This is a genomic window from Ornithinimicrobium panacihumi (assembly GCF_052073805.1).
Classification (GTDB): Bacteria; Actinomycetota; Actinomycetes; order Actinomycetales; family Dermatophilaceae; genus Ornithinicoccus; species Ornithinicoccus panacihumi.
In genome coordinates this window covers 54,996-167,595 of the sequence record NZ_JBQGWG010000004.1, presented here as the reverse complement: position 1 = coordinate 167,595, position 112,600 = coordinate 54,996, and the positions used below count along the sequence as shown (strand labels likewise).

At 72.4% G+C, this 112,600-nt stretch carries 105 protein-coding genes, 1 pseudogene and 1 riboswitch (2 of these 107 only partly in view); of the genes and pseudogenes, 66 read left to right on the top strand and 40 right to left on the bottom strand.

The features are described from left to right. Positions 1–167 carry the 3' end of an AEC family transporter gene (locus ACTMMA_RS06245; RefSeq protein WP_441189247.1) on the top strand. It extends 853 nt beyond the left edge of the window, so the window shows 167 of its 1,020 coding nt (coding positions 854–1,020); its start codon lies off the left edge, out of view; the stop codon is at positions 165–167. Between the two features lie 30 nt (positions 168–197). Here the strand turns inward: ACTMMA_RS06245 and ACTMMA_RS06240 are convergent, their stop codons facing one another. Beyond that, a complete protein-coding gene (locus ACTMMA_RS06240; RefSeq protein ID WP_441189246.1) occupies positions 198–1,310 on the bottom strand; it encodes an ATP-grasp fold amidoligase family protein in 1,113 nt (370 codons plus the stop codon). A gap of 43 nt (positions 1,311–1,353) precedes the next feature. Here ACTMMA_RS06240 and ACTMMA_RS06235 point away from each other — a divergent pair, with 43 nt between their 5' ends. From ACTMMA_RS06235 to ACTMMA_RS06220, 4 genes and pseudogenes are all read left to right on the top strand, one after another. Next, positions 1,354–2,352 (top strand): SGNH/GDSL hydrolase family protein, encoded by a 999-nt coding sequence (locus tag ACTMMA_RS06235; RefSeq protein ID WP_441189245.1) that lies wholly within the window; start codon positions 1,354–1,356, stop codon positions 2,350–2,352. A gap of 142 nt (positions 2,353–2,494) precedes the next feature. Further along, positions 2,495–2,797, top strand: a pseudogene (locus ACTMMA_RS06230) (1-aminocyclopropane-1-carboxylate deaminase); the annotation flags it as partial. 1 nt (position 2,798) lies between these two features. Next, positions 2,799–3,434: a DUF1697 domain-containing protein gene (locus ACTMMA_RS06225; RefSeq protein WP_441189244.1), complete on the top strand. Its 636-nt coding sequence runs from the start codon at positions 2,799–2,801 to the stop codon at positions 3,432–3,434. Next, entirely contained in the window at positions 3,431–3,748 is a 318-nt protein-coding gene (locus ACTMMA_RS06220; RefSeq protein WP_441189243.1) for an antibiotic biosynthesis monooxygenase family protein, read from the top strand. The genes ACTMMA_RS06225 and ACTMMA_RS06220 overlap by 4 nt, the downstream gene beginning before the upstream one ends. Before the next feature lie 232 nt (positions 3,749–3,980). Here ACTMMA_RS06220 and ACTMMA_RS06215 read toward each other — a convergent pair whose 3' ends face one another. The 4 genes from ACTMMA_RS06215 to ACTMMA_RS06200 form a co-directional block, all read right to left on the bottom strand. Further along, on the bottom strand, positions 3,981–5,210 hold the full coding sequence (locus tag ACTMMA_RS06215) for an AAA family ATPase (protein WP_441189242.1): 1,230 nt from the start codon (positions 5,208–5,210) through the stop codon (positions 3,981–3,983). A gap of 134 nt (positions 5,211–5,344) precedes the next feature. Beyond that, positions 5,345–7,093, bottom strand: coding sequence for a choice-of-anchor I family protein (locus ACTMMA_RS06210; protein ID WP_441189241.1), 1,749 nt, complete (start codon positions 7,091–7,093; stop codon positions 5,345–5,347). 187 nt (positions 7,094–7,280) lie between these two features. Further along, entirely contained in the window at positions 7,281–7,910 is a 630-nt protein-coding gene (locus ACTMMA_RS06205) for a LysE family translocator (protein ID WP_441189240.1), read from the bottom strand. Between the two features lie 66 nt (positions 7,911–7,976). Then, complete coding sequence (locus ACTMMA_RS06200) at positions 7,977–8,882, bottom strand: HEAT repeat domain-containing protein (RefSeq protein ID WP_441189239.1); 906 nt, start codon at positions 8,880–8,882, stop codon at positions 7,977–7,979. 197 nt (positions 8,883–9,079) lie between these two features. Here ACTMMA_RS06200 and ACTMMA_RS06195 point away from each other — a divergent pair, with 197 nt between their 5' ends. The 7 genes from ACTMMA_RS06195 (at position 9,080) to ACTMMA_RS06165 (ending at position 18,443) form a co-directional block, all read left to right on the top strand. Further along, positions 9,080–10,774, top strand: coding sequence for a DNA polymerase (locus ACTMMA_RS06195; RefSeq protein WP_441189238.1), 1,695 nt, complete (start codon positions 9,080–9,082; stop codon positions 10,772–10,774). Between the two features lie 29 nt (positions 10,775–10,803). Next, on the top strand, positions 10,804–12,054 hold the full coding sequence (locus ACTMMA_RS06190; protein ID WP_441189237.1) for a cytochrome P450: 1,251 nt from the start codon (positions 10,804–10,806) through the stop codon (positions 12,052–12,054). Between the two features lie 32 nt (positions 12,055–12,086). After that, a complete protein-coding gene (locus ACTMMA_RS06185) occupies positions 12,087–12,557 on the top strand; it encodes a DUF2871 family protein (RefSeq protein ID WP_441189236.1) in 471 nt (156 codons plus the stop codon). After that, positions 12,554–14,209, top strand: coding sequence for an MFS transporter (locus ACTMMA_RS06180; protein WP_441189235.1), 1,656 nt, complete (start codon positions 12,554–12,556; stop codon positions 14,207–14,209). Before ACTMMA_RS06185 ends, ACTMMA_RS06180 begins: the two co-directional genes overlap by 4 nt. A 94-nt stretch (positions 14,210–14,303) precedes the next feature. After that, complete coding sequence (locus ACTMMA_RS06175; RefSeq protein ID WP_441189234.1) at positions 14,304–16,463, top strand: MMPL family transporter; 2,160 nt, start codon at positions 14,304–14,306, stop codon at positions 16,461–16,463. A gap of 4 nt (positions 16,464–16,467) precedes the next feature. Then, entirely contained in the window at positions 16,468–17,757 is a 1,290-nt protein-coding gene (locus ACTMMA_RS06170) for a sensor histidine kinase (protein WP_441189233.1), read from the top strand. Next, entirely contained in the window at positions 17,754–18,443 is a 690-nt protein-coding gene (locus tag ACTMMA_RS06165; RefSeq protein WP_441189232.1) for a response regulator, read from the top strand. Before ACTMMA_RS06170 ends, ACTMMA_RS06165 begins: the two co-directional genes overlap by 4 nt. Positions 18,444–18,463: 20 nt before the next feature. On the opposite strand, the gene ACTMMA_RS06160 is transcribed toward ACTMMA_RS06165, so the two are convergent. Then, on the bottom strand, positions 18,464–19,189 hold the full coding sequence (locus tag ACTMMA_RS06160) for a hypothetical protein (protein ID WP_441189231.1): 726 nt from the start codon (positions 19,187–19,189) through the stop codon (positions 18,464–18,466). Positions 19,190–19,298: 109 nt separating this feature from the next. Here ACTMMA_RS06160 and ACTMMA_RS06155 point away from each other — a divergent pair, with 109 nt between their 5' ends. Then, positions 19,299–20,444 (top strand): LLM class flavin-dependent oxidoreductase, encoded by a 1,146-nt coding sequence (locus ACTMMA_RS06155; protein WP_441189230.1) that lies wholly within the window; start codon positions 19,299–19,301, stop codon positions 20,442–20,444. 109 nt (positions 20,445–20,553) lie between these two features. Then, positions 20,554–21,228 (top strand): FMN reductase, encoded by a 675-nt coding sequence (locus ACTMMA_RS06150; RefSeq protein WP_441189229.1) that lies wholly within the window; start codon positions 20,554–20,556, stop codon positions 21,226–21,228. Positions 21,229–21,280: 52 nt separating this feature from the next. Here the strand turns inward: ACTMMA_RS06150 and thiE are convergent, their stop codons facing one another. Then, on the bottom strand, positions 21,281–21,940 hold the full coding sequence (gene thiE / locus ACTMMA_RS06145; RefSeq protein ID WP_441189228.1) for a thiamine phosphate synthase: 660 nt from the start codon (positions 21,938–21,940) through the stop codon (positions 21,281–21,283). A 61-nt stretch (positions 21,941–22,001) separates the two neighbouring features. Beyond that, positions 22,002–22,124, top strand: a riboswitch (TPP riboswitch). Here thiE and thiO point away from each other — a divergent pair. From thiO to ACTMMA_RS06120, 5 genes are all read left to right on the top strand, one after another. Next, positions 22,115–23,383 (top strand): glycine oxidase ThiO, encoded by a 1,269-nt coding sequence (thiO, locus tag ACTMMA_RS06140; protein WP_441189227.1) that lies wholly within the window; start codon positions 22,115–22,117, stop codon positions 23,381–23,383. (Overlaps the previous riboswitch by 10 nt.) Continuing rightward, positions 23,380–23,622, top strand: coding sequence for a sulfur carrier protein ThiS (thiS, locus tag ACTMMA_RS06135; protein WP_441189226.1), 243 nt, complete (start codon positions 23,380–23,382; stop codon positions 23,620–23,622). The genes thiO and thiS overlap by 4 nt, the downstream gene beginning before the upstream one ends. Positions 23,623–23,653: 31 nt before the next feature. Beyond that, on the top strand, positions 23,654–24,391 hold the full coding sequence (locus ACTMMA_RS06130; RefSeq protein ID WP_441189333.1) for a thiazole synthase: 738 nt from the start codon (positions 23,654–23,656) through the stop codon (positions 24,389–24,391). Continuing rightward, positions 24,388–25,581, top strand: coding sequence for a ThiF family adenylyltransferase (locus tag ACTMMA_RS06125; protein ID WP_441189225.1), 1,194 nt, complete (start codon positions 24,388–24,390; stop codon positions 25,579–25,581). Before ACTMMA_RS06130 ends, ACTMMA_RS06125 begins: the two co-directional genes overlap by 4 nt. Beyond that, a complete protein-coding gene (locus ACTMMA_RS06120; RefSeq protein WP_441189224.1) occupies positions 25,578–26,348 on the top strand; it encodes a matrixin family metalloprotease in 771 nt (256 codons plus the stop codon). The genes ACTMMA_RS06125 and ACTMMA_RS06120 overlap by 4 nt, the downstream gene beginning before the upstream one ends. 6 nt (positions 26,349–26,354) lie before the next feature. On the opposite strand, the gene ACTMMA_RS06115 is transcribed toward ACTMMA_RS06120, so the two are convergent. The 3 genes from ACTMMA_RS06115 to ACTMMA_RS06105 are packed head-to-tail and all read right to left on the bottom strand — an operon-like array spanning position 26,355 to position 27,952. Continuing rightward, positions 26,355–27,320: a DUF2332 domain-containing protein gene (locus ACTMMA_RS06115; RefSeq protein ID WP_441189223.1), complete on the bottom strand. Its 966-nt coding sequence runs from the start codon at positions 27,318–27,320 to the stop codon at positions 26,355–26,357. A gap of 15 nt (positions 27,321–27,335) precedes the next feature. Continuing rightward, positions 27,336–27,731, bottom strand: coding sequence for a type II toxin-antitoxin system VapC family toxin (vapC, locus tag ACTMMA_RS06110; protein WP_441189222.1), 396 nt, complete (start codon positions 27,729–27,731; stop codon positions 27,336–27,338). A gap of 11 nt (positions 27,732–27,742) precedes the next feature. After that, on the bottom strand, positions 27,743–27,952 hold the full coding sequence (locus ACTMMA_RS06105; protein ID WP_441189221.1) for a type II toxin-antitoxin system VapB family antitoxin: 210 nt from the start codon (positions 27,950–27,952) through the stop codon (positions 27,743–27,745). A gap of 63 nt (positions 27,953–28,015) precedes the next feature. Here ACTMMA_RS06105 and ACTMMA_RS06100 point away from each other — a divergent pair, with 63 nt between their 5' ends. Further along, on the top strand, positions 28,016–28,729 hold the full coding sequence (locus ACTMMA_RS06100) for an NAD-dependent epimerase/dehydratase family protein (RefSeq protein WP_441189220.1): 714 nt from the start codon (positions 28,016–28,018) through the stop codon (positions 28,727–28,729). Positions 28,730–28,795: 66 nt separating this feature from the next. Here the strand turns inward: ACTMMA_RS06100 and ACTMMA_RS06095 are convergent, their stop codons facing one another. Continuing rightward, entirely contained in the window at positions 28,796–29,680 is an 885-nt protein-coding gene (locus tag ACTMMA_RS06095) for an NAD(P)H-hydrate dehydratase (protein ID WP_441189219.1), read from the bottom strand. Continuing rightward, positions 29,677–30,504 carry a histidine phosphatase family protein gene (locus tag ACTMMA_RS06090; protein ID WP_441189218.1) on the bottom strand — a complete coding sequence of 276 codons (828 nt, stop codon included), beginning with the start codon at positions 30,502–30,504 and terminating at the stop codon, positions 29,677–29,679. Before ACTMMA_RS06090 ends, ACTMMA_RS06095 begins: the two co-directional genes overlap by 4 nt. A 112-nt stretch (positions 30,505–30,616) precedes the next feature. Between ACTMMA_RS06090 and ACTMMA_RS06085 the strand changes: the two genes are divergently transcribed. Then, a complete protein-coding gene (locus ACTMMA_RS06085) occupies positions 30,617–32,365 on the top strand; it encodes an AMP-binding protein (protein ID WP_441189217.1) in 1,749 nt (582 codons plus the stop codon). Positions 32,366–32,603: 238 nt separating this feature from the next. On the opposite strand, the gene ACTMMA_RS06080 is transcribed toward ACTMMA_RS06085, so the two are convergent. Together ACTMMA_RS06080 and ACTMMA_RS06075 are read right to left on the bottom strand one after the other, a co-directional pair. Beyond that, on the bottom strand, positions 32,604–35,336 hold the full coding sequence (locus ACTMMA_RS06080; RefSeq protein WP_441189216.1) for a DUF4153 domain-containing protein: 2,733 nt from the start codon (positions 35,334–35,336) through the stop codon (positions 32,604–32,606). Next, on the bottom strand, positions 35,333–36,040 hold the full coding sequence (locus ACTMMA_RS06075; protein WP_441189215.1) for a response regulator: 708 nt from the start codon (positions 36,038–36,040) through the stop codon (positions 35,333–35,335). Before ACTMMA_RS06075 ends, ACTMMA_RS06080 begins: the two co-directional genes overlap by 4 nt. A 108-nt stretch (positions 36,041–36,148) precedes the next feature. Here ACTMMA_RS06075 and ACTMMA_RS06070 point away from each other — a divergent pair, with 108 nt between their 5' ends. Further along, entirely contained in the window at positions 36,149–36,943 is a 795-nt protein-coding gene (locus ACTMMA_RS06070) for a PIG-L deacetylase family protein (protein WP_441189214.1), read from the top strand. Between the two features lie 16 nt (positions 36,944–36,959). Here ACTMMA_RS06070 and ACTMMA_RS06065 read toward each other — a convergent pair whose 3' ends face one another. The 5 genes from ACTMMA_RS06065 to ACTMMA_RS06045 all read right to left on the bottom strand — a co-directional run bounded on the left by ACTMMA_RS06065 (position 36,960) and on the right by ACTMMA_RS06045 (position 41,676). Next, on the bottom strand, positions 36,960–37,532 hold the full coding sequence (locus tag ACTMMA_RS06065; protein ID WP_441189213.1) for a hypothetical protein: 573 nt from the start codon (positions 37,530–37,532) through the stop codon (positions 36,960–36,962). Positions 37,533–37,541: 9 nt separating this feature from the next. Continuing rightward, entirely contained in the window at positions 37,542–38,570 is a 1,029-nt protein-coding gene (locus ACTMMA_RS06060) for a saccharopine dehydrogenase (protein WP_441189212.1), read from the bottom strand. A gap of 14 nt (positions 38,571–38,584) precedes the next feature. Further along, complete coding sequence (locus tag ACTMMA_RS06055) at positions 38,585–39,409, bottom strand: hypothetical protein (RefSeq protein ID WP_441189211.1); 825 nt, start codon at positions 39,407–39,409, stop codon at positions 38,585–38,587. After that, on the bottom strand, positions 39,409–40,569 hold the full coding sequence (locus ACTMMA_RS06050) for a MalY/PatB family protein (RefSeq protein WP_441189210.1): 1,161 nt from the start codon (positions 40,567–40,569) through the stop codon (positions 39,409–39,411). The genes ACTMMA_RS06055 and ACTMMA_RS06050 overlap by 1 nt, the downstream gene beginning before the upstream one ends. A gap of 102 nt (positions 40,570–40,671) precedes the next feature. Continuing rightward, a complete protein-coding gene (locus tag ACTMMA_RS06045) occupies positions 40,672–41,676 on the bottom strand; it encodes an aldo/keto reductase family protein (RefSeq protein ID WP_441189209.1) in 1,005 nt (334 codons plus the stop codon). Between the two features lie 23 nt (positions 41,677–41,699). On the opposite strand from ACTMMA_RS06045, the gene ACTMMA_RS06040 reads away from it, so the two are divergent. Both ACTMMA_RS06040 and ACTMMA_RS06035 read left to right on the top strand, forming a co-directional pair. Then, the gene (locus tag ACTMMA_RS06040; protein ID WP_441189208.1) at positions 41,700–42,242 is read left to right on the top strand and encodes a hypothetical protein; all 543 of its coding nucleotides are present in this window, start codon (positions 41,700–41,702) and stop codon (positions 42,240–42,242) included. A 6-nt stretch (positions 42,243–42,248) separates the two neighbouring features. Next, on the top strand, positions 42,249–43,106 hold the full coding sequence (locus ACTMMA_RS06035) for an endonuclease/exonuclease/phosphatase family protein (protein WP_441189207.1): 858 nt from the start codon (positions 42,249–42,251) through the stop codon (positions 43,104–43,106). On the opposite strand, the gene ACTMMA_RS06030 is transcribed toward ACTMMA_RS06035, so the two are convergent. Continuing rightward, positions 43,005–43,229, bottom strand: coding sequence for a hypothetical protein (locus ACTMMA_RS06030; RefSeq protein ID WP_441189206.1), 225 nt, complete (start codon positions 43,227–43,229; stop codon positions 43,005–43,007). The genes ACTMMA_RS06035 and ACTMMA_RS06030 overlap by 102 nt on opposite strands. 373 nt (positions 43,230–43,602) lie before the next feature. Between ACTMMA_RS06030 and ACTMMA_RS06025 the strand changes: the two genes are divergently transcribed. From ACTMMA_RS06025 to aqpZ, 4 genes are all read left to right on the top strand, one after another. Next, entirely contained in the window at positions 43,603–45,243 is a 1,641-nt protein-coding gene (locus ACTMMA_RS06025) for an HNH endonuclease (protein ID WP_441189205.1), read from the top strand. Positions 45,244–45,661: 418 nt separating this feature from the next. Then, a complete protein-coding gene (locus ACTMMA_RS06020) occupies positions 45,662–47,650 on the top strand; it encodes a catalase (protein WP_441189332.1) in 1,989 nt (662 codons plus the stop codon). Positions 47,651–47,814: 164 nt separating this feature from the next. Continuing rightward, positions 47,815–48,408: a DUF5701 family protein gene (locus ACTMMA_RS06015; protein WP_441189204.1), complete on the top strand. Its 594-nt coding sequence runs from the start codon at positions 47,815–47,817 to the stop codon at positions 48,406–48,408. Between the two features lie 132 nt (positions 48,409–48,540). Next, on the top strand, positions 48,541–49,323 hold the full coding sequence (aqpZ, locus tag ACTMMA_RS06010; RefSeq protein ID WP_441189203.1) for an aquaporin Z: 783 nt from the start codon (positions 48,541–48,543) through the stop codon (positions 49,321–49,323). 348 nt (positions 49,324–49,671) lie between these two features. On the opposite strand, the gene ACTMMA_RS06005 is transcribed toward aqpZ, so the two are convergent. Both ACTMMA_RS06005 and ACTMMA_RS06000 read right to left on the bottom strand, forming a co-directional pair. After that, positions 49,672–50,649 (bottom strand): sigma-70 family RNA polymerase sigma factor, encoded by a 978-nt coding sequence (locus ACTMMA_RS06005; protein WP_441189202.1) that lies wholly within the window; start codon positions 50,647–50,649, stop codon positions 49,672–49,674. Further along, positions 50,646–51,053 (bottom strand): VOC family protein, encoded by a 408-nt coding sequence (locus ACTMMA_RS06000; protein ID WP_441189201.1) that lies wholly within the window; start codon positions 51,051–51,053, stop codon positions 50,646–50,648. The genes ACTMMA_RS06005 and ACTMMA_RS06000 overlap by 4 nt, the downstream gene beginning before the upstream one ends. Before the next feature lie 154 nt (positions 51,054–51,207). Here ACTMMA_RS06000 and ACTMMA_RS05995 point away from each other — a divergent pair, with 154 nt between their 5' ends. The 13 genes from ACTMMA_RS05995 to ACTMMA_RS05935 all read left to right on the top strand — a co-directional run bounded on the left by ACTMMA_RS05995 (position 51,208) and on the right by ACTMMA_RS05935 (position 68,108). After that, on the top strand, positions 51,208–51,639 hold the full coding sequence (locus ACTMMA_RS05995) for a MarR family winged helix-turn-helix transcriptional regulator (RefSeq protein WP_441189200.1): 432 nt from the start codon (positions 51,208–51,210) through the stop codon (positions 51,637–51,639). Next, entirely contained in the window at positions 51,636–53,231 is a 1,596-nt protein-coding gene (locus tag ACTMMA_RS05990) for an MDR family MFS transporter (protein WP_441189199.1), read from the top strand. The genes ACTMMA_RS05995 and ACTMMA_RS05990 overlap by 4 nt, the downstream gene beginning before the upstream one ends. Positions 53,232–53,284: 53 nt before the next feature. Then, positions 53,285–54,490 carry a histidine kinase gene (locus ACTMMA_RS05985; protein WP_441189198.1) on the top strand — a complete coding sequence of 402 codons (1,206 nt, stop codon included), beginning with the start codon at positions 53,285–53,287 and terminating at the stop codon, positions 54,488–54,490. A 52-nt stretch (positions 54,491–54,542) separates the two neighbouring features. Continuing rightward, complete coding sequence (locus ACTMMA_RS05980) at positions 54,543–55,337, top strand: LytR/AlgR family response regulator transcription factor (protein ID WP_441189197.1); 795 nt, start codon at positions 54,543–54,545, stop codon at positions 55,335–55,337. After that, on the top strand, positions 55,334–55,720 hold the full coding sequence (locus ACTMMA_RS05975; protein ID WP_441189196.1) for a hypothetical protein: 387 nt from the start codon (positions 55,334–55,336) through the stop codon (positions 55,718–55,720). The genes ACTMMA_RS05980 and ACTMMA_RS05975 overlap by 4 nt, the downstream gene beginning before the upstream one ends. Beyond that, positions 55,721–57,244, top strand: coding sequence for a sodium/solute symporter (locus tag ACTMMA_RS05970; RefSeq protein WP_441189195.1), 1,524 nt, complete (start codon positions 55,721–55,723; stop codon positions 57,242–57,244). A gap of 224 nt (positions 57,245–57,468) precedes the next feature. Next, complete coding sequence (locus ACTMMA_RS05965; RefSeq protein WP_441189194.1) at positions 57,469–57,837, top strand: DUF485 domain-containing protein; 369 nt, start codon at positions 57,469–57,471, stop codon at positions 57,835–57,837. Further along, positions 57,834–59,468, top strand: coding sequence for a monocarboxylic acid transporter (locus ACTMMA_RS05960; RefSeq protein WP_441189193.1), 1,635 nt, complete (start codon positions 57,834–57,836; stop codon positions 59,466–59,468). The genes ACTMMA_RS05965 and ACTMMA_RS05960 overlap by 4 nt, the downstream gene beginning before the upstream one ends. 137 nt (positions 59,469–59,605) lie before the next feature. Further along, positions 59,606–61,597 carry an acetate--CoA ligase gene (gene acs, locus ACTMMA_RS05955; RefSeq protein WP_441189192.1) on the top strand — a complete coding sequence of 664 codons (1,992 nt, stop codon included), beginning with the start codon at positions 59,606–59,608 and terminating at the stop codon, positions 61,595–61,597. 77 nt (positions 61,598–61,674) lie between these two features. Beyond that, complete coding sequence (locus ACTMMA_RS05950; RefSeq protein WP_441189191.1) at positions 61,675–61,860, top strand: hypothetical protein; 186 nt, start codon at positions 61,675–61,677, stop codon at positions 61,858–61,860. Next, complete coding sequence (locus ACTMMA_RS05945; protein WP_441189190.1) at positions 61,857–62,822, top strand: FAD-dependent oxidoreductase; 966 nt, start codon at positions 61,857–61,859, stop codon at positions 62,820–62,822. The genes ACTMMA_RS05950 and ACTMMA_RS05945 overlap by 4 nt, the downstream gene beginning before the upstream one ends. A 43-nt stretch (positions 62,823–62,865) precedes the next feature. Next, positions 62,866–66,792, top strand: coding sequence for a Pls/PosA family non-ribosomal peptide synthetase (locus ACTMMA_RS05940; RefSeq protein WP_441189189.1), 3,927 nt, complete (start codon positions 62,866–62,868; stop codon positions 66,790–66,792). Further along, complete coding sequence (locus tag ACTMMA_RS05935; protein ID WP_441189188.1) at positions 66,789–68,108, top strand: M1 family metallopeptidase; 1,320 nt, start codon at positions 66,789–66,791, stop codon at positions 68,106–68,108. The genes ACTMMA_RS05940 and ACTMMA_RS05935 overlap by 4 nt, the downstream gene beginning before the upstream one ends. A 1-nt stretch (position 68,109) precedes the next feature. On the opposite strand, the gene ACTMMA_RS05930 is transcribed toward ACTMMA_RS05935, so the two are convergent. Continuing rightward, positions 68,110–69,159 carry an alcohol dehydrogenase catalytic domain-containing protein gene (locus tag ACTMMA_RS05930; protein ID WP_441189187.1) on the bottom strand — a complete coding sequence of 350 codons (1,050 nt, stop codon included), beginning with the start codon at positions 69,157–69,159 and terminating at the stop codon, positions 68,110–68,112. 33 nt (positions 69,160–69,192) lie between these two features. Beyond that, positions 69,193–69,630: a pyridoxamine 5'-phosphate oxidase family protein gene (locus ACTMMA_RS05925; RefSeq protein WP_441189186.1), complete on the bottom strand. Its 438-nt coding sequence runs from the start codon at positions 69,628–69,630 to the stop codon at positions 69,193–69,195. 148 nt (positions 69,631–69,778) lie between these two features. Here ACTMMA_RS05925 and ACTMMA_RS05920 point away from each other — a divergent pair, with 148 nt between their 5' ends. From ACTMMA_RS05920 to ACTMMA_RS05890, 7 genes are all read left to right on the top strand, one after another. Continuing rightward, positions 69,779–70,255, top strand: coding sequence for an NADH-quinone oxidoreductase subunit NuoE family protein (locus tag ACTMMA_RS05920; protein WP_441189185.1), 477 nt, complete (start codon positions 69,779–69,781; stop codon positions 70,253–70,255). Beyond that, entirely contained in the window at positions 70,252–71,784 is a 1,533-nt protein-coding gene (locus tag ACTMMA_RS05915) for an NADH-ubiquinone oxidoreductase-F iron-sulfur binding region domain-containing protein (protein WP_441189184.1), read from the top strand. The genes ACTMMA_RS05920 and ACTMMA_RS05915 overlap by 4 nt, the downstream gene beginning before the upstream one ends. Next, positions 71,781–74,831, top strand: a complete 3,051-nt coding sequence (gene fdhF, locus ACTMMA_RS05910) for a formate dehydrogenase subunit alpha (protein WP_441189183.1) — start codon at positions 71,781–71,783, stop codon at positions 74,829–74,831. Before ACTMMA_RS05915 ends, fdhF begins: the two co-directional genes overlap by 4 nt. Further along, entirely contained in the window at positions 74,828–75,139 is a 312-nt protein-coding gene (locus ACTMMA_RS05905) for a formate dehydrogenase subunit delta (protein ID WP_441189182.1), read from the top strand. The genes fdhF and ACTMMA_RS05905 overlap by 4 nt, the downstream gene beginning before the upstream one ends. Beyond that, a complete protein-coding gene (locus tag ACTMMA_RS05900) occupies positions 75,111–75,653 on the top strand; it encodes a hypothetical protein (RefSeq protein ID WP_441189181.1) in 543 nt (180 codons plus the stop codon). Before ACTMMA_RS05905 ends, ACTMMA_RS05900 begins: the two co-directional genes overlap by 29 nt. 212 nt (positions 75,654–75,865) lie before the next feature. Then, positions 75,866–77,518, top strand: a complete 1,653-nt coding sequence (locus ACTMMA_RS05895; RefSeq protein ID WP_441189180.1) for an ABC-F family ATP-binding cassette domain-containing protein — start codon at positions 75,866–75,868, stop codon at positions 77,516–77,518. A gap of 49 nt (positions 77,519–77,567) precedes the next feature. Continuing rightward, a complete protein-coding gene (locus tag ACTMMA_RS05890) occupies positions 77,568–78,758 on the top strand; it encodes an MFS transporter (RefSeq protein WP_441189179.1) in 1,191 nt (396 codons plus the stop codon). A gap of 28 nt (positions 78,759–78,786) precedes the next feature. On the opposite strand, the gene ACTMMA_RS05885 is transcribed toward ACTMMA_RS05890, so the two are convergent. From ACTMMA_RS05885 to ACTMMA_RS05870, 4 genes are all read right to left on the bottom strand, one after another. Beyond that, complete coding sequence (locus tag ACTMMA_RS05885; protein ID WP_441189178.1) at positions 78,787–80,016, bottom strand: multidrug effflux MFS transporter; 1,230 nt, start codon at positions 80,014–80,016, stop codon at positions 78,787–78,789. Between the two features lie 258 nt (positions 80,017–80,274). Next, positions 80,275–81,441 (bottom strand): phosphotransferase, encoded by a 1,167-nt coding sequence (locus ACTMMA_RS05880; RefSeq protein WP_441189177.1) that lies wholly within the window; start codon positions 81,439–81,441, stop codon positions 80,275–80,277. 76 nt (positions 81,442–81,517) lie between these two features. Next, on the bottom strand, positions 81,518–81,865 hold the full coding sequence (locus ACTMMA_RS05875; protein ID WP_441189176.1) for a hypothetical protein: 348 nt from the start codon (positions 81,863–81,865) through the stop codon (positions 81,518–81,520). 119 nt (positions 81,866–81,984) lie between these two features. After that, positions 81,985–83,082, bottom strand: a complete 1,098-nt coding sequence (locus ACTMMA_RS05870; protein ID WP_441189175.1) for a GNAT family N-acetyltransferase — start codon at positions 83,080–83,082, stop codon at positions 81,985–81,987. Positions 83,083–83,172: 90 nt separating this feature from the next. On the opposite strand from ACTMMA_RS05870, the gene ACTMMA_RS05865 reads away from it, so the two are divergent. Next, positions 83,173–84,912, top strand: coding sequence for an alpha-amylase family glycosyl hydrolase (locus tag ACTMMA_RS05865; protein ID WP_441189174.1), 1,740 nt, complete (start codon positions 83,173–83,175; stop codon positions 84,910–84,912). A 4-nt stretch (positions 84,913–84,916) separates the two neighbouring features. On the opposite strand, the gene ACTMMA_RS05860 is transcribed toward ACTMMA_RS05865, so the two are convergent. Further along, positions 84,917–85,609 (bottom strand): response regulator transcription factor, encoded by a 693-nt coding sequence (locus ACTMMA_RS05860; protein ID WP_441189173.1) that lies wholly within the window; start codon positions 85,607–85,609, stop codon positions 84,917–84,919. Between the two features lie 150 nt (positions 85,610–85,759). On the opposite strand from ACTMMA_RS05860, the gene ACTMMA_RS05855 reads away from it, so the two are divergent. Then, positions 85,760–86,626: a glycosyltransferase family 2 protein gene (locus tag ACTMMA_RS05855; protein WP_441189172.1), complete on the top strand. Its 867-nt coding sequence runs from the start codon at positions 85,760–85,762 to the stop codon at positions 86,624–86,626. A gap of 58 nt (positions 86,627–86,684) precedes the next feature. On the opposite strand, the gene ACTMMA_RS05850 is transcribed toward ACTMMA_RS05855, so the two are convergent. Genes ACTMMA_RS05850 through ACTMMA_RS05835 form a run of 4 tightly spaced genes read right to left on the bottom strand, consistent with a single transcriptional unit; the run spans position 86,685 to position 91,436 of the window. Continuing rightward, complete coding sequence (locus ACTMMA_RS05850; protein WP_441189171.1) at positions 86,685–89,525, bottom strand: multicopper oxidase domain-containing protein; 2,841 nt, start codon at positions 89,523–89,525, stop codon at positions 86,685–86,687. Beyond that, positions 89,518–90,687 (bottom strand): DUF8744 domain-containing protein, encoded by a 1,170-nt coding sequence (locus ACTMMA_RS05845; RefSeq protein ID WP_441189170.1) that lies wholly within the window; start codon positions 90,685–90,687, stop codon positions 89,518–89,520. Before ACTMMA_RS05845 ends, ACTMMA_RS05850 begins: the two co-directional genes overlap by 8 nt. Continuing rightward, on the bottom strand, positions 90,684–91,121 hold the full coding sequence (locus ACTMMA_RS05840; RefSeq protein WP_441189169.1) for a hemerythrin domain-containing protein: 438 nt from the start codon (positions 91,119–91,121) through the stop codon (positions 90,684–90,686). Before ACTMMA_RS05840 ends, ACTMMA_RS05845 begins: the two co-directional genes overlap by 4 nt. A 6-nt stretch (positions 91,122–91,127) precedes the next feature. Further along, on the bottom strand, positions 91,128–91,436 hold the full coding sequence (locus ACTMMA_RS05835) for a DUF2249 domain-containing protein (RefSeq protein WP_441189168.1): 309 nt from the start codon (positions 91,434–91,436) through the stop codon (positions 91,128–91,130). Between the two features lie 166 nt (positions 91,437–91,602). Between ACTMMA_RS05835 and ACTMMA_RS05830 the strand changes: the two genes are divergently transcribed. The 8 genes from ACTMMA_RS05830 to ACTMMA_RS05795 all read left to right on the top strand — a co-directional run bounded on the left by ACTMMA_RS05830 (position 91,603) and on the right by ACTMMA_RS05795 (position 98,300). Further along, complete coding sequence (locus ACTMMA_RS05830) at positions 91,603–92,403, top strand: helix-turn-helix transcriptional regulator (RefSeq protein ID WP_441189167.1); 801 nt, start codon at positions 91,603–91,605, stop codon at positions 92,401–92,403. Then, positions 92,400–92,873 (top strand): cupin domain-containing protein, encoded by a 474-nt coding sequence (locus tag ACTMMA_RS05825; RefSeq protein WP_441189166.1) that lies wholly within the window; start codon positions 92,400–92,402, stop codon positions 92,871–92,873. The genes ACTMMA_RS05830 and ACTMMA_RS05825 overlap by 4 nt, the downstream gene beginning before the upstream one ends. An 18-nt stretch (positions 92,874–92,891) precedes the next feature. Continuing rightward, the gene (locus ACTMMA_RS05820) at positions 92,892–94,112 is read left to right on the top strand and encodes a ThiF family adenylyltransferase (protein ID WP_441189165.1); all 1,221 of its coding nucleotides are present in this window, start codon (positions 92,892–92,894) and stop codon (positions 94,110–94,112) included. A gap of 7 nt (positions 94,113–94,119) precedes the next feature. Continuing rightward, complete coding sequence (mobA, locus tag ACTMMA_RS05815; protein ID WP_441189164.1) at positions 94,120–94,827, top strand: molybdenum cofactor guanylyltransferase; 708 nt, start codon at positions 94,120–94,122, stop codon at positions 94,825–94,827. A gap of 13 nt (positions 94,828–94,840) precedes the next feature. Then, positions 94,841–95,080, top strand: coding sequence for a MoaD/ThiS family protein (locus tag ACTMMA_RS05810; RefSeq protein ID WP_441189163.1), 240 nt, complete (start codon positions 94,841–94,843; stop codon positions 95,078–95,080). A gap of 4 nt (positions 95,081–95,084) precedes the next feature. Then, the gene (locus ACTMMA_RS05805; RefSeq protein WP_441189162.1) at positions 95,085–95,870 is read left to right on the top strand and encodes a formate/nitrite transporter family protein; all 786 of its coding nucleotides are present in this window, start codon (positions 95,085–95,087) and stop codon (positions 95,868–95,870) included. 132 nt (positions 95,871–96,002) lie between these two features. Continuing rightward, entirely contained in the window at positions 96,003–96,239 is a 237-nt protein-coding gene (locus tag ACTMMA_RS05800; RefSeq protein WP_441189161.1) for a heavy-metal-associated domain-containing protein, read from the top strand. Positions 96,240–96,281: 42 nt separating this feature from the next. Further along, positions 96,282–98,300 carry a heavy metal translocating P-type ATPase gene (locus ACTMMA_RS05795; protein ID WP_441189160.1) on the top strand — a complete coding sequence of 673 codons (2,019 nt, stop codon included), beginning with the start codon at positions 96,282–96,284 and terminating at the stop codon, positions 98,298–98,300. Here ACTMMA_RS05795 and ACTMMA_RS05790 read toward each other — a convergent pair. The 3 genes from ACTMMA_RS05790 to ACTMMA_RS05780 are packed head-to-tail and all read right to left on the bottom strand — an operon-like array spanning position 98,241 to position 100,554. Further along, positions 98,241–98,918 carry a Crp/Fnr family transcriptional regulator gene (locus ACTMMA_RS05790; RefSeq protein WP_441189159.1) on the bottom strand — a complete coding sequence of 226 codons (678 nt, stop codon included), beginning with the start codon at positions 98,916–98,918 and terminating at the stop codon, positions 98,241–98,243. The two genes, ACTMMA_RS05795 and ACTMMA_RS05790, sit on opposite strands and share 60 nt — an antisense overlap. A gap of 44 nt (positions 98,919–98,962) precedes the next feature. Next, the gene (moaA, locus tag ACTMMA_RS05785) at positions 98,963–100,036 is read right to left on the bottom strand and encodes a GTP 3',8-cyclase MoaA (protein ID WP_441189158.1); all 1,074 of its coding nucleotides are present in this window, start codon (positions 100,034–100,036) and stop codon (positions 98,963–98,965) included. Continuing rightward, entirely contained in the window at positions 100,033–100,554 is a 522-nt protein-coding gene (locus ACTMMA_RS05780; protein WP_441189157.1) for a MogA/MoaB family molybdenum cofactor biosynthesis protein, read from the bottom strand. Before ACTMMA_RS05780 ends, moaA begins: the two co-directional genes overlap by 4 nt. 192 nt (positions 100,555–100,746) lie before the next feature. Here ACTMMA_RS05780 and ACTMMA_RS05775 point away from each other — a divergent pair, with 192 nt between their 5' ends. The 3 genes from ACTMMA_RS05775 to ACTMMA_RS05765 are packed head-to-tail and all read left to right on the top strand — an operon-like array spanning position 100,747 to position 103,318. Beyond that, positions 100,747–102,264 (top strand): molybdopterin-dependent oxidoreductase, encoded by a 1,518-nt coding sequence (locus tag ACTMMA_RS05775; protein ID WP_441189156.1) that lies wholly within the window; start codon positions 100,747–100,749, stop codon positions 102,262–102,264. After that, on the top strand, positions 102,264–102,494 hold the full coding sequence (locus ACTMMA_RS05770) for a hypothetical protein (RefSeq protein ID WP_441189155.1): 231 nt from the start codon (positions 102,264–102,266) through the stop codon (positions 102,492–102,494). Before ACTMMA_RS05775 ends, ACTMMA_RS05770 begins: the two co-directional genes overlap by 1 nt. A gap of 5 nt (positions 102,495–102,499) precedes the next feature. Beyond that, on the top strand, positions 102,500–103,318 hold the full coding sequence (locus tag ACTMMA_RS05765) for a helix-turn-helix transcriptional regulator (protein ID WP_441189154.1): 819 nt from the start codon (positions 102,500–102,502) through the stop codon (positions 103,316–103,318). A 10-nt stretch (positions 103,319–103,328) separates the two neighbouring features. Here ACTMMA_RS05765 and ACTMMA_RS05760 read toward each other — a convergent pair whose 3' ends face one another. After that, a complete protein-coding gene (locus ACTMMA_RS05760; RefSeq protein WP_441189153.1) occupies positions 103,329–103,817 on the bottom strand; it encodes a MarR family winged helix-turn-helix transcriptional regulator in 489 nt (162 codons plus the stop codon). A gap of 54 nt (positions 103,818–103,871) precedes the next feature. Here ACTMMA_RS05760 and ACTMMA_RS05755 point away from each other — a divergent pair, with 54 nt between their 5' ends. Further along, a complete protein-coding gene (locus ACTMMA_RS05755; protein ID WP_441189152.1) occupies positions 103,872–106,157 on the top strand; it encodes an MMPL family transporter in 2,286 nt (761 codons plus the stop codon). A 97-nt stretch (positions 106,158–106,254) separates the two neighbouring features. Here the strand turns inward: ACTMMA_RS05755 and ilvA are convergent, their stop codons facing one another. Beyond that, positions 106,255–107,514 (bottom strand): threonine ammonia-lyase IlvA, encoded by a 1,260-nt coding sequence (gene ilvA / locus ACTMMA_RS05750; protein ID WP_441189151.1) that lies wholly within the window; start codon positions 107,512–107,514, stop codon positions 106,255–106,257. An 82-nt stretch (positions 107,515–107,596) separates the two neighbouring features. After that, positions 107,597–108,619 carry a 6-phosphofructokinase gene (locus ACTMMA_RS05745; protein WP_441189150.1) on the bottom strand — a complete coding sequence of 341 codons (1,023 nt, stop codon included), beginning with the start codon at positions 108,617–108,619 and terminating at the stop codon, positions 107,597–107,599. Between the two features lie 190 nt (positions 108,620–108,809). Between ACTMMA_RS05745 and ACTMMA_RS05740 the strand changes: the two genes are divergently transcribed. Continuing rightward, positions 108,810–109,409 carry a biotin transporter BioY gene (locus ACTMMA_RS05740; protein WP_441189149.1) on the top strand — a complete coding sequence of 200 codons (600 nt, stop codon included), beginning with the start codon at positions 108,810–108,812 and terminating at the stop codon, positions 109,407–109,409. 446 nt (positions 109,410–109,855) lie between these two features. Here the strand turns inward: ACTMMA_RS05740 and ACTMMA_RS05735 are convergent, their stop codons facing one another. After that, the gene (locus tag ACTMMA_RS05735) at positions 109,856–110,875 is read right to left on the bottom strand and encodes a hypothetical protein (protein ID WP_441189148.1); all 1,020 of its coding nucleotides are present in this window, start codon (positions 110,873–110,875) and stop codon (positions 109,856–109,858) included. Positions 110,876–110,908: 33 nt separating this feature from the next. Between ACTMMA_RS05735 and ACTMMA_RS05730 the strand changes: the two genes are divergently transcribed. The 3 genes in view from ACTMMA_RS05730 to ACTMMA_RS05720 are tightly spaced (at most 55 nt apart) and all read left to right on the top strand, a layout consistent with a single transcriptional unit that may run on beyond the window. Beyond that, complete coding sequence (locus tag ACTMMA_RS05730; protein ID WP_441189147.1) at positions 110,909–111,733, top strand: hypothetical protein; 825 nt, start codon at positions 110,909–110,911, stop codon at positions 111,731–111,733. Further along, positions 111,727–111,993, top strand: coding sequence for a hypothetical protein (locus tag ACTMMA_RS05725; protein ID WP_441189146.1), 267 nt, complete (start codon positions 111,727–111,729; stop codon positions 111,991–111,993). Before ACTMMA_RS05730 ends, ACTMMA_RS05725 begins: the two co-directional genes overlap by 7 nt. A 55-nt stretch (positions 111,994–112,048) precedes the next feature. Continuing rightward, positions 112,049–112,600: the start of a cation:proton antiporter gene (locus tag ACTMMA_RS05720; protein ID WP_441189145.1), read on the top strand. Its footprint extends 1,317 nt past the window's final position; only the first 552 of its 1,869 coding nucleotides appear in the window; the start codon lies at positions 112,049–112,051; its stop codon lies off the right edge, out of view.

Sequence of the window (112,600 nt, the reverse complement as noted above, 5' to 3'; positions counted from 1 at the left end):
CCGTGGTGGCGGTCCTCTTCCAGTCGCTGCCGACGGCGTCGAGCGCCTACGTGCTGGCCCGCCGGCTGGGCGGGGACGCGCCCCTGATGGCGGCGATCATCGCCGTGCAGACCGGGGCCGGGCTGGTGACGATCCCGCTCTGGCTGCTCCTGGCCGGGCTCATCTGAGCCGGCGCGACCACGGCGGCGCCAGCCTCCTCAGCGTCGGGGCAGGTAGGGCTGAAGGATCTCGGGCACCGGCTGCTCCCCGGGCAGGATCGCGAACGGCCGACCACCCACCAGGTCCATCTGGAGACGCATCTCGGCCTCCTCCCACAGCCTCCCCAGCCGCGCGTCCTGGGCGGTCAGGTAGTGCTGGTTCCCTCCCGGCAGCAGGGTCAGCTCGCCCATGACCACGCCCCGGGTCGTCCCGTAGAGGTCGACCCGCACGAAGGGCAGCGGCACCGCCAGCGAGAGGGTCCGCGCGTGCTCGAGCATCTCCTGGAGCTGGGGGGTCAAGGGCACGTCGGTGTCCGAGGGCTCCTGGCGCATCTCGATGTCCTGGCCCGCCCCGTCCACATAACGGAACTCGACCCTCCCGCGGCGCACGCCGACCCCGCCATGGACCCGGGCGCGGCGCGCGAAGCCGTAGCCCACCTGCCCGTAGAAGGCATAGAGCTTCACGTCCTGCGGCAACCCGTCACCGCCGGTGTCCGGGACGAGCAGCTCCTCGGCGAACCACGGACCGGACAGCTTGGGATCACTCGTCAGGTGGGCGACCACCTCTGCCCCGGTGATCCGTCGCCGGGTCTGGTCGGCCACCTCATACCCGTCAGGCTCACCGTCCACCCGCCGCAGCGGGTAGACGCCCCTGGACCCCGCCCCTCCGTTGGACTTCACCACGAACTCGTCGGGCAGCACGGACAGGTCGATCTCCTCGGCCCGGCGCCACACCGCGTGGATGACCGGAGGGGTGATGCCGTGGCTGGCGGCCAGGGCGTGGTTCTGCAGCTTCTTGGTGATCTCGCGGCGCGGGTGGCCCTTGAGCCCCTGGGCGGCGAGCCGGGCCCGATATCTCCTCGCCTCGTAGAGATGGGTCACGAAGCTGGGGTAGGCGCGCGGGTCCGTGGCGGCCGCACCGGAGCTGGGCACGTGCCCCTCGTCGGCGAGGCTGGTCACCAGCCCGGCACTCCAGTCGGCGCGCGGGGTGGACCCCGGCTTGTCGGTGACCACGCGGCCCAGGTCCTCGCCGGCCGACCGCGGCACCAGTTCCCGGACGCGACCGGCGACCAGCCTGGCACCGGGGACCCGTCGGGCGATCGCGCGCAGCATGAGCAGGATCCTACGGGCCTGCCCCCTCGACTAGGCTGGCTCCATGCCCACCCGTCCACGCCCGGCCGAGCCCCGCGAGTGGGAGCGTTTCGTCGCCATCGGCGACTCGTTCACCGAGGGGATGGTCGACGCCGACCCCCGCCAGGAGGGGGAGTACATCGGCTGGTCCGACCGCGTCGCCTCGGCGCTCGCGGCCCGCAACGCCGAGCTGGGGCTGCCCTTCGGCTATGCCAACCTCGCCATCCGCGGCCGGCTCATCGACCAGATCCTCGACGAGCAGCTGGAGGTGGCGCTCTCGCTCACCCCCGACCTGGTCAGCTTCTCGGCCGGCGGCAACGACGTCCTGCGGCCCCGGGTCTCCCTCGAGGAGGTCATGGGTAAGCTCGAGGCGGGGGTCGAGCGGATCCGCGACACCGGCGCCGACGTCCTGCTGTTCACGGCACCGAACGTCGCGTGGGCCTCGCTCGTCAACCGGGTGCACCCACGCATGGTCGAGTACACCGCCGAGCTCTGGGCCGTCGGCCAGCGCACCGGCGCCTTCGTCGTCGACATCTACACGATGCGCTCCCTGCGCGACCCGCGGATGTGGGGCCAGGACCGCATCCACTTCAGCTCCGAGGGTCACGCCCGGATCGCGGCGCAGGCGCTGTGGACGCTCGGTATGCCCTTTGAGGTCCGGGACTGGGTCGAGCCGCTGGCCGAGGCGCCGGCCCTGGGCCGCTTCGAGTCGCTGCAGGCCGACCGCGAGTGGGTCACCTCGCACCTGCGGCCGTGGATCCGTCGTCGGCTGCGCGGGGAGTCCTCGGGCGACCAGCGCCAGGCCAAGCGGCCCGAGGTCCTGCCGGTCGAGCCGGAGTCCCTGCTGCCGGAGTCGCTGCCGGCCGTGTCTGCGTCGCCCGAGTCCCCACCAGAGACTCAGCCCGATGGCGTCGCCGCCGTCCCGGACGCCGAGGTGCGTGACGTCGCCGAGCCGCCCCTGCTGGAGGCCGACGTCCACCGCGGTCCTTGGCCACGTCTGCGCCGCCGCTCCCCGGAGAGCTGACCCGACACCTGACCCGTCAGCTCTCCCCCGACACCTGACCCGTCAGCTCTCCCCCGACACCTGACCCACCCCATACCCACATGGAGCCACCATGGCCATCACCGACTTCGAGCGCTATCCCCTCACCTTCGGCCCCAGCCCCGTCCACAACCACACCGCCGAGCTGATCGGCCTGGGCCGCCCGCTGCGCGAGGACGAGATCGACATTCGCGAGGGCTGGGCCGGCGACTACTACGGCATCCCGGTGCAGTCCACCATCGACGCGATCCGCACCACCGGCGAGCTCGAGGGCGTCATCATCGACCCCGTCTACGAGGGCAAGTCGATGGCCGGCCTGATCGACCTCGTCCGCGACGGCGACATCCCGCGCGACTCCACCGTCCTCTACGCCCACCTCGGCGGGCAGCTCGCGCTCAACGCCTACAGCGCGATCTTCGAGGGCTGAGGTGCCCCGGGCCGCGGTGCTCTTCCGCAACCTCAACCAGGGGCAGAAGCGCATGCCGACGACCGACCAGCTGCGCTCCTCCCTCGAGGCGGGCGGCGCGAGCTGGGTGCTCACCTTCCAGACCAACGGCACCGCGGTCATCGACACCACGGGCGACCCCCGCGCGGTCGTCGCCTCCGCCCTGGCCCGGCTCGCGGAGGAGGCGGGGTATGCGGATCTCGCAGTCGTCCTCGACCTCGCCTCGCTCCGGCGTGCCGTGGAGGCCCTGCCCCCGCCGGTCACCGAGGCGCCGGAGGGGATGGAGCTCTACCAGGACGTGCTGACCTTCGTCGTGCCCGCCGACGGCCTGGACCTCGAGGTGCCCTGGACCTCGCGGCACGGTGACGTGGTGGTGCACTCCGTCGACAGTGAGCTCGGCATGGTCCACGCCACCGCCTTCCGCCGGGCCGGGCAGATCTCGGGGAATCTCACCGCCGAGCTCGAGCGGCCACCTGCCCGCGCCGCGGGTGTCCCCGCAGGCAGCGTGCCCGTCGGCACCGTGCCCGTCCGGGCGACGACCCGCACCCGCGGCACCATCGAGCGGCTCCTGGTCAAGGTCGACAAGGTGGCCCCGCCCGCACCGGAGGTCAGCGCGTGATCTGCTGCCAGTTCATCTTCCTGCCGGGCACCTACGACGACGACTTCTACCGCCTGGACGCCCAGATCGCCGAGCACGCCCAGAACCTGCCCGGCTTCGTCCGCGTCGAGAAGTGGGTCGCCCCCGAGGACGGGCCCCTCGCCGGCCAGGTCAACGCCATCTACTACTTCACTGACCGCCAGTCGGTGGCCCAGCTCGCGCGGTTTCCGCACCACCAGGTGGCCAAGGAGCAGGTCGCCCGCTGGTACGACGGCTACCGCATCGTCGTCAGCGAGGTGGAGACGACCTACGGCGACGGCCGCATCGACCCCTGACCCAGCCATCCCCGCCCCGCTCATGGCCGTGCCTGCGCCAAGCCATCCTCGCCCCGCCCCCGGCCATCCCCACCCCGCCATCCCCGCCCCACCAGCTCCGTCCCCGGGCCATCTCCGCCCCCGAAGCTGATCCGTCGTCCGGTATGTGATCAGTCGTCCGGAAGGAACCGGACGACGGATCACATACCGGACGAAGGTGCGACCCCGCCCGCCTCAGCGCGAGCCCGCTGCCTCAGCGCTTCCCCCACTCCCAGCGTGGCCGGGTGAGCAGACCCTGGCCGGCCACGAGAGTCTCGCCGAGGTCCTTGGTCAGCTCGAGGATGCGCAGGGGCGGGAGTTCGCCGTCCCCTCCGAGGCCGCCCTCATCGTCCTCGAGGTCGTCCTCGCGCGGGTCACGGCCATCGGTCAGCTCGTCGCAGAGCGCCTGGATCAACGGCTCAGAGTGGGTGACGACCACGATCTGGGTGCGGCGCGAGGCGGCCGCGACGAGCCGGGCCAGCGGCGCGACCAAGGACGGGTGGAGCGAGGTCTCGGGCTCGTTCAGCGCGAGCAGCCGCGGCGGGATCGGGGTGAGCAGGGCGGCAAGCCACAGCAGGTAGCGCAGCGTCCCGTCGGAGAGCTCGGCCGCCCGCAGCGGCCGCAGCATCCCGGGCTGGTGGAGCCGCACGTCGAAGAGACCGTCCGTCGCGGCGACCTCCAGGCGCGCCCCGTCGAAGGCGTCGGCCACCGCCTCGTCCAGCGCCGAGCGGCTGTCCTCCCGGATCGTCTGCAGCGCTGCGGCCAGGTCGGAGCCGTCGTCGGCCAGCGCCCACGTGCGGGTCCCCACCTGCGCGATCCGCGCCGGGCTGGCGGCGTCGACCCGGAAGCCGTCGTAGAAGCGCCACGAACGCAGCTCCTCCCGCACCGCCCACAGCTCGGGTGCGGCCGCCGGGTCGACCACCTCGGTCAGCATGCTGGCCCAGGTCGGGACGTTGACCGGGGCCTTCTGCCAGCGACCGTCGTCGTCGCGGACCTCGACGCCCTGGTGCTTGCGCCGGGCGAGCAAGGTCGCGGGCCGCATCACCGGGCCGGTCCAGACCGCCTCCCGCTTCACCTCCGGATCGCGGTCGAAGGCCGAGCCGGACTGCACGGGGATCCCCAGGTCGACCAGGTAGGACAGGTCGGGCCCACCGACCCCGAGCAGCAACGAGACCCGCCCCTTGCGGACGGTGCCTTCCACCGCATACCCCCTCCTGGCGCCCCCGAGCGTCTCGGGACCGGCCCAGAGCGCAGACTCCAGACCCCCCTCGCGCGCCAGCGACCCCACGACGCGGCCGGCCCCGCAGTCGGCGAGGAGCCGCAGCGCCCGGTAGACGCTCGACTTGCCCGTGCCGTTGGCGCCGGTGACCACGGTGAGCCGACCGAGCGGCAGCCGCACGTCGCGCAGTGAGCGATAGCCGCTGATCGCCACGGTGCTGTACATGCGCCCCACGCTAGGACGGCGCACCGACCGACCTCACGCAGAACGCATCGGCCGGTGCCCACCCACGACGGGCGGACACCGGCCGACACGGCCCGGCGCGCCTCCCCCTGAAAGAGGCACGCGGGGCGGCCCGGTCACCGGAGGTCGGTGACCTCGAAGAAGGTCGTGGTGCCGGAGACCTCGTTGCCGACGATCACCAGCGCCTCACCGGTGGGCGACTCCTTGGCCGGCACGAAGTCCAGGCCCTCCGCGCCCAGGTCGCCCGCCTGCGCCAGCGCGGCGGAGATGTCGTCCGCGTCCTCGACCGAGACCGAGAAGTCGCGGTTGTTGACGTAGGTGACGTAGAAGGCGCCCGCGGGGTCGGTGATGTCGTAGACCATCACGCCGCCGATCCGCTCCAGCCCGATGAAGGCATAGGTGCGGCCGTCGACCTCGCCGATGACGACGCCCTCGGGCTCGGGGCCCTTGTCGTCCGAGCGGCCCTCGACGTTGGTCTCGGAGTGGTTGGAGTTGAAGTAGTCGGGCACGGCGGCCGCGATGGTCTCCTCGAACTGCGAGCCCGAGTCGAAGACCAGGGTGCCGGCACCGTCGAAGATCGAGAAGCCGCGCGAGCCGTAGGTGAACAGCTCTGCGTAGCAGCCCTGCGCCTCGTCGTAGCCCTGCGCGAGGGTGATGTTGAGGCGGCCGAGGTTCTCGTCCTCCTGCAGCTCCTCCACGGTCATGCCGACCTGCGCGGCCACCGAGTCGCACACCGGCGGCAGGCCCTTCTTGCCGAGGTTCTTGACGCGGGCCTCCTCGGAGTAGCCGTCCCAGTCGCGGGAGTCGCCCTCGTTGGCGGTGACCAGATAGGTGGTGCCCTTGACCTGGTAGGAGTCGATCGCGTCGGGCAGGCGGAAGCCCTGCACCGGCCAGGTGCCCAGGTCGATCTCGTCGTCCTTGTCGGAGGGGTCGAAGGGGACCTCCATGCGGTCCACGGTGCCCAGCGGCAGGATGTCGGTGACGGTGGCGGACCTCACGTCGACGACGGCCAGCGCGTTGGCCTCCTGGAGCGAGACCCAGGCGGTCCTGCCGTTCTTGGACAGGGTGATGTATTCCGGCTCCAGGTTCTCCGACACCGGGAACTCCGGGGTGCCGGTGCCGGCGTCCTCGCGCCCACCGAAGATCCGCACGCCCTCGGGCAGGTTGCCGCCCTCGAAGGCGTGGAAGTCGGCGGTGGCGACCTTGTCCTGGGTGATGGCCTGCGGGCCGTGCTGGCCGGACCTGCCCTTGTCGGTCTTGTGCTTGGGCAGGGCGACGACGGAGATCGAGCCCTCGGGGTCGACGCCGTAGTCCTCGGCCGGCTCGCCCTCGTTGGCGACCAGCGCGCTGTCGCCGCGAGGGGTCAGCGTGACCATGTCGGGCAGCGCACCGACGCGGTAGGCGCCCAGGATCGAGGGTGCGTCGGCGTCGGCGTCGAAGACGACCAGCCAGCCGGCGTCGGTCTTCTCCGGGGCCTCGACGGCGGCGACGCCCAGCCCGTCCTCGCGGACCGCGACCGAGTTGGCGATGGCGCCCTCGGGGATCACCGAGCCGTCCGCGGCGGCGGTGCCGGCGGCGTTGATCTCGTAGATCTTGGTCGGGGCGGTCGGGTCGGCGGCGTCCAGGACGTCGACCGAGCCGGAGGTCGCGTTGACGACCAGGGTGCGCTGGGCGGCGGCGTGCCAGGTGACGATCTCGGCGGCGGACTCGTCGAAGATCCCGGTCTCGTGGGTGCCGACCGGGGTCAGGGTGAGGGCGGCGCCGTCGGCGGTGTGCTGCACGGGCTCGGCGACGATGCCGGCGAAGGCCGGGGTGGCGACGAGGGTGCCGGCCACGGCGAGGGTCAGGGCGGTGCGCAGGGACATGGGGGCCTCTCGGGTGGGGAGGTTCGGGTCACGGGACGTGCGGGCGAACGGCAGACGGGGGTATGCGGCATGCCGCCTTCGCGAACCTAGGCACCTCAGGTCGAATCCGGGTGGCCTCCGGGTGAACGTCCGGCCACCTGACGGTGATCGGACGGGGACGTTCCGCTGGCGGCGTCCAGCCCCGACCTCAGCCCAGCCCGAGCGCCGCCGGTCCGAACTCCACCGCCATCGCCACGGCGGCGACGAGCAGGAGCACGCCCGCCCCGAGCAGCACGCGACGGTAGGACCGGTCGGTCAACCAGCGCCGCCCCTGCGCGACGACGACCGAGATGGCCGCCTTCGAGCCCACGATCGCCAGGTAGAAGCCGCCGACCAGCAGTAGCGCACCGGTCGGGGCCTCGCGCCAGGTCGTCAGGGTCAACGGCCCGAGCACCGTGGCCCAGAACAGCCACGGGTGCGGGCTGAGCAGGTTGACCAGGCCGGCCTGCCGCACCGCCCGCCACGTCTCGGTCCGCCGGTCGGGGGCGGCCACCTGCAGGGTGGCCGTGCGCGACTCGCGGATCGTCTGGACGCCGGTCCAGGCCACGAAGACGGCACCGGCCAGGGCCAGGACCGACAGCGCCCGTGCGGGCAGCTGGTCCAGGAGCAGCAGCGTGACCCCCACGACGACCGCGTCGGAGACCAGCGGCGCGCAGGCCGCGAGGGCACCGGCCCGCCAGCCCGACCTGAGCGCGGCCGTGACGACCAGCACGAGCAGCGGCCCCGGGCTGACCCCGGCGGCCAGGCCGAGGGTCAGCCCGAGGAGGAGTGGTTGCACACGGGCACGCTACTCGCCGCGCTCGATCCCCTCGGTGTCCCGTCGGACACGCTCGCGCCGGTGTACCTACTGGCCGGGCTCATCCGGGGTGCCTCGTCGCACGCGCTCGCGCCGCTCCACCTGCTCCCGCCGACGGTCGAGGTCGGTCAGCAGCCAGTCGGCCATCGTGGCCAGCCAGGTGTCCTCACCCGAGCGCAGGCGCTCCAGCGCCGCCCTCTTCTCGGGCACGTCCAGCTGTCCGAGCGCCTCGACCGCCAGGACCAGCTCGTCCTTGGCGCCCGACCGTCCGACCAGGGCGACCAGCGCATCCACGGCCCCGCGCGCACCGGGGTCGCCGATGGCCGACAGCGCCTCGAGGGCGTGCCGACGCACGGCGGGGGAGGGGTCGGCCAGCTGCTCGGCCAGCGCGGGCACGGCCGGCGCGCCGAACTGCTCCAGCGCACTGGTCAGCGCGCGACGCACCTCGTCGTCGCCGGAGCCCAGGTGCGCCACGAGCACGGGTGCGGTCCGCGGCTCCGCGGTCCGTCCCAGCGCCCACCAGGCCTTGGCCGCCACCGCAGGGTCGTCGTCCTGGGCGAGAGGGACGATCCGGTCGACCACGTCCTCGCTGGTGTCCCGGATCTTGCTGAGCGCGTGCAGCACCTGGACGCGCGAGGGGGCGTCACCGTCGAGCGCGGCCACGAGGTGCGGCAGCGTCGACTCCTGCTGGGCCACGACGACCCAGGTCAGCGTCTCGCGCACGTAGAAGTCCGGCTCGGCCACCAGCAGGTCCACGAGTTCGCGGCCGACGGACGGGTCGGCGAGGCCGCCGAGCCGCATCGCGGCCTCCTGCCGCACCCTGGGGTCGGCGTGCCGGACCGCCAGCATGGCCTGCTCCAGGGTCGTCATGTCTGCTCCTTCGTGGGTGACCTGCTTCTCGACGTCGCATTCCTCGACGTCCATGTGCTGGACGTCCATGTGCTGGACGTCCATGTGCTGGACGTCCCTTTCCTCAACGTCGCACGAGCCCAGCCTCATCCCTCCCCCCACGAGAGGGTCAAGGCCGCACCGGAGGAGGAACTCCGGGTTGTGCGGCGAGATCCTGTTTGTCGACGTGGATTTCGCCGCACAACCCGGGGTTGCTGGCGAGTGGCTGCGAGTCGGTGGCCCCGGCTGGCTACGTTCTGGGTATGAAGCCGCTCGCCATCGTCGCCACCGGCACCGGCGACGGTGCGGGGCTCATGGCGCTGGTGGGCGAGGGCGTCGACCTCGTGGGGGAGCCGGGGGAGATCGCGCAGGAGGTGGCCCGGCTGGACGCGACGGGCCAGGTCCGCTTCGTCACGTGGTCCTTCGGCACGGTGGCGCCCTGGTTGCTGGCCCACGGCGTCCGGCTGCAGCGGCTCTGGGACCTGGCCGAGGTGCACCGGGTCCTGCACGGCGGGTGGGCGGCCGAGCCCTCGCGGGTCTGGGCGGTCGCTGCCGGGCTGGACCCGGCCGAGGCGCCGGCCCCGCCCAGCGGCGACCTCTTCGACTTCGCCGCGGCAGCCCTCGACCCGTCGACCGAGCTCGTCCGCCCCGACGGGCACCTGCGCGGGGACGCGCACGTGCCCGCCCGCCTGGCCGATCCCGACCGCCTGCGCGAGTGGGCGCGCGCCGCCCTGGCCTGCGCCGAGCGTCAGCACGCCGCTGCGGCGGCCCGGGGCGGGCGGGTGCTGGCGACGGCCATCTCCGAGTCCGCCGCCGCGCTGCTGGTCGCCGAGCTCGAGCATGACGGACTGCCCATCGACCGCGCCGAGGCCCTGCGCGTCATCGTCGGGGCGGCCGGCCCCCGGCCGAAGGACGAGGCGGACGCGCGCCGCATACGGGAGGAGCGCGACAGCGCCGTGTGGCGCCACCTGCCGGGCGACTACCGGCCCGACCTGCGCAATCCAGCCGCCGTCAAGGCGATGCTCGACACCGTCGGGGTGCGCGTGGAGTCGACGCGCAAGTGGGAGCTGCAGCGCCACCTCGGGCAGCACCCGGTCGTGCCGGCGCTGCTGGAGTGGCGGGCCGAGGAGCGGATCGCGACGACCTACGGCCACCGCTGGCTCGACGAGCACGTCGGCCCCGACGACCGGCTCCGCGGTGCCTGGACGGTCTGCGACGGCGCAGCCGGTCGGATGACCGCCCAGGCCGGCCTGCACAACCTGCCCGCCGTGCTGCGGACCGCCGTCGCCGCCGAGCCGGGCCACCTGCTCGTCCGCGCCGACCTCGGGCAGATCGAGCCGCGCGTGCTGGCGGCCGTCTCTGGCGACCAGGCCTTCGCCGCCGCCACCCGGGCCGACGACCTCTACGCCCCGGTCGCCGCCCGCCTCGGGGTCGAGCGCGCGGTCGCCAAGGTCGCGGTCCTGGCCGCGATGTACGGCCAGCGCTCCGGCGCCGCCGGCGAGGCCCTGCGCGGCCTGGAGCGGGCCTACCCGGTCGCGATGGCCCACCTGGACCGGGCCTACGAGACGGGTCGCCGGGGCGAGCCGGTCCACACCTACGGCGGCCGCGTCATCCGCACCGACCACGGCGTAGAGCACACGCCCATCGGCACCAACCCCGGCGCCGACAACGCCCGCGGCCGCTTCGCCCGCAACGCCGTCATCCAGGGCTCGGCGGCCGAGCTCTTCAAGGCCTGGGCGGCCACCGTGCGCGCGACCACCCGCGACCTCGACGCCCGCATCGTCCTGTGCCTGCACGACGAGCTGCTCATCCACGTCGACGAGGACCACGCCGACCTCGTCATCGCCCGGCTGCACGAGGCCCTCACCGCCAGCGCCCGCCGCTGGACCGGCTCCGAGCTGGTCCGCTTCGTGGCCGACGCCACTGTGGTCGAGCGCTGGTCCGACGCCAAGGAGTGAGGCCCCCCGCCTAGGCGTACTGTCGAGACATGACCGCCTGCCAGCGCAAGACGTCCTACCCGGGCGAAGCGGGCGGCCCCGCGATCGAGCAGATCGACGGCACCTGGCACATCCGCTCCCTGCCCCTGGTGCGGGAGGTGCTCCGGACCCCCGGTGCGGTGCAGGCTGGCTTCGCCGCCGAGATGGTCCGCGCCTCGGCCACGCTGCCGCACATGCCGGTCCTCTACCTCGACGGCCCCGAGCACAAGAAGCAGCGCACGGCGATCGCCCGCTACTTCGCCCCCGCCACCGTCGACCGTCGCTACCGCGAGCTCATGGAGGAGCGCGCCGACACCCTCCTGGCCAGGCTCGACGACCACCGGCCGGTCGACCTGTCCGAGATCACGCTGCACTTCTCCGCCCAGGTCGCCGCCCGCGTCATCGGCCTCACCGACAGCGAGCAGGAGGGTATGGCGCACCGGCTCGTCCGGTTCTTCGACGTCCCCGACGCGATGCTGCGCAGCACCGGGACCGTCAGCGGGTGGCGGCGTATCCCCGCGACCCTGACCTCGCTGCCCAAGCTCGCCCAGACCACCGCGTTCTACCTGCGCGACGTCCGACCCGCGATCAGGGCCCGCCGCGCCGAGCGCCAGCAGGACGTCATCTCCCACCTGCTCGACCACGACTACTCCGACGTCGAGATCGTCATGGAGTGCATCACCTACGGCGCCGCCGGGATGGTCACCACCCGCGAGTTCCTCCAGATCGCGGTCTGGCACCTCCTGGAGCAGCCTGACCTGCGCGCCGACTTCCTGGACGGCGACTCCGCCCGCCGCTCCGAGATCCTGCTGGAGATCCTGCGCCTGGAGCCGGTCGTGGGCCATCTCTACCGTCGCGCCGAGACCGAGCTGGTGCTCACCGACGGAGGTGAGGAGCACCGCATACCCGCCGGATCCCGCCTGGACCTCTATGTCCGCGCCGCCAACACCGACCCCGACCACGTCACCCCCGACCCCCTCGCCCTGTGCCCCGGCCGAGACCTGCCCAAGGGCGTGCGCGCCGAGGTGATGAGCTTCGGCGACGGCCCGCACCGCTGCCCCGGCAACGCGATCGCGATGACCGAGAGCGAGATCTTCCTGATCCGCATCCTGGCGCGGGACCTCGAGCTGCTGGAGGAGCCGCACCTTGAGTGGGAGGAGCTGATCGCCGGGTATGCGGTGCGCGGTCTCCTCGTGCGCGACACCGGCCGAACCTGGCGTGACCAGGCCGGACCAACCGAAAGGTTGATGCCGGCCGGGTGAGGTCGACGACGGCGCGTCCTACGGTGGGAGGCATGCTCACCTATCTCTTCCGTTCCGCTGCCGCCTGGACCGCGATCGGGCTGGCGGGTGGCCTCTACTACCGCGAGTTCACCAAGCTCAACGAGTTCGACTTCGCCAGCCCCAGCCAGCTCGGCCTCGTCCACACCCACGCCCTGACCTGGGGCACCATCTTCATGCTCGTCCTGCTGGGCCTGGGCGTGCTCATGCCGGCGCTGACCCGCGACAAGTGGATGCGCTGGGGCGTGCACCTGCTCAACGCCGGCCTCGTCCTGACCGTCGGCATGATGGCCTTCAAGGGCAGCGTCCAGATCCTGGACAAGCCGTGGGCCGACAGCCCCGCGCTCGCCGGTGTCTCCGGCCTGGGCCACATGACCCTCACCGCCGCGCTCATCCTGCTCCTGCTCGCGATCGGCCGTCAGACCAAGACCGTGCAGGCCCGCCTGGACAGCGCGTCCGACCAGGAGCTGGTCGAGACCCGGTGACCGGGTCCCAGCTCGACCCAGGGCGCACGGCCGAGGCCGCGGTCGCGCGACCGAGGCGCCGCTGGGCGGCCCTCGGTGTCCTGGCCGCCGCGCTGGCGATGATCGTCCTCGACGGGACCATCGTCGGCGTGGCGCTGCCGAGGATCATCGACGATCTCGACCTGCACCTGACCGAGGCGCAGTGGGTCAACAGCCTCTACGCCATGGTCTTCGCCGCGCTGCTGCTGGCCAGCGGCCGGCTGGGGGACCGGCTCGGCCGCCGCCTGATGCTCATCGTCGGCATCGTCATCTTCGTGGCGGGCAGCGTGCTCGCCGGCGCGGCCGGGTCGGGCGACACCCTGATCGCGGCACGCGCGTTCCAGGGCGTCGGCGGCGCGCTCGTCCTGCCCGCCACCCTGTCCACCGTCAACGCGACCTTCCGGGGCCGAGACCGCGCCACCGCCTTCGGCATCTGGGGCGCGGTCATGGCGGGCACCGCGGCGATCGGCCCGCTGCTGGGCGGCTGGCTGACCACGATCGCCGACTGGCGCTGGATCTTCTACGTCAACGTCCCGCTCGGCCTGGCCGTGCTCGCCGGCGCCCTCCTGGTCGTGCCGGAGAGCAAGGGGGAGAAGGGCGGCCGCGGCCTCGACGTCGACGGGCTGCTGACCAGCGCCATCGGCATGGCGCTGGTGGTCTTCGGTCTGATCGAGGCCACCGCCCTCGGCTGGTGGACGCCCAAGACAGACTTCACCCTCTGGGGCCTCACCTGGCCGCAGACCTGGCCGGTGTCACCGGTCCCCGCCGCGATCCTGCTCGGCCTGGTCTTCCTGGCGCTCTTCGTCCGCTGGGAGCTGCACCGCGCGCGCGTCCAGCGGTCGGCCCTGCTCGACCTCACCCTCTTCCGGGTGCCCACCTTCAGCTGGGGCAACCTGACCGCCATGGCCGTCGCGGCCGGCGAGTTCGCGCTCGTCTTCGTCCTCCCGCTCTATCTCGTCAACGCTCTCGGCATGTCGATCATGCGCGCCGGGATCGTCCTGTCGGCGATGGCCTTCGGCGCGTTCGTCGCGGGCAGCACGGCCCGGCACCTGGCCGAGCGCTGGTCACCGTCCACGGTCGTCGTCGGCGGGCTCGTGCTCGAGCTGCTCGGGCTGGCGGCGCTCGCCCTGACCACCCGGCCCGACCTGTCGACGTGGTGGCTCGTGCTCCCGCTCGTCGTCTACGGCGTGGGCCTGGGGCTCGCCTCGGCCCAGCTCACCTCGACCGTCCTGCGTGACGTGCCGCCGGAGCAGTCCGGCTCGGCGTCGGCGACCCAGTCGACGGTCCGCCAGGTCGGCTCGGCCGTGGGCAGCGCCCTGGCCGGCACCAGCCTGGCCGCGGCGCTGGCCTGGGTGCTGCCCGGCCGGCTGGCCGACGTGCCCGGCCTGCCCGCCGGTCAGGCCGACCAGCTCCAGCAGTCGGTGATCGACTCCGCCGGTGGCGTGATCCCCCTGGTCAGGAGCGGTGGTGGCCCCTTCGCGCACCTGGGTGACTCGGCGCCGGCCGTGGCCCAGACGCTGGCCGACGGCTTCGGCCAGGCGACCGGGATCGCCGTCGCCCTCGCCGCCGGCTTCCTGGTGCTGGGCCTCCTCGGTGCCGTCCGCGTCGCGGTCGTCGCCCGCCGCAGCGCCTGACGGCTCAACCGCCGGGGGCCCACCGACGGGATCAACCGAAGGGTTGAGGCGGACGGGGCGAGACCGACCCGCCCCTCTCCATACCGTCGAAGGCATGCTTGCCAACCGTCTGCCACGTCTGCTCACCGGGCGCCTGTCCGCCTGGGCCGCCCTCGTCCTCGCCACCCTCGTCGCCGTCGGCGTGATCGGCTCGCTGCGCGGGGCCGAGGTCGCCGCCGGCCACGGGTCCGCACCCGCGAGCGCCGAATCCTCCCTGGTCACGCAGCTGACGGAGGAGCTGCCCGACGCCGACGTCCAGCCGCTGGTCGTGGTCGCCACACGGGAGGACGGCGCGGCCCTCACCGATGAGGACAAGAAGGGGCTGGGCGAGCTCACCGGGAGCCTGCCCGCGGCCGAGGGGCAGGAGTCGTTCGGGCCGATCATGAGCGAGGACGGCCGTGCCGGCATGATCCAGGTGCCGGTGCAGGTCGACACCCTCGACAACGACGCGATGCGGGCCACCGTCGACGAGGTCCGCGGCGCCGTCGCCGACGGCCTGCCCGACGGACTGACCTCCCACACCACCGGTGGGGCGGCCTTCGGCGCCGACCTGGCCGCCTCCTTCGACGGCGCCAACGTCCGGCTGCTGCTGGTCACGATCGCGGTCGTGGCGGTGCTGCTCCTGCTCACCTACCGCTCGCCCATCCTGTGGCTCGTGCCGCTGACCGTGGTCGGGATCGCCGACCAGCTCGCCGGGGTCATCACCGGCGTCGTGGGCGAGCGCTTCGACCTCAACTTCGACGCCGGCATCATCAGCGTCCTGGTCTTCGGGGCGGGCGCCAACTACGCGCTGCTGATGATCTCCCGCTACCGCGAGGAGCTGCGCCGCCACGACGACCACCGCGAGGCCCTGCGCGTCGCCTGGCGCGGCAGCGTCCCGGCCATCCTGGCCAGCAACGTGGCCGTCGTCCTGGCCCTGAGCACCCTGGCCCTGGCGACCCTCCCGGGCACCCGCGGCCTGGGCATCGCCTCCGCCGTCGGCCTGGTCGTGGCGCTCGCCGCCGTCATCGTCGTGCTGCCCCCGGCGCTGGCCGTCGTGGGCCGTGGGGCGTTCTGGCCGTTCATCCCGCGGCCCGAGACGGCCACGACGCCCGTCACCACCGCCACGACCGGCGGGCGGCCCTCCTTCCGTCGCGACCCCTGGGGCGCCGTGGCCACCACCGTGGTCCGCCACCCCTGGCGCGTCCTCGTCGCCGGCGCGGCCCTGCTGGCCGTGATGAGCTCCGGCCTCCTGGGCACCACCGTCGGGCTGAGCCAGGTCGACCGCTTCCGGGTCGCCAACGAGTCCAGCGCCGGCATCGAGGTCATCTCCCAGCACTTCCCGGCCGGCAGCGCCGCGCCGTTCACGATCGTCACCGACGCCGCCGCCCTCGAGGAGGTCGCCGCCGCGGTCGAGGACATCCACGGGATCGCCATGGTCCGCCCCGGTGCCGCCGGGCAGACCGCCTCCCGCGGCGACATCGCCACCCTCACGGTCGTCGGCGACGCCGCCCCCGGCACGCAGGCCGAGCGCGACCTCGTGCACGAGCTGCGCGAGACCCTGCAGGCCGTGCCCGGTGCCGACGCCCTGGTCGGCGGCTCGCCCGCCACCGACGTCGACTCCCGCGAGGCGGCCGCCAGCGACATGCGGCTCGTCGTCCCGCTCGTCCTGGCCGTCGTCGCGGTCGTCCTGGCCCTGCTCCTGCGCTCCCTCGTCGCCCCCGTGGTGCTGCTCGTCATCAACGTGGCCAGCACCGTCGCCGCGATCGGCGCCGGCGCCTGGATCGGCCGGCAGTGGTTCGGCTTCGGCGCCCTCGACACCGACGTGCCGCTGCTCGCCTTCCTCATCCTGGTGGCGCTGGGCATCGACTACACGATCTTCCTGGCCCACCGCGTCCGCTCCGAGGTCCCCGGCCAGAGCACCCGCGCCGCCGTCGTCACCGGGGTCCGCACGACCGGCGTCGTCATCACCAGCGCCGGCATCGTCCTGGCCGGCGTCTTCGCCGCCCTCGGGGTGCTCCCGCTCATCACCCTGGGCCAGCTCGGTCTGATCGTGGGGCTCGGCGTCGTGGTCGACACCCTGGTGGTCCGCACCCTCTTCGTGCCCGCCGTCATCTCGATCCTGGGCGACCGCTTCTGGTGGCCGAGCCGGCCCGCGCACACGCCGCGGCACGCCGAGGACATCGACCTGACCGCCACGCCGGAGCCCGAGCGCGAGCCCGCCCTGACACGATGAGGGGGTGAGAGCGTCGACCGCCGCGATGATCCGCCGCCTGGCGCTGGTCCAGCACGCGCTCTTCCTGCTGCTCGTCGGGGTCGGTGCGGGCCGCGCGCTCACCCTGCGTGAGCCGCTCCTGCCCCTGCTGCTCAGCACCCTCCTGCTCCTGGTCTGGTATGCGGTCGGCGCCCACTGTGCCGCCCGCGTCCCCACAGGTCCAGGTGGGAGGGAGGGGTCGGGCGGGACGCCGCATACCGTGGATCCCCCCGGCACCGCCGACCTGCCGGACGGTGCCGGCATCGGCCGGGGCGGCTGGTGGCTGCTCGGCCTGGTCGCCTGCTGGCTGGTCGCGGTCGCGGTGTCGCCCCACCTGGTGTGGGTGGCCTTCTCGTTGTGGCTGCTGGCCGGCCACCTGCTGCCGCTGCGCGTCGGGGTCGGCGTCAGCGTCTTCGTCCTGGCCGTCGTCATCGCCCGGCCGTGGAGCGGCGGGATCAGCCTGGCCGAGGTCGTCGGCCCCGCCGTCGGCATGGTCTTCGCGCTCGCCCTCTCCCGCGGGCAGCAGCTGCTCGTGCGCGACGGGCTCGAGCGCGAGCGCCTCCTCGCCTCCCTCGTGGCCGCGCAGGAGGAGACCGAGGTGCTGCACGCCGAGCTCGCCCAGGCCCAGCGCTCGGCCGGCGTCCTCGAGGAGCGCACCAGGCTCTCGCGGGACATCCACGACACGCTCGCGCAGGGCTTCTCCTCGATCCTGCTGCTCGCCCGCGCCGCCACCGAGGATCCCGCCGCCGGGCGCCGGCTGCTCGCCCAGATCGAGACCTCCGCCGCCGACGGTCTCGAGGAGGCGCGCCAGGTCGTCGGCTCGCTCGCGCCCGCGCCGCTGGAGAGCGGGCTCGCCGAGGCCCTGCGACGCATCGTCGCGCGGCTCCAGGACGAGACCGGGGTATGCGGTGAGGTCCGGGTCGAGGGCGATGTCACCTCGCTCCCCCCGGTCGTGGAGGTCGCGCTCCTGCGGGTGGCCCAGTCCGCCCTGGCCAACGTCCGTCAGCACGCCGAGGCGCGCTCCGTCGTGGTGACCCTGGCCGAGGCGGAGGACTCCGTGCGGCTGGACATCGTCGACGACGGCCGCGGCTTCGACGTGGCCCAGGTGCGCTCGAGCGAGGGGGAGGCCGGTCGCGATCTGACCCGGGGCGGGTACGGCCTGCGCGCCTCCCGTCAGCGCCTGCGCGAGCTGGGCGGCGGCCTGGACGTGGAGTCCGAGCCGGGCGGCGGCACGGCGGTGGGTGCCTACGTGCCCCTGGCCTGGAGGTCGGCATGAGCGTGGGCGACATGGGCGAGGGTGGCGTGAGCGCGGGCGACATGGGCGCGCGGCCGGACCGGACTGTCACCGTCCTGGTCGTCGACGACCACCCGGTCGTCCGGGCCGGGCTTATCGCCCTGCTGTCGGTCCAGCCGGGGCTGGAGGTGGTCGGCGAGGCGCCCGACGGGCAGGCGGCCATCGACGCGGCGGCCCGGCTCCGGCCCGACGTCATCCTGTGCGACCTGCGCCTCGGAGAGGGTCCGGACGGGGTGGCGGTCACCCGCGCCGTGCGCTCCGGGCCCGGGCCGGTGCCGGCCGTGCTGATCCTGACGACCTACGACCACGACGTCGACGTCGTCCGGGCCGTCGAGGCCGAGGCCGCCGGCTATCTCCTCAAGGACGCCCACCCGACCACCATCGTCGAGGCGATCATGGCCGCCGCCCGCGGCGAGTCGGTGCTGGGCCCCGAGCTCACCGAACGGGTCGTGTCGAGCATGCGCGTCCGACGCGCCGACCTCTCCGCCCGTGAGCTCGAGGTCCTGGGGCTGGTCGCCGAGGGGCTGTCCAACCGGGATGTCGCCAGGCGGCTGGTCGTCAGCGAGGCCACGGTCAAGACCCACCTCAACCACGTCTTCGCCAAGCTCGGCGCGGAGAGCCGGACCGCGGCCGTGGCCTCCGCCCGCGCCGCCGGCCTCATCGACTGACGGTCGTCCCCTCCCGACGCTCAGCCCTCGCCGACCCGCGGCATCGCCGGCTCACCCATCGGCCGGTTGCAGAAGATCACCCCGAAGCCGCAGCCGAGGTCCTGGCGGAAGAAGCGCTCCTGGTGCTCCACGGCGACCCAGCCCGTCGACCGGTCCAGGTCGCCGGCGGCCACCGGCTCCACCACGATCGTCTCCGTCGGCTGCACCACGTCACCGCCCCGCCCGGCCCCCAGCTGCGGCAGGGCGCAGTCACGCCCCGCCTCGCCCGGCGGGAACGCGTGCACCGGCAGGTGGCCGAACCTCTCGTCCTCCTCCTCGACCGGCAGGTAGAGCCGAGGGCACGCCTGGTCCGCGCTGCCCGCCCCGACGTGCTCGGTCACGATCGCCGACAGCTCGTCCGGCTCCACCGGCACGTAGTCGATCGTCACCCACGCGCACTCCTGGTAGTAGTAGGCCGCGAACCAGCCCTGGTCGGCGCTGCGGACCAGGCAGCGCACGCCCTCCGCCGAGTGCGCCACCGGCGCACCGAGGCCACGCTCGACCAGTCCGCGCAGCTCGGCCGCGTTCTGCCGTGCGGGTATGCGGCTCTCCTCCAGGGCCTCGGTCGCGGCACCCGCGGTGCGCCACTCGAGGGTGGCCAGGCGCAGGGCCTTGCCGGCGACCAGCAGCGCCACCACCGCCAGCGCCCCGACCAGGATGCGCCGCACCCACGTGCCGACCCGACCCGCTCCGCCCCTCGCGCTCATGCGCGCCAGCCAACCACACCGCATACCCCCCAAGGACCCCTGGAATAGCGCGGAGGGTGTCGCAGTTGATATAGTTGACTCATCAACTAACAACGAGGAGTGAACCGCCATGCAGTTCGGTGTCTTCAGCGTCGGCGACGTGACCATGGACCCCACCACCGGCCGGACCCCGACTGAGGCCGAGCGCATCAAGGCCATCACCGCGATCGCGCTCAAGGCCGAGGAGGTCGGGCTCGACGTCTTCGCGACCGGTCAGCACCACAACCCGCCGTTCGTGCCGTCGGCCCCCACGACGCACCTGGCCTACATCGCGGCCCAGACCGAGCGGATCACCCTCTCGACCTCGACCACGCTCATCACCACCACCGACCCGGTGCGGATCGCCGAGGACTATGCCTTCCTCCAGCACCTCTCCGACGGCCGGATGGACCTGATGATGGGTCGCGGCAACACCGGCCCGGTCTACCCGTGGTTCGGCAAGGACATCCGCCAGGGCATCCCGATGGCGATCGAGAACTACCACCTCCTGCGTCGCCTCTGGCGCGAGGAGGTCGTGGACTGGCAGGGCAAGTTCCGCACGCCGCTGCAGGGCTTCACCTCCACCCCGCGTCCGCTCGACGGCACCCCGCCGTTCGTGTGGCACGGCTCGATCCGCTCGACCGAGATCGCCGAGCAGGCCGCCTACTACGGCGACGGCTTCTTCCACAACAACATCTTCTGGAACATGGAGCACACCGCCCAGATGGTGCACCTCTACCGTCATCGCTTCGAGCACTACGGCCACGGCGGGGCCGACCAGGCGATCGTCGGGCTCGGCGGGCAGGCCTTCATGGCCTCCACGGAGGCGGAGGCGAAGAAGGTCTTCCGTCCCTTCTTCGACAACGCCCCGGTCTACGGCCACGGCCCGAGCCTGGAGCAGTTCACCCGCGCGACCCCGCTGACCGTCGGCACCCCCGAGATGGTCATCGAGCGCACCCTCGGCTTCGCCGACCAGGTGGGCGACTACCAGCGCCAGCTCTTCTTGATGGACCACGCCGGTCTGCCGACCGAGATGGTGCTGGAGCAGATCGAGATCCTGGGCACGGAGGTCGTGCCCGTGCTGCGCAAGGAGTTCGAGGCTCGCCGTCCCGCCCACGTCCCCAGCGACCCGCCCACCCACGCCTCGCTCGTCGAGGCCGGGCCGGACGCGCCGCACCACCTCGTCGCCCCCGCCCGGTCCGCGGCCGAGCGCGCCGCCGCGCGGGCCGGGGTCTGACACCGTCGCACCGCACCGCACGCCGGGGGCGGTGCGACCCACCTTTCCCGCGCGCTGCCGAGCCCGTAGCCCGACCCGAGCCACCGCATACCGAAAGAAGGAGCCCGCGATGTCCCGCACGATCGTCGTCATCACCGCCGGCCTGTCCCAGCCCTCCTCCACACGCCTGCTGGCCGACCGGATCGCCGAGGCCGTGACCACCCAGGTCAGCGCCCGGGGCGAGAGCGCCACCGTCGAGGTGATCGAGCTGCGCGAGCTGGCGCACGACCTCGCCACCACGATGACCACCGGCGGCATGCCGACCGAGGCGGTCAAGGCCGCCCGTGACAAGGTCACCGCCGCCGACGGCCTGATCGCCGTGTCGCCGGTCTTCACGGCCAGCTATTCGGGTCTGTTCAAGATGTTCATGGACGTCCTGGACACCGACGCCATCAACGGCATGCCGGTGATCATCGCCGCGACCGCCGGGACCGCCCGCCACTCGCTGGTCCTGGACCACGCGATGCGCCCGCTGTTCACCTACCTGCGCTCGGTCGTCGTCCCCACCAGCGTCTTCGCCGCGACCGAGGACTTCGGCGGCGGCGAGGGCGGCAGCTCGTTGACCTCGCGGATCTCCCGCGCAGCCTCCGAGCTGGCGGCACTGGTCGTGGCCGAGTCCGGCGCGGTCGCCGGCTTCGCGCCCAACGACCGCGACCTCGACGGGCCGCGGCGCCGCACCTCCGGCACCGAGGTGTCCCAGGAGGTCACGCCCTTCGAGGAGATGCTGCGGGGCCTGGGCGGCTGACGGGCCCCTCTGGGCCGGTCGGCTGACGGGCCCCCTCGGCCGGCGACGCGGCTCAGCCCAGGCGTGACCGCAGCCGTCGGGCGACGGACTCGGGGTCGTCGGCGCCGGTGAGCACCCGCACGACCACGACCCGTGTGGCGCCGGCGTCCAGCACCTCGCCGAGGTTGGACTCGTCGATCCCGCCGATCGCGAACCACGGCTTGGCCTGCGGGCCCTCGGCGGCCGCCCGCACCAGGTCCAGCCCCACCCCGGGTCGGCCGGGCTTGGTCGGGGTGGCCCAGACCGGACCCGTGCAGAGGTAGTCCACCGCCGGCTCGTCCCGCTCCGTGGCCATCTGTGTCACGTCGTGGCTGGACCGGCCCACCAGCGCGCCGGGCGCCAGCTGGCGGCACTGGGCGGGCGTGAGGTCCCCCTGCCCGACGTGCAGCACGTCGGCCCCCGAGAGGACCGCCAGGTCGGCGCGGTCGTTGACGCTGAACAGCGCGTCCGCCTCCCGCGCGCGCCGGGCCAGGACCTCCAGCAGCTCCAGCTCTTCGGCGGCCTCCAGGGTCTTGTCCCGCAGCTGGATGATGTCCACCCCGCCCGCGAAGCAGGCCGCGACGAAGGCGTCCAGATCGCCCTGCTCCCGCCGCGCGTCGGTGCACAGGTAGAGCCGTGACCGGTCCAGCCGCGCGCGGACGGCGTCCGAGGGGGAGGAAGGTATGCGGTTCATGGGCGGCACCGTACGCCACCCCGGCGGCGCCCCGGGTCCATCACCCCTCGCGTAGGGTGGTGGCCCTATCCGCGGGAGCCACGCCGCACCGGTCAGGTGCACGGTGGCTGAGAGGGCGAACGTCTCGCCGACCGCTCGAACCTGTCCGGGTCATGCCGGCGGAGGGAGGATGGCGTGCGAGTCGTCGTGATCGGGGCCGGGCTGGTCGGACTGGCCACCGCCTGGACCCTGCACCGCGGCGGGGCCGAGGTCACCGTCGTCGACCCTGCTCCCGGTCAGGGAGCGACCTACGCGGCGGCGGGGATGCTCGCCGCGGTCACCGAGACCTACTACCGCGAGGAAGAGCTGGGGAGGCTGTGCCTCGCGGGCGCCACCGCATACCCCGCCTTCGTCGAGGACGTGGCGGAGGCGCTCGGGCAGGGGACGGAGGAGCTCGGCCACCGGACCACCCCCACCCTCGTGGTGGGCGCCGACGCCGCCGACCGGGAGGCGCTGACCGATCTGCACCGGCTCAGCACGGGGCTCGGCCTCGCTTCCCAGTTGCTGACCACCCGGGAGGCTCGGCGCCGGGAGCCGCTGCTCTCCCCGCGGATCTCCTGCGCGGTGCTCGCCGAGGGGGACCACCAGGTCGATCCGCGGACGCTGGGGTCGGCGCTGCTCGAGGCGCTCACTGCGGCCCGGGCGGAGGCGCATGTGCCCGCGCGGGCGTCCGGGATCCTGCACTCGGGCGACCCGTCCGCGCCGGTCCGCGGGGTGCGGCTGGAGGACGGCACGACCCTCGAGGCGGACGCGGTCGTGGTCGCCAACGCGGTCGCGGCCAAGGACCTCGAGGGGCTCGGGGCCGACCTGACCGGGGCGCTGCGGCCGGTCTACGGGGACGTCCTGCGCCTGCGCCCGCCGGCCCGGACGGACCAGGTCCTGGCCGGCTCGGTGCGGGGGAGGGTCGTGGGGCGGCCGGTCTATCTCGTCCCGCGGGCCGACGGCAGCGTGGTCCTCGGCGCCACCTCGCGGGAGGACGGTCGGGCTGGTGTCCACGTCGGCGGGCTGCACGAGCTGCTCAGCGACGCCATCAGGATCGTGCCCGCGCTGGCCGAGTGCGAGCTGGCCGAGGTGGTTGCCAGGCCGCGTCCCGGCACGCCCGACAACGCCCCGCTGCTGGGCCGCCTGCCGGCGGAGGGGCTGGTCGTGGCGACCGGGACCTACCGCAACGGCATCCTGCTCGCCCCGGCGATCGCGGCGGCCGTGACCCGGCTGCTCGGCCTCACCGATGCCGTCACCGCGGACGCCCTGCCCGAGCTGCCCGACCTGACGCCCTTCGACCCCCTGCGTTTCCGGCCGGCCACCCACCACCACGCCACCCACCGCCACGCCATCGACCACCACGCCACGGACCACCACGCCACCGACCAGCCAGCCACCATCCCGGAGGAGGACCCGCGATGACCCTGACCATCACCCTCAACGGACAGCCCCGCACCCTCGAGGCCCCAGCCACCTGCCGCACCCTCGTCCAGAAGCTCACCGGGCGCGAGGTCGGCCCCGACGGCCGCCCCACGGACGGGGCCGGCCTGGGCGTCGCGGTCGCCCTCGACGGGGCCGTCGTGCCCCGCACCCGGTGGGAGGCCACCGAGCTGGCCGACGGCCAGTCGGTCGACATCGTCACGGCGGTGCAGGGTGGCTGAGGTGGAGCCTTTCGTCGTCGACGGCGTCGAGATGGGCTCGCGGCTCATCATGGGCACCGGCGGGCTGCCCAGCCTCGACGTGCTCGGCGAGGCGCTCGACGCTTCCGGCACCGAGCTGACCACGGTGGCGATGCGCCGCTACACCCCGGCCGAGGGGGGCTCGATCTATCGGCTGCTCACCGATCGCGGCATCCGGATCCTGCCCAACACGGCCGGCTGCTACACCGCCCGCGAGGCCGTCCTGACCGCCCAGCTGGCCCGCGAGGCCCTGGAGACCAGCTGGATCAAGGTCGAGGTCATCGCCGACGAGACCACCCTCCTGCCCGACCCCCTCGAGCTCGTCGACGCGACCGAGCAGCTCGTGGCGGACGGCTTCGTGGTCTTCGCCTACACCAACGACGACCCCGTCACGGCCCTGCGCCTGGAGGAGGTCGGTGCCTCTGTCGTGATGCCGCTGGGCGCCCCGATCGGGACCGGCCTGGGCATCCTCAACCCGCACAACATCGAGCTCATCGTCAGCCGCGCCAGCGTCCCGGTCGTCCTCGACGCCGGGATCGGCACCGCCTCCGACGCGGCCTTGGCGATGGAGCTGGGCTGCGACGCGGTCCTCCTGGCCAGCGCGGTCACCCGCGCGCACGACCCCGCCCGGATGGCGCAGGCCTTCCGCCACGCCGTGCTCGCCGGCCATCACGCACGGCACGCCGGCCGCATCCCGCGACGCCGTCACGCGCTGGCGTCCTCACCCGTCGAGGGGCGGGCCGACCTGTGAGCGGCGCCCCCACGGCGGCGACCGAGCACCCGACCGGCGCGGGCACCCCATACCCCCCGCTCGTCGAACCCGGCCCCCCGCTCACCGCCGCGCAGACCGCCCGCTACGCCCGCCACCTCCTCCTGCCCGAGATCGGCGACCTCGGGCAGCGCCGCCTCCTCGCCGCGAAGGTGCTGGTCATCGGCGCGGGCGGGCTCGGGTCGCCGACGCTGCTCTACCTCGCGGCGGCCGGCGTCGGCACGCTCGGGGTGGTCGACGACGACGTGGTCGAGGAGTCCAACCTGCACCGCCAGGTGATCCACGGCACCTCCGACGTCGGCCGGCCCAAGGTCGAGTCCGCCCGCGACGCCGTGGCCCGGATCGACCCCGCGATCACGCTGCGCGCCCACCCCGAACGCCTCACCGTCGACAACGCGCTCGAGATCGTCGGCGGCTACGACCTCGTGCTGGACGGCAGCGACAACTTCGCGACCCGCTATCTGGTCGCCGACGCCTGCGAGATCCTCGGCACGCCGTCGGTGTGGGGCACCATCCTCCGCTTCGAGGGCCAGGTCAGCGTGTCCTGGCCGGGGCGGGGGGCGACCTACCGCGACCTCTTCCCGGACCCGCCGGATGCGGCGTCCGTGCCGACCTGCTCCGGCGCGGGCGTGCTGGGCGTGCTCTGCGCGGCGGTCGGTGCCGCGATGGGGGCCGAGGCGGTCAAGCTCCTCACCGGCGCCGGTCGCCCGCTCGTCGACCGCCTCCTCGTGCACGACGCGCTCACCGCCACCTGGCGCGAGCTGGCGACCTCGCCCGACCCGGACCGCGAGCCCGTCACCTCGCTCGAGGCGGTCGATCAGGTATGCGGCGCGCCCTCACCTCGTCCCCCCGGCACCGAGCTGTCCGTGCCGGAGGTGCAGGAGCTGCTTCTGCGCCGGGCCGCCGGCGAGGTGGACCTGGAGGTCGTGGACGTGCGGGAGCCACACGAGCACGCCGCAGGGCATCTGGACGGGGCCAGGCTCGTCCCCCTCGGCGAGCTCCTGGCGGGACGGGCGCAGCTGCCGGCCGACCGGCCGGTCCTGCTCTACTGCGCCGCGGGAGGCAGGTCGGGGCAGGCGCTGGACCACCTGCTCGCGGAGGGCCGCACGGACGTGCAGCACCTCGTCGGTGGTTATGGCGCCTGGCTCGCGGAGGGCAGACTGACGGTGTGAACGACGAGCCCGGCGCCTACGAGCTGGCCGTCGACGAGACCGAGGCCGAGCCGCGGGAGCGTCGGGGCCGCTCCTGCCTGGGTGTGGTCGGCACGCTCTTCATCGTCCTCGCGGTCATCGTCGGCACCGTGATGGCCTCACCGCTCCTGGACCTCGGCGACCTGCGCGACGCCGTCACGACCGATCCGCTCGACGGCGTGCAGGGCTCCGGCGGCGACGGCTACACCTACCTGATGACCACCTCCTCCGGCGCGCCCATCACCTGGCCGTGCGGGGCGACGATCGACGTCGTGGTCAACCCCGAGCACGCACCGGACGGGTATGAGGATCTCCTCGCCTCCTCCATCGCCACCGTCAACGAGGCCGCCGGGGTCACCTTCCGGGTGGCCGGGGAGACGGACGAGCGGACCTTCGGGGAGAAGCGGGTCGGGGACGTCCTCCTCGGCTGGGCCGACGCCGACGAGGTGGGCGAGCTGCACGGGGCGACGGCGGGCATCGGCGGGGCGACCTACGCGACCGCCCCGGGAGGGGGCGGGCACGCGATCGGCGGCTCGGTCGTCCTCGACGTCGACCTGCCCGGCGGCTGGTTCCGGGACAAGAGCCACGACCGGGAGATGATCCTGACCCACGAGCTGCTCCACGTCCTGGGCCTGGGCCACACCGACGACCCCACCCAGCTCATGGCCCCGGAGCACCGCGACCAGGACGGTCTCGGCGAGGGCGACCTGGCCGGTCTGGAGGCGCTGCGCCAGCACGCCTGCGGCTGACGTCGCTCAGGCCCAGCGCACCCACCGTCCGTGCGCCTGCGCCCAGCCGACCGGCTCGCCGTCGAGGGCGAGCACGAAGGCCGTGGGGTCCGGGGGGTCGCCGATCCGGTCCAGCCTCGCTTCCACCTCGGTGACCACGCGGATGCCCTCCATCGAGACCCACCTCGCGCCGGAGGCCCGGATCGCCTCGCAGACCGCCTGCCGATCGGACTCCCCGAGATAGGCGAGAAAGGCCGAGTGCAGCACGACGGGTGTCGCATCAGGGGCGGTCTGCCGCAGCTCGTCCACGAGTGTCCCGACCACCTGGTGAGGCTCCTGGGTCAGGTCGGCCCGACGCACCTCCGGCGGGTCGAGCGCTGCAATCTCGAGGGCGGCCCGGAGCCGGGTCTCGCGGTCCTCCTCCTCGGGCCAGACCAGGGCGCGCAGCCACCGTCGCGTGTCGGGATCGGCCACGTCGAGGGGGTTGAGGTCGACGCCCAACCTGGCCGCGACGCGCATCTCCGCAGCGTCTCCCGGCGGGGTGCCGGTCACGGCGCTGGGGAAGGTCAGCCCGGCCGCTGAATACCGGTCCGGCAGGAGGCACAGCCCCGCCGACGCCCCCAGCTCCAGCAGCGCCACCGGCTGGGGGAGGGCGGCGAGGAGGGGTGCGGTGACCGCGGTGCGGCCGGGTTCGTTGGTCTGGGTAATGCGGGTCCGGACGACCTGCTCGATCCGTGGCCACTCCTGCTCGAGCCAGGCCAGGAACGCCGGGCCGGGTGCGGTCGGGCCCCCGAGATAGCGGATCGCGGCGAGGAAGCGGTTGGGCTGCCGCGCCATCCCGGGGAGGGTGGCCAGCCGGTCCTGCACCGCCGGCGTGGCCGCGATCCAGCGGCACAACCGCTCCCAGGTGGGGGAGGTGACGGCCGTCTCGTCGGCGAACCACTCGTAGAGCGGCCCGATCGGCTCGGTCTCCAGGTAGTGGGCGTCCTTCATCCCTGCACGGTATGGCTAACGGAGGTCGACGACACGCAGGCCGGTCGCGGCCGCGATGTGCTCGTAGTCCGCATCCCGGTGCGCCACCGCCACCTCGTGGCGCAGCGCGACCGCGGCGATCAGGCAGTCCTGGAGGGAACGGGGCTGGTGGCCGGTGCTCCGGGTCAACCGGTAGACCGACGCCGCAGCGTGGTAGTCGAGCACCGGGTCGACGTGCAGCCACCGCTGGCCGAGGAGGAGCCGCTCGGCGTTGTCCGCCTGCTGCCCGGCGCGCGCGCCGGCGAGCAGCTCCATGAGCACCGGCTCGGTCGTGGCGAGCTCGCCCGAACCCAGCTGGGCCTCGATGGCGCGGTCGGCCCGGCTGCCGGTTCCCCGCAGGAACTCGACCCAGACCGAGGTGTCGACGAGCATGGCCGGATCGCTCAGACCGGCGTGACGGAGTCGGAGCGCAGCTCGTCGAGGTCGCCGTCCCAGCCCGTGCCCCGGATCCGGAGCATCTCCTCGGTCGAGGGTGCGGGCGCGGCGAGGCGGCGGAGCGCCAGATCGACCGCCGCCCTCTTCGTCGTCAGGCCGTATCGCTCCATGACGATGGCGACCAGCCGGTCGTCGATGTCGATGTTGGTGCGTGCCATACACCAACGATACACCTGCCTTTCGCCGGGAGAAGGAGACGTGAACCGCATACCGTCATCCGTATGCAGATTCTCATCACCGGCGCGGCCGGAGACGTCGGCAAGGTCCTCGTCGAGTCCCTGGCCGACGAGCACGAGATTGTCGCGACCGATGCCGACCCCGACGCGCCGGAGGGCACGCGCGAGCTGGACATCCGCGACCTCGACGCCCTGACCGAGGCCTTCCAGGGCATCGACGCCGTCATCCACCTCGCGGGCGCGGCGTCGCCGGAGTCGGATTGGGACAGCGTGCTCGAGCTCAACATCGCCGGCACCCGCAACGTCCTCGAGGCGGCGCGGCAGGCGGGCGTGCGGCGGGTCGTCTACGCCTCCTCCAACCACGCCATCGGCGGCTACGACATCGACGAGGAGTGGCCGGTCACCCCGGACATGCCGGTCCGGCCGGATTCTCTGTATGGGGTGTCGAAGGTCTTCGGGGAGGCGCTCGGCCGGTTCTACCGCGAGGCGCACGGGCTGGAGTTCGTGCCGCTGCGGATCGGGTGGAGCAGCGGCGACTGGGGTGCGGCCGACTCCGAGGTGCTGCGTGCCATGTGGCTCAGCGAGGCAGACACGGCACGGGTCTTCCGTGCCGCGCTCGAGGCGGACAGCCCTGACGGCGGGCCCTACTACGCCACCTCCGACAACGGCGGTCGGCACCGCTGGGACATGACCAGCACGATCGAGGAGCTGGGTTATCAGCCCCAGGACTCGTGGGAGGCCGCGGCCGGGCAGGAGTGAGGACAGGCGGCGATCGCCCCGCCGCTCTTCAGGAAGCCAGGCGTCGAGCTCGGCGAGTCTGGGTGCTCAGGCGTCAAGCTCGGCCAGGATCTGCGGGATCCTCACGGCGAGCTCACGTGAGAGGAAGCCGGTCGGTCCGAGCTCGGCAGTGAGCCGGTCGCCGGCGCTCCCGTGCAGGTGGCTGCCCCAGACCGCGGCCTGACAGGGCTCCACGCCCCGGCCGACCAGGCCGGTCACCACGCCCGCCTTCACGTCCCCGGAGCCCGACGTCCCCAGGCCTGGCCCACCGACCGAGCCGCGCCACGACCGGCCGTCCGGGTGCGCTGTCCAGGAGACGGGGCCGCCCGCCGTGACGCAGGCACCGGTGCGCGCCGCCAGCCGCAGCGCCGCCTCCCGGGGGTCGTCGGCAACCTTGGCCTCGTCCCAGCCCAGGGTGAGGGCGAGCTCGTGCAGGTTGGGGCTGAGCACGGCGCGGCCGGCCAGGTGGCTCAGGCACTCCGGGTCCTCGGTCACGGCGGCCAGCGCGAGGGCGTCGAGCACGACGGGGGTGTCGAGGTCGGGCAGGATGCGCGCGGTCAGTTCCCGCGCGATCGCCACGTCGCCCAGGCCCGGGCCGATGAGCACCGCCTCGCACGCCGGCGCCAGCTCGGCGACCGCGTCGGCGGCCTCCAGGGTCAGCTCGCCCGCGGCCGTCTCGGCGACGCCGCGCACCATCGTCTCCGGCAGGGCCACGGCCAGGGCCGTCGCCGTCGAGCGCACCGTGACCACCTGCACCTTGCCGGCGCCGACCCGCAGCGCCGCCTCGGCGGCCAGCAGCGCCCCTCCCGGGTTGTCCCGGCTGCCGCCGACGACCAGCACCCGCCCGCGCGACTCCTTGTCGTCCTGGAGCTCGGGCAGCGGCCAGTCGCGCAGCAGGTGCGGCGTCACGACCTCCGGCGCGGGGCGGCTCATCGTGCTCCCTGCGCCGAGGAGTCGTCCCCGGCCCCACTCGCTGTCCCGTCCCCTGCGCCGTTCTCCGAGCCGTGCGAGCGCTCGTGGGTGACGTCCTCCCCGGCACGGTCCACAGCGGTGGTGTCGCTGTAGGCGACCAGCTCCAGCCCCTCCTCGCCGGGCCGGTAGATCGTCATCGAGCAGTTGGCCAGCGGCGTCTTCTTGTCGGCCTCCAGCACCTCCTTCTCCTCCAGGGCCTCGATGGCGACGCGGAAGCTCATGATCGTGGCCTGGTGAGAGAACACCCAGAGCCGCTCCCCGGCGTAGCGCTCCTGCATCTCCAGCAGCACCTGCCGCACGCGCAGCACCACGTCGCACCAGGACTCCCCGCCCGGCGGGCGGTAGTAGTACTTCCCGACGCGACCGCGCCGCTTGGACTCCTCGGCATACTCCTGCTCGATCCCGATCCACGTCATCCCGTCGAAGGCGCCGAGGTCCCGCTCCCGCACGCGCTCGTCGACGACGAACGGGATGTCCATCCCCTCGACAGCGATCTCTGCGGTATGCCGTGCCCTCAGGTAGGGGGAGCTGATCACCGCCGTGGGGCGCTGGTCCTCGGGCAGGGAGCGCAGGTAGTCACGCACCGCCTCGGCCTGCTCCCGCCCGGTCCCGGACAGCTCGACGTCGGCGTCCCGCACGTCGAGGTCGAGATAGGGCTGGCCGGCGTCGAGGGCGGCCCGGTCGGCCACGTTCCCCTGGCTCTCGCCGTGGCGGACGAGCACGAGCTCGGCCAGGCCGCGGGCGTCGGAGGCGCTGTCCAGGGACTGTCGCTGCTGGGATGTCATCTGCCCATCCTGTCGCGGATCGGGCCGGGGCGAACCTCGAAGTGGCTGGCAGGACCAGATTTCGTCGGACCCGCCGCCCCACGGAGCTACTACAGGGTGTAGGCATAGGGTTATGACGACGACGTCCAGCCCCCAGAATGCCGCCACCACCGCATACCGCGAGGCTCGTGATCTCCTCCTGGAGCTGCAGGGCCGTCCCGACGAGGCCCGCGAGCGTTTCCGTCACCCCGACGTGGGCGACTCCTTCAACTGGGCGATCGACTGGTTCGACCAGATCGCCCGGGGCAACACCAAGACGGCGCTGATCGTGGTCGAGGAGGACGGGTCCGACCAGACCCTTTCCTTCGACGAGATCGCCACCCGCTCCGACCAGGTCGCGGCCTTCCTCACCGCCCACGGCATCGGCCGCGGCGACAGCGTCATCGTCATGCTCGGCAACCAGGTCGAGCTGTGGGACACCATGCTGGGCATCATCAAGGTCGGCGCCGTCATCATGCCGACCACCGTCGCCGTCGGCCCCGCCGAGCTGCGCGACCGCATCGACCGTGGCGAGGCCCGCATGGTCGTGGCCAACCCCGAGGACTGCCCCAAGTTCGACGAGGTGCCCGGCGACTACACCAAGGTGAGCGTCGGAGAGGTGGACGGGTGGATCGACCTGCACACCGCATACCAGACCCCTGCGGACCCGGCCGAGCACCCGGGCAATGCGTCCACCGACCGCCTCCTGCTCTACTTCACCTCCGGCACCACGTCGCGACCGAAGCTGGTCGAGCACACGCACATCAGCTATCCCGTCGGGCACATGTCGACGATGTTCTGGCTGGGCATCCGTCCCGGCGACGTGCACCTCAACATCTCCAGCCCCGGGTGGGCCAAGCACGCGTGGAGCCTGTTCTTCGCCCCGTGGATCGGCGAGGCCACGATCATGGTCTACAACTACGGCCGGTTCGACGCGGCCGCGATGCTCAAGGTGCTGCGGTCCTACCGCGTCAACACCTTCTGCGCGCCCCCGACCGTCTGGCGCATGCTCATCAACGCCGACCTCTCCGGCGGCCCGGGCGCGCTGCGCGAGATCATCGGCGCCGGCGAGCCGCTCAACCCCGAGGTCATCTCCCAGGTCCAGAAGGCCTGGGGCCTGACCCTGCGCGACGGCTTCGGCCAGACCGAGACCACCGCCCAGGTCGGCAACTGCCCCGGCGACCCGCTCAAGCCGGGCTCGATGGGCAAGCCGCTGCCGGGCATGCCGGTCGTGCTCGTCGACGTCGCCACCGGCGAGAAGATCGAGGGCCCCGGCGAGGGCGAGCTGTGCCTGGACCTGTCGGCGAAGCCGGTCGCCTTGATGAGCGGCTACCAGGGTGACGAGGTCCGCAACGCCGAGGCGATGGCCGGCGGTTTCTACCACACCGGTGACGTCGCCGAGCGGGATGCCAAGGGCATGATCACCTATGTCGGGCGCACCGACGACGTGTTCAAGGCCAGCGACTACAAGATCAGCCCCTTTGAGCTGGAGTCGGTCCTCATCGAGCACCCGGCGGTGGCCGAGGCGGCGGTCGTGCCGGCTCCCGACGAGGTCCGCCTGGCGGTCCCGAAGGCCTACATCGCCCTCGTCGACGGCTACGAGCCGACGAAGGAGACGGCCTTCTCGATCCTCGAGCACGCCCGCGAGAACCTCGCGCCCTTCCTCCGGGTCCGGCGCATCGAGTTCTACGAGCTGCCCAAGACGATCTCCGGCAAGATCCGCCGCGTCGAGCTGCGCGCCCGCGAGGAGGAGCTGGCCCAGGAGGCGACGATGCCCGGCACCACCGGCGTCGTGCAGCAGGAGTGGCGCGACACCGACTTCCCGGAGCTGAAGAAGGGCTGACGCGCATCCGCGAGACGCCGGGGCGGGTCGGGGTTGGGGTCGGGGTTGGCGATGCCTGGCCCCTGGCGGCTCTCGATGTCGGTGATCCCGCTATCTGTCGCCAAACCTCACATCCGCCCAGGTTCCTGCCCGGGCAGATGTGAGGTTTACCGACATCTGTGAGGTCTGCCGACAACCGTCGCCCGCTTCGATGGATCTGAGCCGTGGATCAGGTCGATGGCGCCGATCCAGGGCCCGGTCAGCGGGGAGGCGTCGGAATCGGCCCGCCGACCTCGGCCGGACAGCCCGGCCAGTCCAGACCGCTGCCGGCCGGACCCCCGTCAGCCGGGCCACCATCGGCCGGGCCGCCGTCAGCCGGGTCGCCGTCAGCCGGGCCGCCGCCAGCCCCCACCACCCACGGCGCGGACGCCATCGCCCGCTCCCGGCCCAGGTTCCAGGACAGCGCGTCGTCGACCAGCTCGCCGGGAGCCCAGCCGATCGCGCAGCGCGCGAGATCCTCCGGCAGGCCCTCCTGGATGACGGGCACGGCGTCGGCGCCCAGGGTCGACAGGTAGGCCACGTCCAGCCGCCCCGTCTCCTCGAAGCGCTCGATGTTGCGCCGGGCCACCCACGCCTCCGGGCTGGCCAGCCCGATCACCAGCACCATCGCCGCGCCCGACAGCAGGGCCGCCCTCGGCAGCCACGCCCCCCGCAGCCGCACGCCCGCGACCATCACCAGCACCACGACCAGCCCCAGCCACAGCTCGAAGGCGTCGACGAGCACCCGCAGCACGGTGAACCCGTAGGCCTCCTGGTAGACCGCCATCCGGTAGAGCGCCGAGGCCACCACCACCAGCGTGAGCAGGCACAGCGTCCCCAGCACGCCGCGCAGCAGCAGCCGGTCCCGCGTCGTCGCGGTCGAGGCCTTGCGCACGGTCAGCGCGACCGTCACCAGGGTCAGCGCGGTCGCCACCGTCAGCTGCCCGAAGCCGCGGTGCACGGACTCGGCATAGGTCATCCCGGTCGTGCGCTGCACCCACTCGTGCCCGCCCCACATCGCCGACGCCTGCGCGACGAGGAATCCGGCGTAGAGCGCCACGACGACCCCGACGGGCACCACCCACTCCCACGCCCTCGCGACCGGACGCCCCCGCCCGACCCCGACGGCCTCCACGCGCGGCGGGTTCAGCGCGAGATAGCACGCGGCCAGGACCACGCCCGCGACCATGAACCACACGAACGAGCGCAGCACGACGCTGTCGGCCAGCTCGATCTGCGGCAACAGCCGGTCCATCCACGCCCCGAAGACCGCGTCCCCGGAGGCGAAGAGCCCGCCGAAGACCACGAACGCGACCAGCGAGACCGCTGCCGTGCGCACCACCGGCCACAGCAGCGGCGCCCGGCTCGCGGCCGACAGCGTCCGTCCCAGCAGCGGCAGCCCCCGGACCCCGCTGAGCACCCACGAGGCGGCGCCGGAGATCATCCCCAGCACGCTGCGTGCGTCGGTCAGCGCGGTCGTGACCAGCACCGCGGCGACCATCAGCGAGAGCACCGTCAGCCACTCGGCGGCACGCAGCACCACCAGCGAGGCCAGCCCGAGGCACAGCGCCACCGACACCCACGTCCACACCGAGCGACGGTGCACCGATCGCGACAGGACCAGCCCGCCGGCGGCGACGAGCAGCATCGCGGTCCCCAGCCCGAACGCGCGGTACGGCAGCACCATCGCCGCCACCCCGCCGAGCGCGATCGAGGCCCCCAGCGCCAGCGGCGCGGTCCGCGGCCCGCCCTCGGGCCAGAACCTCCCGAACATCGCCTCGATGACCGAGGGGGAGGCGGGGTATGCGGTCGCTCCCGTTCCCGAGGCCTCCTCGCCCGGGTGCGGGGTGGGGGGAGTTCGTGGCGGCGCGATGGTCGAGGCAGCCGGCGCAGAGACGGGCATGAGGCGGGAGGTCGGTCGGGTGGGCAGCTCGACCCGCACGCGCGCGCCCCGAGCCCCCTCCTCCCGGGCCGTCCCGTCCTCGCGAGCCAGCGCCGCGATCGTCCCACCGTGCAGCTGCACCACCCATCGGGCGATGGCCAGGCCGAGCCCGGTGCCGCCGCCGCTGTCGTCACCGACGCCGAACCTGGCGAAGAGCCGCTCCCGCTCGGTCGGGTCCGCCGGGAAGCCCGGGCCGTCGTCGAGCACCTCCAGCGACCACGTCGCACCCTCGGCCAGTGCGTGGACCTGCACCGTCCCACCCGCGGGGCTGTGCCGCACGGCGTTGTCGACGAGATTGGCCGCGACCTGGGCCAGGCGGGCACGGTCGCCGCGCACCACGAGGTCGGCGGGCTCGACGTGGGTCTGCACCTCGACCGACCGGCCGGACAGCGCAGCCTCCTGCACGGCGTCCCCGAGGAGCTCCGCCACGGGGACGTCCTCGAGCGTGAGCCGCCCGGCGCCCTCCCCGACCCGGCTGACGTCGAGCAGGTCGCCGACCAATGCGCTGAGCCGCTCGGACTGGGCCAGCGCGGTCTGCAGGGCCGCGTCGTCGGGGCGGACGACGCCGTCGACGAGGTTCTCCAGCAGGGCGCGCTGCCCGGCCAGCGGGGTCCGCAGCTCGTGGGAGACGGTCGCCACCAGCTGGCGCCGCTGCTCGTCGGCGGTCGCCAGGTCCTGGCTCATCGTGTTGAAGGCTCGCGCCAGGGCCCCCACCTCGTCGGCCGAGGTCGCCGTCACCCGGGTGGAGTAGTCACCGGTCGCCATCCGCCCGGCGGCAGCGGTCATCTCCCGCAGCGGGGAGGTCATGCCCCGGGCCAGCCACTGGGTCACGCCCAGCGCGGCGGCGAGGGTCACCGGCAGCGTCAGCCAGGCCGGCACCCCCGCGCCCCGACCCACCTGGAGCATGACGACGGCGGCCAGGATGCTCAGCGCGACGAGCAGGCCGATCTTGATCTTGATCGAGGTGACCCCGTCCAGAGGGCGGGCGGAGGGAGAGGTGGGGGGCCTCATACCGTGACCTCCTCGAAGGCGTAGCCCACGCCGTGGGCGGTGCGGAGCCACCCCGCACCGAGCTTGGCGCGCAGCGACTTGACGTGGCTGTCGAGCGTGCGGGTGCCCTGGGCGTCGGACCAGCCCCAGACCTGGGTCATGAGCGCGTCGCGCCCGATGACCGTCCCCGGCCGGTCGGCCAGGGCGGTGAGGAGGTCGAACTCCAGCGGCGTCAGGTGGACCTCGGCGCCGTCGAGGTGGACCCGTCGTGCGGCGCGGTCGATCGCCAGCCCGCCCACCTGCTGCACCGGCACGGGGACGGGGGCGGCGGCCAGCTGCTCGGCGCGCTCGACCCGCCGCAGGAGCGCGCGGACGCGGGCGACCACCTCGCGCATCCGGAAGGGCTTGGTGACGTAGTCGTCGGCGCCCACCCCGAGCCCGACCAGCACGTCGGTCTCGTCGACGCGGGCGGTGAGCATCAGCACCGGCACCGGCCGCTCGGCCTGGATCCGGCGGCAGACCTCGAGCCCGTCGAAGCCCGGCAGCATGACGTCCAGCAGCACCAGGTCGGGGGAGTGCTCGGTGAAGGCGGCGACCGCGCCTGGCCCGTCGAAGGCCCGCACCACCTCGAAGCCCTCGGCGGCCATCCGGTCGGTCAGGGCCTGGTTGATCGTCGCGTCGTCCTCGACGACCAGGAGGGTGCGCCGGGGTGGGGAGTCGGTCATGTTTTCAGCGTAGGTGCGCAGGTCAGGACACCGTGGGTGGGCGATGTGGAGGTTTCGTGAAATCGCGCCTTCGCGGGGCGTCGGGGTCGGCCTCTACGCTGTGCGTTCGTGAGCACGATCGTCTTCCTGCACGCCCACCCCGACGACGAGGCGTCCCAGACGGCCGGGACGATGCGCCTGGCCGCCGACGCGGGGCACCGTGTCGTCTGCGTCTACGCCACCAACGGAGACCACGGGACGCTGCCGACCGACCTGGCCGAGGAGGAGACGATCGTCCTGCGCCGCCGCGCCGAGGCCGAGGCCTCCGGGCAGGTGCTGGGCACCGCCCGCGTGGCCTGGCTCGACTACGCCGACTCCGGGATGACCGGCTGGGACCAGAACGGCCACGAGGAGTCCTTCCACGCCGCGGACCTCGACGAGGCCGCCGGGCGGCTGGCCGCCATCCTCGACGAGGAGGACGCCGACGTCGTCGTGGGCTACGACTGGCACGGGGGCTACGGCCACCCCGACCACGTCAAGGTCCACCACGTGGCACGCCGGGCCGTCGAGCTGGCCGCCCGCCGCCCCCGCTATCTCGAGGCGACGATGAACCGCGACCACCTGCGCCGGATCTTCCGCGCCGGGGTCGAGGCCGGGCTCTTCCCCGAGGACGAGGGCTTCGACCCCGACCGGCCCGCCGACGACGGCAACCCGATCGGCACCCCCGAGGCCGAGCTCCACTGGCACGTCGACGTCCGGCCGGTGCTGGCCTCCAAGCGCGCGGCGCTGGCCTGCCACGCCTCCCAGGAGGACGTCGGCTGGATGTTGGGGATGCCGGAGGACCAGTACGCCATGGCCTTCGGCGACGAGTGGCTCAGCGAGCCGGGACGTCCCGAGGGGATCGAGGACGGGCTTCCTTTCTGAGGCGCTCGACCTTTTTCTAGGACCAGCGCTCGCCGTAGCCGTCCGCGTCGAGCTCGTCCTCCTCCGGGACCTCATCGCCCCGGAGCGCCCCCTGGGCGATGAGCCCGAGCATGAGCAGCCCGCCGAGCACGACCGCCCCGGCGGCGACGGCGCCGCTGTCCAGCACCCACCCGGCCAGGCCGCCGGCGAGGCCGATCCCGGTGAGCACCCATCCCAGGGCGGTGAAGACGGGCGCGCGGAAGGCGTGCGCGAAGGGCACCAGGTGCAGCCCGACGGCGGTCATGATCACCGCGGGCAGCAGCTCCTCACGCCCCTGGTCCTCCAGTATCACCCGGCCGACCTGGATGAGGGCGATCATCAGGACGACGGAGACGAGATAGATCAGGCCGCCGTGCCGTCGGGGCGGCAGCCCCTCTGGGAGCGCCTCCACCGGCCGCACCCACACCGCCCACACGTAGACCCCCAACGCCAGCAGCCAGCCCACGAGCGCGACCAGCGGCCAGGGGTCGGGCAGCTGCCCGCGGTAGGCGAGGACGAAGACGGTCGCTCCGACGGCGCCGGCGACGCTGCCGATCCGGTAGGGATGCATGAGGAGATCTCAGCACACGTGTCGGCGGAACCAGTCCAGGCTCGCCGCCCACGGCCCGCGCCGCTCCCACAGGTGCTCCATGAGCGGGGTCAGCTCGGCCGAGAAGCTCTCGGAGGACTCGCGCGGCAGCAGCGAGGGCAGGTTGTCGATCGCGATGACCTCCAGCGGCGCCCCCTCCGGGCCGACGTCGCGCACCGGCTCCTCCCAGGTGGTGATCGCGGTGTTGACCGGCAGCAGGTTTGCCTCGGAGGTGACGTCGCAGGTCACGTCACCGACGGTGCGCAGCCGACGCTCGGCGGTCAGGTCCTCCGGCCCGACGAAAGCCTCGGCCTTGACCTGGCTGACGACGCAGTTGACCAGGATGTCGTGCGCGAGCAGGGCGGCCTTGTCGAGGTCGGCGGTGTGCTCCCGGTCCCAGCGGGTCACCGTGCACCCGGCCACCTCGAGAGCCTCGGTGGCGCCCCGGCCCGAGCGGCCGCGCGAGCCGATGACCAGCGCCTTCTCCGGCTCGCGGCCCTCGGCGCTCGCGCGCAGCAGCACGTCTAGGTCGGCCCGGGCCATCGGCGTGACGCCACCCGGCAGCAGACCGCGGTGCCGGAGCACGGCGAGAGCAGCTCCCACATACCCCGCCCAGAAGCCGAAGGCCACGACCCGGCGACCGTCCACGGTCAGGTATTCCACGTCGAGCAGCTCGCCACCCCCGCGGCGGAAGCGGTCGAGCGTCTCCTCGGCCCCCTCCTGACCCTTGTAGGCGTGGGCGAAGAAGACGTGCGTGTGCGCCAGCTCGGCCGGCTCCTCCGGGAGCTCCTTGATGCCGATGACGACCGTGCCCTCCGGCGCGCCGACCCACGACCCGGCCGGCGCGACCGCGCAGCCGGCCGCGGCATAGTCCTCCACCGGCACGATGCGGGTCGGGGACTCCTCGATGGTCACCGGGAAGCCGTCGGCGACCAGGCGGGCGGCGTCGGCGGGGACGATCGGCACGCGCTGCTCGGTCGGTCGGGCTTCGGCACGGATCCACAGGTGGGGCAGGCTCATGCCCTCGAGGATATTCAGTCCTCGACGATCCACTGCACGGCGCTGATGCGTCGCCGGTCGGCCTGCACCATGGCGCCCCAGAGCGCGGCGATTCCCCAGGCCAGCGCGACGAGGGCGAGCCCGCCCCCGGCCATGCCCGCCGAGAAGCCCAGATCGGAGGGGGCCAGTCCCTCCAGGGCCCAGAAGATCAGCTCGATGGCGGTGACCAGGACCGCGATGACGATCCCGCCGATCCCGGCGCCGACGAGGATCACCGTCAGGCTGAAGACGACCAGGTCCATCGCCCCGCTGACGGTCGAGGTCGGCATGCTGCCCGGCAGCCCCCGACCCAGCTGGCCGGGGATGTGGCTGGCCCACTCCAGCAGCGGCCGCACCCGCAGCCGGTCGATGACCCCGATGACCAGCGAGTGGGCGGTCAGCGCCAGCGTGGCCACGAGCAGGCTCGCCGCCGACACCCAGATCATCGGCCCCACCCCGAGGATCCCGATGATCCCGGTGATGAGGAAGGCCCAGCCGAAGAGGAGCAGCACCACGCGCAGCCCGGCCAGTACCACCTCGCCCTGCCTGGCCCACCGCCACGGCCGCGACAGCACCTCGCGCTCCTCCGGGGTGGGTCGCAACTCGTCCCGCGACCGCCAGGTCCGCAGGCGCTCCGCGGCGATGAGGTCGACCGCCTCGTCGGTCGTCTCGGCGTAGCGCCGCAGCTGCTCCCGGTCCATCAGCCGCACCAGGGTCCGGGCGTCCCACTCGGCCCGCTCCCGGGCGTTGGCGGGCGGTCTGGGCCGACTGGCGCGGGACAGCATCCCGCCGACGGTCCTGGCCAGAAGATCCTGGAGCATCAGCCGAGCGCCGCCGCCATCCGCCGGACCGCCTCGGTCATCAGCTCCAAGCTGGTGCCGATGTTGAGCCGCGCGTGGCCGGCGCCCCCGGTCCCGAACGCCGGACCGGGCGAGAGCTGCACGAGCCCCCGCTCCAGGAAGACCCGCGCGGGGTCGTCGCCGAGGCCGAGCTCACGGCAGTCCAACCACGCCAGGTATGAGGCGTGCCCGGGTCGGTAGCGCACGTCCGGCAGGTGCTCGGCCAGGAGGGGGCCCAGCTGGGCGGTGCGCTCCTCGATCTCGGCCCGCACCTCGTCCAGCCACTCGCGACCGTCGGTGTAGGCGGCGATCGCGGCGTACTGCCCCAGGATCGAGGGCGCCCAGTCCAGCTCCTCGCGGATGTCGGGCCAGCGTCCCTCGGCGGCGGTGACGCCGACGGCGAGCTTGAGGCCGGCGGTGTTCCACGCCTTGGAGGGGGAGTGCAGGGCGATCCCGACCTGGCGGGCGGCGTCGGAGACGGTCAGGAAGGGGGCGAACGGCCTCGGGCTGCCCGGGTGGACCAGCGGGGCGTGGATCTCGTCGCTGATCACGACCGCGTCGTGCGCGGCCGCCAGGTCGGCGACCGCGGCCAGCTCCTCGGCGGAGTAGACGTGGCCCAGGGGGTTGTGCGGGCTGCACAGCAGGACCACGCGCGCACCCGAGGCGAGCGCGTGCTCCATACCCTCCAGGTCCAGCTGCACGCCGGAGGCGTGCTCGCGCATCGGCACCTCGAGCGGGTCGAGCTGCAGGGACCTCAACCACGGATAGAAGGAGAGGTAGACCGGCGGGTTGATGACGACCCGCTCGCCAGGGGAGGTGATCGCCCGGAGGACCTCGGTGACGCCGTGGCCGACGTCGGCGAAGAGGCGGGTGCGCCCCGGACCGTCCTGGGTCTCCCAGTCCCAGACGTCGCGCGCGAAGCTGGCGAAGGCCTCGACGACCGGCGCGGGGGAGCCGGCGTAGCCGAAGTCGCTACGGCCGATCGCCGTCTGGAGAGCCTCGGAGATCGCCGGCGCGGTGCGCACGTCCATCTCGGCGGTCCAGGCCGGCAGCACGTCCGCCGGCACGCGGCTCCACTTGGCCGAGCGGTGGGTGCGCATGTCCTCCAGGGAGAGGCTGAACGGGGACTCGAGGGCGGTCATGGGGTCAGTCTGCCGCAGTGCGGAGGGCAGCCGTGGTCACCATCCCTCCTGCGGCTCGAACGACGTGACGTCGACTCAGACGACGCGACCCGCGATGTCGCCTCAGGCGACGCGACCCTGCGGCGCGTTCTCTGCGGTCTTGCCGGCGTCCCGCTCCACGACGTCGCCGAGCACCTCGTCGATCTTGGCCATGAGGTCGGCGTCCAGCTTCACGCCCGCGGCCTGGACGTTGTCCTGGACCTGCTCGGGGCGGGAGGCGCCGACGAGCGCGGCGGCGACGTTGGGGTTCTGCAGGACCCAGGCGATCGCCAGCTGGGGCATCGTCAGCCCCGCCTCCTCGGCCAGCGGCTTGAGGCCCTGGACGGCGGTGAGGGTCTCCTCGGAGAGGAACCCGGCCATCCCCTTGCCCATCCGCTCGTCGGCCGCGCGGCCTTCGGTCGGGGCCTGGCCGGGGAGGTACTTCCCGCTCAGCACGCCCTGGGCCATCGGGCTCCAGACGATCTGCGACATCCCCAGCTCCTCGCAGGCCGGGACCACCTCGGGCTCGATGACGCGCCAGAGCATGGAGTACTGCGGCTGGGAGGAGATCAGCTGGAAGCCGAGCTCCTTGCTCAGCGCGTGCCCTTCGCGGATCTGGTCGGCGGTCCACTCGCTGACGCCGATGTAGAGCGCCTTGCCCTGGCGGACGACGTCGGCGAAGGCCTGCATCGTCTCCTCCAGCGGCGTCTCGGTGTCGTAGCGGTGCGCCTGGTAGAGGTCGACGTAGTCGGTCTGCAGCCGCTGCAGGCTGCCGTTGATCGACTCCATGATGTGCTTGCGGGACAGGCCGGTGTCGTTCTTGCCGCCCGGGCCCGTCGGCCAGTAGACCTTGGTGAAGATCTCCAGGCTCTCGCGGCGCTCGCCCTTGAGGGCCTCGCCCAGCACGGACTCCGCCTTGGTGTTGGCGTAGACGTCGGCGGTGTCGAAGGTGCTGATCCCGGCGTCGAGGGCGGCGCGCACGCAGGCGTGGGCCACCTCGTTCTCCACCTGGGAGCCGTGGGTGAGCCAGTTGCCGTAGGTGATCTCGCTGATCTTCAGGCCGCTGTTGCCGAGGTATCGAAACTCCATGCGTTCCACTCTAGGGTGGCGGTATGACACAGCAGCCGCCGCTCCCCGGTCCGCAGACCCCTGGCGAGGGGCTGCCCGAGATCGTCCCCGACCAGTCCTACCTCCGGCTGCCTGGGCAGGTGCCCGGGCAGGGCCAGGTCCCGGCGCAGACGCCCGGTCATCTGCCCGCCCGCCGGGAGACCGATGAACCCCTGGTCTCGATCCTGGGCGACGTCGTGCGCACCGGACGGTGGGAGGCGCCGCGAAAGATCACCGGCTACGCCCTCCTCGGCAACCTCAAGCTCGACCTGCGTGACGTGATCGTGCCGGGGGAGACCCTCGAGGTCAGCGCCTGGGCACTCATGGGGGACGTGCGGGTCGTGGTGCCGCCGGGCACCCACGTCGAGGTCAAGGGCGTGACGGTGATGGGCGACGGCCGCACGGAGGCCGACTTCGACACCCAGGACGTCGCGCCCACCGGGGCCCGCCTCGTCGTCAACGTCAACAACCTGATGGGCAACGTGCGCGTGCGCACCATGCAGCGTGGCGTCAAGCCGCCGATGGGATGGCGCTGGGTCTCCAAGTAGCCGCCCGTGCTCTCGATCCTCGCGCTCAACGTCAGCGCGCCGCCCGAGGCTCGTGCGCGCGACCTGCTGGGGTGGCTGTGGCACGAGGGCGACGGTGACGACGTCTGGGTGCTGACGGAGACCTCACCTTCCCCTGGCTCACGTCTGATCGCCAGGGTATGCCGTGCTGCCGGCTTCTCGGTCCACGTCACCGACTGTTCGGCCGGCGGGGGTCTGGGGGTGATGGTGGTCGTGCGGGATCCGGATCTGGCGGCCTCATCCGTGGTCGAGGACGTCGGGCCGCCCTCGGTCCTGCCGGGGCGGGTGCTTCCGCTGAGGCTCGGGGTTGGCCCGGGTGCCTTGCGTCTCCTTGCCGTCTACGGCGCGGCCAGCGACCCGGTGCGCTACTCGTCCTCGGCGCAGCGGGCGCGCAAGCGGGAGTGGATCCGCGCCTTCGAGGAGTGGCTGCCGGGGTGGTTGCCGGGGTGGTCGGCCGGGTGGTCGTCGGGGTGGTCGTCAGCCGGTGGCGGGGACGCGGAGGATGTGGGGGAGCGGGGTGCGGTGGTCATCGGTGACCTGAACCTCGTCGACCCGCTCCACGACGACGAGCTGCGCTATGTCCTGCCCGAGGAGACCGAGCTGCTGGCCGCCCTGGAGGGGGACCACGGTCTGGTCGACGCCTACCGGCTCGTCGATCCGGGCTCGCGAGAGGTGAGCTGGGTCGACCACAGCGGCGTGGGGTGCCGCTACGACCACGCCTTCGTGACCGAGGGCCTGGCCGGGTCAGTGCGCGAGTGCGTCCTGGTGCACGAGCCGCGGCTGGACGGCCTGAGCGACCACTCCGCCCTGAGGCTGCGGCTCGGGCAGCCGGGGGAGGCCGGCTGAGGTCACCGGCCGGTCGGCCTGACGCGCCTCGTGCTCGAGGACCAGCGGGACGATGGCCAGCGCCGTGTAGAGCAGCATGCCGGCGATGAGGGCGGTGTAGAGGAAGAGCTGGGTGATCGTCATGTCCCTACCGTCGTCCTGCCGACCCGCTCGCCGCGTCCACCCGGCGGATGCACCTGGCTGAGCTGCGTCATACCGGGGTCTGACGGGCGTATCGCGCGAGGTGAGCGACGCCCTTCTCGCGGTCCCGTCGTCCCGACCCACCCTTGTCCCTGCCCCAGCCGTGGCCCGATCCCGGCCGCCCCATCTCATCCCGTGGCAGCTGTCCCCAACCCCCACCGCCCGGCCGTCCTCGTCCACACGTGAGCCCGACGGGGGAGGGTCTGTCGGTGGTCACTTCTAGTATGTATGTACGAACTCGATCGGAGGGGTCGGGTGGACGAGGTCCTCCCCGATACGTGCGGACGCATCGGGGAGGACGGAGGGGTTGGTCGGGATGGGTGCATCGTCAGCAGCGGTGGCGCTGCTCTCGGCGGTGCACGATCTCAGTGGCCGGATCACCAGCCTGGACGTGGCCGAGCTCGACGACGACCAGCGTCTGGAGCTCCTGCGAGGGCTGGAGGATCTGACCAGGTCGGCCGCCGCCACTTCCGCACGGCTCCAGGTCTCGTTCGCACGCTCGCAGGTCGCGGAGCAGGAAGCGCGTGGCGTGCCCAGGCGACGCCAGGGTGAGGGGGTCGCCGACGACCTGGCCAAGGCGCGCAAGACCTCGCCCTACTGGGGCTCGCGGGACCTCGCCTCGGCCACCGCTCTCGTCGATGAGATGCCTCGGACGTTGGCAGCGCTCGAGAGTGGCGAGATCAACGGGCTGCAGGCCAGGGTGGTCACCGAGGCCACGACCTGCCTGGACCCGGCCGATCGCGCGGAGGCCGATCGGCGTCTGGAGGGCATGCTGCCCGGGGCGTCCACGAAGGAGATCGGCGACGCCGCGCGTGGCCTGGTCTACGAGCTCGACCCGGCCGGCTTCGTCCGGCGCGCCCGCAAGGCCGCGGAGGACCGCGGTGTCTCGTGCCGGCCGGCGCCGGACGTGATGGCGCTGCTCACCGCGCGACTGCCTGCGCCGCAGGCCGTCGCCGTCTACGGCTCGCTGAAGTCCTACGCGAAGACGGCGGTCGCCTCCGGTGACCCGCGCACCCTCAACCAGCTCATGGCCGACGAGTTCTTCTACCGGCTCACCGGTCGGCGGGTCGTCGATGGCGTCGATGTCGAGGTAGGTCTCTTGATGACCGACGCGGCACTGTTCGGCGGGGCGGCGGACCCGACCGACCTGGAGGGCTACGGTCCGGTGCCGGCCGAGATCGCCCGCGAGCTCCTGCGACCGTCCGACGAGTCGGTCGCCGTCGTGGAGGCCGCGCCAGAGGAGCCGCCGCCCGTCGCAGGCTCCGAGGTTGCGCCCGAAGCGTCGTCTCCCGCAGGTGCGGCGGGCCCGGAGCCGTCTTCGGAACAGTGCCCGGCAGGGGAGCGATGCACCGACTGGGCCTGCCCCCACGTGCACGGGGTGAGCACCGCCATGACCCCCGACCCAGGTCAAGGCGCGGCCATGGACCCGGCAGGAGTGGTGGACGACGATGCTGCAGCCAGTGCCAGCACCAGCGCGAGTGCTACCTCCAGCGCCAGCACCAGCGCCTCTCCCAGCCCCGGCATGCGGGCCGCGAAGGCGTGGCTCCGTCGGCTCTACGTCGACGAGGTCACAGGCGTCCTGACCCACCGCGACCCGCGTCGACGGCTGTTCACCGGCTCGCTCCGCAAACTCCTCATCGCCCGTGACCGGACCTGCCGCAATGCCTGGTGCGGAGCACCGATCCGCGACATCGACCACGTGCTGCCGCACTCCGAGGGCGGAGAGACCGCCGAGGACAACGGCCAGGGGATGTGCCAGCACTGCAACCTCGCCCGGCAGCGGGAGCGGCACTCACCACCGGCGCCGGAGGACTACCGGCCACCGCCTCCGCTCCTCACCTCGTTCCAGGGACAGGCTCCCCGCGGCGCAGTGGCCCCGCGCCTGCGTCGAGCTGCCCCGACCGCCCGCAGCGATCCGGATGATCCTTCCGAGCAACAAGGTCGCAAGGCAGGTTGATGCCGCGCCACTCGCCCCTGGATGCAGCCGCATGCCCCTGGAGGTGGTGAGGTGCCGGGGATGCACACACCTGAAGGTGGTGACGTGCCGGGGATGGAGCGCGGCCGCTCACCCCTGGGGGTGGAGGGGATCATCCGCCGCGACGGGGACCCCGCCCGGTCCTAGCGTCAGCGGTATGGCCACCAAGAAGACCTCGAAGACCTCAAGGAAGAGCGCCGAGACGTCAGCCTCGAAGTCGCCCGCCACCGCGGCGGCCGGCGAGCCCCAGCTGCCCGGCTACCCGCAGGACCCTGCCCCGCCGCAGCCGCCCACCCCGAGCAGGGCCGGCGCGGCCGCGACCAACCCGGTCTACACCTCCCGCACCGAGCCCGGCAACGGCGGCGAGCTGCACCAGCTGCCCGGTGGCGACGTCCCGGTGATGACCGACGCCCAAGGCCACCCGATGTCCGACGACCAGAACTCCCTGCGCGTCGGCGAGCGTGGCCCCACGCTGCTGGAGGACCACCTCCTGCGCGACAAGCTCTTCCACTTCGACCACGAGCGGATCCCCGAGCGGGTCGTTCACGCCCGCGGCTACGGCGCGCACGGCGTCTTCACCGCCAGCGAGGACATCTCCGACCTCACCCAGGCCTCGGTCTTCACCCCGGGCAAGGAGACGCCGGTCTTCGTGCGCTTTTCGACGGTGGCGGGCAACCTCGGGTCCTTCGACCTGCCACGCGACGTCCGTGGCTTCGCGACCAAGTTCTACACCGACGAGGGCAACTGGGACCTGGTCGGCAACAACATGCCGGTCTTCTTCATCCAGGACGCGATCAAGTTCCCCGACCTGGTCCACGCCGTCAAGGAGGAGCAGGACCGAGGGTGGCCGCAGGCGGCCTCGGCGCACGACACCTTCTGGGACTTCATCTCCCTGATGCCGGAGTCCACCCACCACGTCATGTGGCTTATGTCAGACCGGGCGATCCCGCGCTCCTTCCGCTTCATGCAGGGCTTCGGCGTGCACACCTTCCGGTTCGTCAACGCCGAGGGGCGCAGCACGTTCGTCAAGTTCCACTGGGTGCCGCGCCAGGGCCTGCAGTCGGTCGTCTGGAACGAGGCGGTCAAGATCAACGGCGCCGATCCCGACTTCCACCGCCGAGACCTGTGGAATGCCATCAACGGCGGCGACTTCCCCGAGTGGGACCTGGCCGTGCAGACCTTCGACGACGACTTTGCCGACTCCTTCGAGTTCGACGTGCTCGACCCGACCAAGATCATCCCGGAGGAGCAGATCCCCCTGCGCGTCATCGGCACCATGCAGCTCAACCGCGTGGTCGACAACGTCTTCGCCGAGACCGAGCAGGTCGCCTTCATGACGCAGAACGTCGTGCCCGGCATCGACTTCTCCAACGACCCGCTGCTCCAGGGCCGCAACTTCTCCTATCTCGACACCCAGCTCAAGCGGCTCGGCTCCACGAACTTCAGCCAGCTGCCGATCAACGCGCCGCGCTGCCCCGTCGCGCACTTCCAGCGGGACGGCCACATGCAGATGGGTCGGCAGGCGGGGCGGGCCAACTACGAGCCCAACTCCTTCACCGGGACCGCCGCAGGGCCGCGCGCCGACCGCGAGGCCGGCTACCGCACCGTCGAGCGGCCGGAGGCCGGTGAGACCCGCCGCATCCGCGCCGAGTCCTTCGCCGACCACTACAGCCAGGCCGGTCAGTTCTACCGGAGCCTGCCCGAGCCCGAGCAGGACCACGTCCGGATGGCCTTCGTCTTCGAGCTGTCCAAGTGCGAGATCCCCGCGATCCGCGAGCGGATGGTGGCCAACCTGCGCAACGTCGACGAGCCTCTCGCGGCCGCGGTCGCCGACGGGCTGGGCATCGACCTGCCCGAGGCGACCGAGCCCGCGGTGGCGCCGCGGCACGACCTCCCGGAGTCACCCGCCCTGGCGATGGCCTCCCGCGCCCCCGAGGACTTCGGCGGCCGCAAGCTCGGGGTGCTGGTCTCCGACGGGACCGATCCCGCGCTGCTCAAGGCCGTCACGTCTGCGGTCGAGGCCGTCGGCGGCACGGTGGAGACGGTCGGTCTCAAGGTCGGCGGTGTCGTGCTCAAGGGGAAGCGCGGTCGGACGCCGGTCGACCACAAGATCGACGGCGCCCCCTCGGTGCTCTTCGACGCGGTGGCGCTGCTGGCCACCGGCGACGGCGCTGTCGAGCTGTCCGGGCACCCGGCGGTGAAGGACTTCGTCTCCGACGCCTTCTCCCACTACAAGCACATCGGGTATGTGGAAGGTGCCCGGCCTCTTCTTGAGGTCGCCGGGGTCCTCGACAAGCTGGACGAGGCCTGCCACGCCCTGGCCTCGGTCGACCCGGACGCCTTCGTCGCGGCGCTCGCCGGGATGCGGCGCTGGGAGCGCGACGTCTGACCGACCGGGCGCCGTAAGTGGCGCGTCTCAGACCGACCGGGCGCCGTATGTGGCGGTCCTCAGACCGACCAAACGCCGCAAGTGGCGCTGGTGCTGCCGCATACCCCGAGGAATGGAACCTCGTCCGGCGCCGTTGTCACCGGTCCGCCGACCCAGGAGCCTCGTTGACGCTGCCCGACCTGACCACTCAGCACGCCCGCCTCACGGAGCTGGGTCTGGACCTTCCGCCCCTGCCGGGCGACCTCGCCGGAGACCTCTTGGTGGTGCATCCCGACCTGCTGCCTGTCGCCGATCTCGTCCCGCTGCTCCGGCTGGGAGACCGGCCGGGCTTCGTCGTGGATGACCTGGGCGACCTGGCCGAGTTCGGTCCCGCACCTGGCGTCGAGATGCCGGAAGCCCCGCTCTATGCCGTGCTGGACCCCCGCCGCGGCGATGAGTTCGCCAACCTCAGCCCGGACGAGGTCGACCCTCAGCTGCGGGAGCACGGACGCGACCTGATGACGGTGTCCGAGGGGGTGTGCTGGGCCCTCCAGGTGCCCGGGATCGTCGAGCGCAACCACTGCTTCATGACGACCGGCTCGCGCAAGGTCGGGCGCCGCGCAGGCACGCTCGACTCGCGGGTCCCGGCGCTGTGGATCAGCAACGGCACCGGACGGGACGGGCCTGAACGCAAGGGGGCGCCCAAGCTCGGCTGGTGCTGGGCGGGCAACCGGCACACCTGGCTGGGGATCGCGTCGGTGGGCGGCAGGGCGAGCTGATCCCGGGCGATCTCGGGCGGAAATCCGCCTGCTGACTGACCTCGCCGCGGCCTGGGGCGTGCGACAATGGAGACGTCCGCGCCAAGGGGTGCCGTCGCGGGATCCCCTTCCTCATCACACTGGAGTTTGACCATGCCCTCAACCGTGTCCGCCCCGGCCACGCCCTCGATGGCCGCCCGCCTGGGCGCCGAGGCTCTCGGCACCTTCTGGCTCGTCCTCGGCGGCGCCGGCTCGGCCGTGCTCGCCGCCAAGGTCATCGACCCCACCGACAACGTCCAGCTCGGCATCGGCTTCGTCGGTGTCGCCCTGGCCTTCGGTCTGACCGTCCTGACCATGGCCTACGCCGTCGGCCACGTCTCCGGCGGCCACTTCAACCCGGCCGTCACCCTCGGCCTGACCGCCGCCGGTCGCTTCCCGGTCAAGGACATCGCGCCCTACATCGTCACCCAGGTCGTTGCCGGTCTGCTCGGCGCCAGCGTCCTGTGGGTCATCGCCTCCGGCCAGGACGGCTTCTCGGCCACCGGCGGGTTCGCCGCCAACGGCTACGGCGAGCTCTCGCCCGGCGGCTACTCGCTGCTGGCCGTGTTCGTCGCCGAGGTCGTGCTGACCGCCTTCTTCCTCTACATCATCCTGGGCGCCACCGACGACCGTGCGCCCAAGGGCTTCGCCCCGATCGCCATCGGTCTGGGCCTGACCCTGATCCACCTCATCTCCATCCCGGTGTCCAACACCTCGGTCAACCCGGCCCGCTCCACCGCGGTCGCCTTCTTCCACGGCGACGGCGCCCCCGCGCAGCTGTGGGTCTTCTGGGTCGCCCCGATCCTGGGTGCGGTCATCGCCGGCGCCACCTACGCGGCCATCACCGGCGTGCGTCGCGGTGCCGACGTCACGGGCGAGGTCGACGCCTCGGCCTGAGCCTCCCGCTCGCGCGCCGGGCCGCGCGCCTCACCAGCTCGCGCGGCACCGCATACCCGGATCGCCCGCATCCTCGACCAGAGGGTGTGGGCGATCCGCATCTCCCCGAAGCGACAGATGTCGCCAAGCCGCAGCCATGTCGGCAAACCTCACATCTGCCCACGTTGCAACCCGGGCAAAGGTGAGGTTCACCGACATCTGTGGCGTCCACCGACCGCGATCGGTCCAGGACCCGACTCAGGCGGCCAACCGATCAGGCGGCCAACCGGTGGTCAACCGCCAACCGATCAGGCGGCCAACCGGTGGTCAACCGCCAACCGATCAGGCGACCAACCGGCGGCCAACCGATCAGGCATCAAGCAGCTCCGGCAGCCCGGCCTGCGCGAAGGCGGTGGCGTCGAAGAAGCCCACGACCTGCGTGATCCCACCGTCCACGACATCGACGACGCACAGCTGAAAGGGCCGGTAGCTCCCGTCCTCGTCGCGCAGATACATCGCCGCCGCCGGCTGGCCGTTGCTCACCGTCGGCACCAGCCGCAGGTCCATCGGCCCGGAGGCCGGGCACTGCCCACCGATGAGCGCCGCGATGTCCTCGCGGCCCACGTAGTAGCGGTCGAACGGCGGCATCTGCCACACCGACTGCTCGGCCATCAGCCCGACGACCGCGGGGATGTCATAGCGCTCGAAGGCGTCGCAGAACCGCCGGAACAGCTCCTGCTCCTGCTCGCTGAGCTCGTCGACCCGCCGCCCCGCCGACGAGGCGCCCTCGCCCAGCGTCGCGCGCGCCCGCTGCAGGGCCGAGTTCACCGACGCCACGCTGGTCTCCAGCGCCTCGGCGGTCTCGGCGGCAGAGAGCTGCAGCACCTCCCGCAGCAGGAGGACCGCACGCTGGCGCGGCGGCAGCTCCTGCAGCGCCGCGACGAAGGCCAGCTGCACCCCCTCGGTCACCTCGGCGGCGTCCTGCGGGTCGGGGCGCTTCGACCCCTGCCCCCACACCAGCTGGTCCGGGAGCGGCTCGAGCCAGGGCACCGAATGGTCCTCGACGACCGGACGCGACGGGTCGCCCGGAGGCTGCCCGAGCCCGCTCGGCAGCGGCCGTCGCTGCTGCGACTTCAGCGCGGTCAGGCAGGTGTTGGTGGCGATGGTGTACATCCACGTCCGCACCGACGACCGCCCCTCGAAACCGTGGAAGGCCCGCCAGGCCCGCAGGTAGGTCTCCTGCACGAGGTCCTCGGCCTCGGCCGCCGACCCCAGCATCCGGTAGCAGTGCGCCAGCAGCTCCCCGCGCAGCGGCGCGGTCGCCTCCTCGAAGGTCGTCATGGTCATGCTCCCTCCCCGGCCATCGCCGTCCGGTCCATCCACATGATCTCCCAGACGTGCCCGTCCGGGTCCGCATACGACCGCCCGTACATCGCGCCGTGGTCCACGGTCCGCACCGCCGATCCTCCAGCATCCACCGCCCGGTCCACCACCGCATCCACCGCGGCGCGCGAGTGCGCGGACAGGCACAGCAGCGCGCCGACGGTCCCGGGAGGCGCCGGCGCCCCGTCGTGGAAGCTGTCGAAGAACTCCCGCTCCAGGAGCATCGCGTGCAGAGTCGGCCCCAGCTCCAGGCACAGCGCCCGCCCGTCGCAGAAGTCCTCGTTGAAGGTGTAGCCGACCTGCGTGAAGAAGTCCCGGCTCCGCGCCAGGTCGGTGACGGGCAGGTTGACGAAGATCAGCTGGTGCACGAGGGCTCTCCTCCGGGTATGCGGTCTCTCTCACCTCCTCCGACTCCCGCCGGACCGGGAACTCATCGGTCGCCGATGCGCCCCGGGGTGGGCCTCAGGGCGCCCGCGAGGGCAAGAATTGCATGCAGCATGCAACTAACGCTATCGTTGCCTGGTGCAACTATCTGAAGGGCTGGCGCGGGCTTTCGCGTCGATGGGACGCCTCGTGCACGACTGGCAGGGCGATCTCACCCAGGGTGACTACGCGACGCTGGTGCGGCTGTCGGCCGCCGAGTGCACGCGCTCGCGCGACCTCGCCGAGGCCGAAGGCCTGGACCCCTCCACGATGAGCCGCCGACTGGCCTCGCTCGCGGAGCGTGGGTTCGTCGACCGCCACCCCGACCCGGCCGACCGCCGCGCCCAGGTGATCGGGCTCACCGACCCGGGCCGTGAGGCCATGCTCGCCGAGCGGACCCGCCGGCTCGAGCTGATCACCGGCGCGTTGGGCGACTGGACGCAGGAGGACCGCGACGAGCTGGCCCGCCTCCTGTCCCGCCTGTCCGAGAGCATCGAGGCCCGCCGCGCGGGCGGGGAGGAGTCGCGATGACGACCCAGGAGGCCCGCATCCCCTACACGATGAGCAAGGAGCACCGGCGCGTCTTCATCGCCCTGATGCTGGGCATGTTCGTCGCCTCGATCAGCCAGACCATCGTCGGTCCGGCGCTGCCGCAGATCGTGGCCGACCTGGGTGGCATGGACCACTACAGCTGGGTCGCCACGGCGGCCATGCTGGTCTCGGCCGTGGTCGTCCCCGTCGTCGGCAAGCTGTCCGACCTCTACGGCCGCAAGTCCTTCTACCTCGGCGGGCTGGTGATCTTCCTGATCGGCTCGGTCGTCTCCGGGGTGGCCCCCAACTTCTGGGTGCTCGTCGCCGGTCGCGCCATCCAGGGCGCCGGCATGGGCACGCTGATGCCCCTGTCCCAGACGATCATCGGCGACATCATCCCGCCCCGCTCCCGGGGGAAGTACCAAGGCTTCATGGGTGCGGTCTTCGGCGTGACCTCCATCGCCGGTCCGCTCGCGGGCGGGCTCATCACCGACCACCTGGGGTGGCGCTGGCTGTTCTTCACCGCGATCCCGGTCGGCCTGGTGGCCCTGTGGTTCGTGGCGCGCTTCATGCACCTGCCCTTCCAGCGGCGTGACGCGCGCGTGGACGTCCCGGGCATCATCACGCTGACGGTCGCGATGGTCTCGATCCTGCTCGCGACGAGCTGGGGCGGAACCACATATCCCTGGACGTCCTGGCAGATCCTCACGCTCTACGGGGTGGGTCTCGCCTTCGCCCTGGCGTTCATCGCCGTCGAGCTGCGCGCCCCCGAGCCGCTGCTGCCGTTGCGTCTCTTCCGCAGCAGCGTCTTCTCGTGGGCCAACGTGGCCGCGCTCGGCATGGCGATGGTGATGTTCGGCTCGATCATCTACATCCCCGTCTTCGCCCAGGGCGTGCTCGGGGTCAACGCGACCCAGTCGGGGCTGATCCTCATGCCGATGATGCTCGGGATGATCATCATGGGCATCGTCACCGGACTGCTCGTGACCCGCACGGGCCGCTACCGCAGGTTCATGATCACCGGCGTGGTGCTCATGATGGTCGGGATCTGGCTGCTCACCCGGCTGGGTGTCGACGACTCGCCCTACGAGCTCTTCGGCGCGATGACCGTGATCGGCATCGGCCTAGGGATGGCCATGCAGCAGTTCACCCTGGTCGTCCAGAACGTCGTCGCCCAGCGCGACATGGGCGTGGCCACCGCAACCACCCAGTTCATGCGCAACATCGGCTCCACCGTGGGCATCGCGGTCTACGGCTCGATCATGACCTCCGGCCTCGGGGCCGCCGTGATCTCACACCTGCCGCCGGGCATGCGGGAGGCGGCCGAGGCCGAGGCGGGCACGATCGACGTCGGGGCGGTGCTGGACCCCTCGGCCTCCGACGGTCTGCCGGCGGCCGCCGTCCACGCCGTCCGCTCCGGGCTGGCCGACCAGCTGCACGACGCCTTCATGGTGGGGCTGCCGATCCTGGCGCTGGTGCTGCTCGCGACCGCGATGATCAAGCACGTCCCGCTGCGCGAGACGGTCCACGACCGGGAGAGCGCGGAGAAGGAGTGTCTCGACACCATGGCGTCCTCCCGGACCGACGACTGAGAGGTGGGGCCTGCCGGCCGCGGCAGGCCCACCGGTGCCCGTAGTCTCGGCCCATGCAGGACGTCTTCCACCTTCCGACGGCGATCATCGTCACGGCAGTCTTCCTGCTCGTCCACGCCCTGCTCTGGCTCCGCCGCCGGCAGGCCCGCCGGGGCTTCCTCTCGGAGGAGGACCGGATCACCTACGAGACGCTCCGGGCCGGGAGCCAGGCGGGCCGCCACCTGCGCGCGGGACTGACCGAGGACAACGCGGGCAAGGCGGCCCGCAACCTGCGCGTCCTGCTGGGCGGCACCGCCGTGGCGGTCTGCGACACCCAGGACGTGCTGGTCTGGTCCGGCCAAGGTGAGCACCACCGCGACCAGGCGATGGGCCACGCCGGGCAGGTGCTCGACAGCGGCGACGTCATCGTCCTGGGGCGTGCCGACCTGCCGTGCGACCGGCCCGACTGCGACGTGCGGGCCGGTGTCGCGGCACCGCTGGTGGTGGAGGACCGCGTGATCGGCGCGCTCACCGCATACTCCTCCGGACCCTCGGCGGGGCTCGCCCGGGCGACCGAGCAGCTCGCGACCTGGGTGAGCGGGCAGCTCGAGCTCGGCGAGCTCGACCGGGAGCGCACCCGCGCGATGGAGGCCGAGCTGCGCAGCCTCCGGGCCCAGATCAGCCCGCACTTCATCTACAACTCCCTCGGCGCGATCGCCAGCTTCGTGCGCACCGATCCCGACCGGGCGCGCGAGCTGCTGCTGGAGTTCGCCGACTTCACCCGCTACGCCCTGCGGCGGGGAGGGGCGTTCACCACGCTGGCCGACGAGCTGCGCAACATCGAGCGCTACCTGGTGCTCGAGCAGGCCCGCTTCGGGGACCGCCTCCAGGTCAACCTGCTCATCGCGCCCGAGGTGCTGCCGGTCGCGGTCCCCTATCTCGCCGTCCAGCCGCTGGTGGAGAACGCCGTCCGCCACGGCCTCGCCGGCAAGGTCGGCACCGGCACCGTGACCATCACCGCGACCGACCTGGGGGACCTCGCCGAGATCTCGATCGAGGACGACGGGGTCGGCTCGGACCCGGACGAGGTCCAGCGCGCCCTCGACGGCGAGGTGGTCGACGAGACGCGCGAGACCGAATCCGTCGGCCTGGGCAATGTCGACGCCCGGCTGCGGCAGGTCTACGGCGACGACCACGGGCTCGTCGTCGAGACCGCACCGGGGCTGGGCACCAAGGTGAGCTTCCGGGTGCCGAAGTTCGCGCCCGGGGTTCATGCCTGAGTGCCGGGCGGCCCCCGGCGCGGCCGGCCTCGACCCACCTACGATGGGAGTCATGCGCGCCCTCGTCGTCGACGACGAACCGCCCGCCCTCTCCGAGCTCACCTGGCTGCTGGAGCAGGACGGCAGGTTCGAGCAGGTCGTGCCCGCGTCCTCGGGCACGGACGCGCTGCGTGCCCTGGAGGCCCAGGACGTGGACGTCGTCTTCTCCGACATCTCCATGCCGGGTCTGGACGGTATGGAGCTCGCGCGCGTCATCGCGCGCTTCGCCCGCCGCCCCCAGATCGTCTTCGTCACCGCCCACGAGGAGCACGCGGTCGACGCCTTCGCGGTGCAGGCCGTCGACTACGTGATGAAGCCGGTGTCGCCGACGCGGCTGGGCCAGGCGGTCGACCGGGTGGTCGGGGCGGTCGACCGGGTGGCCGACCGGGTGGCCGGGGCCGAGGTGGCTCCCGCCGCAGCCTCGCCCGCTGCCCCCAGCGACCCTCCCGCCGCCGACGAGACACCCGCCGCCGACGAGCGGATCGCGGTCGAGCTGGGTGGCGTGACGCGCTTCGTCCAGCGCTCGGCGGTCCGCTACGTCCAGGCCCAGGGCGACTACGTCCGGCTCTTCACCGCCACCGGCTCCCACCTGCTGCGGACCCCGCTGACCACCCTGGAGCAGCGGTGGGCCGACGCGGGCTTCGTGCGCATCCACCGCTCCACGCTCGTCTCCCTCGCGCACGTGGCCGAGGTGCGGCAGAGCCAGGGCAAGCTGAGCCTGCACCTGGCGCCGGACGGCCCCGATCTGGTGGTCGCCCGCCGGCACGCCCGCGAGGTCCGCGAGCGGGTCCTGGGCACCCAGCGATGACGCAACCCTCCACACCGCATACCCACCGGGTCCGGGTCACCTCCTCACGGCGCGGGGCGACCACCGCGCGGCGTCGCCCGATGGCCACCTCGCTGGTCGAGCAGACCGGCGTGGGCGAGCTCTACCTGCACGGGCTGATGCGTGCCCAGCTGCGGCTGACCCTCGTCGTCCTCGCCCTGGCCGCGGCACTCCTCCTCGGCCTGCCGCTCCTCTTCGCCCTCGTCCCCGCGACCCGCACCGTGGGCCTGGACGGGCTGTCATTCCCGTGGCTGGTCCTGGGCCTGCTCGTCTATCCCGTCCTGGTCGGGTTGGCCGCCTGGTACGTCCGCCGCTCCGGCCGGCTCGAGCGACGTTTCGCCGACGTCGTGGCCCGGGAGCGCTGAGTGGACACCACCGGTCTCCTGTCCACCCTGGCCGTGGTGGTGGTCTGCGCGGTCACGCTCTGGCTGAGCCTCTTCGTGCTGCGCCTGTCGCGACGGACCAGCGACTTCTACGTCGCCGGCCGCGCCGTCTCCCCGGCCCGCAACGCCGCCGCGATCGGCGGGGAGTATCTGTCGGCCGCCAGCTTCCTCGGCGTCGCCGGGCTCATCTACGACCAGGGCGTCGACGCGTTGTGGTACCCGATCGGCTACACCGTCGGCTATCTCGTCCTGCTGGTCCTGGTCGCCGCCCCGCTGCGGAGGTCGGGCGCCTACACGCTGCCCGACTTCGCCGAGGCGCGGCTGGAGTCGCGGGGCGTGCGGCACCTCTGCTCGCTCCTGGTCGTGTTCATCGGCTGGCTCTATCTCATCCCGCAGTTCCACGGCGCCGGTTTCACCCTCCGCCTGGTGACCGGCGCCCCGCTGTGGCTGGGCTCCCTCGTGGTCCTCGTGGTCGTGGTGCTCTCCGTCGCGGCCGGGGGTATGCGGTCGATCACCTTGGTGCAGGCCGTCCAGTACTGGCTCAAGCTCACCGCCCTCGCCGTGCCCGCCGGGATCGTCCTGGCGGTGTGGTGGTCGACCCACGGCGCCGGCCCGCAGGTGCCGGACTCCTGGACGCTGCCGTTCACCGGGCGGGACCCCGACGAGCACTACCTCTACCGCACCTTCTCGCTGATCCTGGCCCTGTCGCTGGGGACCACGGGCCTGCCGCACGTGGTGGTGCGCTACTACACCAACCCCGATGGCTCGGCGGCGCGGCGGACCACGGTCCGGGTGCTGGCGCTGCTAGGGATCTTCTACGCGGTCACGGTGGTCTACGGGGTGCTGGGCCGGGTCTACCTGCCGACGCTGGAGGCGGGGGTCCGCCACGACACGGTCGTGCTGCGCCTGCCCGCCGAGGTCGTCCCCGGCCTGCCCGCCGAGGTGCTCACCGCAGCCCTCGTGGGAGGGGCGTTCGCCGCGTTCGTGTCGACCTCCTCGGGGCTGGCGTTCGCGGTCACGGGCGTGGTCAACCAGGACGTCATCCGGCCGATCGCGGGGCGCCTGACGGGAGGCGACCAGCCGGAGGTGACGGGCTTCCGGATCGCGGCCGCCGGGTCGGTCCTGGTGCCCTACGCGGTCTCCCAGGTCTTCCCCGAGGTCCCGCTCGCCTCCTTCGTCACCCTGGCCTTCGTCATCGCCGCCTCCACCTTCTTCCCCCTGCTGGCGCTCGGGGTCTGGTGGCGCCGGCTGTCCGTCCAGGGCGCCGCCGCCGGCCTGGTGACCGGTGCGGTGCTGGCCATCGGGTCGATGGTGGTCAGCCTGACCCGGAACACCTCGACCGGCTGGACCGGCGCGCTGCTGACCCACCCCGCCGCCTGGACCATCCCGGCCGCCTTCGCCGCGGCCGTCGGCGTCTCGCTGGCCACGCCGCACGGGGTCCCTGCCGGGGCGGGCCGCACCCTCGTGCGCCTGCACACGCCGGAAGAGGTCACCCAGCAACGCTAGGGCCGCCGTCCGCGGCGACGCCGGTCGTCGGAGTGGCCGGCATGTAATCGACTCCGGCCCGACCGTTCGCCGTTCGTCGTCCCTCACCGACCGTTGACCGCTCGAGGCAACCGCCGACCGAGGCGCGGGGATCGAGGACTTCCGAGACCGCATACCCGGCTTGCAGGGTGGGGAGCACAGATCGGGCGAGGAGGCCTGGTCCCGACCACCGTGGAGGACCCACCGTGTCAACAACACCCCACCACGGGGCGCCCGACTCTCCGGTCGACGTCGACCCCTACATCCGGCTGCAGCAGACCGACGAGTTCCAGGACCTGCGCAACCGCTTCCGCAAGTTCGTCTTCCCGATGACGGCCTTCTTCCTGGCGTGGTACTTCCTCTACGTCTTCGCGGCGATCTTCGCCCCCGGCTTCATGTCGCAGAAGGTGGCCGGCTCGATCAACATCGGCCTGATCTTCGGGCTGCTGCAGTTCGTCACCACCTTCGCCATCACCTTCATCTACGCCCGCTGGGCCAACCGTGAGTTCGACCCCCGCGCCGAGGCCCTCGGCCAGCGGATGGAGCAGCTCGGCCAGGAAGGACTCAACCGATGAACCTCTCCACCTTCCAGCCCCTCGCCGCGGCGGCCGACGTCCAGGTCGGCAGCCCGACCCTGAACATCGCCGTCTTCGCCGCCTTCGTCATCGCCACCCTGACCGTGGTCATCAAGGTCGCCGGCGGCAAGAAGACCGCCGCGCAGTACTACACCGGCGGCGCGGCCTTCTCCGGCCGGCAGAACGGCCTGGCCATCGCCGGCGACTACCTCTCGGCGGCCTCCTTCCTCGGGATCGCCGGCGCGATCGCCCTGCAGGGCTATGACGGCTTCCTCTACTCGATCGGCTTCCTCGTGGCCTGGCTGGTCGCGCTGCTGCTCACCGCCGAGCTGATGCGCAACACCGGCCGCTTCACCCTGGCCGACGTGCTGTCCTACCGCCTCAAGCAGCGTCCGGTCCGCATCGCCGCCGCGACGAGCTCGCTGGCCGTGTCCTTCTTCTACCTGCTGGCCCAGATGGCCGGCGCCGGTGGCCTCGTGGCCCTGCTGCTCGGTCTGAACTCCCAGTGGGCGCAGTATCTGGTCATCGGCATCGTCGGTGCCGTGATGATCGCCTACGTCATGATCGGCGGGATGAAGGGCACCACCTGGGTGCAGATGATCAAGGCCGTGCTCCTCATCGGCGCGACCGCGATCATCACCGTCTGGGTGCTGGGCAAGTACGGCTTCAACCTCTCCGGCGTCCTCAACGCCGCGGTCAGCGCCAGCCCCGAGGCCGGCGAGAAGCTGCTCGAGCCCGGCCTGAAGTACGGCCTGTCGGGCACCACCAAGATCGACTTCATCTCCCTGTCGATGGCCCTGGTCCTGGGCACGGCCGGCCTGCCGCACGTGCTCATCCGCTTCTACACCGTCCCGACCTCCCAGCAGGCCCGCAAGTCGGTCGAGTGGGCCATCTGGCTCATCGGCGGCTTCTACCTGCTGACCCTGGTCGTCGGATACGGCGCCGCCGCCCTGGTCGGCCCCGAGACCATCACGTCAGCCCCCGGTGGTGCCAACTCGGCCGCCCCGCTGCTGGCCTACGAGCTGGGCGGATCGGTCCTGCTGGGCATCATCTCCGGCATCGCCTTCGCCACCATCCTGGCGGTGGTCGCGGGCCTGACGATCGCCAGCTCGGCGACCTTCGCCCACGACCTCTACAACTACGTCTTCAAGGACGGCAAGGCCACCCCGGAGGAGGAGGTCAAGGTCGCCCGCTGGGCCGCCATCGGCATCGGCGTCGTGGCCATCCTCGGCGGCATCCTGGCCTACGGCCAGAACATCGCCTTCCTCGTCGCCCTGGCGTTCGCGGTCGCGGCCAGCGCCAACCTGCCCACGATCCTCTACAGCCTGTTCTGGAGCCGCTTCAACACCCGCGGCGCCCTGTGGAGCATCTACGGCGGTCTGGCCAGCTCGCTGCTGCTCATCGCCTTCTCCCCGGTGGTCTCCGGCTCGCCGACCTCGATGATCACCAACCCGGACATCGACTTCGCCATCTTCCCGCTCGCCAACCCGGGCATCATCTCCATCCCGCTGGGCTTCTTCCTCGGCTGGCTGGGCACGGTGACCAGCCCGGAGCGCAACGAGCAGAAGTGGGCCGAGGTCGAGGTCCGCTCGCTCACCGGCCACGGCGTTGCCGAGGCCGTCGACCACTGATCCCGACGATCACCATCCCGTGCCCCGGGGCGGGCAGGACGTCCGCCCCGGGGCACGGCATACTCGCAAGCACGTAGCCACACAGCCTCACGACCACGAGCTGACCAACCTCGAAGACCGAAGGCAAGGAGACACCGATGTCCGACCCGGCACCCACCGAGGGCCTGTCCACCCTGCTGCACGAGCAGCGCACCTTCCCGCCCTCGGCGGAGTTCACCGCCCAGGCCAACGGGCAGGCCGAGCTCTTCGAGCAGGCCGAGGCCGACCGGCTCGGCTTCTGGGCCGACCAGGCCCGCCGCTACGTCCAGTGGGAGCAGGACTTCAGCGAGGTCCTGGACTGGTCCGACGCGCCCTTCGCCAAGTGGTTCGTCGGCGGCACGCTCAACGCCTGCGTCAACGCCGTCGACCGGCACGTGGAGGCCGGCAACGGCGACCGCGTGGCCATCCACTGGGTGGGTGAGCCCGAGGGTGACACCCGCGACATCACCTATGCCGAGCTGCACCAGGAGGTGCAGAAGGCCGCCAACGCCCTGGCCGACCTGGGCGTGGGCAAGGGCGACACCGTCGCCATCTACCTGCCGATGATCCCCGAGGCCGCGATCGCGATGCTCGCCTGCGCCCGCCTCGGCGCCCCGCACTCGGTCGTCTTCGGCGGCTTCTCCGCCGAGGCGCTGCACAGCCGCATCGACGACGCCGGGTCCAAGGTGGTCATCACCTCCGACGGCGGCTACCGCCGCGGCAAGCCCTCCGCGCTCAAGCCGGCCGTCGACGCCGCGCTCAACCACGACGACAATCCCGTCGAGCACGTCCTCGTCGTGCAGCGCACCGGCCAGGACGTCGACTGGACCGAGGGTCGTGACGTCTGGTGGCACGACGCCGTCGGGCAGGCCGCCGACACCCACGAGGCGGAGGCCTTCGACGCCGAGCACCCGCTCTTCATCCTCTACACCTCGGGCACGACGGGGAAGCCCAAGGGCATCATGCACACCACCGGCGGCTACCTGGTCCAGACCGCCTTCACCAACCACGTGGTCCACGACGTCCACCCCGACTCCGACGTCTACTGGTGCACCGCCGACATCGGCTGGGTCACCGGCCACTCCTACATCGTCTACGGGCCGATGACCCTCGGCGCGACGCAGGTGATGTACGAAGGCACCCCCGACACCCCGCACCAGGGCCGCTTCTGGGAGATCGTCCAGGACCTCAAGGTCACCGTGCTCTACACCGCGCCGACCGCGATCCGGACCTTCATGAAGTGGGGCTCGGACATCCCCGAGAAGTTCGACCTGTCCAGCCTGCGCGTCCTGGGCTCGGTCGGTGAGCCGATCAACCCCGAGGCGTGGATGTGGTACCGCGAGAACATCGGCGGCGACAGCGCCCCGATCGTGGACACCTGGTGGCAGACCGAGACCGGTGCGATCATGATCAGCCCGCTGCCCGGCGTCACCGCTGCCCGCCCCGGGTCGGCCATGCGCCCCATCCCGGGCATCAGCGCCCAGGTCGTCGACGACATGGGCGAGCCGGTCGGCAACGACTCCGGCGGCTACCTGGTGCTCACCGAGCCCTGGCCCTCGATGCTGCGTGGTATCTGGGGCGACCCGCAGCGCTACAAGGACACCTACTGGAGCCGTTTCGACGGCGTCTACTTCGCCGGTGACGGCGCCAAGCTGGACGAGGACGGCAACATCTGGGTCGTCGGCCGCGTCGACGACGTCATGAACGTCTCCGGCCACCGCATGTCGACCTCCGAGATCGAGTCGGCGCTGGTCTCCCACCCCAAGGTCGCCGAGGCCGCCGTCGTCGGTGCCGCCGACGATACCACCGGTCAGGCCATCTGCGCGTTCGTCATCCTGCGTGAGGACGCCGTCCAGGAGGCCGACGAGGAGGGCGAGGGCCAGGACCTGGTCGCCGAGCTGCGCAACCACGTGGCCAAGGAGATCGGCCCGATCGCCAAGCCGCGCCAGATCATGATCGTCCCCGAGCTGCCCAAGACCCGCTCGGGCAAGATCATGCGCCGCCTCCTCAAGGACGTCGCGGAGAACCGCACCGTCGGCGACGTGACCACGCTGGCCGACTCCTCGGTGATGGACCTCATCACCCAGGGTCTGCAGGGCGGGGGCGACTGACCGGGCGGGGCCGGGAGAGGCCCGCGCCGCACCACCGGGGAGCAGAGCCGCATACCCCCCGGGGTATGATGTGGGTCATGTCCCCTCTCCCGGCCCCCTCCACCTCCTCCCGCCGCGTCGTCGTCATCGGCGGGGTCGCCGGCGGCATGTCCGCCGCGACCCGCCTGCGTCGGCTCGACGAGCACGCCCAGATCGTCGTGCTCGAGCGCAGCGGGCACGTCTCCTTCGCCAACTGCGGCCTGCCTATCACGTCGGCGGCGTGATCACCGAGCGCTCCGACCTGCTCCTGCAGACCCCCGCCTCGCTCGGCGCCCGCTTCGGGCTGGACGTGCGCGTGCGGCACGAGGTCCGCAGCATCGACCGGGAGGCGAAGGTCGTGCGGGGCGTCGACCTCGCCTCCGGCGAGAACTTCGAGCTGGGGTATGAGGCGCTCGTCCTCTCTCCCGGCGCCCGGCCGGTCCGGCCCCCGCTGCCCGGGGTCGAGTGTGCGCTGAGCCTGCGCGACATCGAGGACACCGACGAGCTCGTGGCCGCCACGGCCGGGGCGCGGACGGCGGTCGTGGTCGGGGGCGGGTTCATCGGGGTGGAGATGGCCGAGAATCTCCTCCACCGCGGACTCTCGGTCACCCTCGTCGAGGCGGCCGACCAGGTGATGGCGCCGCTGGACCCCGAGCTGGCCGAGGTCGTCCACGGGGCGCTGCGCGAGGCCGGCGTGCGGGTGCTGCTGGGGGAGCAGGTGGCCTCGATCGGGGCGGATGAGGTCACCACCTCCGCGGGGACCGTCGTGCCCGCCGACCTCGTCGTGCTCGCGATCGGCGTGCGCCCCGAGTCCGCCCTGGCCACCGACGCCGGGCTGGCCACCGGCCCCGGTGGCGGCATCGTCGTCGACGACAACCTGCGCCGCGGGACCAGCCGCAGCATCCAGTGGCACGAGCTGGCCGAAGCGGTGGCGGAGGGTGCGACCGTGGTCGACGTCCGCAGCCCCGGCGAGCACGCCCGGGGCGCGATCCCCGGCTCGGTGCTCCTGCCGCTGGACGAGCTGCGCGACCGGCTGGCCGAGCTGCCCGAGGGTCCGCTGGTCGTGCACTGCGCGGTCGGGGTGCGCGGCCACACGGCCGCCCGGATCCTGGCGCAGCACGGGCGCGACGTGCGCAACCTCGACGGCGGCTACGCGACCTGGTCGGCGGGAGTGTCCGCGGTCGGTGCGGCCGACCCGGCCGCCTGAGATCCGGCCCCCGGGGTTCACCGGGGTGGGGCACACTTGCCCCGTGACCGAGCCTGAGCATCCCGTTCCCGACTCGCTGCTGGCGGGTGATCGCGCACCCGCCCCACGGACCCTCGTCGACGTCTTCCGCGCCACCGTGGCCGACGCCCCGGACGCCATCGCCGTCGACAGCGGCCTGCAGACGCTGACCTACGCCGAGTTCGAGGCCGCCGCCCAGGAGGTCGCCGACCACCTGGCCACCCTCGGCATCGGCAGGGGTGCCAAGGTCGGTGTGCGGGTGCGGTCGGGCACGACCGATCTCTACGTCGCGATCATGGGGGCCCTGCTGGCCGGCGCCGCCTACGTCCCGGTGGACGCCGACGACCCCGACGAGCGCGCCGCCGTTGTCTTCGGGGAAGCCGCGGTGGCCGCCGTCATCGGCAACGACCTGGCCATCACCGCCCGCGAGGGCACGCCGACCGGGGTGCCGGGGGAGGAGCCCACCACCGAGGACGACGCGTGGGTCATCTTCACCTCCGGCTCCACCGGCACGCCCAAGGGCGTGGCCGTCACCCACCGCAACGCTGCCGCCTTCGTCGACGCCGAATCGCGGATCTTCCTCCAGGGCCCCGGGGTCGAGCCGATCGGTCCCGGCGACCGCGTCATGGCCGGGCTGTCGGTGGCCTTCGACGCCAGCTGCGAGGAGATGTGGCTGGCCTGGGCGCACGGCGCCGCCCTCGTGCCCGCCCCCCGCTCGCTGGTCCGCTCCGGCGTGGACGTCGGGCCGTGGTTGGTGGCCAACGACATCACCATCGTCTCCACCGTCCCGACCCTGGTCGCCCTGTGGCCAGCGGCGTCCCTGGAGAAGGTGCGGCTGCTGATCCTGGGCGGCGAGGCCTGCCCGCCCGACCTCGCCGCGCGGCTCCAGGCACCCGGGCGCGAGGTGTGGAACACCTACGGCCCGACCGAGGCCACCGTCGTGGCCTGCGCCGCGATCATGGACGGCGTCGGCCCCGTCCGCATCGGTCTGCCCCTGGAGGGCTGGGACCTCGCGGTCGTCGACGAGCAGGGCAACCCGGTGCCCGAGGGTGCCTCCGGCCAGCTGATCATCGGCGGCGTGGGCCTGGCCCGCTATCTGGACGCCGACAAGGACGCCCAGATGTATGCCCCCATGCCCACCCTGGGCTGGGAGCGCGCCTACCGCTCCGGCGACATCGTCGTCAACGACCCCGTCGGCCTGCTCTTCGGCGGCCGCGCCGACGACCAGATCAAGCTGGGCGGGCGCCGCATCGAGCTGGGCGAGGTCGACGAGCAGCTCCTCCGGCTGCCCGGCGTCGCCGGTGCCGCCGCGGCGGTCCGCAGGACCGGCTCGGGCAACCAGCTGCTCGTCGGCTACCTGGCGGTGGACGAGGGCTACGACGCCGACGCGGCGCTGGCCCTGCTGCGTGAGCGGATGCCGGCGGCCCTGGTGCCACGACTCGCGGTCGTCGACACCCTCCCCACCCGGACCTCGGGCAAGATCGACCGCGACGCCCTGCCCTGGCCGCTGCCCAAGACCCGCAGGGCCGGTGCCTCCAGCGACCTGAGCCCGCTGGAGACCTGGATCGGGCAGATCTGGGGCGAGGTCCTCGGCGCCGACATCACCTCGCCCAAGGACGACTTCTTCGACCTCGGGGGAGGCTCGCTCACCGCGGCCCAGGTGGTCGGCCGGCTGCGCGAGCGCTACCCGGAGGTCGCCGTCGGCGATCTCTACCAGCACTCCCGCGTCGGCACTCTCGCGACCGCGCTGGAGGACCTCGGCCCCGGCCCGGCCCGCTCCGACCGGATGGTCCGGCCGATCCGGCCCAAGACCCAGCTCGGCCAGCTCCTGGCGCTCATCCCGCTGCGCACCCTCGCCGCGGGCCGGTGGATCGCCTGGCTGATGATCGCCAGCACCGCGGCCCACGAGTGGTTCGACATCACGTGGGCGCCGACCTTCCCGTGGACGGTGACGCTGCTCGTCGCCACCCTCTTCCTGCTGGCGCCGGTCCGTCTCGGCCTGTCCGCCCTCCTGATCAGGCTCGCCCTGCGCGGGGTGCGTCCCGGCGTGTGGCCCCGCGGCGGCAAGGTGCACCTGCGCCTCTGGCTGGCCAACCGGATCCAGGACGAGCTGGCCGCCGTCTCGACGGCCAGCGCTCCCTGGCTGCAGCGCTACGCCCGCGCCCTCGGTGCCGACATCGCCCCCGACGTCGACCTCCACGCCCTCCCGCCCGTTACCGGCTTCCTCAGCGTCGGCCGCGAGGCCGCGGTCGAGCCGGAGGTCGACCTCGGCGGCTACTGGATCGACGGCGACCAGCTCCACGTCGGCGAGATCATCATCGGCGCCCAGGCCCGGATCGGCGCCCGCAGCATGCTCGGCCCGGGTGCCGACGTCGGTCGCGGTGCGGAGGTCGCGCCCGGCTCCCTCGTCCTGGGTCGGATCCCGGCGGGGGAGTACTGGTCCGGCTCGCCCGCCGAGCGCAGCTCCGCCCACGCCCGCGGTGCCTGGACCGACGAGACGCCGCCGCGGGGCCGCCACTGGTGGTGGGGCTACGCCCTGGCCGCGCACGTCGTCTCCGGCCTGCCCGTCCTGGCCACGCTCGCCGGCGGTGCCGTCATGCTCCGCGCGGTGGGCGGGACCTCATCCCTCACCGAGGCGGCCCGTGCCGGTTGGGTCTGGGTGCCGCTCGCGGCCCTGGTCGGGTATGCGGTGCTCGTCCTCCTCGTCCTGCTCCTGGTCCGCCTGTGCGCCCTGGTCGTCCGACCGGGGCACCAGCCCACCCGGTCGCTGCGCGGGCTGGCCGTCTGGACGACCTTCCGGGTGCTGGACGAGGCCCGGACCTGGCTCTTCCCGATGTACTCCGGGGCCATCACCCCGCTGTGGCTGCGGCTCCTCGGAGCCCGCGTCGGCAAGGGAGTGGAGGCCTCCACCGTGCTCCTGCTGCCCAGGCTCGCGCACGTCAACGACCACGCCTTCCTGGCCGACGACACCCTGCTGGGCTGCTACGAGCTGTCCCGCGGCTGGCTGCGCGTCGAGCGGGTCAAGGTCGGCAAGCGCGCCTTCGTCGGCAACTCCGGGATGGTCTCGGCCGGGCGCAAGGTGCCGCGGGAGTCCCTGGTCGCCGTGCTGTCCGCCGCGCCGCGCCGCCGCCAGGTCAAGGCGGGCAGCTCGTGGATGGGCTCCCCGCCCACCAAGCTGCGCCGCGCAGCCAGCGAGGCGGACTCGAGCCGCACCTACGACCCGCCGACGCGTCTCCAGATCTACCGCGGCATCATCGAGACCGGCCGTCTGGTGCCGATGCTCGTCCTGGTCCTGCTCCACCTCGGGGTGGCGACCTCCCTGCTGCTCCTGCTGCGCTGGAGCGTGCCCGGGACCTTCGTCCTCGGCGGCCTGGTGATGGCCGCGGCCAGCATCGTGGCGGCCCTGGTCGCCTGGGCGGCCAAGTGGGTCATCGTGGGCCGGCACGAGGTCGGTGACCACCCGCTGTGGTCCGGCTTCGTCTGGCGCAACGAGCTGGCCGACACCTTCACCGAGGTGCTCGCCGCCCCGTGGTTCGCCTCGATCACCCAGGGCACGGTCCTGCTCAACGTCTGGCTGCGGATGCTCGGCGCCACCATCGGCAAGGGCGTGTGGTGCGACTCCTACTGGCTGCCCGAGACCGACCTGGTCGAGCTGCGGGCCGGATCGACCGTCAACCACGGCTGCGTCGTGCAGACCCATCTCTTCCACGACCGGGTGCTGTCGATGGACAAGGTCATCCTCAAGACCGGGGCGACCCTCGGCCCCAACAGCGTCCTCCTCCCTGCGGCGATGATCGGGCGGAACAGTACCGTCGGACCTGTCTCCCTGGTCATGCGCGGGGAGGCGGTCCCACCCCAGACCCGGTGGATCGGCAACCCGATCGGGCCGTGGGACGAGGACGAGGACGAGGCGAGCGACCGCATACCGGAGGAGAAGGAGGCCCGCGGATGAGTGGACGACGAGGCGCGGACCCCTATGTCCTCGGGCACGGCGACCTCAGCTTCGACGTGCTCCACCACGACCTCACGCTGACCTACTCGGTGCCCAGCAACAGGCTCGAGGGCGAGGCGGTGCTGAGGTGCCGCGCCCTCGAGGACCTGACCGACCTGCGGCTGGACCTGGCCCTGAAGCCGCTGAAGATCTTCGTCGCGGGCCGGCCGGCCAAGAAGTTCAAGGTCAGCGACAACAAGCTCGTCATCACGCTGCCGCAGCAGGTCGCAGCCGGCGAGGAGGTCGAGGTCAAGGTCGCCTACGTCGGCAACCCGAAGCCGCTGCGCAAGCGCGGCCTGGACGCAGCCGGCTGGGAGGAGCTGGAGGACGGCGTCATCGTCGCCTCGCAGCCGCACGGTGCGCCCTCATGGTTCCCCTGCAACGACCGGCCCTCGTCGCGCTCGACCTACGAGGTCAGGCTGACCACGGCCGCGGACTACCACGTGGAGTTCAGCGGCGAGCCGGTCTCGGACCGGCGACGGGGCGCCACCCGCAGCTGGGTCTTCCGCCAGGAGGAGCCGATCCCGGCCTACCTGGCCACCCTCCAGATCGGGCGCTACGAGGTGATCACGCAGAAGTCCTCGGTCCCGATCCGGGTGGTCGCCCCCGCCGACCTGAAGAGGAACGGCGGCTTCGCGGCCTCCTTCGGGCGGCAGCCGGAGATGATGGACTTCTTCGTGAAGGTCTTCGGGACCTATCCGTTCGCCTCCTACACCGCCGTCATCACCGACGACGACCTGGAGATCCCGCTGGAGTCGGCCTCGCTGTCGACCTTCGGGCGCAACTTCGCCTCGGCCGACTGGGACGCCGTCCGGCTGGTGGCGCACGAGCTGTCCCACCAGTGGTTCGGCAACGCGGTGACCGGCGAGCAGTGGCGGCACATCTGGCTGCACGAGGGCTTCGCCTGCTACGCCGAGTGGCTGTGGTCGCAGGAGTGCGGCGATCTCACCACGCAGGAGCGGGCGGCCCACCACCACGCGGTCCTCGCCGAGGAGGACCAGCCCGCCCCGCTGGCCGATCCCGGGGTGGCCAACATGTTCGACGACTGGGTCTACAAGCGCGGGGCCCTGACCCTGCACGCCCTGCGCGTCGAGGTGGGCGATGAGCTCTTCTTCGAGATCTTGCGCACCTGGGTGAAGACGCAGCGGGGCCGCAGCGTGACCACCGCGCAGTTCGTCGAGCACTGCGCGGAGGTGGCCGGCCGCGACCTCGCCGACGTCCTCACCCCATGGCTGGAGGACCGGAAGCTGCCAAAGCTCCCGGTCCTGCCCGCCTGACTCACGCGTTGGTGACGATGACCTTCAGCGCGTGCTCGTCGGCCGCGCGGGAGAAGGTGTCGTAGGCCTCGTCCCACTGGTCGAAGGTGAACCGGTGCGTGACGAACTTCTCCGGCTCGATCTTGCCGCTCTTGATGTCCTCGAGCAGGTCGGGGGCGGTGGTGGCGTTGACCAGGCCGGTGGTGATGGTGATGTTGTTGATCCACTCCCGGTCGATCGGGAAGTCGACCGAGGTGCCGTGCACGCCCGCGTTGGCCACGCGCCCACCCGGGCGGATCGCGTCGAGGCAGGTCTGGAAGGTCGCGGGGATGCCGACGGCCTCGATGGCCACGTCGACGCCGGCGCCCTTGCGGCCCAGCGCGCGCAGCTGCTCGACGGTGTCCGGGCCGGCCTCGATGGTGTCGGTGGCGCCGAACTTGCGCACCTCCTCGAGGCGGAACTTGTTGCCGTCCACGGCGATGACCTTGCTCGCGCCGGAGGAGGCGGCCGTCATCACGGCGGCCAGGCCGACGGGGCCGACGCCCACGACGGCGACCACGTCGCCCTCCTTGACGCCGCCGTACTGCACGCCGATCTCGAAACCGGTCGGGAGGATGTCGGAGAGCATGACGCCCTGCTCGGGGGTGACGCCCTCGGGCAGCGGGATGAGGCCGTTGTCGGCGTAGGGCACGCGGACGAACTCGGCCTGGGTGCCGTCGATGAGGTGGCCGAAGATCCAGCCGATGCCGCCCACGGCCTCGCAGTGGGAGGTCAGGCCCTCCTTGCAGTAGTCGCACTCCATGCACTTGGTGACGCAGGAGACGATGACGCGGTCACCGACCTTGACCTTGGTGCAGTCCTGCCCGACCTCGGTCACGACGCCGACGGCCTCGTGGCCCAGGACGCGCCCGGGCTCGACGGCGGGCACGTCGCCCTTGAGGATGTGCAGGTCCGTGCCGCAGATCGTGGTCGTCTCGACCTTGACGATCGCGTCCTTCGGATCCTGGATCTGCGGGTCAGGCACCTCCTCCCACGACTTCTGACCTGGGCCGTGGTAGACGATCGCCTTCATGGCAGACCTTTCTCTCTAGGACGCCCCGGGAAGCTAGTCCTCCTGGGGCAGCATGCGACGCCACGGACGCGACAGGTGGAACTCCCGCCCGGAGAGCTCACGCACCTCGATCCCGACGACGTTGAACTTCTCGGTCGCGACCCACGGGCGCAGCCGCAGGTTGTCGGCGTTGCGGGCGTCCTCGCCCTCGAGGATCGTGGCCCGGCCGCGGACGATGATGCTCCAGGCCCGCTCGGACTCCTCGTCGACGTCGTCGATCTCGAAGGCGACGTCCTCGTTCATCGCCACGCCCAGCAGCTTGGAGCCCTCCGCGGTGCGGAAGACGATCCGTCCGCCGTCCAGCGCGTAGTTGATGGGCGTGATGTGCACCTCGTCGGCGAGGTGGAACGCCATCCGGCCGAACTCCAGCTCCCCCAACCGGCGCCAGCACTCTTCCTCGGACAGGATCGTGACGGGGTTCTTCTCGCTCATGGCCACCCTTCCCTTCGGCGTAGCCACCATCCTACGACGTGAGGTCGTGGCCCGCCCGCGGGCCTCGGGACAGACTGCCTTCGTCCCTCGCAGGTGCGGGTCCCACCGCCTATGCTGGCCGGAACGCGTCCACGAGGAGGTTGCGCGAGTGAGCCAGATCGAGACGGGACCAGGAAGCGAGACTGCCCAGCAGGCCCGAGCAGGCTCGGTGCGTGCCCTCGCCCGTGCGAGGGAGCACGAGCGCTCGCCCCTGATCGAGATCCTGCACGACGTGCAGGAGCAGCACGGCTGGGTCTCCGAGGACGACGTCCGGGAGCTGGCCGACGAGCTCAACCTGTCCGTGGCCGACGTGCACGGCGTGGTCAGCTTCTACCACGACTTCCGCCGCACGCCCCCGCCCGCGCACACGATCCAGGTATGCCGTGCCGAGGCCTGCCAGTCGGTCGGCGCCGAGGCGCTCCACAGCTCGGTCTCCGACGCGCTCGCGGGGCGCGACGACGTGGAGGTGCGCGAGGTCTTCTGCTTCGGCAACTGCGCCCTCGGCCCGAGCGTTGCGGTCGACGGGGTGCTGCGCGGGCGGCAGAGCGCCGAGTCGGTGCTCGCGGCGACGGAGGAGTGGGTATGAGGATCGTCTGGGTCCCCAAGGACAGCTCGGCCCGCGCGATGGGGGCCGACGAGGTCGCGGCCGCGCTGGGCGCCGTGGACGGCGTCACCGTCCGGCGCAACGGGAGCCGCGGGATGTTGTGGCGCGAGCCGCTCGTGGAGGTCGAGACCGACCGCGGCCGAGTCGGCTACGCCAACGTCGCGGCGGACCAGGTCGAGGATCTGGTCGAGGGTGGGCTGCTCGACGGGGCGGAGGTGGGCGACCGCATCGGCGTCATCGACGAGGACCCGTGGCTGACCGGTCAGCAGCGCATCACCTGCGCCCGGATCGGCCGGGCCGAGCCCACCGACATCGCCGCCTACGAGGCCGGGGGCGGCTGGGCCGGGCTGCGGCGGGCGCTGGAGCTCACTGGTGCCGAGGTCGTGCAGGAGGTTATCGACTCCGGCCTGCGCGGCCGTGGCGGCGCGGGCTTCCCGACCGGCATCAAGTGGCGCACCGTCCTGCAGGCGCAGGCGCCGCAGAAGTATGTCGCCTGCAACCTCGACGAGGGCGACTCCGGCACCTTCGCCGACCGGATCCTGGCCGAGGCCGACCCGTTCACGCTGGTCGAGGGCATGGCGATCGCTGGCCTGGCCGTCGGGGCCACCGAGGGCTACATCTACTGCCGCAGCGAGTATCCCGACGTCATCGCGGTCCTGCGGGACGCGATCGCCGTGGCGGGCGAGCACGGCTACCTCGGGGACGACGTCGCCGGCAGCGGCCGCGCCTTCCGGCTGTGGGTGCGCACCGGCGCCGGTGCCTACATCTGCGGCGAGGAGACCTCGATGCTGGAGTCGATCGAGGGCCGCCGCGGCGAGGTCCGCGCCAAGCCCCCGATCCCGGCGCTGGAGGGCCTGTGGGGCTCCCCGACGATCGTCAACAACATGGTCACCTTCGGTGCCGTGCCGATGATCCTGGCCGACGGCGGCGAGGCGTATGCGGCGCTGGGCACCGGACGCTCCCGCGGCACCCAGCTCTTCCAGCTCGCCGGCAACATCCGCCGGGGCGGGCTCGTCGAGCTGCCCTTCGGCGTCACCCTCCGCGAGCTGGTGGAGGAGTGGGGCGGCGGCACCCTGACCGGCGCCCCCGTCCGGGCCGTCCAGTGCGGTGGCCCGCTCGGCCAGTACCTCCCCGTGGACCGCCTGGACGTGAAGATGGGCTACGAGGAGCTCGCCGAGGCCGGCGGCATGCTCGGCCACGGCGGCGTCGTCGTCTTCGACGACACCTTCGACGCGGCCCGGATGGCCCGCTTCGCCATGGAGTTCTGCTCGATCGAGTCGTGCGGCAAGTGCACGCCCTGCCGGATCGGCTCCACCCGCGGCGTCGAGACCATCGACCGGCTCTGCGCCACCACCGAGCCGGGGGAGCGCACCGTGCACCTGGCCACCCTGCAGGACCTGTGCGACACCATGGTCAAGGGGTCCCTGTGCGCGATGGGCGGGCTGACCCCGATGCCGGTCCGCAGCGCGCTCGAACACTTCCCCGAGGACTTCGAGAGGAGCTCGCGATGACCATCGAGGCCACCAGACCAGCAGGAGCCGCCGGACCCGACGGCTACGCCCCCGAGCCCGACCTCGGCACCCCCGCCTCCACCTCCGAGACGACGGTCACGCTGACCATCGACGGCCAGGAGGTCACCGTCCCCGAGGGCACCTCGGTGCTGCGGGCGGCCCGCGAGATCGGCATCGACATCCCCGCCCTGTGCGCGACCGACTCGATGAAGGCCTTCGGCTCCTGCCGGCTGTGCCTGGTCCAGGTGGAGGGCGCCAAGGGCGTGCCCGCCTCCTGCACCACCCCGTGCAGCGACGGTGCGGTGGTCAGCACCCGGACCGAGGAGGTCCAGAAGGTGCGCCGCGGCGTGATGGAGCTCTACCTGTCCGACCACCCCACCGACTGCGAGGGCTGCGCCCGCGGCAACTGCCAGATGCAGGACCTCGCGCGCAGGACGGGCGTGGCCGAGGTGAGATACGGACTGCCCGAGAAGCCGCATACCGGATCCGTGGAGGACGAGAGCGCACCCGGGATGCACGGCACCACCCCGACCACCGCGGGCGGGGACCCCATCAACGTGCTGCAGCTGACGCGGGAGGGCCTGGCCCACCACGTCGACGGCGGCGCGGCGCTGGACACCTCCAATCCCTACTTCGACTACGACCCGCAGGCCTGCATCGTGTGCTCGCGGTGCGTGCGGGCGTGCGCCGACATCCAGGGCACCTTCGCCCTGACCGTCGAGGGCCGCGGCTTCGAGTCGCGGATCGTGGCCGGCCCGACCGACTTCCTGGGCTCCGAGTGCGTCAGCTGCGGCGCCTGCGTCCAGGCCTGCCCGACCGACGCGCTCAAGGAGAAGTCGCTGGTCGAGCTGGGGATGCCGACCCGGTCGGTGGAGACGACCTGCGCCTACTGCGGCGTGGGCTGCACCTTCCGCGCCGAGGTCAAGGACGTCGAGACCGACGGGCAGCGCTCGGCCGAGGTCGTGCGGATGGTCCCGCTCAAGGCCGGCGGCGCCAACGAGGGCCACTCCTGCGTCAAGGGCCGGTTCGCCTACGGCTATGCCAAGCACGACGACCGCCAGCTGTCCCCGATGGTGCGCGACTCCATCGACGACGAGTGGCGCACGGTCTCCTGGGAGGAGGCCATCGCCAAGGTCGCCGAGGGCTTCCGTGCCATCCAGGACCGCTACGGCGTCGGCGCGATCGGCGGCATCTCCTCCAGCCGGTGCACCAACGAGGAGGTCTACGTCGTCCAGAAGATGGTGCGCGCGGCCTTCGGCAACAACAACGTCGACACCTGCGCGCGGGTCTGCCACAGCCCCACCGGCTACGGCCTCAACCAGACCTTCGGCACCTCGGCCGGCACCCAGGACTTCGAGTCCGTCGACCACACCGACGTGATGCTCCTGGTCGGGGCCAACCCGACCGACGCCCACCCGGTCTTCGGCTCGCGGATGAAGCAGCGGCTGCGGCAGGGCGCCAAGATCATCGTGGCCGACCCCCGGGCGATCGACCTGGTGCGCTCGCCGCACGTCGAGGCCTCCCACCACCTGCCGCTCCTGCCCGGCTCCAACGTCGCCTTCGTCAACGCGATGGCGCACACCATCGTCACCGAGGGCCTGCTCGACAAGGACTTCCTGGCGCAGCGCTGCGAGGACGTCGAGGGCTATCTGGACTTCATCCGCCTCGAGGAGAACAGCCCCGAGGCCACGGCTTCGGTGACCGGGGTCGACCCGGAGGAGATGCGGGCCGCGGCGCGGCTCTACGCCGAGGCGCCCAACGCCTCGATCTACTACGGCCTGGGCGTGACCGAGCACAGCCAGGGCTCGACCATGGTGATGGGCCTGGCCAACCTGGCCATGCTCACCGGCAACATCGGTCGCAAGGGCGTGGGCGTCAACCCGCTGCGCGGGCAGAACAACGTCCAGGGCTCCTGCGACATGGGCTCCTTCCCCCACGAGCTGCCCGGCTACCGGCACATCTCCATCCCCGAGGTGCGGGCGATCTACGAGAACCTGTGGGACGTCACCCTCGATCCCGAGCCCGGTCTGCGCATCCCCAACATGTTCGACTCCGCCATCGGCGGGAACTTCAAGGGGCTCTTCGTGCACGGCGAGGACATCGCCCAGTCCGACCCCAACCTCAACCACGTGCGGGCCGCGCTGACCTCGATGGACCTGGTCGTCGTGCAGGACCTCTTCCTCAACGAGACCGCCCGCTACGCCCACGTCTTCCTGCCGGGCAGCAGCTTCCTGGAGAAGGACGGGACCTTCACCAACGCCGAGCGTCGTCTCGGGCGGGTGCGTCCGGTGATGCCGTCGCTGGTCGGCAAGGACGAGTGGCAGGTGGTGTGCGACATCGCGACCGCGATGGGCTACCCCATGCACTACGACAGCCCGGCCCAGATCATGGACGAGATCGCGGCGACGACCCCGACCTTCGCCGGGGTGTCCTTCGCGCGGCTCGACGCCGAGGGCTCGATGCAGTGGCCGGTCAACGAGGCCGCCCCGCAGGGCACGCCGACGATGCACGTCGACGGCTTCGTGCGCGGGCTGGGCAAGCTCGTCCCGACGGTCTTCGTGCCCACGACCGAGCGCACCACGCGACGCTTCCCGCTGATCCTGACCACCGGCCGGATCCTGTCGCAGTACAACGTCGGCGCGCAGACGCGCCGGACCGCCAACTCCACCTGGCACCCCGAGGACGTCCTGGAGATCCACCCCAGCGACGCCGAGCTGCGCGGCATCCGCTCCGGCGACCGCGTGGCGCTGTCCAGCCGGGTCGGGGAGACGACCCTGACCGCGCTGGTGTCCCAGCGGATGCAACCGGGTGTGGTCTACACGACCTTCCACCACCCGGTGACCGGCGCCAACGTCATCACCACGGAGAACTCCGACTGGGCGACCAACTGCCCGGAGTACAAGGTGACCGCCGTCCAGGTGGGCGTGGCGAACGCCGGTGAGAGACCGCATACCCACGAGGCGGGTGAGGTCGGCGCGGAGCCGGGCGAGGTCAGCGACGGACACGAGCCGATGGACCCGGCCGTGGCCGCGGGAGCCTCGCGATGAGCCTCACCGCCGCCGAGCAGCCCGACCCGCAGGCGCCGGAAGAGGTCGACCTAGAGGAGCGCTCGCAGCTGCCCGCCGAGCTGCGGATGGGTGAGGACATCGCGCGGCACCTGACCCACTTCGGCGACGCGGCGGGCGAGGAGATCGCCACCCACATCCGCAAGTTCTGGGATCCGAGGATGCGCAGGGCGGTCCTGCGGGCCTTCGAGGACGGCGTCGAGATGTCGCCGGCGCTGCACGCCGGGGTGGCTGCCTACCGGCAGGGTGAGATCGACCGTGGTGAGCTCCGCGAGCCCTCCGGCGGCTGACCTCCCCGAGGGAGCCGTCCCCGTCCCGCACGACGGAGCGGGAAGGTCGCACCCGTGGTTCGAGTGGCGCTACCTGGCCGCCGGGACCGGGTGGGGCGCGCTCGTGGGCATCGTCACCGGGGTCGGGCTGGCGCTGTGGGTGGTCATCGACGCCGTGGTCGTCGACGGTGCCGGGGCCGCCGCGCTCGGCCTGCTCGCGATGGGCACCTTCGTGGGTGCCATGTGGGGCGGGCTGCTGGGTTTCGTGGCCGGCGTGCCGGCGGGGCTCGCGGCGGCGCTGGTGCTGCCCCATCTGCGCGGGTGGGCGCGGTGGTGGACCGCGCTGCTCGTGCCGTCGGCCGTGGCGCTGGTGATCGCGTCTTTGCTGCTGGCCTGGGACCGGAGCCGTGGGATCAGCACCGACGTGCTCGGTTTCGAGGCAGGGGCGTTGCTGGCACTCGTGCCGGCGGTGGCGCTGGGGTGGTTGATGGCCCGGACCTCGGAGTCGCTGCGGCGGTCGCGCCGGGTGGGCTGACCGGGGGGCTGCCCGGGGGCATTTAATTCGTTCGCAGTGGGATCGCCCGGTTCGGTAGCCTGGGTGTCATGCACGTGGGCATTGCCTCGATGAAGCTGCGGTCCGCCCGCTGACGGCGGCGGGACCCCTTCTGATCTCTCGTCTGCCGTCTTGGCCATCTGCCGGGCGGCTCGTGTGTGCTGCCCGGCTCCATGACGAGCTGAGAGCACGCAATGCCAACTTCACAACCTTTGTCATCGTGCGTGTGGGACGGGGCGCCTCACGGCGCCGCCGCGCACATCCGCGCTGAATCGATCCACATCACCTTCGGGGACCGACCGCTCCTGAACGAGGTGGACGTCACCGTGTCCGTCGGGTCACGCCTGGCGATCGTCGGAGACAACGGCCGGGGGAAGACCACCCTGCTGCACGTTCTGGCCGGCGTCCTGAAGCCGGACTCGGGTGTGGTGAGCCGTCTGGGCTCCCTGGCCCTGGTCAAGCAGGACATGGTCATCGAGGGTGGTCGCACGGTCGGTGACCTGGTCGCCGAGGCAACCGCACCGGCCAGGGCGGCGCTGTCCGCCCTGGACGCGGCGAGCGGTGCACTGGCGGCTGGTCAGGACGCCTCCGATGCCTATTCCGACGCGCTGGAAGCAGCCACTGCGCTGGACGCCTGGGACGCCGAGCGCCGGGTCGACATCGCCCTGGCCGGTCTCAACGCCTGCAGCGACCGCGGTCGGGTCCTGTCGACGTTGTCGGTGGGCCAGCGCTACCGGGTGCGTCTGGCGGTCGCGCTCGGATCGACCCCTGATCTGCTCCTGCTGGACGAGCCGACCAACCATCTGGATGCGGCGGGGCTGTCCTTCCTGACCCAGCAGCTGCAGGGACATGCCGGTGGGGTGGCCCTGGTCAGCCACGACCGGGCGCTCCTGCGCGACGTGGCCACAAGCTTCATCGATCTCGACCCGACCCGGGACGGGCTGCCCCGGATCTACGCCGGCGGCTACCAGGGCTGGGTCGAAGGACGGCTACGGGAGCGGCTCGCGTGGGAGCAGGACCATGCCGCCCAACGTGCCCAGCACGCAGAACTGAAGCGCGCCGCGGCCGAGGCGCGTTCCCGCCTGTCGCAGGGCGGCTGGAGGCCGGACAAGGGCACAGGCAAGCATCAGCGGGCCACGCGCGCTGCCGGCGTGGTCCAGACCTTCAACCGGCGGGTCGAAGACGTGGAGCGTCATGAGATCAGCGTGCCTGCACCCCCCCTGCGCCTGTCCTGGCCCGCATCGTCCACCCGGGCCGGTCTAGCAATCCTGAACGCCTCCGGGCTCACCGTCGATGGACGGCTGGCCACGCCGGTCTCCCTGGACGTGAGCGGTGGTGACCGGTTGATGATCACGGGGCCGAACGGCGCCGGGAAGTCCACGTTGCTGGCGGTTCTCGCCCAACGACTCGCCCCGAGCACGGGACAGCTGAGGGTAGGACCGAAGGCGCGGGTCTCGCTGCTGTCGCAGGAGATCCCCGACTGGGACCACGATCGTCCCGCACACGTCGCCTACGAGACGCACCTGGCACGGATCGGCCGATGCGGCCAGGCTCCCTCGCTCGGCTCTCTCGGACTGCTCGAACCCTCCGCCGCCCGCACCCCGGTGGGGCGGATGTCGCAGGGCCAGCAACGGCGGCTGCATCTGGCCATGTGTCTGGCAGAGGACCCGGACCTGCTGTTGCTGGACGAGCCCACCAACCACCTGTCCTCCAGCCTCGTCGACGACATCACCACCGAGCTCCTGCGCACCTCCTGCGCCGTGGTCGTGGCCACGCACGACCGGCAGATGCTCACCGACCTGGGCCACTGGCCCCAGCTTCGTCTCTCCCCGAAGGACCTGCCATGAACCCGCTCCGTCCCTTGACCATCCTGCCTACCGCTCCCTCTTCGCAGCCATGGTGCTGGCGATCTTCGCCCAAGGAGCATGGGCCCTCTACCTCGCCATGCAGGCTCTCGACCTGGGAGCGTCACCAGCAACCTTGGCCAGCGTGGTTGCCTGGAGCGGCATCGGTCTCCTCGTCGGCTCCCTGCCAGCTGGAGTGGTCGCCGACCGGCTGCCGCACAGATCGATCATGGTGGTCGTGCTCGCCCTGAACCTGACCGTGGCGACCGTGACCTCAACCACCGCCACCACAGGCACGATCAGTTTCGGGATGCTCGGGCTGTCGGCCTTCATCATCGGGGCCTCCACCGCGTTCTTCTTCCCCGCCTACACCGCCCTCGTGCCAGTGCTGGTCAAGGCCGAGGACCTGATGGCCGTCAACGGGCTGGAGGGCGCCACCCGTCCCCTGGTCGGCCAGGCGCTGGCTCCTGCGGTCGTCGGAGCCGTGATCGGCGCGACCATGCCCGCCGCCGGCGGATATGTCATCGCCGCCGCGCTGGGCATGGCGCTCGTCGCCGTGCTGCGGCTACCCCCGCCCGGCCCGGCCGAGACGGAAGTAGGTAGCTCGGCCATCTCGCCGGTCAGGGACCTGATCGACGGCTTCGGCTACGTCGCACGCACCCGCTGGGTCCGCTCCAGCGTCCTGTTCGCCGCCATCATGGGTCTCGCCGTCACCGGGCCGCTGGAGGTTCTCCTGCCCGCCCTCATGCGTGCCTCGCACCACAACGGCCCGGCACTCTACGGAGCCGTCCTCGCGGCCCTCGGCGCCGGTGGACTGGCAGGCTCCCTGATCGCCGGGTCCTGGCGAACGCCGACGCACTTCCTGTCAGCCATGGTCGGCGCCTGGGCCCTCGGCTGCCTGCCCCTGTCCATCCCTGCGGTCACCACCAACCCCTGGGCCATCGGCACGGGACTGTTCTTCTACGGCGCCCTGATCGGCGTCGGGATGGTCATCTGGGGCACCGTCCTGCAGGAGCACGTCCCCCTGGAGATGCTCGGCCGCGTCGCCAGCCTCGACTTCTTCATCTCCATAGCCTTCATGCCCTTGTCCATCGCCCTTACCGGAATCCTCAGCCGCCACCTCAACACCTCCAGCCTCTTCATCGCAGCAGGCCTGGCGCCACTCGCGACCGCCGCCGTCCTCGCAGTCCTGGGTCAGCTTGGAACCCCCGATCAGTTGCGGGCCGAGCAGGAGGCTCCGTGACGCACGACGCCGCGTGGCTCGCGGCCCGTCAGACGGCGGGGCGGGTGGCCCGGCGGTGCCAGACCCAGAAGAGGACGCCGAGCACGGACAGGATGGCGCTGGCCAGGGCCGCGGTGAGCAGCGAGGCGGTGACCAGGGGCGCGACCACGCCGGCGAGCAGGACGTTGAACATGAGCACGATGAAGGCCGACATCGAGGCTGCGGCGCCACGGTGGTGGGGGAACTGGTCGAGCAGGGCCAGCTGCAGCACGGGGAAGAAGACGCCCAGGGCCAGGCCAAGGAGGGTGGGGCCCACGACCGACCAGGGCAGCAGGGGGAGGGCACCCCAGAGGGTGACCGCGGCGGTCAGCGTGACGTTGACGGCGGCCGCTAGGAGCAGGAAGGCCATCGCCCGGTCGACCAGCCAGGTGGTGTCCACCTTCCCGGCCAGACGCCCGGAGAGGAACGACCCGGTGGCCATGCCGCCGATGAGGGGGACGAAGAGGATCCAGAAGTCCTGCTCGCCCAGGTGCAGCAGGTCGACCACGACGATCGGGGCGGACATCACGTAGAACATGTAGGACGCGAAGCTGAGTCCCATCGCCAGGGACAGCCGCTGGAAGCGCCAGGACCGGGCCACCTGCCACAGCCCGGCGAGGACGCTGCCCACCCGCAGGGGGTGCCGGTCCTCGGCGGGCAGGGTCTCGGGCAGGGCCATCAGGGTCGCCGCGGCGACCACCACGCCGTAGCCGGCGATGAACCAGAAGATGAGCGGCCACGGGCCCAGGGCCAGCAGCCAGCCGCCGACGACCGGCGCGATGGCCGGGGCGATCGAGAAGATCACCATGATCTGGCTCATCATGCGCTGGGCCTCGGCGCCGGAGTAGAGATCGCGGACGATGGCCCGGCTGACGATCGTGGCCGCCCCCGCGAAGAAGCCCTGACCGGCGCGGGCGGCCAGCAGCCAGCCCAGGCTCGGGGCGAGGGCGCACGCGATGCTGGCCAGGACGAAGCCGCCGAGTCCCACCAGGAGCACCGGCCGCCGGCCGACCGCGTCGGAGATGGGCCCGTGGAAGATGCTCATCACCGCGAAGGGGATCAGGTAGGCGGTCGTGACCTGCTGCATCGCGGTCGAGTCGACGCCGAACTGCACCCCCATCGAGGCGAAGCCGGGAAAGATGGTGTCGATGGTGAACGGGCCGATCATCGACAGCCCGGCCAGGACCAGGGTGACCAGCCAGCTGGGCGCGGGTGCGCGTCGGGGTGGGCTCTCGGTCACCGCAGCAGCGTAGTCGTCCGTCGGGAAGGTCTCAGATCGTGGCCGACCGGGGCCAGAGTCCCCCTACGGGTTTGCTCGCTGTCAGGAAGCAAACCCGTAGGGCACGGGGGGCGGGGGCACGGGGGGCGGGGGCACGGGGGGCGGGGGCACGGGGGGCGGGGCAAGGGGACGGGGCCAGGGGGGAGGCGGGGGCAAGGGGGAGACGGGGTGACGTCTGCGGTGCTGAGTCGACGGAGGGCAGGGCGTCGGGGTGGTCCGTCAGGTCGATGCCGCAGCACGCCAGGCCCACGCACGGGCCAGGTCGAGGCGGGTCAGGGCAGTCTCGCGGGGCGTGCCGCCCACGAGGCTGAGCAGCACGCCGGCCACCCGGATCCGGAAGGCGCCGGGATGCTCCACCGTCCCCTCGAAGGCCGTGGCCCAGCGGTCGGTGATCTCCGCCCCTCGCGGGTAGTGGCCGGGCGACATGGCTGGCAGCACCGCCAGGTGGGCGATGGCGCAGGCCAGGTCGTCCTCACGAAGACCGGGGCCGACGGTGTCGACGTCGATCATCCGGTCGGGCCGACCGTCCTGGGTGAAGACGTTGGCCTCGTAGAAGTCGCCGTGCGTCGGCACGACGGGGCCCACGGGCAGCGTCCTCGCGAGATCCTGGATTTGCGAGGTAAGGGAGCGGATCTCGGCCTCGTGGTCGGGCAGGGCGGCGACGGCCATGGGCCCGTGGAAGTCGACGCGGTCGGTCCACGACGGGCGGCGGGGCAGGTCGACCACCTCGGCCGGGAGCCGGTCCAGGAGCGCCAGCGCATCGGCCGGTTCGGGCTCGACCGACGACTCGCCCCGCTGCCAGGCCGACAGGGCCACGGCCAGCGAGACGCCGGGCACCATGCCGGTGACGAGGACGCCGGGCTCCGGCGCCGCGATCACCGCCGGGCCCAGCCCGTCGAGCAGCTCGTGGCGGCGGGTCAGCAGCTCGCCCTTGTCCGGCCGGACGACCTTGGTGAAGTAGGTCTGCGACCCACGCCGGGTCCGCAGCACGGCCCGACGGAGTGGGCGGTAGACCAGTACGTCTGTCTGGTCCTCGCCCTCGCCCGGCAGCCAGCCGGCGAGGACCTCCGGGGTGCAGGCGCCGGTCAGGCCGGGGAGGCGTGGATCAGCCGGGTGACGCCATACCTGGATCGTGAGGTCGTCCACCTGGACGCTGGCCTGACCTGCGACCTCGGCCGTGGTGGCGACGATGAACTCGGTGACGCGCTGGTCGCCCTCGCCGTAGGTGACGTGATAGGACGCGGAGGTCTCGGCACCGACGCGGTCGTGGACCTCGTGTACGGCGACGGCGAAGCCCGGGATCTGCATCCCGGGCCGTCCAGTGAGCGCGGTCTGCAGCAGGTCGGCGGCCTGGGGCCCGGTCATCACCCGGACGGCGTCGGTCATGAGGACACTCCATCAAAGGGTGACCCCCGGCGCCACTGGGGCACCGGGGGTCGGTGGTTGGACGGCGGTCGGACGCTCAGTCGCCGGACTCGGCGGACGGGGCGGACTCGGCCGAGTCGGGGGACTGGGCGGAGACCGCGCTGGCCGCGGACTTCGGCGAGGGGGCCGACTTCGCGCTCTTGGCCGACTTCGCAGACGTGGCGCTCTTGGCCGTAGCGGCGGACTTCGCGCTCTTGGCCGAGACGGCCGACTTCGCGGAGACTGCGGTCGGGGCCGAGGTGGCGCTCGCCGGGGCGTTGGTCGTGCTGGTCACGGTGACGCCGTCGGTCGATATCGGGGTGAACGGGTCCGCCTGAGCAGCGAAGCCGCCCAGCGCGACCAGACCCAGCGCTCCGGTCACTGCCCACTTGGTCGAGTTCTTCATGTCCTGCTCCTCGCGGTGGGTGCTGACGTGCTCTTTCCTTTGTGATGACTAGTTCACCAACTGGATGTGAGGGCTCCGTGAGATCACGGTGAGAGTCGTCTCATCTTTGGTCAGACCGATCAGAAGCGCAGCTGCCAGCCGCCCTGGGAGCCGGCCTCGCGGAAGCCCAGCGCCGCGTTGATGGCGAGCATGTGGGCGTTCTCGGCGGCGTTCCAGGTGTGCACCCGCTCGACCTGCGGCAGGTGATCGCGCAGCAGCGCCAGGTTGGCCGCCTTCACGGCCAGACCGAGGCCGTGGCCGCGGTGGTCGCCGTGCACGAGGGTGTCGTCCTGGTCGGCGCTGCGCGGCTGGTCGGGGTGGTGGTCGATCACCGTGTAGGCGACCGGGGCGCCCTCGGCGTCCAGGGCGACCGTGGTCAGCCGCACCGTGCCCATCGCCGCGGCGCGCTCGTCGTCCTCGACCACCGCGGCCTCGTCCCACTGCTCCTCCCCGTAGTCGATCCCGCCGGTCGGGGCGTCCACGCTCATCCGGCCGTAGAGCCGCGCCATCGGCCCGAGCAGCTCGGGCGGGGTGGCGCCGACCCAGGAGCGGATCCGGTATGCGGTGCTCCCGGACTCGGGCGGCAGCGTCGCCTCCGCGACCTCCAGGACGGAGTAGAGCTCGACCTGCTCGAGCACGAACCCGCGCGAGGTGAACCAGCGGGCGCGGTCGTCCTCAGCCACTCGCCCCGTCCCCGTGCCGGGGGACAGCCAGGTGACCGTGTCTGGACCTGCGGCTGCGTCGGCGTCGTCGGGCGCGGGGTGCATCGCCCAGCTCTGCACGCTGGTGCGGCCCGACTCCCGCAGGATCTCCTCGGAGGTCGCCCACAGGGCGTCGTAGACCTGCCCCTCGTCGCTGCCGCTGGTCGGGTCCCAGTTGGGGAAGAAGAAGGCCAGGTGCTGGTTGTCGGTCAGCGGCATCGTCAGGTGGACCGAGCCGATGGCACGCCCGGCCCCGTCCCGGGCGAGCAGCCGGTGGCGGGCCGTCCGCTCCTGCCGCAGCAGCCCGACCGTGACGGCGCGGGCGTCGTGCACGAGGTCCTCGTGCCCGTAGAGCCGGCGGTGGTGCGCCCGCTCGACCTCCACCAGGTCGAGGAGGTCGGCCGAGGGGTCCGCGTCGGGGGAGCCGGGCACGGGGAGCGAGGTGACGGAGAACGGCATACCCCAAGGATCGCTCATCCAGGCATCGGGAGGCGACCCGTTTACCATGGGGTAGCCAAGGGGCGCGGCGCGCCCCTTTCATCGTGTCGACCACCAGGAGAGATTCACGTGAGCGTTGCCGGCATGGGTGCCATCCCCTTCGACGGAGGCGTCGCCTTCCGGGTCTGGGCGCCGAACGCCGCCGAGGTCAAGGTCGTCGGCGACTTCAACGGGTGGGACGACGGCGCGCACCAGCTGCAGCACGAGGGCAACGGCCACTGGTACGGCGAGGTCCGGGGCGCCGAGCACGGGCAGGAGTACAAGTACGTCCTGCGCAACGGCGACGACTGGTTCATGCGCATCGACCCCCGGGCCCAGGCGGTGACCAACTCGGTCGGCAACGGCTGCGTCTACGACCACTCCCGCTTCGACTGGGAGGGCGACGACGCGTTCGTCACCCCCGCCCAGCACGAGCTGGTGATCTACGAGACCCACATCGGCAGCTTCGTGGACAAGCAGGACGGCGGCCCGGCCGACCTGCACGACCTCACCGGCAAGCTGGACTACCTCCAGCAGCTGGGCATCAACGCCGTCGAGCTGATGCCGCTGATGGAGTTCGCCGGCGACTACTCCTGGGGCTACAACCCGGCGCACATCTTCGCGGTGGAGAGCACCTACGGCGGGCCGCATGGGCTCAAGACCTTCGTCAAGGAGGCGCACAAGCGGGGGATCGCGGTCATCGTCGACGTGGTCTACAACCACTTCGGCCCCAGCGACCTGGCGACCTGGCAGTTCGACGGCTGGTCCGAGAACGGCAAGGGCGGGATCTACTTCTACCAGGACCACCGCTCCAGCACCCCGTGGGGCGACACCCGGCCCGACTACGGCCGCGAGGAGGTCCGCTCCTTCATCCTCGACAACGTCCGGATGTGGCTGCGTGACTACCACCTGGACGGCGTCCGCCTCGACATGACGCCCTACATGCGGCACGTGGACGGCTTCTCCGGCGACATCCCCGAGGGCTGGGCGATGATGCGGATGATCGCCGAGATGGTGCGCAGCGAGTTCCCCGGCCGTGTCGTGATCGCCGAGGACCTGCACAACGACGCGGCGGTCACCCAGGTCGGCGACGGCGGTGCGGCGATCCACGCGCAGTGGGACAACCAGTTCGTCCACCCCGTGCGCGAGGCCCTCATCACGCCCGCGGACGAGGAGCGGTCGATCCCCGCGGTCGCCAAGGCGGTCATGCACCAGTACCACCACGCCTTCGACCGGGTGATCTACACCGAGTCCCACGACGAGGTCTCCAACGGCAAGGCGCGGATCACCTCCGAGGTGCGCGGCGACAACCCGACCGGCTGGGACGCCCAGAAGCGCGCCACCCTCGGTGCGGCCCTGGTCCTGACCGCCCCGGGCATGCCGATGCTCTTCCAGGGCCAGGAGTTCCTCGAGGACGAATGGTTCCGCGACACCGTGCCGCTGGACTGGGAGCGGGCCTGGGCCTTCCGCGACATCACCCAGATGTTCCGCGACCTGATCCGGATGCGTCGCAACCTCGACGGCGACACGGCCGGGCTGAGCGGCCCGCACACCACGCTGGTCACCCTGGACGACGACGCCAACGTCATCGCCTACGTCCGCTCCAGCGGCGACGGCCAGCACGTGCTCGTGGCGCTCAACCTGACCGCCCACGCCGTGCAGCGGCGCGTGGACCTGCCGGGCTCGCACTGGAGGGTCCGCTTCAACAGCGACGCCCGCAGCTACAGCCAGCTCTTCGGGGACCACGCCACCCCGGACCTGGACGTGACCGACGGCTCCAGCGTGCTGGACCTCGGCCCCTACTCCTGCGTGATCTACACCCCTGCCTGATCGCTCAGGCGCCGGGGCGCTCCTCCGGCTCCCGGGGCTGCGGGTTGTGCACGCGCATCCGGTCGGGGGTCATGCCGTGCTCCAGGCCCCAGCGCACCGCCTGCGAGCGGCGGGACACCCCGATCTTGCGGTAGGCCGTGCGGATGTAGGTCTTGACCGAGTTGATCGACAGGTAGGTCCGGGTGGCGATGTCGGAGTTGGTCAGGCCCTGGGTGATCAGGGCGAGCACCTCGGCCTCCCGGGCCGACAGCCCCTCCGCCCGGCCGGGCCAGTCGCCGCCGGGGTCGCTGGCCTGCGCGGGTCCTTCCACGGTGGTCGGGGAGATGACGATGTCGCCGCCGGCGATGAGCTCCAGCGCGCGCAGCAGCTCGTCCGCCGGCATCGCCTTGTCCAGATAGCCCCCGCACCCCTTGGCCAGGGCCACCTCGACCAGCTGCGGCTGCATGTTCCAGGTGTAGACGACCACCGTCCCGGCCCGCTCGTTGTCGAGCATGTCGTCGATGTCGCGGTCGTCGGCCTGGGTCTCGGAGAAGGTGTCGTAGAGGGTGATGTCCACCGGCGTCTCGACCTGCTCCTGCACGTCCAGCTCCACGACGGCGACCCGGTCGGGGAAGGGGGCCAGCATCGCGTGGACGCCGCGCACGACGACCTCGTAGTCGTTGGCGATCGCGATCCGGATCGGCTCTGAGGTGGCCATGGCGTCAATCTACGTCCGGGCCCCGGCCCCGGCATGCCGGATCGCCTCACGGCCGCCACGGCCGAGCCCCGGCCGAGCCACGGCCCGGCCGCAAGGAGGTCACCCCAAAGGATGTAGTCGCAGGTCAGGGCCGCTCCTATGGTGCTTGACGTGCCCGGGAACATCGCTGTGCTGACCATGACGCGCCACCATCACGACCAGATCCTGGGCCAGGTGGACGGTCTTTCGGTGGGCTCGGTCCCGCCGGCTCTGCACTGCGTCGTCTCCATGGGTGACCGCGACCTGACCCGTGGGCGTCTGCCCCTGGCCACCGACCGGTGGGAGACCGTCGTGCGCCCCGTGCCCACCGACCGGCGCGCCCTGCCCTACGCCGCCGCCCGCAACCTGGCGGCCAAGGAGGCCATCGAGCGTGGCGCCGAGGTCCTGGTCTTCCTCGACGGCGGCGCGATCCCGGGAGGTCGGACCCTCGAGCGCTACGCCGCGGCAGTGCAGGGGCACAACGGCGCCCAGGTGCGGGAGAGCACGGACGGGCCGATCGTGTGGTGCGGGCCGGTGCTCAACCTGCCGGCCCCCGACAGCATGGCGGTCGGCTATCCCATGGGGCAGCTGCACACCCTCGGGGTCCGCACGCCCGGCACCCCCCAGCTCGACGCGGGCCAGGTGGCCCTGGCCGAGCACGCCGAGCTCTTCCACGGTGCCGCCTTCGCGATGAGCGCCCAGGACTTCACCCTCAGCGGCGGCTTCCACCCCGACTACGCCGGTCACGGGCTCGAGGACGCGGACTTCGCCCAGACCGTCCTCGACGCGGGAGGTGCGCTGGCCTGGCTCGGGGGAGCGACCGCATACCTGCAGCCGACCGATCCCCCCACGAGGGCCGAGGAGGCCCGGATCGCGGTCAACCACGCACGGATCTGGCGTGAGCGGTGGGGCACCGACCCGGCCCACCCGTGGCTGGCCCGCCTCGTCGGCGAGGGTGCGCTGCGCCGCGACCGCGAGGGCGGATTCGAGGCGGCCTGACCGTCCGGCGGCACCGGGGAGCCCGACCCGTCCGACCCGTTCGTCCAAAGCGCCCGGCTCAGTCGGTCACGTGCACGAAGCCGTGCGCGCCCCTCTCGGCGTCGACCATGATGTGGCTGACCAGCGGATAGTGCCCGGCCTCGGGGAAGGTGAGCTCGACGAAGCCACCTTGGGCGGCCTGCAGCCCGAGCGCCTGCGCCCCGCCCTCCTCCGAGCGCGGACCGAGGTGGTAGGCGCCCTCCAGGTAGAGGGTGTCGAACTGCCCGCCGACGATGTGGAAGCTGCTGGGCCGGTTGGGTCCGGCGTCCAGCACCCAGATCCGCACGCGTTCGCCGACCGCGGCCTCGAGCATGTGGTGGTCGTACTGGTTGGCGATCCCGTTGAAGGTGACGAAGCTGGGCCGCTCGGCCAGCACCGCGTCGGCGTCGAGCTCGGCCGGGGCCGCCCCGTCCTGACCGGTGCCCTGCTGGAGATAGACCTCCGACTGGACCAGGACATACTCCCGGTCGACCTCCGGGAAGCCCTCCTCCGGCTCGATGATCACGGCCCCGTGCATGCCGGCGGCGATGTGGGAGGTCATCGGCATCGTGGAGCAGTGGTACATCCAGATGCCTGAGCGCTCCGCCGTGAAGCGGTAGACCAGGGACTCGCCCGGCGCGATCGTGCGCATCGGCTCGTCGGGCGCGAGGGCGCCGGCGTGGAAGTCGATGGAGTGCCCCATCGTCCCGTCGTTGACCAGCGTGATCTCGAAGACGTCACCCACGCGGCCCCGGATCGTCGGGCCGGGCACCGTCCCGTTGAAGGTCCAGCGGGTCTGCGTGATCCCCGGCGCGACCTCGAGCTCGACCTCCTGGGCGGTGAGCGTGAGCTCATGCACCGTCTGCGTGGTCAGCGGGACCAGCACGGGGTCGATCGGCTCCTCGACGCGGGCGTCGGGATCGAGGATCGGGGTCAGGCCGCCGGGGTATTCGGTGCCCCCGCCGGCGGTGCTCCCGTGGCTGGCGTGGGGGTCGCTGGAGGGGTCGGTGCCCGCGGCGGCCCCGTCGGTGGTGGTGCCCTGGCCGCCCTCGCCGCCCGCGACCTGGCCGTCCCCGCCGACGACCTCGACGTCCAGGACCATGCCCATCTGACGGTGGCCCACGATCGTGCACCAGCCCTGGGTCGACTCCCCCACGACGCCGAGGTCGAGGGTGGCGGTCTCGCCGTGCGCCAGTCGTGGGGTGCGCTGTCCCAGGATCTGCAGGTCGTGGATGTTGGTCGGGTCGGCGTTGGTCAGCTCGATGACGAGGCGGTCCCCCCGCGGGATCTGGATCGTCGACGGCTCGAAGCGCATGTCGACCGCGTCGACCTGGACGGTCGTGGTCTGCCCCGTCGGGGCCAGCTCGTCGGCAGCGCTGCCCCCGGCCGAGCCGTTGCCGCCCGTGCCGGTCGAGGTGACGCCTCCGCTGCCGGCCGCGCTCAGCCCGGACAGTCCAGCCGCGGCCGGGTCCAGGCCGATGCCGATCGAGGTGGCCAGGGCCAGGGCGGACAGGGCGGCCACCAGTTGCCCGCCGGACCAGATCGAGGGCAGGTGGTCGGGCTGGCCGTGAGCCAGCCCGGGGGAGGGGGTGGCCCCGGCGGGTCGTTCACCGCGCGCCCGCGCCGCCTCGACCTCACGCTTGGCGACGACGGCCGCCGCGATGCCGCGCAGCATCAGCGGCAGGAAGGCGGCCAGCGCGACGAGCACGAGCACCGAGACGATCACGCGCACCCAGCTGGGGATCGGGAGCAGGCACAGCAGCAGCCCACCGTTGATCGTGACCAGGCGGGCGGTGGCCCAGCGGTCGAACCACGCCTGCCCGGCACGCACCACGGTCTTGCCGCCGCCGAGCACCGACGGGACGAGATAGGAGAGTGCACCCGTGAGCAGCTGGGCCGCGAAGCCGACGACCAGCACGGTCGTGATCCAGCCGTAGCCGACCGTCAGCTCCCCCCAGCTGTCGGTGGTCGTCAGGCGGACCAGCACGAAGCCGATCCCGATCAGCCACCAGACGATGGCCAGCCCCACCGAGGCGGGGGCGAACTCGCGCGGCAGCTTGCTCCGGACCGGGGCGAGGACGGCGCTGGCCCACCACAGGAGCGCGACCGCATACAAGACCAGAGCGGCGAGCGTCAGCCACCGCAGGTCCAGCAGAGCTCCGGCGACGAGGACGACCAGCGCGACGACCAGCCCGGGCAGCGCCTGGGTGGCGCGGGCCTCGGCGCGCGGTCCGATCTGGGTCCGCAGCATCGTGGGCCACAGCGTCAGCAGCGTGCCGCAGACCGTGAGGCCGACCCAGCCCAGGACGTTGATCATCGAGTGTGCGAGCAGGATCCGGCCGTGGGTCGAGTCGTCCAGCCCGAGGGCGAGGGTGGCGCCGAGGGCCGCGCCGACGGGCAGCGCGACCGCGGCGGCCAGGTAGTAGCGGATCGTCACGCGGAGGCGACCGGGCAGCGAGCCGCGCAGACGGCGCCACAGCTGCACGCCGTGCCACAGCACCGCGGCCGAGACCATCGTGGCGCCGACGACGGTCAGCCACCAGGTCGCGGTGGGCACCCCGACGAGCGTGATGGATGTGCCCAGGAAGAGCAGGATGAGGCGGCGCGACTGGATCCGGCGGTCGTCCAGGCCCGGGCCTGTCTTGAGCAGCGCCTGGGAGAAGTGCGTGCTCCACACCATGATCGAGTGCGTGATCGCGCCCAGCAGGACCAGGTGGACCATGAGCCAGCGCGACTCGGCGATGAAGGGATGGGCGATCGCCACGATCACCGCGAGGATCATCCACAGCATCCCGGGCCGGTCGCGCAGCGCCCAGTGACCGCGGGCCACGCCGGCGGGACGGGAGGGGACCGGGGTGGCGGCGGGGGTCGGGTCAGGCATCGCTCTTCTTCGTCAGGGTGGGGGTGGGCTCATGTCGTCGGGGGTGCGTGTTGCCCCGGGCGGGGGCAGTCGCAGGTATGGGGTGCCGGCGGCGTCGGGTGGCGGCCACGACCGCGGCGGTGATCGAGGTCAGCAGGAAGACCAGGATGGCAGCCACGTTGCCGTAGAGGGCGCCCGACCACACGTCCAGCCGCCCGAGGGCGACCGCCAGCACGCGGACGGTCAGGGTCAGGTGAAGGACGAGGAGGGCGAGATACATCCACGGCGAGTAGGGCAGCCGGACGCGCAGCACGGCCGGCAGGATCACCGGCGCGTGGGCCAGGATCATCGACATCGCGAAGCCCAGGAAGGTCGCGTGGACGACGATGTCGTAGGTGCCTCCGGTCGGCCGACCCATCCCGATCATGCCGATCGCCGCGACGAGCAGCCAGGCGTAGCCCAGGAGCAGCGCCGCTGCGGAGAAGCGAGGGAGGCCCTTGGCGCGCACCAGCCGACGGGCCACGTCGTGCCTGAGCAGCCACAGGGTCAGGCCGAGCAGGACCAGGCCCAGCAGCCGCCAGCCGACGTCCGGCCAGAGGACCTCTGCGAGTGCGGCGGCGGTCACGCCCGCGGCCCACCAGGTGAGGAGCGCGTCGGAGCCGCGCGGCATCGCCAGCCGGGCCAGCTCGACGCGCTCGGCGCCGATGGTGAGGACCACGAAGGAGATCAGCAGCGCGATCACGTCAGGGACCGGCAGGCGGGTGAGCAGGACCGCCGCGCAGGTGCCGAGCGATGCTCCGAGCAGCTGGACCGCGACGGTGAGGTCGTGGTTGCGGCGCAGCAGCACCGCATACACGGCGACGAAGAGGAGGAAGCCCTGGATGAGGAGCAGACGGCCCAGGAGGGGGTCGGGCAGCGCCACCAGGGCGAGGGCACCCAGCCCGATGAGGCCGGGTGCGAGCAGCCCCCACGGCCGGCGCAGCGCGACCGCACGCTCCAGGGAGATGACGGTGCCGAGGAATCCCAGCACCATGAGGGGGCCGTGGAGGACGGCCAGCCGCGTGCTGCCCGCGGGGGCGGGAAGGCCGGCGAGGGTGAGAGCCGCGTCCATGCCCGCCAGGAGGGCGAGGCCGCCGGGCAGGAGCAGGAGCGGCGCGAGGCGCAGGGGGTGGCGCGCACTCATCGCGCGGCAGGGGTCTGCTCGTCGACCTCGTCCCAGTCCGGTCCGTCCAGCGCGATGGCGGCCGCGGGGAAGAGGCCGTTGTCCTCGCGCTCGATGTGGTGGCGCAGGTCGTGCATGAACTCCTCGAAGCGCCCGTGGTCCCCGGCCCGGATCGCCGCGAGCTGGGCGTCGAGGCTGGTGTGCTCGCCGCAGAGGCTGTCGATGTGCTCGGTGAACTGCTCCTGACGGCGCATGACGCTGAACAGCCCGACCTCCTCGGCCCGGGTGTGGGGGTGCAGGAGCTCGCCGACGCGGTCCGCGGCGGCCACCACGGCGGCGGCGTCACTGTCGCTGCACGCCCGGCCCAGGGCGCCTGCGGCGTTGATGATCTCGGTGTGCTCGGCCATGAAGCGGCCGATCGCCTCGATCGACTCGCAGCCGCAGTAGGTGCACACGCCGGGTCAGGCGACGCGGGTGAAGCGCAGGGTCCAGGCCTCGGGGCCGCGCTCCACGTAGTCCCAGGAGACGGCCTCGCCCTCACGCTCGCGGACCTGGGCCAGCAGCGGCAGCGGGTCGTGCGGGGCGATGAGGTCCATCTGCTCACCGGCGCGCAGGCCCGATAGGGCGCCGAAGATCGTGGCGTGCCGGATGGCGTGGGAGATGGCGCGGGCGTCCAGCGCGGGCACGGCGTCGTCGTGGCCGCCGCAGGCGCACCCGCCCTGCGGACGCTCGGTGAGGGGGAGCTCGGTGCGGGTGGTGGAGTCGGTCATGGCGGGCCTTTCGTAGCGGGCGGGTGCGTGGTGCTTCGACTAATATAAACTATTAAACGGAGAGTCGTGACGGGGTCTTCCGCGCCGGGCGGGAGTCCGTCCGCGGCGGCCGACGAGACCGTCCTCGGTGGGTGAGATCATCGAGGGAGGGACGAGAGGAGTCCAGGTGAGCAGCCCCCGCCCGTGGCACGGCCTGCCCGACGCAGCCGCGCTGCTGTCTTCGCCCGTGCGTCGTGCGCTGGTGGACGAGCTGGCCGCTCTGGACCCGCAGGGTCGCGGCCTCGGGCTCACGGCGGCCGAGCTGGGCGACCGGCTCCAGCTGCACCCCACCACGATCCGCTTCCACGTCGATCGGCTCGTGTCGGGTGGCGTCCTGGAGTCCCACTTCGCGCGGGGCGGCGGGGTCGGGCGGCCGAGCAAGCGCTACACCCTGCGGGAGGTGCCGCTGGAGGAGACCGCGGCCACCGTCGACCAGGGTGCGGACGCGCCCTTCGGGATGCTGGCAGGTGTCCTGGCCTCCGCCTTGTCGGTCCAGGAGGCGGCGCCGCTGACGCCCGAGCAGGCTGGAGTGCGCTGGGTCGAGAGGCGGGTCGGCGAGGGGCGGGTCGCCGCGGACGACGCCTCCCCGGTCGACCAGGTGGTCGAGCTGCTGGGGGACTGGGGCTACACGCCCGAGACCGGGTCGGTCGAGGAGGGTGCGGCTGCCGACGACGACGGCTCGGGCGACGGTTCGGGGGAGGCCGTCGGGACGCCGGTGGGGTCCTCCGACATCCTGCTGCGCGACTGCCCCTTCATCGAGCTGGCCCACACCCACCCCGACGTGGTCTGCGGGATGCACCGCGGGCTGCTGCGGGGGGCGCTCGACGCCGTCGGCCTGCCGGACGCGCAGGTGAGCCTTCAGCCTTTCGCCGGGCCGGACTTCTGCCGCGCCCGCATCACCGGCATCCCCCACGGAGAGAGCACGTGACCAGCGACAGCCCCATCAGCGAGCGGCCCACCGACGACCCCACCGGGCACCCCGTCTTCGGCGACCTCGGCCTGACGCCCGCCGCCCCCGACCCCGTCGAGAAGGCGGGGCAGGAGGGAGAGGTGCGGCACCGCATACCGGAGCCGGAGGTCGTCGACCTGACCGAGCTCGGGGCCGAGCTCCTGGAGCGGGCCCGGGCCGGTGGCACCGGGCGGGCGGTGCGCGCCGTCGTGCGCCAGCCGGGCCAGAGCCTCATCCTGCTGGCGCTCCCCGCCGGCGGTGGGCTGCCCGACCACGACGCGCCCGGCCCGGCCTCGCTGCTGTGCCTGTCGGGCGAGGTCGTCCTGGCCGCCGGTGGACGGGAGTGGCCGCTGACCGCGGGGAGGGCCGTCCTGATCCCGCAGGAGCGCCACGAGGTGCGGGCCGCGGTCGACAGCCTCTGCGTCCTGACCGTCTCGCTGCCGCGCTGACCGCGTAACCTCAGCCCTGTGCGTCCCGTCCGTGCCCCGCTGCCGCCCCTGGTCGATCCAGGGCCGGAGCTGAGCGCCGCCCAGATGTCGCGCTACTCGCGGCACCTGCTGGTGCCGGGGATGGGCATCGAGGCGCAGCGCCGGCTGCTCGCGGCCCGGGTCGCCGTGGTCGGCGCGGGCGGGCTGGGCAGCCCGATCGTGGCCTACCTGGCGGCCGCCGGGGTCGGGCACCTGTCGATCATCGACGACGACGTGGTCGACTCCACCAACCTGCAGCGACAGGTCATGCACACCACGGCGGGCATCGGCCGTCGCAAGGTGGACTCGGCGGCCGACTTCGCCCGCGGGGTCAACCCGGACGTCGAGGTGACCGTCCGGCACGTGCGCATCACGCCGGAGAACGCCGAGGAGCTGCTCGCCGGCCACGACCTCGTGCTCGACGGCGCCGACAACTTCCCCACGCGGTATGCGGTGTCCGACGCCGCGCGCGCACTCCGGATCCCGGTCGTCTGGGCCGCCGTGCTGCGCTTCGACGCGCAGATCTCCACCTTCGTGCCCGACGTCGAGGACGCCGTGTCCCTGCGCGACCTCTTCCCGCTGCCGCCGCGACCGGAGGACGTGCCCTCCTGCGCCGAGGCGGGGGTGCTCGGTGCCCTGGTGGGACAGGTCGGGTCGATCATGGCGGCCGAGGCGGTCAAGCTGATCTGCGGCTTTGGCGAGCCGCTGGTCGGGCGGGTGCTGCTCGTCGACGCACTCAGCCAGCGCACCCGTGAGGTGCCGCTGCGCCCGGTGGGGGCGATCGTGGCCTCGGTCGAGCGTGAGCCTGTGCGGGACGTCGTCCCGTTGGCCGAGGTGGGGGTGCACGAGGTCGCGGCCATGGTCGCGGCGGAAGCGTCGGACGTCGCGGAGGCGCAGGACGGGGCGGATGCGCAGGACGGGGCCTACGCGCAGGGTGCGCCGGTGCTGCTCGACGTTCGCGAGCCGGGCGAGCATGCCATGGGCACCGTCCCTGGCGCGGTGACCGTGCCGGTCGGCGAGGTGCTGTCCTGGGACGACCTCGACGGTCACCTGGACGGTCGGCTGGGTCAGGGCCCCGTGATCGTCTACTGCAAGGCCGGCCCCCGCGCGCAGCGGGCGGCGGCGCACCTGGTCAAGATCGGTCATCCCGACGTGCGGGTGATGATCGGGGGGATCCTGGCCTGGATCAAGGACATCGACCCCACCATGCCGAGCTACTGAGGTCACCGTGGCCGAAAAGACATCGCCCCCCGGCGCCGCGCCGTCGCGCACGACGTCGCGCGGCGTCCCAGGACGGGACGCGACCCGGGCCCAGGCCCCAGCGGTCGACCTGGTGGTGCTGGCCGGCGGCCGGGCCACCCGGCTCGACGGCCAGGACAAGGCCGCCCTGGTCGTCGGCGGGTCCAGCCTGCTCGACCGGCTCCTGGCACAGGTCGGGCCGGGCGCCCCTGGCGAGCTGGGTGGCCGCGTGGTCGTCGTCGGCCGGACCCCCGTGCCCGCCGGGGTCCTGCGCACCGTGGAGGACCCTCCCGGAGGTGGGCCGGTGGCCGGCGTCGTGGCCGGTCTGGACCTGCTCGACCGGGCCTCCTCCCACGAGTGGGTCGCCGTGGCCGCCGTGGACCAGCCGGAAGCGGGGCGGGCCCTGGCGCCCCTGCGCCAGGAGCTCGGCGTCGTCCCCAGGGCGGTCCAGGCCGTGCGGCCCTGGGGGAGCGGGTTCGAGGAGCAGTGGCTGCTGGCGTGCTACCGCCGCGAGGCCCTGCGCGAGGCCCTGCGGTCGCTGCCGCAGGTGGACGGCGCCCGGATGCGGGACGTCGCGGCCGCGCTGCGCTGGATGCTGGTGCTCAGCCCCGCCGACCACCTCGGTGACCTCGACACCTGGGCCGACAAGGAGGCGTGGGAGCGGCGTCTGGATGGAGACGCGGCCGGGCCGGTCTGAGAGACTGGCCGGCATGGCGACCGTCAGATACTTCGCGGCAGCCGCCGAGGCGGCCGGCACCGAGAGCGAGCACGTCCCCGCCGAGGCGCTCGGCACCCTCCTGGACCAGCTCGTCGCCCTGCACGGCCCGGCGCTGGAGCGGGTGCTGGAGCGCAGCTCGATCCTCCACGAGGGGCAGTACGTCTCCGACCCGCAGACCCCGCTGGCCCACGACGCCGTGCTCGACGTGCTCCCGCCCTTCGCCGGAGGCTGAGCCGATGGCGGACGACCAGGGCCTCCCGCACCCGGACGAGGTCGAGGATGAGGTCGTCGACGCCCTCGGGGAGGCGCACACCTCCGGGCTGGAGCGGCTCAACCGGTCCTGGCGGGCGCTGATCACCACCGGCTTCCTCGGCGGGGTGGAGATCGGGCTCGGCGTCCTGGCCTACATGCTCACGCTGCACGAGACGGGCAGCCACCTGCTGTCCGCGCTCGCCTTCTCGATCGGCTTCATCACGCTCTACCTCGCCCACTCCGAGCTGTTCACCGAGGGCTTCTTCTACCCGGTGATGGCGGTCTTCGGCACCGACGCCACCGTCGGTCAGCTCCTGCGCCTGTGGTCGGTCACCCTGGTGGCCAACCTGCTCGGCGGGCTCGTGGTGATCGCCCTCGTCGTCACCGGCCTGCCCGAGCTGGTCCCGACCATCGGGGAGTCCGCGCACCACTTCACCGACCCACCGTTCGGCTGGCGGACCGTCTGCCTGTCCCTGCTGGGCGGCGCCGCGATCACCCTGATGACCCGGATGCAGGCGGGGGCCAAGAGCGAGATCGCCACCATCGTGGCGGCCGTCTGCGGGGCCTTCCTGCTCGCCGGGCCCATGCTCTTCCACTCGGTCCTGGACTCGATCATCATCTTCGGTGCGCTGGTCGCCGGGGTCGAGGGCGTCACGATCGGCGGCTGGCTCGGCTTCTTCTGGTATGCCGTGATCTTCAACATCCTCGGGGGCGTGCTGCTCGTCTCGATCCCGAGGCAGGTGCGGGGCTCGGAGGCCCTGGAGGACTAGCCGTCCCCGCGTGGTCGGGACCGTTCGTCCGGACTTGATCTGCGTCAAGGAAGCGCTGGCCCAGATTTCCTAACGTCGTGGTATCAGGCCCCACCAGGGGGCAGGACACCCCGACCGAGAGGACATCTCGCCATGAGCACCACCACCAGCACCACGAAGACGATCCTGCGCGCCGAGGGCTTCTCCTGCCCCTCCTGCGTGGCCAAGATCGAGAAGCAGGTCGGCCGCCTCGACGGCGTCGACGCCGTGAAGGTCCACTTCGCCAGCTCCCGCGTCGAGGTCGACCACGACCCGGCCCGCGCCTCCGTCGACGACCTGGTCGGCGCGATCAAGAAGGCGGGCTACACCGCCCGGCCCGCGGCCTTCTGAATAGCCGGCACACCGCATACCCGAGAAAGGAAGAAAGACACCATGACCTCGCTCCAGAGCTGGATGTCCGGCCGGTGGGCCGTGCCGGGCATCGCCGGCCTGCTGATCCTGGCCTCCTTCACGGCCGAGCGTGCCCTCGGGCAGCAGTTCTGGGGCGAGGTCCTGATGCTCGCCGCGGCGGCCGTCGCCGGCACCCCCGTCCTGATCAAGGCCTGGCGCGCGCTGACCGCCAAGGTGATCGGCATCGACCTGCTGGTCTCGGTCGCCGTGATCGGGGCGGTGCTGATCCAGAACTACTGGGAGGCCGCAGCGGTGACCTTCCTCTTCGCGGTCGGGCACGCGCTCGAGGACGCCACCCTGACCAGGACCCGGTCCGCGCTGGCCGAGCTCATCGCCGTCGCCCCCGACGTGGCGGTGGTGCTGCGCGACGGCCAGCAGGTCGAGGTCGCGGCCCACGAGGTCGTCACCGGCGAGACCGTCCTGGTCAAGAACGGCGCCAAGGTCCCCGTCGACGGCATCGTCATCGGCGGCACGGGCGCGCTGGACGAGGCCTCCATCACCGGCGAGTCGATCCCGGTCGAGAAGCTCGAGGGCGACAAGGTCTTCGCCGGCACCATCTCCACCGGGGGCTTCCTGCAGGTGCGGGCGACCGGCGTCGGCGCCGACACCACCCTGGCGCGGATCATCCACCGGGTCGAGGAGGCCCAGGACGCCAGGGCGCGGACGCAAGCCTTCATGGACCGCTTCTCGGCGTGGTACACCCCCGCCATCATCGTCCTCGCGGTCGTCCTCGGGCTGATCACGCGGGACGTCGTGCTGGCGCTGACCCTGCTCGTGATCGCCTGCCCCGGAGCGCTCGTCATCTCCATCCCCGTCTCGATCGTGGCCGGCATCGGTCGCGGCGCCAAGGACGGCATCCTGATCAAGGGAGGCGAGTTCCTGGAGACCTCGGCCAGGATCGACGCGGTCGCGCTCGACAAGACCGGCACGATCACCCAGGGGCGTCCGCGGCTGACCGACGTCGTGGCCCTGGACGCGGACCTGGACGAGGACGAGGTGCTGCGCCTGGCGGCGCGGGCCGAGGCCGGCTCCGAGCACCCGCTTGCCCGACCTGTGGTCGAGGCGGCCTCCGAGCGGGGTATGCGGCAGCTCGGCCTCCCCGAGCACACCGAGCCGGTGCCGGGCAAGGGGATCGTCGCCGTGCTGGAGGGTCGACGGGTGGCCGTGGGCAACCTGGCGCTGATCGACCTCGAGCGTGCGGGTCACGAGGCGTTGCGCGAGCAGGCGGAAGCGGTCGTGGCCGATCTGGCGACCCGGGGTCGGACCCCGATGGTCGTGGCCGTGGACGGCCGGCCGGTCGGCGTCGTCGCCGTCGCCGACACCATCCGCCCCGACGCTCCCGAGATGGTCCGTCGCCTCCACGCCGCGGGCGTGAAGAAGGTCGTCATGCTCACCGGCGACGTGGAGCAGGTGGCCCGGGCGGTCGGTGAGACCGTCGGCATCGACGAGGTGCGCGCCGGCCTGCTGCCCGAGGACAAACTCGAGGCCGTGGCCGACCTGCAGCGGCAGGGCTGGACCGTGGCGATGGTCGGCGACGGCGTCAACGACGCCCCCGCCCTGGCGACCGCCGACATCGGCGTGGCCATGGGTGCGGCCGGCACGGGAGTCGCGATCGAGACGGCCGACATCGCGCTGATGCGGGACGACCTGCTCACGCTGCCCCGGGCGATCTCGCTGGCGCGGCGCACCGTCCGCACCATGCGGCAGAACATCGCGATCGCGCTCGTGACCGTGGCGACGCTGATGCTCGGGGTGGTCTTCGGCGGCGTGACCATGGCGATCGGGATGCTCGTCCACGAGGCCTCGGTGCTCGTGGTGATCCTCAACGCGATGCGGCTGCTGCGGAAGCGGCAGGAGGCCGCGGTGGAGGGTGGTGTCGGGTCTTCGACGGGGTCCGGCGCGGAGGCCGTCGCCGAGCCCGGCGCGGAGCCGGGCGCTCCCTCAGCCGGCGCCGACCGTGCCGCCGTCCGCGAGCGTGGCGAGGGCGTCCAGGTCGGCTAGGCCGATCCGCCGCCCCCGCCCGGGCACGATCAGCCCCGAGTCGCTCAGCCGTCGCAACTGACGGCTGAGCGACTCCGGCGTGGTGTCGAGCAGCGAGGCGACGTCCTTCTTGGCCAGGGGGAGCTCGACCTCGACCATGCCGTCGCCGTGCCTGGCCTCCAGGCCCAGCAGATAGTCGGCCACCCGGGCGGGCAGCTCGGCCGAGACCGTGGCCGCGAGACGTTGCTCGGTCTCCTCCAGGCGTCGGCTCATCCCCTGGAGCATCCGCAGCGCCACGCTGGGGTGCTCCTCGATGAGCCGGCCGAGGTCGGCGTGGCGGAAGACGCACATGCTGCCGGCCTCGAGAGCGGTCGCGAAGTGGTCCGCGCGGGCGCCGGTGAGGAAGGCCGTCTCCCCGACGAACTCACCCGGACCCAGCACCCGGACGATCTGCTCGTGCCCCTCGGGGCTGATCCGGGAGATCTTGACCCGCCCCGTGTGCACGAACATGAGCTGGGCCGTCGCTGAGCCGGCGCCGTAGATCACCTCGTCGCGCGCGACCCGGGTGGGGCGGGCGACGGTGGCGACCTCCAGCTGCTCGCCGTGGGACAGGCCCTGGAAGAGCGGGACGGCCGCCACGCACAAGTCGTCGGGTCCGGCCCCGCCGGTGCCGCGAACCATGCTCAGCCGCCGATCGCGCTCATCGGCCGGGGCGGCTGGAGGAAGCCGGGCTCGTTGATGCCGTGGCCGGGCAGCTTGGCACCGATCGACTCCCGGAACAGGTCGGCCAGGGCCTCGTCGTCGGCGCCCTCGCGCAGCGGCGTGCGCAGGTCGGTCTCGCCGGTGGCGAACAGGCAGTTGCGCACCTGGCCGTCGGCGGTGAGGCGGACCCGGTCGCAGGTCCCGCAGAAGGGCATCGTGACCGAGGCGATCACCCCGACGGTGGCCGGGCCGCCGTCGACGAGGAAGAGCTCGGCCGGAGCGCTCCCGCGGGCCTCGTCGGGCAGGGGCGTCAGGTCGAAGTGCGGGGTCAGCAGTCCCAGGATCTCCTCGCCGGTGATCATCTGGCTGCGGTCCCAGTGGTGCTGGGCGTCCAGGGGCATCTGCTCGATGAAGCGCAGCTCGTAGCCGTGCTCCAGGGCGAAGGCCAGCAGGTCGGGGGCCTCGTGGTCGTTGATGCCGCGCATCAGCACGGTGTTGAGCTTGACCGGGGTCAGCCCGGCCGCGGCGGCGGCCTCGATGCCCTCGAGGGTGTCCTTGAGGCGGTCGCGCTTGGCCAGCTCGATGAAGGTCTCGCGGCGCAGGGTGTCCAGGCTGATGTTGACGCGGGTCAGGCCGGCCGCGACCAGAGCCTCGGCGTTCTTGGCCAGGCCGACCGCGTTGGTGGTCATCGAGATCTCCGGCGCCGGGTCGAGGGCGGCCAGCCCCGCGACGACGTCGACCAGGTCCCTACGCAGCAGCGGCTCGCCGCCGGTCAGCCGGATCTCGTCGATGCCCAGGGAGACGGCGACCCCGGCCAGGTGCACCAGCTCGGGGGTGGTCAGCATCGTGTCGCGGGGGAGCCAGGGCACCCCGGCCTCGGGCATGCAGTAGGTGCAGCGCAGCGAGCACCGGTCGGTCACCGAGACCCTCAGGTCACGGTGGACGCGGCCGAAGCGGTCCACCAGCGGTCCGCGGTCGGGCAGCGGTCCGCCCGAGGACGCGGGCGAGACGGGGTCGGCGGGGCGGGTGCCGATGGTCACCCTCTGGGAAGTCACGTGTGGTCTCCTCCGGACACCTGGTCGAGCACGTGTCCGAGCAACGGTCCGACGATGTCCATCCCTTCCCGCACCGCAGAAGGTCGACCGGGCAGGTTGATCACGAGGGTGCCGCCGTAGCCCTGCTCCTGCGGCCAGTCGACGACCCCGGCCAGCCCGCGGCTGACCGCGGCGAACGGGGTGTGCTTGCACCCCTCGCGGCGGATGAGCTCGGCCAGGCCGGGGTTCTCCCGGGTGAGGACCTCCCGGGTGCCTTCCGGGGTGAGGTCGCGTGGCCCCATACCCGTCCCTCCGGTCGTGACCACGAGACGGGCGCGGTCGACGACGGCCTCCCGCAGGGCGCCGGCGACGCTCTCCACGCCGTCGGGCACGACCACCGCGCTGACCTGGTAGCCCAGCTGCTCCAGCGCCTCGACCAGCAGGCGCCCCGACTCGTCCTCGCGACGGCCGTCGGAGCTGCGGTCGGAGACGGTCACGGCCACGGCGCGCAGGGAGCGCGGGGTCTGGGGGTGGGTCATCGCACCAGTCTAGGCTTCCCGGGGTCGGCGGGGCAGTGCGAGGCGGCCGGGCGTGCTCCCCGGCGGGCGGGTCGGGGCGGGGCAACGAGGGTGGTTGACCTGGTTACTTACAACGACGAATTGTAGTAATCTGCTCCCAGGCGATGTCGCCATCGCCGTCCCTGTCCGTACGTACCCCAGGTGGTTCTCGCGATGGATCCCGACTTTCCCTTCTGGCTGCGCGCCAGTCATCTGATCAACTTCTTCCTCATCGGACTCCTGCTGCGCAGCGGCTGGGAGATCCTCTCCTCCATGCCCCGCCTGTGGTGGAGCAACGACAGTGCGCCCGGCAAGGAGTGGCTGAAGTTCACCAAGACCGAGCTGCCCAAGGAGGAGGGCGTCTACACCTCCCTCATGGACGAGAAGAGCCTCAGCCCGATGATCGCGCTGCCCGGCCGGGAGAACATCGGTCTGGGTCGCCACTGGCACGCGCTCGCCTCGAGCCTGTGGCTGCTCAACGGCCTCATCTACATCATCCTGCTCTTCGCGACCGGCCTGTGGCGGCGCATCATCCCCACCTCCTGGGACGTCTTCCCCGAGGCGTGGGAGTCGCTGAAGATCTACGCCGGCTTCGGGGTGCCCTCGATCGAGCACTTCCAGCCCTACGACGCGCTCCAGATGCTCGGCTACACCTTCGTGATCTTCGTCCTCGCCCCCCTGATGATGCTCACCGGGATCAGCATGTCGCCGGCCGTGCGCTCGCGCTTCCCCGGCTACGTGAAGTTCTGGGGCGGCCACCAGGGCGCGCGTTCGATCCACTTCATCTGCATGGTCCTGATGACCGGCTTCATCATCATGCACGTCGGCCTGGTCTTCCTGGTCCACCCGGAGTACAACCTGTCCCACATGATCTGGGGCGCGACCGACACCGCCCGCGCCGGCCAGGCCTTCGTCATCGCGATCGCCACCATCGTCGTGGTCGTCGCGAGTTGGATCGCCCTGAGCTACTGGTCGCTGTCCGACCGGGTCCGCACCCACAAGTTCCTCGTCAACGCGACCGAGCCGATCCGCAGGTACGGCCTGAACTGGATGAAGCCGCGTATGAGCCGCCAGAACGCCTACACCGAGAAGGACATCTCCGAGTTCCACTGGACCAACGGTCTGCCCCCCACCGAGGACGAGTCGCCCGAGTGGCTGAAGTACCGCTCCAACGACTGGGAGGACTGGCGCCTGGAGGTCGGTGGCGACCTCAACGGCGAGAAGATCGAGCTGAGCCTGGACGACCTCAAGGCCCTGCCCAAGGCGGAGTACATCGCCATCCACACCTGCATGCAGGGCTGGTCGGCCACCTCGAAGTGGACCGGCGTGCGGCTGGTCGACGTGCTCGACACCCTGGGCCCGCGCCCGGAGGGGGCCCGCTACGTCATGGTCACCTCGCACGGCCTGGCGCAGAAGATGTATGACAACCGCCCCCGCGAGCCGTTCTACGCCGTCCTCGACCTCGAGATGCTCAACGAGGAGGACACGATCCTGGCCTACGAGCGCAACGGCAACCCGCTCGAGGAGCACCTCGGGGCCCCGCTGCGGCTGCGCGTGGAGTCCCAGCACGGCTACAAGATGGTCAAGTGGGTCAAGGCGGTGGAGTGGATCGCCGACTACGCCGAGGTCGGCGACGGCCGTGGCGGCACCCGTGAGGACTCCGCCATGCAGGCCTTCAACGGCCGGATCTGATGACCCGTCTGATCTCGACGACGTACGAGCTCGGCGGCACACCCCGCACCGAGAGGCAGTTCCGCTCCATCTGGCACCAGGTGGCGGCACTGCCGGACATCGGGGCGATCGCCTTCGAGAACCACGGCGATGAGATCCTGATGATCATCAAGCACAAGGAGACGGTCGCCCTGGACCGCGCCGCCATCGGCGCCGCGGTCCGGGCGGCCGGCCCCTTCGACCTAGTCTGAGGAACATGTCCGTCGTCCCCCGTCTCGGTGGCCCCGCGCCCACCCCCGACCCGCGCCTGTGGGCCGACCCCACCCGCCGCAAGGTGCTCGCCGCGCTCGCGCGGCACGAGGAGCCGGTCCCGCTCAGCGTCCTCGCCGAGGAGGTCGGCGGCCACCCCAACGCCACGCGCGCGCACCTCGAGGCGCTGCGCCTGGCGGGCCTGGTGGTGCGGGAGTCGCACAGCAGCGGGGGACGAGGTCGGCCCTCGTGGCTGCACAGCCTGACCGAGGTCGGCCGGTCGGCGGCGCGGCGGATGGACGACGACGGTGCCCCGGACCGGACGATCGCGCTGGAGCACCTGAGCCTGGCCTTCGTCAAGCATCTCGCCGGCACCCCCGGCCTGGGCGACCTCGCCCGGCAGGTCGGACGCAACTGGGGCGCCTCGATCGGGTCGCCGACGCGCGCCAGGACGCGGGTCGGACGTCGCCGCGCCGTGATGGCTCTCTTCGACCGTATGGGGTTCACGCCGGTCCTCGAGGACCCGGCGCCCCGGGCGGGGGTCGAGGGGGCAGGGAGCATGGGCGGAGCGGGAGGCGCGTCCGGCCAGGCTTCCCCCGAGGACGTGATCGTCCTGCACAGCTGTCCGCTCCTGGACTCGGCGCGGGAGCATCCCGAGGTCGTCTGCGACGTCCACCAGGGGCTGGTCGTGGGTCTGCTGGAGCAGGCCGGGGCCGGTCCTGACGTCGTGCGGACCGACCTGGATCCCTTCAGCCTGCCGCAGGGCTGCCGCCTGCAGCTGACCTGGCAGGGCGAGCAGTCTGGCGAGGCCGCCCCCTCGCCGTGAGGAGCGGCCCTCAGAGCACCCGGCGCACCGCCTGCTCGGCCTCCTGGAGGAAGCGCAGGACGACCCTGCGCTCCTCGTCGTCGAGCCGCTGGTCCAGGGAGGCCAGGGAGACGAACATCGGCATCAGGTGGCCCAGCAGCTCTTCACGGCCGCTGTCGGTGCAGGCCACGACCGTGCGCCGCCGGTCGGTCGGATGGGGCTGCCGGACCACGTGGCCCCTGGCCTCCAGTCGGTCGACGATCCCGCTGGCGGCGGCGGTGGTGACCCCGAGGCGGCCGGCCAGCTCGCTGGGGCCGGTCGGGTGCTCCATGACGTGCTCGAGAACGGCCATCTCGTGGTGCGACAGCTCTGCCCGCCGCGCGATCGCCGGGGTGGCCATCGCGCCGGTCGACAGCAGGGTGCGCAGCGCGTCCAGGATGGGGCTGCGCTCCCAGCCGGCCACCCAGTCGCCGTGCGACGGGCCCTTCGGCGTGATATTTTCTGTCACGAAGTTTCTCACTTAGTTAGTTATCTCCTGACGGATACGGTCAGGATACTCCCGGAGGTTCCCCCTGTGTCCAGACTGCTCGAGATCATGCTGAGTCGCCGAGGGGCCTGGGCCGTCGTGGCCGTCTCGTTGCTCGTCGCCGGCCTGGTGCTCGGGGGGCTGGGCCAGGCGGAGCGGGACGCCGACGCCCTGGACTCGCTGCCCGCGGGCTTCGAGAGCACGCAGGGTGCCGAGATCCTCAAGGAACTGCCCGACGAGGGCAACAAGGCCGCGATCGTCCTGTTCACGGTCGAGGACGAGTCGATCATGGAGCGGCTCCCCGAGCTCTCGGCGCTCATGGAAGAGGTGGCTCCCGACAGCGCGGAGGCCCCGGAGGGCGATGCCGCCACGCCTGCGGGGGACGAGGAGTCAGCCACCGGTGGTCCGCCTGCGGGTGTGGACACCGAGGGTGCGACGGGTGGTCCGCCTGCTGGTGTGGACACCGAGGGTGCGACGGGTGGCCCTCCTGCTGGTGTGGACACCGAGGGTGCGACGGGTGGCCCGCCGCCCGGCATGCTCGACGGAGCCTTCCCGGTCATCCCGGCCGAGGACGGCACCGCGGCCTTCAGCGTCCTGGACGTCGACGCGCCCACCTCGGTCGACGCACGTGACGTCGTCGCCGAGCTGAGGGACGCTCTGGCCGAGGGCGTGCCCGACGGTGTCACGGCCGAGGTCACCGGACCGGCGGCCATCGAGGCCGACCTGGCCTCGGTCTTCGACGGTGCCAACTTCACGCTCCTGGCCGTGACCGCCTCCGTGGTCGCCGTCCTGCTGATCGTGACCTACCGCAGCCCGATCCTGTGGATCGTCCCCCTGACCGTCGTCGGCATCGCCGACCAGGTCGCCGCGACCACGGCCACCCACGTGCTCAAGGCTGTGGGCGTGCCGTGGGACGACTCGACCATCGGGATCCTGTCGGTGCTCGTCTTCGGTGCCGGCACCAACTACGCGCTGCTGCTCATCAGCCGCTACCGCGACGAGCTGCGCACCCACGAGAGCCGGTTCGAGGCCATGCGTGTGGCGCTCGCGCGGGCCTCGGAGGCGATCGTGGCCAGCGCAGGCACCGTGGTGGTCGGTGTCCTGTCCCTGATGCTGTCGGTCTTCCCCTCCACCCGCGGCCTCGGGCTGGCCTGCGCGGTCGGCATCCTCGTCGCGATGGTGGCGGTGCTCGTCGTGCTGCCCGCGGCCCTGGTCATCTTCCCGCGGTGGATCTTCTGGCCCCAGGTCCCGAAGGAGGGGCAGGACAAGCTCGCCGACTCCCGCTCCGTGTGGCGCCGGATCGGCGACGCCGTGGCCAAGCGCCCTGCGGCGTTCGCAGGCGGGTCGCTCGTGGTGCTGCTGCTCATGGCGGCCGGCATCACCCAGATCAAGAGCGGGCTGGACCAGGAGGAGCAGTTCCTGGAGACGCCTCAGGCGATCACCGCCGCCCAGCGTCTGGCCGAGTCCTTCCCCGCCGGTGCCTCCGACCCGCTGCTCGTGGTGACCCGCACCGATGACCAGGGCGTGGTGGACGCCATCGCCGAGGAGATCGAGGGCATCGACGGCGTCAACCAGGTCACCGCGCTCGAGCCGGAGGCCGGCGTCGGGCAGGTCCAGGTGGTCCTGGACGCCGAGCCCGGCAGCGACGAGTCCGTCGAGGCCGTCGAGGCCATCCGCGCTGCGGTGGGCACCGAGTCCCCCTCGGGGGTCGAGGCCCACCTCACCGGTGGCGACGCCTCGGTCGCCGACGCCAACGACGGCGCCGTGCGGGACCGGTTCGTGGTCATGCCGGTCATCCTCGCGGCGGTCCTCATCGCCCTGATGCTCCTGCTCCGCTCGGTGCTGGCGCCCATCCTGCTCCTGACCACCGTCGTGGTCACGTACTCGGCGGCGCTGGGCATCTCCTGGTTCATCTTCACCGGGATCATGGGTTTCAGCGCGATCGACGCGACGCTGCCCCTGCTGTCCTTCGTCTTCCTCGTGGCGCTGGGCATCGACTACAACATCTTCCTGATCACCAGGACGCTGGAGGAGGCCAAGGTGCGCGGCACCCGCGACGGCGTGCTGCGCGCCCTGGGCGCGACCGGTGGCGTCATCACCAGCGCGGGCATCCTGCTCGCCGCGGTCTTCGCCGTCCTCGGCGTCCTCCCGCTCGTCGTCCTCGCCCAGATCGGCGTGGTCATCTGCATCGGCGTGCTGCTGGACACGCTCGTGGTCCGCACGGTCGTCGTCCCGGCCATCGTCCGCATCCTGGGCGAGCCCTTCTGGTGGCCGCGCAAGGTCGACAGCGCCAGCCCTCCCCGCCACAGCGAGGACTACGTCGAGGCGCTCTGAGCCTGGCCTCGGCCGGCGCTCCCACGCGCTCCCACGGCGCTGGCCGGCCGGGCAGGGTGTGTCGCCGGTCGGTCAGAGAGAGCGTGACGTCGGTCGGTCAGAGGATGAAGCGGAAGAGCGGGCTGTCCGGCGGGATCGGCTCGACTTCCATCGAGGACTCCTCCATCCGCGCCAGGAGCGGCTCCAGGTCGTCGCGGGAGCCCAGCTCGATCCCGACCAGGGCCGGGCCGGTGTCACGGTTGTTGCGCTTGACGTACTCGAACAGCGCGATGTCGTCGTCCGGCCCGAGCACCTCGTCGAGGAACTGACGCAGCATCCCCGGCTCCTGCGGGAAGTCGACGAGGAAGTAGTGCTTGAGCCCCTCGTGGATGAGGGAGCGCTCCATCACCTCGGCATACCGGAGCAGGTCGTTGTTGCCCCCGGAGACCACCACGACCACCGTCTGCCCGGGCTCGATGCCGATGGAGTCCAGGGCGGAGGCGGCCAGCGCGCCCGCGGGCTCGGCGATGATCCCCTCGGTCTGGTAGAGCGCGATCATCTCGGTGCAGACCCGCCCCTCGGGCACGGCGACCAGCTCGGGGGCGTGCGCGGCGACGACCGCATAGGTCCAGTCCCCGGCCCGCTGCACGGCGGCGCCGTCGATGAACCGGTCGATCTCGGGCAGGGTCGTCGGGCCGCCCTCCCAGGTCGCGGCGATCATGCACGCCGCCCCTGCCGGCTCGACACCGACCACGCGGGTATGCGGATGACGCTCGGCCATCCAGGTCAGGCACCCGGCCAGCAGCCCGCCGCCCCCGACCGGCACCACGAGGACGTCCGGGGCGGCCCCGAGGTCCTCGGTGATCTCTCGGGCGATCGTGCCCTGGCCGGCGATCGTGTGCGGGTGGTCGAAGGCGGGGATCAGGGTCGCGCCGGTGCGCTCGGCGTCCTCGCGGGAGGCCGCAGCGGCCTCGTCGTAGGTCTGTCCGCCGACGACCACCTCGACCCAGTCGCCGCCGAGCTCGGCGACGCGCTCCCGCTTCTGACGGGGCGTGTTGGCCGGCAGGTAGATGCGGGCGTTCACCCCGAGCGTGGAGCAGGCATAGGCCACACCCTGGGCGTGGTTGCCGGCGCTGGCGCACACGACGCCGGCCCAGATCTGCTCGCTGTCCAGCTGGGCGATGAGGTTGGCGGCGCCGCGGCCCTTGTAGGACCGGACCTGCTGCTGGTCCTCGCGCTTGAGCCAGACCGTGGCGCCGGTGGCCTCCGACAGGCGGGCGCTCAGGGTCAGGCCGGTCCGGGCCACCCGGCCGGCGATCCGCCCGGCGGCCGCGTCGACGTCGGCCGCGGTGGGCAGCTGGCGGGGGGCCTCGCTCATGTCGGCGATCCTAGACCTGGGTCCTGCAGGCTCTCGGCCATGTCGGCGATCTCCGCGGTCTCCGCGATGGCGTCGGTGTGTCTCAGCCGAAGAGGATCGCGGCCTCGTCCCACTGGTCGCGCGGGACGGACTTGAGGTGGCTGGTGGCGTCGGCGAGGTTGACGTTGACGATGTCGATGCCCTGCAGGGCCACCATGGTGCCCCACTTGCCGGCACTGACCGCGTCGATCGCGGCGGTGCCGAAGCGGGTGGCCAGGACCCGGTCGTAGGAGCTGGGCACGCCTCCGCGCTGGAGGTGGCCGAGCGTGGTGTTGCGGGCCTCGATGCCGGTCTCCTCCTCGATGAGGCGGGTGACCTGATCGCCGATGCCGCCCAGCAGCTTGCGCCCGAAGCCGTCGGTCCGGTCGCTCTCGACCAGGTCGTCCCCGGCGAAGGTGAAGCCCTCTGCCACCACGACGGTCGGCGCACGACCACGGTCCTTGGCCTGCTGGACCCACTCGCAGACCTGCTCGCGGGTCACCGGGACCTCGGGGATGAGGATGGCGTGGGCGCCGGAGGCGATGCCGGCGTGCAGGGCGATCCACCCCACGTGCCGACCCATGACCTCGACGACCATGCAGCGGGAGTGCGCCTCACCGGTGGTGCGCAACCGGTCGATCGACTCGGTCGCGATCGAGACGGCGGTGTCGAAGCCGAAGGTCCGGTCGGTCGCCGACAGGTCGTTGTCGATCGTCTTGGGCACCCCGATGACCGGGATGCCGTCGTCGTGGAACATCCGGGCCACGGTCAGCGTGCCCTCGCCACCGATCGCGACGAGCGCGTCGATCTCGTGCTTGGCCAGCACCTCCTTGACCCGACCCAGGCCGTGGCCGTTCACGAACGGGCTCACCCGGGAGGTGCCCAGGATCGTGCCCCCGACCTTGGACAGGCCACGGACCTTCTGCCGGGGCAGCGGCACGATCGCATCGTCGACCAGGCCGCGGAAGCCGTCACGGACTCCCACGAACTCGTGGTCGTAGATGCGGTCGCCCTTGAGCACGACGCCGCGGATGACGGCGTTGAGGCCGGGGCAGTCGCCACCTGCGGTGAGGAGGCCGATCTTCATGGCGGTCCGATCTGATGGGGGACGGGCTGGACGCCGGGGGAGGCTGACAACGCGCGACGCCGGTCACCTCGGGCGACCGGCGTCGATGCACGTCCTTCTAGGGTATGTGGTCGCTCACCCCGGATGCCACTTCCCCAGCTGGACCGGGGGTACCTGCAGGTAGCCGGAGCGCTGTGGCAGGCTGTGCCGCGTGTCTACCGCTTCCATCTCCAGCAACGGCGTCGGCGTCCTCGCCGACCGCCTCGTCCCGCGTTCGTCCGCGCTGACCGACGTCGCGCTCGTCGTCACCGGCGCCGCCGTGGTCGGCCTCCTCGCCCAGGCCGAGTGGCGCATCGGCCCGGTGCCGATCACCGGTCAGACCCTCGGCGTCATGCTCGTGGGCGGGGCCCTGGGGATGCGACGGGGCGCCGCGGCGCTGGTGACCTACATGGTCGCCGGTCTGGCGGGCGCCCCGGTGTTCGCCGGCGGCGCGGGTGGCCCGGCCTACGTGCTGGCCCCGCCCTTCGGCTTCATCATCGGCTTCATCGGCGCCGCCGCCGTCGCCGGCTGGGCCGCGGAGCGGGCGTGGGACCGCAACATCCTGCTGGGGATGGCCGGGTTCTGCCTGGCCACCGTCGTGCCCTTCCTCGTCGGGGTGCCCTACATGGCGGCCATCCTGGGGATGACCGACCTGCAGGCGATCCTGGCGGCGGGCGTGACGCCGTTCATCGTGCCCGGCCTGATCAAGGCCGGCATCGCCGCCGCCATCTTCCCCCTGGCCTGGAAGCTGGTCCGCGCGCTCGACCGCTGAGGCGCACCTCTCCGCCAACGCCGCACCATCAGCGGCGCCGCTCCACCACCCACACCGTCGAGGACGGCTGGTCGACCACCTGGTCGGTCAGCCATCCTCCATTTTGTCGGCGCCACCGTCGTCTGTGTCGGTCTCATCCCGCGTCTGTGTCGCCGGCACCCCACCAAACGCCATCCAGTGACGCCCCTATGCTGCCGAAATCGACGAATCAGCAGCATGAGAGCGTCACTGGATGGCGTTTGCGAGGCGCATGGAGGTGGGCGGTCGGGGTGAGATGGGGGCGAGTGGTCGGGCGACATGGGGGTCCGGGGCCGGGTGGCACAGGGCTGGGGCCAGGTGGCACAGGGCCGAAGCCGGGGGACCTTGGGCCGGGTGGCCGGGTGGCCGGGTGGCCGGGTGGCCGGGTGGCCGGGTGGCCGGGTGGCCGGGTGGCCGGGTGGCAGACGTCAGCCGTCCTCCGCCTCTTCCAGAGCCGCCCGGGCTGCGTCCCTGGCCCGGCGGCCGAGGCGCAGCTCCTCGTCCGCCTCCTCCAGGGTGGTGGCCGCGCGTCCCTGGGCCGCGGTGGCCTTCTCGAGCGCAGCCCGTGCTCCCTCGAGCAGCCGTTCGGCCTGGGCTACCTGCTCGGCCGCGGTCTTCACGGCGCGGTCGGCCTTCGCGGCGGCGTCCGCGGCGTCCTTCCGGCTGGCCCGGGCAGCGGCGACCTGCTTCTCCGTCTCGTCCAGCTCCATGGCCAGACGGGCCAGGAGCTCCTCGTCGGGCGAGCCCTCGGCCTCTTCTTCCGGCACCTCTGCGGGCTCGTTCTCCTCGGGCTCCTCGGGCTCTTCGGGTTCGTCCTCGTCGGGCTTGTCGGGCTCGACATCGGGCTCGGGCTCCTCAGCCTCGGGCACGTCGTCATCCGCCCCGCCCTGGATGCGGGTCAGGACCACGCCGGTGCTGGTCCGGGCGACCGCGTCGGCGACATCGACCTCCCCGAAGCCGCTGTAGGCCAGGGCGCGGGTCAGGCTGCCGCTGGTCACCACCTCCGTCGCCTCGGGGTCGGCGAGGGCGGCGATGGCCGTGTCACGGACCTCGGCCTCGGTGCCCGCCGCGAGGTCGGCCCCGCCGGGGGAGTGCTCCCGGGCGGCGGCCACCCAGTCCTTGAGCAGCTCGTCACGCTCGCCGCGGAGGGCCGAGAGGCCGACGGCGTCGAGGGCCGACTGGGCGTGCCGCATACGGGACCCGACGTCGCGGAGGCGACCCACGACCGGGGCGCCGGAGCGGACCAAGGCGTTGACCGCGGCCGCCGCGACGCTCGGTCGGCGCAGGGCGCCCGCCTCCTTGGCGACCTCGAGCAGACCGGTCGACCGCAGCCTGGCCACCCATTCCTTGCGGGCGGCGATGAAGCCGGAAGGCTCGACGGCGTAGAGCTCGTCGACGACGTGGCGCAGCACCTCGGTGGGGTCGCTGTCCGGGCCGAAGTCCTCCATGGGTGGTGACGATAGACCGCATAGGGTGGCGGTGTGGGACAGGAGACGCACGTGGTGCCGCTGCACGTGCTCGGCACCGACGTCGACGTGCACGTCGGCGGCGAGGACGCCGGGGCCACGGCTGCCGCGATCCGGGAGCGGTGGCACCTGTCGCTGCGCGAGCCCGGAGGGGAAGGGGCGCGCACCGTCGAGGCGGCGGTGATCCCGGAGGGCGCCGAGGCCTCGGCGTGGTCCCGCTCGGAGACGGTCGTGCAGGACCCCGACCCGCGCAGGATGCTGCAACGGCTGACGCAGTCGATCACGTACTGCGTGATCGGGGCACGCTCGGGGGAGCTGCTCATGCTGCACGCCGCCGCCCTCGCCGACCCCGGGACAGGCGCCACCGCGGCCTTCGTCGCCCCGGGCAACACCGGCAAGACGACGTTGTGCCGCACGCTCGGACCGTCGCGGGCCTACGTCACGGACGAGACGCTGGGGGTGCGCCGGGACGGGACCGTGGTGCCCTATCTCAAGCCGTTGTCGACGCGGCGCCCCGACTGGTCGGGGGTCAAGGACGAGCAGGCGCCGGGGGCCCTGGGGCTGCGCGGCCCGCAGGTCGAGCCCTGGCTGGCGGGCCTGGTCATCCTGCGCCGCGAGGCCGAGCACGAGGGGGAGCCGGTGGTGGAGGAGCTGGGCCTCCTCGACGCCGTCATCGCTCTGACGCCCGAGTCCTCGGCCTTCATGAAGACCGAGCGCCCGCTGCACTGGCTGGCCTCGGTGCTGGAGCGGACCGGCGGTGCCCGGCGCGTGACCTACTCCGAGGTCGCCGACCTGGAGCCGCTGGCGGCCGAGATCTGCGGGAGGACCTCGCCGTGGTGACCTATCTGTGCGTGCGCGGCCACGACGAGCTGCACCACGAGGGCGAGTCGCTCGTGCTCCTGGACGGCGAGGTGAAGCGGATCTCCGTGCTCGGCACGCTGCTGCGGGAGCTGACCCACGAGCCCCGGACGACCGAGGAGCTGGTGGCCGGTCTGGTCGAGGCCTTCGGGGCACCGGCGGACGGCTCGGCCGAGGAGATGACGCGGCAGGCGGTCGACACCATGGTCGAGGCCGGGCTGCTCACGCGACTCACCGACTAGGGCGCCCGCGGGCCCTGTATTGGCCTGCCCGCTCCTGTGCTGCACACTGTCAGGCGTGTCACCCGCGCCCTATCTCGCCCTGGTCCTGGGGCTGGCAGCCCTGTGCCAGCTCCTGGCCTACCGGTTGCGGGTGCCCTCGATCCTCTTTCTGCTGATCGTCGGCTTCGTCCTGGGCCAGGTCGTCTCCCCCGAGGTGGTGCTGGGTCGGGACGTCCTCTTCGCCGGGGTGAACATCTGCGTCGGGATCATCCTGTTCGAAGGGTCCTTGTCGCTGCGCTTCCGGGAGCTCAGAGGCCTGGGCAAGGCGGTCTGGCGGCTGTGCTCGCTGACGGTCGTGATCGCGTGGTTCCTCATCACCTCGGCCGCGTTGATCGCGGGGGTCAAGTGGGAGCTCGCCCTGCTCATCGGGGCCCTGCTGGTGGTCACCGGGCCGACGGTCATCGCGCCAATCGTGCGCCAGCTGCGGCCGACCCGCCGGGTGTCCTCGATGCTGCGCTGGGAGGGCATCGTCGTCGACCCGATCGGGGCGGTCCTGGCCGTCCTGGTCTTCCAGGCGATCGTCGTCGGCGCGCCCGAGGGTGCCTTCACCGTGGCCGCCCTGACGCTG

Excerpts from the sequence above, each read along its gene's own strand:
- ACTMMA_RS06240 (WP_441189246.1), bottom strand. The coding sequence starts at position 1,310 with ATGCTGCGCGCGATCGCCCGACGGGTCCCCGGTGCCAGGCTGGTCGCC.
- ACTMMA_RS06235 (WP_441189245.1), top strand. The coding sequence starts at position 1,354 with ATGCCCACCCGTCCACGCCCGGCCGAGCCCCGCGAGTGGGAGCGTTTC.
- ACTMMA_RS06215 (WP_441189242.1), bottom strand. The coding sequence starts at position 5,210 with ATGTACAGCACCGTGGCGATCAGCGGCTATCGCTCACTGCGCGACGTG.
- ACTMMA_RS06210 (WP_441189241.1), bottom strand. The coding sequence starts at position 7,093 with ATGTCCCTGCGCACCGCCCTGACCCTCGCCGTGGCCGGCACCCTCGTC.
- ACTMMA_RS06200 (WP_441189239.1), bottom strand. The coding sequence starts at position 8,882 with ATGGACGTCCAGCACATGGACGTCCAGCACATGGACGTCGAGGAATGC.
- ACTMMA_RS06195 (WP_441189238.1), top strand. The coding sequence starts at position 9,080 with ATGAAGCCGCTCGCCATCGTCGCCACCGGCACCGGCGACGGTGCGGGG.
- ACTMMA_RS06190 (WP_441189237.1), top strand. The coding sequence starts at position 10,804 with ATGACCGCCTGCCAGCGCAAGACGTCCTACCCGGGCGAAGCGGGCGGC.
- ACTMMA_RS06185 (WP_441189236.1), top strand. The coding sequence starts at position 12,087 with ATGCTCACCTATCTCTTCCGTTCCGCTGCCGCCTGGACCGCGATCGGG.
- ACTMMA_RS06175 (WP_441189234.1), top strand. The coding sequence starts at position 14,304 with ATGCTTGCCAACCGTCTGCCACGTCTGCTCACCGGGCGCCTGTCCGCC.
- ACTMMA_RS06165 (WP_441189232.1), top strand. The coding sequence starts at position 17,754 with ATGAGCGTGGGCGACATGGGCGAGGGTGGCGTGAGCGCGGGCGACATG.
- ACTMMA_RS06160 (WP_441189231.1), bottom strand. The coding sequence starts at position 19,189 with ATGAGCGCGAGGGGCGGAGCGGGTCGGGTCGGCACGTGGGTGCGGCGC.
- ACTMMA_RS06155 (WP_441189230.1), top strand. The coding sequence starts at position 19,299 with ATGCAGTTCGGTGTCTTCAGCGTCGGCGACGTGACCATGGACCCCACC.
- ACTMMA_RS06150 (WP_441189229.1), top strand. The coding sequence starts at position 20,554 with ATGTCCCGCACGATCGTCGTCATCACCGCCGGCCTGTCCCAGCCCTCC.
- thiE (WP_441189228.1), bottom strand. The coding sequence starts at position 21,940 with ATGAACCGCATACCTTCCTCCCCCTCGGACGCCGTCCGCGCGCGGCTG.
- thiS (WP_441189226.1), top strand. The coding sequence starts at position 23,380 with ATGACCCTGACCATCACCCTCAACGGACAGCCCCGCACCCTCGAGGCC.
- ACTMMA_RS06130 (WP_441189333.1), top strand. The coding sequence starts at position 23,654 with ATGGGCTCGCGGCTCATCATGGGCACCGGCGGGCTGCCCAGCCTCGAC.
- ACTMMA_RS06115 (WP_441189223.1), bottom strand. The coding sequence starts at position 27,320 with ATGAAGGACGCCCACTACCTGGAGACCGAGCCGATCGGGCCGCTCTAC.
- vapC (WP_441189222.1), bottom strand. The coding sequence starts at position 27,731 with ATGCTCGTCGACACCTCGGTCTGGGTCGAGTTCCTGCGGGGAACCGGC.
- ACTMMA_RS06105 (WP_441189221.1), bottom strand. The coding sequence starts at position 27,952 with ATGGCACGCACCAACATCGACATCGACGACCGGCTGGTCGCCATCGTC.
- ACTMMA_RS06100 (WP_441189220.1), top strand. The coding sequence starts at position 28,016 with ATGCAGATTCTCATCACCGGCGCGGCCGGAGACGTCGGCAAGGTCCTC.
- ACTMMA_RS06095 (WP_441189219.1), bottom strand. The coding sequence starts at position 29,680 with ATGAGCCGCCCCGCGCCGGAGGTCGTGACGCCGCACCTGCTGCGCGAC.
- ACTMMA_RS06090 (WP_441189218.1), bottom strand. The coding sequence starts at position 30,504 with ATGACATCCCAGCAGCGACAGTCCCTGGACAGCGCCTCCGACGCCCGC.
- ACTMMA_RS06085 (WP_441189217.1), top strand. The coding sequence starts at position 30,617 with ATGACGACGACGTCCAGCCCCCAGAATGCCGCCACCACCGCATACCGC.
- ACTMMA_RS06080 (WP_441189216.1), bottom strand. The coding sequence starts at position 35,336 with ATGAGGCCCCCCACCTCTCCCTCCGCCCGCCCTCTGGACGGGGTCACC.
- ACTMMA_RS06075 (WP_441189215.1), bottom strand. The coding sequence starts at position 36,040 with ATGACCGACTCCCCACCCCGGCGCACCCTCCTGGTCGTCGAGGACGAC.
- ACTMMA_RS06065 (WP_441189213.1), bottom strand. The coding sequence starts at position 37,532 with ATGCATCCCTACCGGATCGGCAGCGTCGCCGGCGCCGTCGGAGCGACC.
- ACTMMA_RS06060 (WP_441189212.1), bottom strand. The coding sequence starts at position 38,570 with ATGAGCCTGCCCCACCTGTGGATCCGTGCCGAAGCCCGACCGACCGAG.
- ACTMMA_RS06055 (WP_441189211.1), bottom strand. The coding sequence starts at position 39,409 with ATGCTCCAGGATCTTCTGGCCAGGACCGTCGGCGGGATGCTGTCCCGC.
- ACTMMA_RS06050 (WP_441189210.1), bottom strand. The coding sequence starts at position 40,569 with ATGACCGCCCTCGAGTCCCCGTTCAGCCTCTCCCTGGAGGACATGCGC.
- ACTMMA_RS06045 (WP_441189209.1), bottom strand. The coding sequence starts at position 41,676 with ATGGAGTTTCGATACCTCGGCAACAGCGGCCTGAAGATCAGCGAGATC.
- ACTMMA_RS06040 (WP_441189208.1), top strand. The coding sequence starts at position 41,700 with ATGACACAGCAGCCGCCGCTCCCCGGTCCGCAGACCCCTGGCGAGGGG.
- ACTMMA_RS06030 (WP_441189206.1), bottom strand. The coding sequence starts at position 43,229 with ATGACGATCACCCAGCTCTTCCTCTACACCGCCCTCATCGCCGGCATG.
- ACTMMA_RS06025 (WP_441189205.1), top strand. The coding sequence starts at position 43,603 with ATGGGTGCATCGTCAGCAGCGGTGGCGCTGCTCTCGGCGGTGCACGAT.
- ACTMMA_RS06020 (WP_441189332.1), top strand. The coding sequence starts at position 45,662 with ATGACCGACGCCCAAGGCCACCCGATGTCCGACGACCAGAACTCCCTG.
- aqpZ (WP_441189203.1), top strand. The coding sequence starts at position 48,541 with ATGCCCTCAACCGTGTCCGCCCCGGCCACGCCCTCGATGGCCGCCCGC.
- ACTMMA_RS06005 (WP_441189202.1), bottom strand. The coding sequence starts at position 50,649 with ATGACCATGACGACCTTCGAGGAGGCGACCGCGCCGCTGCGCGGGGAG.
- ACTMMA_RS05990 (WP_441189199.1), top strand. The coding sequence starts at position 51,636 with ATGACGACCCAGGAGGCCCGCATCCCCTACACGATGAGCAAGGAGCAC.
- ACTMMA_RS05985 (WP_441189198.1), top strand. The coding sequence starts at position 53,285 with ATGCAGGACGTCTTCCACCTTCCGACGGCGATCATCGTCACGGCAGTC.
- ACTMMA_RS05980 (WP_441189197.1), top strand. The coding sequence starts at position 54,543 with ATGCGCGCCCTCGTCGTCGACGACGAACCGCCCGCCCTCTCCGAGCTC.
- ACTMMA_RS05975 (WP_441189196.1), top strand. The coding sequence starts at position 55,334 with ATGACGCAACCCTCCACACCGCATACCCACCGGGTCCGGGTCACCTCC.
- ACTMMA_RS05960 (WP_441189193.1), top strand. The coding sequence starts at position 57,834 with ATGAACCTCTCCACCTTCCAGCCCCTCGCCGCGGCGGCCGACGTCCAG.
- acs (WP_441189192.1), top strand. The coding sequence starts at position 59,606 with ATGTCCGACCCGGCACCCACCGAGGGCCTGTCCACCCTGCTGCACGAG.
- ACTMMA_RS05950 (WP_441189191.1), top strand. The coding sequence starts at position 61,675 with ATGTCCCCTCTCCCGGCCCCCTCCACCTCCTCCCGCCGCGTCGTCGTC.
- ACTMMA_RS05935 (WP_441189188.1), top strand. The coding sequence starts at position 66,789 with ATGAGTGGACGACGAGGCGCGGACCCCTATGTCCTCGGGCACGGCGAC.
- ACTMMA_RS05930 (WP_441189187.1), bottom strand. The coding sequence starts at position 69,159 with ATGAAGGCGATCGTCTACCACGGCCCAGGTCAGAAGTCGTGGGAGGAG.
- ACTMMA_RS05925 (WP_441189186.1), bottom strand. The coding sequence starts at position 69,630 with ATGAGCGAGAAGAACCCCGTCACGATCCTGTCCGAGGAAGAGTGCTGG.
- ACTMMA_RS05915 (WP_441189184.1), top strand. The coding sequence starts at position 70,252 with ATGAGGATCGTCTGGGTCCCCAAGGACAGCTCGGCCCGCGCGATGGGG.
- fdhF (WP_441189183.1), top strand. The coding sequence starts at position 71,781 with ATGACCATCGAGGCCACCAGACCAGCAGGAGCCGCCGGACCCGACGGC.
- ACTMMA_RS05905 (WP_441189182.1), top strand. The coding sequence starts at position 74,828 with ATGAGCCTCACCGCCGCCGAGCAGCCCGACCCGCAGGCGCCGGAAGAG.
- ACTMMA_RS05895 (WP_441189180.1), top strand. The coding sequence starts at position 75,866 with ATGCCAACTTCACAACCTTTGTCATCGTGCGTGTGGGACGGGGCGCCT.
- ACTMMA_RS05890 (WP_441189179.1), top strand. The coding sequence starts at position 77,568 with ATGGTGCTGGCGATCTTCGCCCAAGGAGCATGGGCCCTCTACCTCGCC.
- ACTMMA_RS05880 (WP_441189177.1), bottom strand. The coding sequence starts at position 81,441 with ATGACCGACGCCGTCCGGGTGATGACCGGGCCCCAGGCCGCCGACCTG.
- ACTMMA_RS05875 (WP_441189176.1), bottom strand. The coding sequence starts at position 81,865 with ATGAAGAACTCGACCAAGTGGGCAGTGACCGGAGCGCTGGGTCTGGTC.
- ACTMMA_RS05870 (WP_441189175.1), bottom strand. The coding sequence starts at position 83,082 with ATGAGCGATCCTTGGGGTATGCCGTTCTCCGTCACCTCGCTCCCCGTG.
- ACTMMA_RS05860 (WP_441189173.1), bottom strand. The coding sequence starts at position 85,609 with ATGGCCACCTCAGAGCCGATCCGGATCGCGATCGCCAACGACTACGAG.
- ACTMMA_RS05850 (WP_441189171.1), bottom strand. The coding sequence starts at position 89,525 with ATGCCTGACCCGACCCCCGCCGCCACCCCGGTCCCCTCCCGTCCCGCC.
- ACTMMA_RS05845 (WP_441189170.1), bottom strand. The coding sequence starts at position 90,687 with ATGAGTGCGCGCCACCCCCTGCGCCTCGCGCCGCTCCTGCTCCTGCCC.
- ACTMMA_RS05835 (WP_441189168.1), bottom strand. The coding sequence starts at position 91,436 with ATGACCGACTCCACCACCCGCACCGAGCTCCCCCTCACCGAGCGTCCG.
- ACTMMA_RS05810 (WP_441189163.1), top strand. The coding sequence starts at position 94,841 with ATGGCGACCGTCAGATACTTCGCGGCAGCCGCCGAGGCGGCCGGCACC.
- ACTMMA_RS05805 (WP_441189162.1), top strand. The coding sequence starts at position 95,085 with ATGGCGGACGACCAGGGCCTCCCGCACCCGGACGAGGTCGAGGATGAG.
- ACTMMA_RS05800 (WP_441189161.1), top strand. The coding sequence starts at position 96,003 with ATGAGCACCACCACCAGCACCACGAAGACGATCCTGCGCGCCGAGGGC.
- ACTMMA_RS05795 (WP_441189160.1), top strand. The coding sequence starts at position 96,282 with ATGACCTCGCTCCAGAGCTGGATGTCCGGCCGGTGGGCCGTGCCGGGC.
- ACTMMA_RS05780 (WP_441189157.1), bottom strand. The coding sequence starts at position 100,554 with ATGACCCACCCCCAGACCCCGCGCTCCCTGCGCGCCGTGGCCGTGACC.
- ACTMMA_RS05775 (WP_441189156.1), top strand. The coding sequence starts at position 100,747 with ATGGATCCCGACTTTCCCTTCTGGCTGCGCGCCAGTCATCTGATCAAC.
- ACTMMA_RS05770 (WP_441189155.1), top strand. The coding sequence starts at position 102,264 with ATGACCCGTCTGATCTCGACGACGTACGAGCTCGGCGGCACACCCCGC.
- ACTMMA_RS05765 (WP_441189154.1), top strand. The coding sequence starts at position 102,500 with ATGTCCGTCGTCCCCCGTCTCGGTGGCCCCGCGCCCACCCCCGACCCG.
- ilvA (WP_441189151.1), bottom strand. The coding sequence starts at position 107,514 with ATGAGCGAGGCCCCCCGCCAGCTGCCCACCGCGGCCGACGTCGACGCG.
- ACTMMA_RS05745 (WP_441189150.1), bottom strand. The coding sequence starts at position 108,619 with ATGAAGATCGGCCTCCTCACCGCAGGTGGCGACTGCCCCGGCCTCAAC.
- ACTMMA_RS05735 (WP_441189148.1), bottom strand. The coding sequence starts at position 110,875 with ATGGAGGACTTCGGCCCGGACAGCGACCCCACCGAGGTGCTGCGCCAC.